The organism is Geodermatophilus sp. SYSU D01176 (genome assembly GCF_054050015.1).
This window is the reverse complement of sequence record NZ_JBJGYN010000003.1, coordinates 109,081-221,972: the sequence shown is the minus strand read 5'-3', so window position 1 is coordinate 221,972 and position 112,892 is coordinate 109,081. Positions and strand designations below refer to the sequence as shown.

Below are 112,892 nucleotides of genomic sequence, written 5' to 3'. Positions count from 1 at the left end.
GGCGCGGGCAGCGCGCGGACCAGCACCTGCAGCTGCACGGTGGGGGCCCAGCCGGGGCGGCCGACGGCGAAGGCGGTGGGCGGCAGGGCGTCGGCGAACAGCAGCAGCGCCAAGGGGTCCGGGGCGCGGTCGTCGGCCAGCCGGATCCAGGCCCGCAGCACCCGTTGGTCCGACGGGCGCCCGACCGTCCAGCCCGCCGTCGCGGGGTCCAGCCGCGTGTCGATCTGCCGGGCGAGGCCGACGACGGGCCCGCCCGTGGTGTCCCGGGTGGCGACGCAGTCGTCGGGGCCGGGCAGCTGCGGCGCGGCGTTGACGGTGTACTCGGCCGGGTCGGTGCCGAGCGTCGCCGTCGTCACCTGGACGGCGAGCGACGGGCCGGCCGCACCGGTGAGCAGCACCGCGGAGTGCGCCAGCGTGCGCCCGCCCGCGCCCGGGCTGACGGTCAGGTGCGCCGGACCGCCGGGGGTGGCGCGCAGGTAGCTCGCCGACAGCGCGACCGGGTGCGGGTGCGGGCTGTCCAGGACGGCGGCCCGGGCCGCCACGGCCAGCAGGTAGCCGCCGTTGAGGACGCCGCCCCCGACGTCCCAGCCCGGGTCGAGGTCGGCGACCAGCCCGCCGCCCTCGGCACGGCGCACCGCCGTGGCGGCGTCGAAGGCGGACGGGGTCCCAGCGGTCTGCGGCACGCCCGGCAGCCTGCCAGGCTGGTCGTCCATGGAGTACACGCACCTGGGGCGCAGCGGCCTGTCGGTGTCCCGGCTGTGCCTGGGCACGATGAACTTCGGGTGGCGGACCGACGAGTTCGACGCCCACGCGATCCTGGACCGGGCGCTGGCCGAGGGCATCAACTTCGTCGACACCGCGAACGTCTACGGCTTCGACGCGGGCAAGGGGCGGACCGAGGAGGTCCTGGGCTCCTGGTTCGCCCGTGGCGGTGAGCGCCGGGAGAAGACGGTGCTGGCCACCAAGGTGTACGGCTCGATGAGCGACTGGCCGAACGACACCTTCCTCTCCGCCCGCAACCTGGTGCGCTCCTGCGAGGCCTCGCTGCGCCGGATGCAGACCGACTGGATCGACCTCTACCAGTTCCACCACGTCGACCTGTCCACGCCCTGGGACGAGATCTGGCAGGCCTGCGAGACGCTCGTCGCCCAGGGCAAGGTGCTCTACGTCGGCTCCTCCAACCACGCCGCCTGGCAGCTCGCCGCGGCGAACGAGGCGGCCGCCCGGCGGCAGTTCCCGGGCCTGGTCAGCGAGCAGTCGCACTACAACCTGCTCACCCGGCACGTGGAGCTGGAGGTGGTTCCGGCCGCCGAGTACTACGGGATCGGGGTCATCCCGTGGAGCCCGCTGGCGCAGGGCCTGCTCGCCGGCGTGCTCGGCGGCCAGGCCGGTGACCGCCGCCACCTGGAGCGCAACCGCGAGCGCATCGAGCGGCACCGGCCCGCGCTGCAGGCCTACGAGGACGCCTGCCGGGAGTGGGGGCACGCGCCGGCGGACGTCGGACTGGCCTGGCTGCTGCACCGGCCGGCGGTGACCGCCCCCATCGTCGGGCCGCGCACTATGGAGCAGTTCGAGGGCTCGCTGCGGGCGCTGGACGTGCGCCTCGACGAGGCCCAGCTGACCCGGCTCGACGAGATCTTCCCCGGTTACCGTGCGGCGCCCATGGAGTACGCGTGGTGATCCCAGCGGCCCGCTAACGACCCGAGTGTCACCGGGCCCTCACTCAACGCGACACGCCGCCCGCGGGCCCCCCAGGACTGGGGGACGGGGTCCCCCTCTGCCGCGTGTGCCCGGCCCCCCAGCCTCTCCCGGAGCCTCGGAACCCACGAGAGCGGCCGTGGGGGCGGGCTCTCCGACGCCGGGGGGCGGGTGCACGTGCACGGGTTCGGAGACGACGCGGCGGGGGTCTGCCCGTTCAGCGGGGCGGGCGCCGGGACGACGCGCAGCGGGGTGTCGCGACGCGCGGTGCTGGCCGGCCTGGCCGGGATCGCCGCGCTGCCGGTGATGAGCGGGACCGCGCACGCCGCACCGGCCCGCCGCCCGCCGACGGCTCCCCCGCCGACCGCGCCCCAGCCGCCGACCCGTCGTCCGCGGGCCGCCCGCGGCGCACACGCCGTCGGCAACCCCCGCGGCAGCGACATCGCGGTGCGCGCCGGCCGGGACACCGAGGCCCGCTTCGGGCTCATGTTCAAGAAGCTGCCGGCCTTCGCCCCGCCGGACGCGCTGCTCACCGCCCTGGCGGTCGCCATGAACGACGGCAAGGCGCCGCTGTCGGACGTCAAGGACTCCGACGTCGCCTTCGACAACCCGGGCATGCCGGCCGGCTACATCTACCTCGGCCAGTTCGTCGACCACGACATGACGCTGGACAAGACGCCGCTCAGCCTGCAGCAGCAGGACCCGCGGGCGATGACCAACTACGACACGCCCCGCTTCGACCTGGCCAGCGTGTACGGCAAGGGCCCGGCCGGCAGCCCGGAACTCTATGACCCCGCGCGGCCGGGCTACCTGCTCTGCAACGACCACGACGGCGTGCGCGACCTGCCCCGGGACGACGTCGGCGCGGCCTACCTCGGCGACCCCCGCAACGACGAGAACCTGATCGTGGCGCAGTTCCACGCGGTCTTCCTGCGCCTGCACAACAAGCTGCGCGACGAGGGGAAGACCTTCGTGCAGGCCCAGCAGCTGGTCCGCTGGCACTACCAGTGGCTGATCGTCAACGACTACCTGCCGCGGATCGTCGGCCGCGACGTCGTCGACCGGCTCGTCCGCCGCCGTCGCGGCGGGCCGATCGAGTTCCTCGGGAGGTTCTACAAGCCGCGCAACCCGCGCCGGCCGTACATGCCCGTCGAGTACTCCGGCGCGGCCTACCGCTTCGGGCACAGCATGATCCGGGCCGAGTACGAGGTGCACGACCAGAAGACCGTGCCGATCTTCGGCAACGAGGGGTACCAGGACCTGCGCGGCAACCGGCCGGTCCCGGAGGACCTGTGGATCGACTGGAACTACTTCTTCGAGATCCCCGGCATGAGCACGCCCGACGACCGCAACATGGCGCGCCTGATCGACACGCAGCTGTCGCTGCCGCTGTCGACGCTGCCGCCGACCGTCGTCGCCCCCACCGCCGGTGCGATCACGTCCCTCGCCGAGCGCAACCTGCTGCGCGGCAAGCGGCTGGGCCTGCCCGCCGGCCAGGACGTCGCCGTCGCGATGGGCCTTCCGCCGCTCACCAACCAGCAACTGGGGCTCACCGACCCGGGCTGGAAGGGCAAGGCGCCGCTCTGGTTCTACGTGCTCAAGGAGGCCGAGCTGCTCGGCGGGCACCGGCTGGGCCCGGTCGGCGGCACGATCGTCGCCGAGGTGATCCTCGGTCTGATGGCCTGCGACACCAGCTCCTACTTCACCGCCAACCCCGGCTTCGACCCCGGCGCCGGCTACTCCATGGGTCACTTCCTGCTCTGGGCCGACGCCATCGACCCGCGGGCCTTCGAGGTTCCCGAGGGCGAGGAGGACGAGGGTGAGGAGGACGAGGGTGAGGAGGACGAGGCCCCGGAGGGCGAGGAGGACGTCGAGGACGAGGCGCCGCACGAGGAGGAGCCCGAGCTCGAGGAGCCGGACGACGAGGAGCCCGAGCTGCTCGAGCCCGGCGAGGCGCCCGACCCGGCAGCGACCTCCCCGGTGCCCGGCCCGGTCGTCTGACAGCGGTTCTCGGGTTGGCTGACGGAGGTGGTCAACTGACGAGATCGCGTGATGTCGCACGCTTCCAGGCGTTCAGCCGTGCGCGATCACGTGATCTCGCTGCCGCGACAGCACCCGTCACCCCACCGGCACACCGCTGTGAGAGAACCGATCACCCTTCCCCCGCACGCGTCGCAGGCTCAGGCGGAGGGCCCGTGACGGGTGGCCGTCCTCAGCTGGCGGGCCAGGCCGCGACCCGGTCGTAGCGCGGCTCGGGACCGAGGTGGCTCTCCAGCAGCGCCACCTCGGTCACCGGCCACTCCGGCCCGCGGTAGCCGGCCAGCCGGTCAGGCAGGTCGCCGTCCCCGGGCCGGCCGGGCCGCCAGCGGCCGAGGGTGAGGTGTGCGCGGAAAGGCCGGTCCTCCACCGGCAACGCCAGCCCGCGGGCCACCGCGGCCAGCCGGCCGGCGAGGGCGCCCAGCGCGTCGCCGTCCCCCGCGACCCCGGCCCAGAACACCTGCGGACGACGGCGCGAGCCGAAGCGCCCGGCGCCGGCCAGCCGCAGGGTCAGCGGCGGGGTGGCCGCCACGGCGGGCCCGGCCGCGGGGACCAGCCGCTCGACCCGCTCGGCCGGCACCGCGCCGAGGAACAGCAGCGTCAGGTGCCAGCGCGTGGGCGGCGTCCACCGCGGTGCCCCCGGCGCTGCGCGCAGCGGCATCAGGGCGCGGTCGAGGTCGGCCAGCGCGTCGGCCGACGGCGTCACCGCGAAGAACAGCCGGCGCGGACGGGGCGCGGTCAGTCGGGCACCACCAGGCCGGCCTCGGTCAGCGCGGTCTGCAGCCGCAGCCGCTCGACGTCGCGGGGCCGCCCGGGCGGCACGGCGTCCAGCCGGTGCGGCACCTCCAGCAGCCGGGCCGCCTCGGTCAGGACGTCGTCGTAGGCCGCCTGCAGCCCCCGCCGGCGGGCCATCGGCGCCCCGGCGGGCACGGTGGATAGCTGGCGGCCCAGCCGGCGCAGGTCGGCAGCGACCTGCTCGAGCGGGCGGCCGACGGGCACCGGCTCCACCCGGTGCGGCAGGGGCAGGCGGGCCGAGCCGAACGCCAGCCGGGCCAGCCAGCCCATGAGGGCCACCGAGCCCACCACGCCGCCGACGATCGCCCCCAGGTGGATCAGCGAGCTGCCCATTGCCGCCTCCGCGGACGACTCGAGAGTGGTGGTCGTCACGGTACGACGGACCGGCGGCCTCAGGGCGGGCTCGGGGTACCCGGCGCCTCGGCCGACCCCGCCCCGGCGGCGACCCGCGGTCCCACGTGGAGCTGCAGCCGCGGCGGGACGACGCCCGCCTCCAGCCGCACCCGCCGCCCGCGCGCCAGCCACCCCGCCGCCCCGGCCCCCGCAGCCACCGCGAGCACCCCGCCGAGGACGAATCCCCAGGGCGCTCCCCACCGCTCGGCCACCCAGCCGATCAGCGGCGCCCCGACCGGCGTCCCGCCCATGAAGCAGGTGAAGTACAGCGCCATCACCCGGCCGCGCAGCTGCGGGTCCACGCCGAGCTGCACGAAGCTGTTGGTGGCCACGCTGAACACCAGGCCCGCGGCGCCGGTCGGCACGAGCAGCGCGGCGAACGACCAGTACGTGGGCATCAGCCCGCAGGCGATCGACGCCAGGCCGAAGACCACCGCCGCGCCCACGAGGAACCGCGGCCGCGGCCGGCGGGTCCGGCGCGTGGACAGGAGCGCGCCGGACAGCGACCCGACGGCGAAGCAGGTCGTGAGCAGGCCGAACGCCTCGGCACCCACGCCGAAGACCTCGCGGGCCATCAGCGCGATGGTCACCTGGGAGTTGAAGGTGAAGGTGCCCAGCACGAGGGCCAGGCCCATCGCCAGCCGGAGGTCCGGGCGCGACCACGCGTAGGCGAGCCCCTCACGGAGCTGGCCGCGGGCGCGGGCCACCGGGCGGCTGGGGTGCAGCTCGCCGGGCCGCATCGCCAGCAGGGCACCGATGGTGAACGCGAAGCTGGCCGTGTTGACGAGGAAGGTCGGCGCGGTGTCGCCGGAGGCCGCGCCGATGACGAGTCCGGCGGCGGCGGGACCGACCAGCCGGGCGCTGTTGAAGATCGTCGAGTTGAGGCTGACCGCGTTGGTCAGCAGGTCGGGGCCGACCATCTCCGGGACGAACGCCTGCCGGACCGGGGCGTCGATCGCGGAGACCGAGCCCAGCGCGGCGCCGAGCACGAACACGTGCCACAGGGCGATGCGTCGGAGGCCACGAGCACGCCGAGGAGGAGGGCGACGAGCCCCATGAGGGTCTGGGTGGCCAGGAGCACCCGGCGCTTGGGGTAGCGGTCGGCCAGGACGCCGCCGTACATGCCGAGCAGGAGCGTGGGGCCGAACTGCAGCGCCGTGACCAGGCCGAGGGCGACGCCGTCGTCACCGGAGAGCTGCAGGACCAGCCAGTCCTGGCCGATCCGCTGCATCCAGGTGCCGGTGAGGCTGACCAGGTTCGCCGAGGCGTAGACCCGGTAGTTGCGCACCCGCAGCGACCGGAACGTGCCGCCGTCCGTCGCCCGGCCGCTCACCCACTCGCCAGCTTCTCCATGATGACGGCCGCCTCGCGCAGCACCGCCCGCTCCTCGGCGCTCAGCTGCTGGAGCATGCCGGCGAGCCAGGCCTCACGGGCCTGGGCCTCCGCGCTGAGCAGCTGCTCCCCGGCCGGCGTGAGGTCGATGAGCACCTGCCGCCCGTCGGTCGGGTGCGGGCTGCGGGTGACCAGCCCCATCCCCTCGAGCGCGACGACGACCCGGGTCATCGACGGCGGCTGGACCCGCTCGTGGCCGGCCAGCTCACCCGGGCTCATCGCGCCGTGCCGCTTGAGCGTGGACAGCGCGGCCAGGTGGGTGAGCGTCACCGACTGGTCGACCCGCTGGTTGCGCAGCCGGCGGGAGAACCGCATGACGGCCAGCCGCAGGTCGTGGGCCAGCGCCGCGGTGTCCAGCGTCGTCCGGCTCACGGTTGCCCAGCCTAACGACCTCGGGCGGGACCGTCGTTCAGAACAGCTGCTGCAGCGGCTCGAGGGCGAAGTAGACGACGAACACCACGGCGATCACCCACATCAGCGGGTGCACCTCGCGGTGCCGGCCGACCGCCGAGCGCAGGAGCACGTAGCTGACCACGCCGGCGCCGATGCCGTTGGTGATCGAGTAGGTGAACGGCATGAGCGCGATCGCCAGGAACGCCGGGATGACCAGCGACATGTCGTCCCACTCGAGGTTCCGGATCTGGCTGATCATCAGCGCGCCGACGATGACGAGCGCGGGGGCCGCCGCCTCCGAGGGCACCACCAGCACCAGCGGGCTGAGGAACATGGTCACCAGGAACAGCACGCCGGTGACGACGCTGGCCAGCCCGGTGCGCGCGCCGTCGGCGACGCCGGAGGCGCTCTCGATGTAGGTCGTGTTCGACGAGACGCTGCCCGCGCCGCCCGCCGCGGCGGCGAGCGAGTCCACCAGCAGGACCGGCTGCGAGTTGGGCAGGTTGCGCTTCTCGTCGAGCAGCCCGCCCTCGGCGCCGACGGCGGTCACGGTGCCGACCGTGTCGAAGAAGTCGGCGATCATGATGGAGAAGACGATGAGCAGCGCGGCGATGACGCCGATCCGCTCGAACCCGCCGAACAGCGAGAAGTCGCCGATGATGGAGAGGTCCGGGGCGCTGACGACGTCCTCGGGCAGCGCCGGGACCTGCAGCGCCCAGCCGCGCGGGTTGACCTCCTCGCCGTTCTCGATCCGCGGGCCGATCCCGGCGAGGGCCTCGACGACGATGGCGAGCACCGTGGTGGCCACGATGCCGATGAGCAGACCACCCCGGACCCGCCGCACGACCAGGACGCTCATCAGCAGCAGGCCGAAGACGAACACCAGCATCGGCCAGCCGGCGAGCTGACCGCCGATGCCGAAGCTGATCAGGGGGTTGCCCGGCCGGATGATGGCGGCGTCGGCCAGCCCGATGATGGTCAGGAAGAAGCCGATGCCGACGGCGATCGCCGTCTTCAGCTGCGGCGGGATGGCCTCGAAGACCGCCCTCCGGAAGCCGGTCAGCACCAGCACCGTGATGAGCAGGCCCTCGAGGACCACCAGGCCCATGATCTCGGGCCAGGAGAGCTGGGTGGCCGCGAACACCGCGACGATCGCGTTGATGCCCAGGCCGGTGGCCAGCGCGAACGGGTAGCGGCCGACGACGCCCATGAGGATCGTCATGACCCCCGCGATCAGCGCGGTGACCGCTGCGATCGCCGGGAAGGGCAGCACCGTGCCGGTGACGTCCGCGCCCGGAGTGCCGTCCTGGCCCGGGATGCTGGTCAGGATGATCGGGTTCAGCAGCACGATGTAGGCCATCGTGAAGAAGGTCGTCAGACCGCCGCGCACCTCGCGGCCCGTCGTCGACCGGCGGGCGCTGATGCCGAAGTAGCGGTCGAGCCCGTTGCTGGGCCTGACCCGCGGGCCCTCGCTGCGCCGCGGGGGCTGGGCCCCGGCCGCGACGTCGGCCGGCGTGCCACCGTCCGTGGAGCTGCCCGAGGACGGGCGGGACTTCTCTGCCATGACGACTCTCCGGGCGCGCGGCCGGGACAGCGGCGGGGGGAGCGCGCCGGCTGTCCGGTGGGGACTGCGATGAGCGGCGACAGCGTGCCACACCTGCGTTCCGGCGACATGACACGCGTCGGGGCCAGCGCGTTCTAGGGTCGGGGCGTGTCGCGACCGGCCAAGCAGGCGCCTCCCCCGCTGCGTGTGGACACCGTGCGGGTGGTGCTGATCGGGGCCGTGCTGTGGGTGGTGGCGCTCGTCGTGCTGCTGCTGCTCGGCGACCGGGTCGACCGGGTGTGGACCTGGACGTGTGTCGCCGGCATCGCCCTGGCCGGCGTCGGGCTCGGCGTCATGCGCCTGCAGGGCCAGATCGGCCGCCACCGGGACTGAAGGCCCACCCGACACGCTCCTCCGCTGCTGCGGCGTTCCACACGCTCCTGCGGTCCTGCAGCACCGCACGGAGGACCGCACGACCCGAGGCTCAGCTCAGGCCGGGGACGGCGGTCAGCCGCGGATGTCGGTTCGAGGAGCGGGGGCCGGAGGCCTCCCCGACGAGGACCGGGACGCGCTCAGCTCACCAGGGGAACGGCACCTGGCTGCGGTTGTCGGCCGCTGGGCCGACAGTGTCAGAGCACGTCGAACGAGCCGGTGTCGTAGCGCGCCGAGCGCACCACCTCGGCCGCGTCGTCCGTCGCCAGCGTCGCCTGGCTGTGCGCGCCGCAGCCGTAGTCGACGGCGACCACGCGCCCGTCGGCCGGGGCGTAGACGTTCCCGCACGCACCGAAGCCGTGCCGCAGCGAGCCGGCCAGCGGCAGGAAGAAGCCGCAGGTGCCGCACGGGCCGGGGGCCTGCCGGGCCATCGCCGAGCGGGGGCCGAACTCCCCGGCGCTCCAGCGGGCGGCGGCCTCCTCCCGTCCCTCCCGGGACATGACCCGCTCCCGGCCGAGGCCGACCTCGGATGCGACGACGGACCCCTCGGGGTCGTCGGCGGAGTCGTCGTCGGAGGTGTAGCCGGGCACCAGCCGGGGGTCGTCCTCGGTGGAGGGCAGCACGTCGCCGACCGACAGGTCGCCGGGGCGCAGCCGCTCGTGCCACGGCACCCAGGCGGGGGCGAGCAGCGCCTGCTCGCCGGGCAGCAGCACGACCTCGTCGACGGTCACCTGCTCCTCGCCCGGCACGCGGGCGAGGGTGACCGCCCAGTACCAGCCGACGTAGCCGGGCAGCCGGCTGGCGAAGGAGTGGGTGACGACCTCGCCGAGGTCCCCACCCACCGGCACGGCGGACGGCGTCTCGGGGGTGGCGCCGAGGTGCTCGCCGACCAGGTCGGGGGACCCGGCGGTCTCGACCGCGGCGTCCCGCGCCAGCTCGACCGCGGTGCTGGGCACGTCGCTCCCCGCGGCCGCGGGGTCGGAGAACTCGGCCACGGCGCCATTCTCCCTGACGAGGGTGGGCGCCGGGTGGTGCGGGGGCGCCGGCCGTGTCCTCCCAGGTCGGTGCGGCACCATGGGCTGCGTGTCGTCGTCCCGTCCGCCCGGCGCCCGGCGCCGAGCCCTGCGCCGGCGCCCATCGCCGCCGGGGACTCCCGGGACGCAGACCACGCCCCTGGAGGTGCAGCGGCCGGCCACCCGCCCGCTGCCGGCGGCGGGGGACGGCGCGGACACCCTCCCGCCGACCGCCGCGCTGCCGCCGCCACCCCCGCCGCCGCGGAAGCTGACGGTCACCCGGGTGGCCGCCGCGCGGACCCGTGAGCTGACCGGTGCCGCCGTCCGCCGGGTGCAGACGGCGAGCCGGGCGGACGGCGCCGGCTCCAGCGGCCTGGCCCAGCTGCTGTGGGTGAACGCCCTGCACATGGCCGGCGACGCGATGGTCGCCGTCTCGCTGGCCGGCACGCTGTTCTTCGCCGCGACCGCCGACGCGCAGCGCAGCAACGTCGCGCTGTACCTGCTGATGACGATGGCCCCGTTCGCGGTCGTCGCCCCGGTGATCGGGCCGCTGCTCGACCGGCTGCAGCGTGGCCGCCGCTGGGCCATGGCCACGAGCCAGCTGGGGCGGGCCGCGCTGGCGCTGGTCATGGCCGCGCACTTCGACGACCTCTGGCTCTACCCGGCGGCGCTCGGCGTGCTGGTGCTGTCCAAGGCGCACAACGTGCTGCGCGCCGCGGTGGTCCCCCGGGTGCTGCCCGGCGCGATGTCGCTGACCTCGGCCAACGCCCGGACGTCGGTGTTCGGCCTGCTCACCGCGGCCGTCTTCGGCGGGATCGGGGCCGGGCTGGCGTGGGCGCTCGGCTTCCCGTGGCTGCTGTGGGCGACCGCCGCGGTCTTCGCCTGCGGCGCGGTGCTCGCGGTGCGGCTGCCCCGCCACGTCGACGTCCCCACCGGAGAGCTGCCCGCCGACGTCCTCTCCACCGCACCGCAGCCCGTGACTGCCGGGCGGCGCCGACGCCCGGTCAGCCCCCGGGTGGTCGTCGCGCTGCGGGCCAACGCCGCGCTCCGCGGCCTGGGCGGCTTCCTCACGATCTTCTCCGCGTTCCTCGTGCAGGCCACGGTGGCGGGCGGCTGGCAGGGCACCGTGGCGCTCGGCGCGGTCGCCGCGGCGGCCGGCGTGGGCAGCGTGCTGGGCACCGCGGTCGGCTCCCGGCTGCACCGGGCCGACCCCGACCGGCTGGTGCTCTGGTCGGCGGGGTGCGCGGCCGCGATCAGCGTCGTCGCGGCGGTCCTCTACAGCTTCCCGATGGCCGCCCTCGTCGCCGGCGTGGCCGCCGTCGCCAACGCCCTGGGCAAGGTCGCCCTCGACGCGATCATCCAGCGTGAGGTGCCCGAGCGCCTGCGGGCCTCGGCGTTCGCCCGGTCGGAGACCGTGTTGCAGCTGTCCTGGGTCGTCGGCGGCGCGCTCGGCATCGCCCTGCCGCCGACCGGCTGGCTGGGCTTCACCGTCGCCGCCGCCCTGCTCGTGCTCGCCGTCGGGCTGGTGCTCTGGCGTCCGCGCCGCCGGGGCGCCGCGCCCACCGAGCCGCTGCCGGCCGCGGACGCGCTGACCGACCCGCTGGGCCGGCTCTCGTGAGGCGGGTCGCGATCCCGGCCGTCGTCCTGCTGCTGGCCGGCTGCGGCTCCGGGCCGTCCGGGCCGCAGGACGTCGTCGTGGAGGCCGGGCCGCAGGAGGTGCAGGTCCCGCCCAGCCAGTCCTGCGTGGACGGCGAGCGGCAGCAGTTCCCTCCTGCCTCGCCGATCGTCGAGGTCTCCCCCGGCACCACCATCCGGCTCACCGTGCCCGACTCGGTGGCCGAGAACGGCTGGGACGTGCAGGTCTACGACGAGCAGATCCAGGAACGGCTCGGCATCGTGGACGTCGAGACCGGCGCGGCCGTGTTCGAGGTCAACAGCTCCGACGTCGTCCCGCCGGCGTTCTACCTCGTCGTCGTCGAGGACGCCGTCGAGGAGTGCGAGGGCTTCAGCGGGGCGTGGCCGGTCGGGTTCGTCCGCGCCGGTGGCGACCTGGGCGGGACGCCGACCAGCAGCGCCCCGCCCCAGGGCTGACCCGGCCACCCTCCACGGTCCCTCCGCCTGAGCCTGCGAGGCGTGGGGGGGTGGTCCTCTGTCAGTGCTCCAGGTCGGTGGCGACCGCGCGCAGCACCGAGGCGACCTTGCGGGCCACCGGCCGGTCGGGGTGCCGGCCGCGGCGCAGCCCGTTGGAGACGTCATCGAGCAGCTTGATCAGGTCCTCGATGATCGGGACCAGCTCGTCGGGCTTCTTGCGGGTCCGCTCGGCGTGTGCCGCCGTCACCGAGGGCAGCGGGTCGAGCACCCGCACCTGCAGCGCCTGGTCGCCGCGGCGGCCGGCGACGATGCCGAACTCCACCCGCTGACCGGGCTTGAGCTCGCTGGTGCCGGCCGGGAGGGCGTCCTTGTGCACGAAGACGTCCGGGCCGTCCTCACGGGAAAGGAAGCCGAACCCCTTCTCCGGGTTGAACCACTTGACTCTGCCGGTGGGCACGTTGATCCCTCAGTCGTCGGTCGCGGGCGGCCCGGCACCAGGCCGGGAGGACGGATGCGGCACAGGTCGCCGCGGTGCTCAGGTTAGTCGCCACACCCCGCCGGCCCACCCGGATTGCCCCGGCGACCGGCCTAGCCTGTGCCGGTGCCACCGCCCGACCACCCCGACTACCGGTTCACGCTGGCCAACGAACGGACGTTGCTGGCCTGGCTGCGCACCGGGCTGGCGCTGGTCGCAGGCGGGGTCGCGGTGGCCGAGTACGCCCCCGACCTCGGGGTCGGGTGGGGCAGCGCCGCGGTCGCGGTGGCGCTGGTCCTGACCGGGCTCGGGGCAGCGGTCGGCGGGTACGTGCGCTGGCGGCGCAACGAGCGGGCGATCGACGCCGACCGGCCGCTGCCACCCGGCCGCGTGCTGCCGGCTCTGGTCGCGGCGGTGGCCGCCGTCCTCGTGGTCGTCGCCGTCCTCGTCGGGATCGAGGTGCTCCGGAGGTGAGCGCCCAGGAGACCCAGCCGGAGCGCACCGTGCTGTCCTGGCAGCGCACCGGCCTGGGGGTGCTCGCCGTCGCCGGCCTGCTGGCCCGCGCGGCCGTGACCGGCGGCGCGCCGGTGCGGCTGGCGGTGGCCGGCGTCGTCGCGCTGCTGGGCCTCGCCGTCCTCGGCGGGCTGGCGCCGCTGCGGGAGCGGGCGGTGGAGCGGGCGCTGGACCGCGGCACGGGCGTCGCGGTGCCGCGCCTGGCACTGCTGGCCACGGCCGTCGTCGTCACGGTGGCCGGCGCCGCCCTCGTGGCGGTGTTCAGTCCCCGCTGACCGGCTGCTCGACGATGCCGAGCCGGTCGAGCAGGACGAGGAAGACCGCCGCGAAGTCGTTGGCGGCCACCTCCCGGCGCACCCGGTCCCAGTCGACCTGCTCGCGCAGCGCGCGGGCCACCGGCAGCACCCGCCCGTAGTCGCAGTAGTGCTCGTCGAGGGCCATCAGCTTGGTGACGACGATGTCGGTGGCCTCGAGCACCGGCATGTGCACCGACAGCACCGGCAGGTCCTCGGCCCGGTCGATGAGGTCCTGCTCCACCGGGATGCCGCAGGTGCGCCACAGCACGTCGACGAACGAGTTGCCCTGCACCACCTTGGTCAGCCAGTCCTCCGCCGGATCGACGACCTGCAGCCCGGCCTCGGCCAGCACCTTCGCCGCGCGCTCGGCCTCGGCGGCGGGCACGAGGAAGTCGGCGTCGTGGTCCGGCTCGGGAGCGCCGCGCACCCAGGCCGCGTACCCGCCGCAGAGCGCGAAGGGGACGTCGCCCTGTTTGAGCGCGACGGCGACGCGCTTGAGGAGGTCCCGGATCTCTTCGCGGTCGGACGGCAGCACGCAGCACCTGCTACCCGGGGTGCGCCCGTCGGAACGTGACGGTGTGGACGGCGGCGCGCGGGGCACAGGAACGCTCGTGCGGATCGCGACCTTCAACATCCTCCACGGGCGCTCGCCGGTCGACGACCGGGTGGACGTCGAGCGCCTCGCCACCGCGGTGAAGACCCTGGACGCCGACGTGCTCGGACTGCAGGAGGTCGACCGCGACCAGCCACGGTCCCTCGGCGCGGACCTGACCGCGGTCGCCGCCGAGGCGATGGGCGCGGTGGACTCGCAGTTCGTGGCGGCGCTGCACGGCACTCCCGGCGGCACCTGGATGGCCGCCACCGGGGAGGAGCAGCCCGGATCGGCCACCTACGGGATCGCGCTGCTGTCGCGCTACCCGGTGGTGTCCTGGCGGGTGGTGCGGCTGCCCGCCCTGCGCAGCCGGGTGCCGGTGTGGTTCCGCGGCGCCCCGCGGCCGACGATGGTGGGCGACGAGCCGCGGGTCGCCGTCGCCGCCGTCCTCGATGGACCGTCGGGGCAGTTCACCGTCTGCAACACCCACCTGTCGTTCGTGCCGGGCTGGGGCGCGCTGCAGCTGTCGAAGCTGGTGCGGTCGCTCACCGGCACCTGCGAGCCCCTGGTCCTCATGGGTGACCTGAACATGCAGGCGGGCCAGGCCGTGCGGGTCAGCGGGCTGCAGCCGCTGGCACCGGCCACGGCGGCGACCTTCCCGGTCGACGAGCCCACCCGGCAGCTGGACCACGTGCTGGCGCGCGGCCCCATCACCGCACGCGGGCCGGCCGAGGCGGTGCGGCTGCCGCTGTCGGACCACCGGGCCCTCGTGGTGCCCTGCGCACCTGCCTGACCGGGGAGGGAGTCTGCACCCGGCGGTTTCCGCGGAAACCGCCGCCCGGGACCGGGCTCAGGCGTTGCGGACGGCGGCGGCGGACTGGAGCCCGAGCTCCTCGACCGAGACCTGGCGCATCTCGACCTTGCGGACCTTGCCGGTGACCGTCATCGGGAAGGCGTCGACGATCTTGACGTAGCGCGGGATCTTGTAGTGGGCCAGCTTGCCCGCGCAGAACTCGCGCAGCGCCTCGGGGGTGAGCGGCTCGGCGCCCTCCCGCAGCCGCACCCAGGCCATGAGCTCCTCACCGAAGCGCTCGTCGGGGACGCCGATGACCTGGGCGTCGACGATGTCCGGGTGGGTGTAGAGGAACTCCTCGACCTCCCGCGGGTACACGTTCTCCCCGCCGCGGATGACCATGTCCTTGATCCGGCCGACGATGTTCAGGTAGCCCTCGGCGTCCATCACGGCGAGGTCGCCGGTGTGCATCCAGCGGGCGGCGTCGATGACCTCGGCGGTCTTCTCCGGCTCGTCCCAGTAGCCGAGCATCACGGAGTAGCCGCGGGTGCAGAACTCCCCCGGCGTGCCGCGCGGCACGGTCAGCCCCGTCTCGGGGTCGATCACCTTGACCTCCAGGTGCGGGTGCACGCGACCCACGGTGGAGGTGCGCCGGTCCAGGTCGTCGTCGGCGCCGGTCTGGGTGGAGACCGGGGAGGTCTCGGTCATGCCGTAGCAGATGGTCACCTCGGTCATCCCCATCTCCGAGACCACCCGCTTCATCACCTCCACCGGGCAGGGCGAGCCGGCCATGATGCCGGTGCGCAGGCTGGAGAGGTCGTAGGACGCGAAGTCCGGCAGCGCCAGCTCGGCGATGAACATCGTGGGGACGCCGTACAGCGAGGTGCACCGCTCGTCCTGGACCGCCTGCAGCGTCGCGGCCGGGTCGAAGCCGGGCGCGGGGATGACCATGGTGGCGCCGTGGCTGGTGGCCGCGAGGTTGCCCATGCCCATGCCGAAGCAGTGGTAGTAGGGCACCGGGATGCAGATCCGGTCGGCCTCGGTGTAGCCGCAGCCCTCGCCCACGAAGAAGCCGTTGTTGAGCAGGTTGTGGTGGGTGAGCGTGGCGCCCTTGGGGAAGCCCGTCGTCCCGGACGTGTACTGGATGTTGATCGGGTCGTCGGCCGACAGCCGGGTCTCCCGCTCGGCCAGCAGCCCGCGGTCACCGGACCGGCCGGTGGCGACCAGCCGGTCCCACTCCGCCGAGCCGAGGTAGAGGACCTCGCGCAGGCCCGGGCAGTCGCCGCGGACCTCGGCGACCATCGCCCGGTAGTCGCTGGTCTTGAACTCCGGCGCGCTGACCAGGACCGAGATGCCGGCCTGCTGCAGGACGAAGGCCAGCTCGTGCGTGCGGTAGGCCGGGTTGATGTTGACCAGGATCGCGCCGAGCTTCGCCGTCGCGTACTGGACGAACGCCCACTCGGCGCAGTTGGGCGCCCAGATGCCCACCCGGTCGCCCTTGCCGACGCCGAGCGCGTCCAGCCCCAGGGCCACGGCGTCGACCTCGGCGACGAACTGCGTGTAGCTGAAGCGGCGACCCGTGGCGCACTCCACCAGCGCCTCACGGTCGCCCACCCGCGCCGCCGTCCGGTCCAGGTTGGCGCCGATGGTGTCCCCGAGGAGGGGCACGGTCGAGGTGCCACTGCTGTAGGACGGCAGCGCGGGTGTCGTCACGGCTACTCCCCCGCCTGGACGCCGGCCCGGTTGGGCTTGTCGGTCGGGTGGGCGTACCGCAGGCGGTTGGGCGGCAGCGGGAAGTCGTGGTCCTCACCGAAGGGCGACAGCGGGCCGGCCGACTCCGCGAGGAACTCGCTCACGGGAGCGCCGCCGTCGTCCGACACACCCCAGGTGGGCTCTCTCAGGTGGTCGTGCTTCGTGTTCCGCTTCGCCATGTCGCCGTGTCCTCCGATGTGCTCAGTTCTCGCGCGCACCGCGCGGTGCCCGCGCGTCCGTCGTGCATCTTGGCGGAAGCAGTACCCCGGATGCACGCAAGTCAGCCCCTGCGTGGGGTCAGTGGTGGCGCACCGCGCGGGCGCCGTAGACCGTGGGGACGCCGTCCGCGGTGAGCACCCACTCGCGTGGCCCGACCGGCGCGGCACGCACCACCGCGTCGTGCAGCTGCTGGACCGCGCGGGTCCGCCACACCGCGGTGCTGGTCAGCCGCAGCCGCACCGGCTCGGCCAGGGGGTCGAGCTCGTCGTAGCCCTCGGGCTCGAAGGACAGCACCGCGGGGCCCGCGACGCGCAGCACGCCGGTCTGCCAGGGCACCGTCTGCAGCGCCCGCCGCCAGCGGTGGTGGCGGGCCAGCGCACCGGCGCCGGCGACGGCCGCGACGGCACCGACGAACACCAGCGAGACCACCAGCAGGCCGGCCAGGGGCAGCTGCCGCCCGGAGTCGCGGGCGATGGTCACCGCCGCGGCGGCGAGCAGCACCCCGAGGACGACGGCGATGACCCCGCCGGCCAGCCAGCGCAGCGCGCCGGCCTGGTAGCCGGTCAGCGCGGCGCGGGTCTGCGGGTCCTCCGCGGCCGGGATCACGCTCCCATGCTGGCAGGGGCGTCGGTGGGGACGGCGACGTAACGTGGACCGGATGTCCCCGCCCGCCCCCGCGACGCTCGCCTCCTGGCTGCGCACCCGCAGCGACGAGCAGCTCGCCGCGCTGCTGGCCGCGCGGCCCGACGTGGCCCGTCCCGCGCCGTCCGACGTCGTCGCGCTGGCCAGCCGGCTGGCCGTGCCCGTGTCGGTCGACCGCGCCCTCGACGAGCTGGACGCCGCCACGCTGCAGGTGCTCGACGTGGTGCTGCTCGCGGACACCGACGGGGTCGACGCCGCCGACCTGCCCGCGGCGCTGCCGGCGGTACCCGACGACGTCCTCGAGGCGGCCGTCGACCGGCTGACTACGCGGGCGCTGCTGTGGGGGGACGACGTGCTGCACGCCCCCGAGCCGGTGCGGCGCGCCGTCCGGTACCCGGCGGGCCTGGGCCGCCGGGCGGGAGAGCTGCGCCTGGCGCTGCCCGCGGACCTGCCGAAGGCCCTGGCCGAGCTGCCGGCCGAGGAGCGCGACGTGCTGGAGCGGCTGTCCGGGGAGCGACCGGTCGGCCACCTCCCCGACACCGACGGCGGCGCCGCCTCGCCCGCCCGCCGGCTGCTGCAGCGCGGCCTGCTGGCGCGCATCGACGCGCTCAACGTGGAGCTGCCCCGCGAGATCGGGCTGCAGCTCCGCGGCGGCCTGCCCTACGGACCACCGCGGCTGCGCCCGGAGCCGGCCGTCGTCGAGCGCGACCCCGCCGTCGTCGACCGGCAGGCCGCCGGCGCCGCGATGGAGGCGATCGGACGGGTCGGCGAGCTGCTGGCCCTGCTCGAGGAGGAGCCGGCCGGGCTGCTGCGCAGCGGCGGGATCGGGGTCCGCGACCAGAAGCGGCTGGCCCGCGCCCTGCACGTCCCCGAGCCGGAGGCCGGCTGGCTGCTGGAGCTGGCCCACGCGGCCGGCCTGCTCGACGTCGGCGGCCCGCACCGCGACGAGTGGCTGCCCACGCGGGCGTTCGACGTGTGGCGGGAGCAGGACCTGCCCGACCGCTGGGCGACGCTGGCCGCCGGCTGGCTGGCCGCCGTCCGGCTGCCCTCCCTCGCCGGGCAGCGCGACGTCGCCGGCAAGGCGGTCAACGCCCTCTCCCCCGACCTGGTGCGACACACCGCGCCGGCGATCCGCCGGTCGGTCCTGACCGCGCTCGCCGAGTACCCGCCCGGCCGCGGCGTGGCCGCCGGTGACCTGGTCGCCGTGCTGCGCTGGCGCACCCCGCGGCGGGCCGACCGGCTGGCCCCGGTCCCCGACCTGCTCGCCGAGGCCGCGCGGCTGGGCGTCGTCGTGAACGGGGTGCTGTCCAGCGGCGGGCGCGGACTGCTGGCCACCGGCGAGGACGGCGCGGCCGACGCGGTGCGCGGGCTGCTGCCCGCCCCGGTCGACCACGTGCTGGCCCAGCCGGACCTGTCGCTGGTCGCGCCCGGCCCGCTGGTCGCCGAGCTGGCCGACACCCTGGCCGTCGTCGCCGACGTCGAGTCCTCGGGCGGGGCGACGGTCTTCCGGGTGTCGGAGGCCAGCGTGCGCCGCGCCCTGGACTCCGGGTGGTCGGCGACCGACCTGCACGACTTCTTCGCCCGCGCCTCGCGGACCCCCGTGCCCCAGGCGCTGGACTACCTGGTGGACGACGCGGCCCGCCAGCACGGCCGGCTGCGGGTGGGTGCGATCGAGAGCTACGTGCGCTCCGACGACCACGGGCTGCTCTCCCAGGTGCTCAACGACCGGCGGACGGCGACCGCCGAGCTGCGCCGCCTCGCCCCCGGGGTGCTGGTCAGCGGGCTGGGCGCCGACGAGGTGCTCACCGTGCTGCGCGAGGCGGGCTACGCCCCGGCCGGCGAGTCCCCCGGCGGCGCCGTCCTCACCCGCCCGCCGGCCCGGCCCCGTGCCGCCGGCCGCCGTCCCGGGGGGTCCGCCTCGCAGGCGCCGCGGCCGCTCACCGGCGACGAGCTGGCCGCCACGGTGCGGGAGATCCGGGCGGGCGACGCCGCGTTGGCCGCCCGCCGCGGCGAGGCGGTGCGGCAGGTGCCGGGCGGGACGACGGCCGGCACGCTGGAGCTGCTGTCCCGCGCGGTCCGCGAGGGCGTGCCGGTGTGGCTGGGCTACGTCGACGCCCAGGGCAGCGGCAGCCAGCGCGTCGTCCAGCCGGTGTCGCTGGCCGGCGGCTTCCTGCAGGGCTACGACGAGCGCCGCGGGGAGAGCCGCACCTTCGCCGTCCACCGGATCACGTCGGTGGCGCTGGTCGAGGACGGCGCCGGCTGACCGCTCGACGGGAAGGACCTGTCGTCCCCGGTGGTTACCGTGTCCGAGGCCCGGCGATTTCCGCGGAAACCGCCGCTGTACGGCCGCCGCCCCCTCCCCCTCACGAGAGGTCCCGCGTGTCTGACGGCCCCCTGATCGTCCAGTCGGACAAGACCCTGCTGCTCGAGGTCGACCACCCCGCCGCCCGCGACTGCCGGGCGGCCATCGCGCCGTTCGCGGAGCTCGAGCGCTCCCCCGAGCACGTGCACACCTACCGGGTCACCCCGCTGGCGCTGTGGAACGCCCGCGCCGCGGGGCACGACGCCGAGCAGGTCGTCGACGCGCTGGTCCGCTACTCCCGCTACCCGGTGCCGCACGCGCTGCTGGTCGACGTCGCCGACACGATGGACCGCTTCGGCCGGCTGACCCTGCAGAACGACCCGGTGCACGGGCTGGTGCTCACCAGCTCCGACCGGGCGGTGCTGGAGGAGGTCGTCCGCAGCAAGAAGGTCGCCCCGATGCTCGGCGCGCGGATCGACGACGACACCGTCGTCGTCCACCCCTCGGAGCGCGGCCGGCTCAAGCAGGCGCTGCTCAAGATCGGCTGGCCGGCCGAGGACCTCGCCGGCTACGTCGACGGGCAGGCGCACCCCATCGAGCTGGCGCAGGACGGCTGGCACCTGCGCGACTACCAGCAGGAGGCCGTCGACGGTTTCTGGGCCGGCGGCTCGGGCGTCGTCGTCCTCCCGTGCGGGGCGGGCAAGACGCTGGTCGGCGCCGCGGCGATGGCCGAGGCCAAGGCGACCACGCTGATCCTGGTCACCAACACCGTGTCCGGGCGGCAGTGGAAGCGCGAGCTGCTGGCCCGTACCTCGCTGACCGAGGACGAGATCGGCGAGTACTCCGGCGAGCGCAAGGAGATCCGCCCGGTCACCATCGCGACCTACCAGGTGATCACCACCCGCCGGAAGGGCGAGTACCGGCACCTGGACCTGTTCGACGCGCAGGACTGGGGCCTGATCGTCTACGACGAGGTGCACCTGCTGCCCGCGCCGATCTTCCGGCTCACCGCCGACCTGCAGTCCCGTCGGCGGCTGGGCCTGACCGCCACGCTGGTGCGCGAGGACGGCCGGGAGGACGACGTCTTCTCCCTCATCGGCCCGAAGCGCTACGACGCCCCGTGGAAGGACATCGAGTCCCAGGGCTACATCGCGCCGGCCGAGTGCATCGAGGTGCGGGTCGCCCTCGACGACGAGGAGCGGATGACCTACGCGGTCGCCGAGCCCGAGGAGCGCTACCGGATCGCGGCGACCGCGACGAGCAAGCTGCCGGTGATCCGCCGGGTGCTCGACCGGCACCCCGACGAGCAGAAGCTGGTCATCGGCGCCTACCTCGACCAGCTCGACGAGCTCGGCCGCGCCCTCGATGCCCCGGTGATCCAGGGCTCGACGACCAACCGGGAGCGGGAGAAGCTCTTCGACGCCTTCCGCGCCGGGGAGATCAGGACCCTGGTGGTCTCCAAGGTCGCCAACTTCTCCATCGACCTGCCCGAGGCCGCGGTCGCCGTCCAGGTGTCGGGGACGTTCGGCTCGCGGCAGGAGGAGGCCCAGCGGCTGGGCCGGGTGCTGCGCCCCAAGGCCGACGGCCGGCAGGCGCACTTCTACACCGTGGTCAGCCGCGACACCCTCGACGCCGAGTACGCCGCCCACCGGCAGCGCTTCCTCGCCGAGCAGGGCTACGCGTACACGATCGTCGATGCCGCGGACCTGGCCGGCCCGGGCGAGGTCAACGGCCCCGACTGGGTGGACGAGCCCGCGGACTGACGAAGGACCCCCTGCCCCACCGCCCACGAGCTCGCGGCGGGGCCGGCGCCGTACGCGAGGAGCCCAGGACCATGCCGGTCCTGGGCTCCTCGCGCACGACGGTCAGGCGTGGCCGCCGTCAGGACGGTGCGCCACCCTCCGTGATCTCGCGCAGCGCCTGCAGGTGCCGGGTGTACACCTCCCGGCCCCTGGGGCTGAGGCGCAGCCAGGTCCGCGGGCGCTTGCCGACGTAGCCCTTGCGCACCTGCACGTAGCCCGCCTGCTCCAGCGTGCTGACCTGCTTGCTCAAGGCCGAGTCGGTCACGCCGACGACGTCGCGCACCCAGCCGAACTCCGCCTCGGTCGTGCCGGCCAGAGCCGCCACCACGGAGAACCGCACCGGCGCGTGGATGACGTCGTCCAGCCGGTGCCGTGGGTGGACGACGCCGGCCGGGACGCCGGAGGGCGCGCTGGTCACGCACGCGCCTCCGCGCGGGCGCCGAGGACGAGCGGGACGGCGCTGGCCAGCGCCGCCGGGAACCAGAACAGCGGCTGACCACGGAAGAACAGCAGGCCGAGGACGAGGACCACGGCGAAGACGGCTCCCCAGGACAGCAGTGCGCGCACCCAGCGGCGGGAGAAGCCGGACGGGGTGAGCGGGAGGCCGGACAGGAAGCCCACGCAGAGCCCGGCGGTACCCAGCAGGTGGGCGGCGGTCAGCCAGAGCACGGAGCCGTCGTCGGTCAGCAGGCCCAGCCCCGTCAGGTACACGACGTTCAGCGCGGCGAAGGCGAGCAGCCAGCCGACGTAACGGAACGCTGCCGCACGGACCGCGGCCTGCATCCGTGCGTGTGTGGCGAGGTGGTCGGCGGCGAGCAGCGCGCCGGGCTCCGTCTGGGACATGGCGACCTCCTGGGCTCGAGGACGTCACCGTGGCATGTACTTTCCACCGTTGCAAGTAGTTTCTCGCCCTGGCGCCGCGGGCCGTGGGTCAGTCCTGCGCGGCGGTCCACGCGGCGATCTGCGCCCGGGAGCGGAAGCCCAGCCGGGTGAGGATCTGCTCGACGTGCGACTCCGCCGTCCGCGGTGAGATGACCAGCCGGGCGGCGATCTCCCGGTCGGTCAGCCCCTGGGCCACGAGGTCGGCCACCTCGCGCTGGCGGCGGGTGAGCGGGCCGGACGGCGGCGGCTCCGGCGTCCCGGCCGCCGGCCCCTCCCCCAGGGCCAGCGCGACCGCCGCGGCCCGCTCCAGGGCGCTGCCCTCGGCGTACCGGGCGCGCCACCGCTGCTCGCCGAGCGCGCGCCGGGCTCCGCCCGCCCAGTGCGCGTCCATGGCGGCCAGCGGCGCCGGTTGCCGCGCCGGCACCGACCGCCAGACCGCCTCCGCCGCGCCGGCCAGCCGGGCGGCCGTCTCGGCATCCCCGCGGGCGGCCGCGGTCCAGCCGAGCGCGGTCACGCAGAGGGCGACGCCGCTGCGGTCGTCGACCTCGCGCATGAGCCGCAGCGCCTCCTCCTCGAGGCAGCCGGCGGCTCCGGGGTCGCCGCGGGCCAGCCGCACCAGCCCCTGGCCCCACAGGGCGTGCGACCGCGTCCACGGGTCGGCCGCGGTCGCGAGGCTCGTGCCGAAGGCCGCGTCGGCCGACCCGGGGTCGCCGGCGAGCAGGGCCACCACCCCGACGTCGGCCCAGCAGAAGGCGGCCGGCGTCCCGGCCGCCTGGTGCCGGGCCGCCGCCGCGCGCAGCAGCCGGTCCGCGGTCGGCAGGTCCCCCCGGAACAGCGCCGCCTGGCCGAGGTACTGGGTGGCCAGCGCCCCAACCGCCGGCAGGTCGAGGGCGTCGGCGTCCCGCGCCGCCTCCTCCAGCGACGGGACGGCCGTCTCCGGATCGGTCGCGACGAGCGCGAGGTAGCCGGCGACGAGGAGCCCCCGAGCCCGCTCGGCGCAGGGCTCCGGCACGGCGCGCAGCAGCAGGTCCAGCGCGCGCCGTCCCTCGCCGAGGTGGCCGCGGGCCGCCCAGTACAGCCACGCGTCGGCGACGACGGCGAGGCCGGCCGCCTCCTCCCCCGGCGTGCGCAGGCAGTACTCCACCGCTCCGGCGAGCTCGGCGTGCACCGCGGCGAGCCGGTCGAAGGCGGCGACCTGCCCGGGTCCGAGGAAGTCCGCCGCCGCGCCGGCCACGAGCCGGGCGCACCAGTCCCGGTGCCGCCGGCGCACCGCGTCCGCCTGCCCGGATGCGTCGAGCAGGCCGCGGCCGAACGCCCGGACGGTCTCCAGCATCCCGAACCGGCTCCCGGCGCCGTCCCGGACCACGGTGAGCAGCGACGCGTCGACCAGGGCACCGACGACGTCGAGCAGGTCCTCCCCCGGGAGTGCGCCGTCGGCGCACACCGCCTCGGCGGCCGGCAGGTCGAAGCCCCCCGCGAAGACCGAGCCGCGCGCCCACAGCAGCCGCTCGCGCTCGCCGAGCAGGCCGGCGCTCCACTCCATGGTCGCCCGCAGGGTGCGGTGCCGGTCCGGCCCCGACGGCCCCGACCGGCGGAGCAGCCCGAAGCGGTCGTCCAGCCGGTCCAGCAGCTCGGCCGGGGTCAGCGTGCGCAGCCGGACGGCGGCCAGCTCGATGGCCAGCGGGATGCCGTCCAGCCGGCGGCAGAGCTCGGTGAGCGTGTCGTCGTCCCGCGGGGTCAGCACGAGGCCGGGGGCCGCCGCCCGGGCCCGCTGCGCCAGCAGGGTCACCGCCTCCGACCCCGCGCCGACCGGCAGCGGCGGCACCGCGCACAGCGCCTCCCCCGGCAGGTCCAGCGGCGTCCGGCTGGTCGCCAGGACCGAGAGGCCGGGGCAGGCCGGCAGGAGCGCGTCGAGCAGCACGGCGCAGGCGTCGCGCAGGTGCTCGCAGTTGTCCAGCACGAGCAGCACCCGCCGCCGGCCGAGGACGTCGGCCAGCGACGCGGGGAGCCAGCGGCCCGTGCTGTCCCGGACGTCGAAGGCGGCGGCGACCTGCGCGGAGGCGAGCGCGGGGTCGGGCACGGCGGTCAGGTCGGCCAGGGCGACCCCGTCGGGGAAGGACCGGCGGAGCTCGTCGGCCGCCCGCAGCGCCAGCCGCGTCTTGCCCACCCCGCCCGGCCCGACCAGCGTCACCAGCCGGGACTCCGCCAGCAGCTCGCGCAGCCGCGCCAGTTCGGCCCGCCGGCCGACGAAGGAGCTGCGCTCGGCCGGCAGCCGGGGCCCCGCCGCGGGGGCTGCCCGCCGCACCATGGCCGGGGACCGTAGCGCCGGGTACGGGTCCGTGGGAGGAACCCGTACCGCCGTCGGTAGACCTCCCGACGCGGGCCCCGCCGGCCGGCGGGAGCGTGGCCGCATGGGCGAGCGGCGGCACCGGGAGGCGGGGCTCTTCCTCGTGCAGTTCCGGAGCTGCCCGCCGTCGGTGGAGGACGCGGTGGAGATGCACCGCGCCCTCCACCGGGCGGTGACCCGGCTCGGCGCGGCCGGGACGGCGATCCGTTGGTGCGCCGCCTGGCTCCTCCCCGACGAGGGCCGGTGCCTGTGCCTCGTGCAGGCCGAACGGGAGGTCGACGTCGTCCTCGCCCGCGACCTGGCCGCCCTGCCCACCGCGTCCGTCACCCCGGCGCGCGCGCTGGACGGGCCTCCCCACCACCGAACAGGAAGCAGGTACTGACATGTCCGCTCTCGACGACGGCCGGCGCACCCCCGTAGCGGCGGCCCCCCGTACCGGCGACACCACCGCGGACGGCTGGCGCGGCTGGGTGGCCCGCCGTCCCGTGACCGCCTTCCTGCTGATAGCGCTCCCCCTGGGGTGGGCGGTGCTCGCCGTGCCCGCACTCGCCCACCACGGGGTGCTGCCGGGCGGGCAGCTCCGCTTCGAGTTCTTCGCCCTGGCGCTCACCGTCCTGGTGGTGCTCCCCACCGCGGCCTGGGTCGTCTCCGTCGCGGAGGGCCGCGCCGGCGTGCGTCGGCTGTTCGCGCGCACGTTCCGCTGGCGGTTCGGTCTCGGCTGGTGGGCCGCGGTGCTGCTCGCCGTGCCGGTGGGGACCGTCGTCCTCGGCCTGGTGCTCGGCCGGGACCTGGACACCGCGGACCTGCCGTCGGTCCTGATCAGCGGGACGCTGGCCGCCCTCCTCCCCCTGTTCCTGGTCAACCTGTGGGAGGAGACCGTGTGGGCCGGGTTCGTGCAGGTCCACCTGGAGCGCCGGCACGGTCTGGTGGCGGCGGCCGCCCTGACCGGCGTGGCCTTCGCCGCCATCCACGTCCCCATGTCGTTCGCCGAGGACTTCACCGCGTCCTCGGTGCTGACCGAGCTGGGGTTCCTCCTGGGCGTCGCGCTGCTGTTCCGGCTCCTGGCCGGGATCGTCCTGCGCGGGACCGCCGGCAGTGTGCTCGCCGTCGCGGTGCTGCACGCCATGTGGAACGCCAGCAACAGCGAGGACTCGATCGTCGACGACCTGCTGTCCGGAGGTCAGCCGGTGCTGTTCGCCGTGCTGGCCGTCGCCCTGCTCACGGCGGTCACCGCACCCCTCGTCCGGGGTCGCGGCACCGCCGAGGAGCAGGAGACGGGCACGCCGTCCGGCCTGCACCGGACCGGAAGCGGGTCGTGACGATGTCCACGACCGACGCCCGCCGTCCCGTCCCCGCCCCGCCGCGCGGCCTGCGCGACCGGGTCGCGCGGCGCCCGCTGACCACCTTCCTCGTGCTGCTGTTCGCCGTCGGGTGGCCGCTCATGTCGGTCCCGGCGCTGACCGCGCACGGGGTCCTCCCCGGCGGCCCGCTGCCCCAGGAGCCGTTCGCCCTCGGGACGACGCTGCTGGTGATGCTGCCCGCCGCGCTGTGGGTCACCGCGGTCGCCGACGGGCGCGGAGCCGTCCGGGCCCTGCTCCGCCGAGCGGTCCGGTGGCGCTTCGGTGCCGGCTGGTGGGCCGCGGTGCTGCTGGCCCTGCCGGTGCTCACCCTCACCGTCGGGCTGCTCGCCGGAGCCGGCCTGGAGACCGGCGACCTGCTCGCCACGCTGGGCCGGGGCGCCTTCTCCGTGCTGACCGCGGTGCTGCTCGTGCACCTGTGGGAGGAGACGGTCTGGGCCGGCTTCTTCCAGGGCCGGCTGGAGCAGCGGCTCGGCTTCCTCCCGGCCGCGGCGCTCACCGCCGTCCCGTTCGCCGCGGTCCACGTGCCGCTGTCCTTCACCGGCGACCTGGCACCCGGCCGGCTCGCGCTCTCGATCGGCGGGCTGCTCCTGCTGGGCGTGCTGATGCGGCTCCTGGTCGGCGCGACCGTCCGCGGCGCCGCGGGCAGCCTGCTGGCGGCCGGGCTCGTGCACGCGACGCTCAACGTCGCCAACAACGAGGGCAACCTGGTGGACGACCTGCTCGGCGGAGCTCAGCCCTCGCTGTACGCCGTCGTCGCCGCGGTGCTGTTCACCGCCGGCGCCCTGCTGGCGCTGCGGACCCGGCGCTGAGTCGGGAACGTGTAGCACCTCCGGTGCTACCGTGGTGGGCATGACCCGCATCGGCGTGCGCGAGCTGCGGCAGAACGCCAGCCGGTACCTGGCCCTCGTCAAGGCGGGCGAGACGGTCGAGGTGACCGAGCGCGGCGAGCTCGTCGCGATCCTCGCTCCACCGTCCCCGGCAGCCAGCGCGCGCGAGCGGCTCATCGCCGAGGGCCGGTTGATCCCGGCCACCGGGCCACGCTTCATCCCGGAACCTGTGGCGGCCTCCCCTGGAGCGCCGAGCGTCTCGGAGGCCCTGGCCGAACAGCGTGCCGAGCGACTGTGATCGCCTTCGACAGTTCCGCTCTCACGAAGCTCGTCGTCCGCGAACCGGAGACCGCGCCCCTGCACGCGTGGCTGGAAGCACGTGCCGAGGCCATGTGGTCGGCCAGTTCCCTGACCCGTGTCGAGGTCGTGCGTGCCGTAGCCCGCTCCCGGGCCACGGCGGTACCGAGCGCTCGCAGACTCCTCGCGGGGATGGACCTGGTCCCGATCACCCCCGACCTGCTGGACGCGGCCGCTGACCTCGGACCGCCGTCCCTGCGCAGCCTGGACGCCCTCCACCTGGCGACGGCCCTGAGCCTCGGGTCGGCCCTGGACGCCTTCGTGGTCTACGACGAGCGACTGGCGCGGGCGGCCACCGACGCGGGGCTGCCGGTCGTCGCGCCGTCCTGACCCGAGGGGCCGGTGGGGTCGGCGGGACGGAACGGCCCGTCCGCCGCGCGAGACGAGCGCCACACCGACGGCCACCCGATCACGTCCGACCAGGTCAGGGGGCTGCGGACGGGCGCCATACGTCGTCGCGGGCGGGACGCGCGGGAGGTGGCCGGTTGGGCGTGTTGCTCGGCGCGCAGGCAGGATGGCCCTCGACATGGCGAGTGCAGCACGCGCGGAGGCGGTCGCCCCGCAGAGGACCAGCCGACCGCTCCGGGCGTGGCAGCAGGCCGCTCTGGAGAAGTACGAGCAGGAGTCCCCGAAGGACTTCCTCGTCACCGCGACCCCGGGCGCCGGCAAGACGACCTTCGCCCTCACCCTGGCCGCACGGCTGCTGCAGCGACGCGAGGTCGCCCGCGTGGTCGTCGTCTGCCCGACCGACCACCTGCGCCTGCAGTGGGCCGACGCGGCCGACCGGATGGGCATCGTCCTCGACCCGGGGCTGACCAACGCCGTCGGCCCGGTGCGCGCCGGCACCCAGGGCTACGTGACCACCTACGCGCAGGTGGCCGGCAAGCCCATGCTGCACGCGGCCCGGTCCACCGCGGTCAAGACGCTGGTCATCCTCGACGAGGTGCACCACGCCGGCGACGGCCTCTCCTGGGGCGAGGCGGTCGAGGAGGCCCACGGCCGCGCTGCCCGCCGGCTCTGCCTGACCGGGACGCCGTTCCGCACCAAGCCCGACGAGCGCATCCCCTTCGTCCGCTACGAGGAGGACGGCTTCGAGGGCGACAACGGGGAAGCCGGCATGGGCCTGGTCAGCCGCGCCGACTACACCTACGGCTACAAGGAGGCGCTGGCCGACAACGTCGTCCGCCCGGTCGTCTTCGCCGCCTACACCGGCACCTCGCGCTGGCGGAACTCCGCCGGCGAGGTGGTCGCCGCCTCGCTGTCCGAGGCGGGCACGCGCTCGGTGGAGATGCAGGCCTGGCGCACGGCGCTGGACCCCAAGGGCCAGTGGGTGCCGCACGTCATCGCGGCCATGGACGACCGGATCACCCACCTCCGCGAGGACGGCGGCATGCCCGACGCCGCCGGGCTGATCCTCGCCAGCGACCAGGACGACGCCCGCGCCTACGCCAAGATCGTCCGCCGCGTCACCGGGAAGGCGCCCGAGCTGATCCTCTCCGACGACCCCAAGGCGTCGAAGAAGATCGAGCGCTTCGCCACCGGCTCGGCCCGGATCGCGGTCTGCGTGCGGATGATCTCCGAGGGCGTCGACGTCCCGCGGGCCGCCGTCCTGGCGTGGATGACCTCCTACCGGACGCCGCTGTTCTTCGCCCAGGCGGTCGGCCGCGTCGTCCGCGCCCGGGCGTCGCACGAGTCGGCGACGGTGTTCCTCCCCGCCGTCCGGCCGCTGCTCTCGCTGGCGGCGTCCATGGAGGAGCAACGCAACCACGTCATGCCGCCGCCGAAGGCGAAGGACCCCGAGGACCTCGACCTCGAGCCGCTCCCGCCCAAGGAGCGCGAGCCGGTCACGATGAAGCAGTTCGAGGCGCTGGAGGCCGACGCCCGTTTCGCCCACGTGCTGGCCAGCGGCACCGCGCACACCGGGGAGGGCCGGCCGGCCGCGCCGCTCGCCGCCGAGGAGGAGGACTTCCTCGGCATCCCGGGCCTGCTCACCGCCGAGCAGACGGCGTCGCTGCTGGCCAAGCGGGATGACGAACTGCGGCTGCGCATCGCCCAGCGGGCCCACCACGACGACGACACCGGCGAGCTGCCGCTCGTCGAGGACCACCCGGACGAGGACGACGCCGGCCGATCCTGGCGCGACGCCGCCGAGCTGCGCCGGGAGATCAACCGCCTGGTGGCGCGGGTCGCGGCCAAGACGTCCAGGCCGCACGGGGTGGTGCACACCGAGCTGCGCAAGTCCGTGCCCGGGCCGCCGTCGGCCTCGGCGTCGGTCGACGTGCTGCGCGCCCGCCGCGAGCGCCTGCGCACCATGTTGTGAGTGGCACTGCGGGCGTTCTCCGTGCTCTGCGGGTGACGTAGCACCAGCAGAGCAGGGAAAGAGCCGGCAATGGCCCCTACCGTGCGACGGCGGCTGGGGCGAGCATGACCGCGCCGGGTGGCACGTCCCGGACGACGGTGGCGTTGGCGCCGATGCGGGCGTCGTCCCCGACCGTGACCGGCCCGACGACGACGGCGCCGGCCCCGATGCTCACCCGGTCCCCGATCACCGGCTGACCGCGCCCGGTGTGCCCGACGGTGACCTGCTGGTTGACCCGGCAGTCCCGGCCGACGGTGCACGCGGTCAGCGTGGTCGCGAAGCCGTGCTCGATGAACAGCCCCGGGCCGATCACCGCGCAGTTGAGGTGCAGCGTGGGCAGCGGCCGGTAGACCGCGCGCAGCAGCAGCCGCACCACCCACGGCAGCGGGGTGAGCCGGTAGTGCACCAGCGAGCGGAACTCCGGGTGCCGGGCGACCAGCCAGCCGAACCGCGCGCATTCTGGCAGCCGGTCCAGCCGCGGCCGGTCGAGGCACTGCGCCCACCGCTCCGCGTCCCGGCGGGTGTACGGCCCCGCGGCGCTGCCCTGCACCGCCCGCCACAGCGGCCAGGCCCATGCCATCACCAGCCAGGTCGCCGGGTGGCGCGCGGACTCGACGGCGGGCACGCCGCCACCCTGCCCGAGCACGACGCCCGCTGACAGCTCCCCGACCGGGCAGGGTCGGGCGGTCAGCCCGGAGCCGGGGTGAGCAGCCCGCGGGCGGCGGCGAGGGCGACCGCCTCGGTCCGCCCGCCGGCACCGAGCTTGGCCAGGATCCGGCTGACGTGCACGCTCGCGGTCTTCTCGCTCATGTAGAGCTCCGCGCCGATCTGCCGGTTGGTGCGGCCCTGGGCCAGCAGCCGGAGCACCTCGGCCTCGCGCGGCGTGAACACCGCGGCCGCGTCGGGGACCCGGCCGACCCCGGGCAGGTCCAGCCGCCCGCGTCGGGCCAGCGCCGTGACCGCCGACCGCAGCGGTGCGGCACCGAGCCGGGTGGCGACCTCCGCGGCCGCCCGCAGCTCCTCGGTGGCAGCCGCCCGGTCGTCGACGGCCAGCAGCGCCTCGGCCAGCCGCCAGCGCGACCGGGCCTGCTCGTAGACGTGCCCGTAGCCGAACGCGTCGACCGCGGCCCGCCAGAGCCGGGGGTCGGCCCGGCCGGCCAGGCGGGCGGCCTCGGCCTCGACCCGGGCCTGCCACGCGGCCGCCTCCACGCCGAACGGCCCGATGTCGCGCAGGTGGTCCGCGACCGCCGAGCGGGCCAGACCGACCAGGTCCTCCCCCGCCGCGACCCAGCGCCGCACGCCGACGTCGTCGCCCTGCAGCCGGGCGGCCGCGGCGGCGTCCCCCACCGGTGCCAGCGCGGTCGCGACCAGCCGGAGCACGGCCAGCCGGTCGGCGTCCCAGTACGCGTGCACCTGCTGCGCCGCCTCGCGGGCCCGCTCCACGGCCGTCGCGGCGTCCCCGGCCCAGGCGGCGAGGTCGATCTCCGCCCCGGCCGTCGCCACCAACAGCAGGACGTGCGCGTCCAGCCGGGTGGTCAGCCCGCGGGCCCAGACGACGCGCTCGGCGGCCGTCGGGTCCCCGCGGCCGACCTGCACCAGCAACCCGGCGGCGCGCACGTGCGCTGCCATCTCCGGGACGCGGGCCAGCCGGTCGGCCAGCTCCAGGCTGGCGTCCCAGTCGCCCGAGACGTAGCGGGCCGTCACGCCCAGGTGCCGCAGCTCGGCCCCGTAGAAGGACCACTCGACGCCGAGCTCGGCGGCCCGGGCGAGTGCCGCCTCGACCCACCGCAGCGTCGCGGCGACGTCCCCGGCCTCGTAGGGGCCGACGGCGAGGTTGAACAGCACCCGCAGCTCGACGTCGGTGTCCCCCGACCGCCGCGCCCGCACGAGGGCCTCCTCGAGCCGGCCGGTCAGGTCGCTGCCGCCGCGCATCCCGGCCAGCGAGACCGCGGTGTCGGCCCAGGCGCCGTCCAGGCCGAGCGCGTCCGCGGCGGCCAGGGCCTCGTCGGCCGCGGCGTCGGCCTCCGCCCGCCGGCCCAGCGACCAGCTGGTGCGCGCGTGGGTGGCCGCCGCCCAGGTCCGCACCGGGGACGGCGGGTCGGCCGGCACCAGCGCCATGGCCCGGCTGCTCTCCCGGTAGGCCGCCGCCTGGTCCTCGATCAGCCTCAGCGCCTGTGCCAGCCGGTAGTGCACCCGCGCCCGCTCGACCGGGTCGCCGTCCGGGCCGAGCAGGTCCAGCGCCGAGCGGATCAGCGCCACCGCCCGCTGCGGCTCCCCGGCGGTGCGCGCGGCCGCCGCGCTGTCGAGCAGCAGCGCCGGCTGGTCACGCCCCGCGCGGGCGGCGGCGTCGGGCACCGCCGACCACAGCGCCAGCGCCGCCTCCAGGTGCTGCAGCTGCTCGGCGGGCGCGCCGGCCCGGCACGCCTCGGCCGCCGCCTCCAGCGAGGCCGAGAACGCCCCGGCGAGGTCGTTGCTGGCGCGGGCGTGGTGGGCCAGCTCGGCGGCGGTGCCGGCTCCGGGGTTCTCCGCCAGGTACCGGGCGGTCGTCGCGTGCAGCCGCACCCGCTCGCCGGGCAGCAGGTCGGCCAGCACCGCCTCGCGCAGCAGGGCGTGCCGGAACCGGTAGCGGCCGTCGGAGACCACGAGCAGGTGGTGGTGCACGGCCTCGGCCAGCGCGGCCTCCAGCTCGGCCGGTGGCAGCCGGCTGACCGCGGCCACCAGGTCGTGCCGCACCCGCCGGCCGGCGACGGCGGCCACCCGCAGCACCCGCTGGGCCGCCTCGCCGAGCTGCTCCACCCGCGCCAGCAGCACGTCGGTCAGCCCCAGGGGCAGCGTCTCGCCGGCCAGACCCGCCGCGAGCAGCTCCTCGGCGTAGAAGGCGTTGCCCTCCGCGCGCGCGACGACGTCCTCGACGGTGCGGTCGGACACGCCGGCGGCCAGGCCGCGCACCAGCTCGCCGACGGCGGCGTCCGGGAGCGGCCCCAGCTCCAGCCGCTCGACCACCGGCAGCCGCACCAGCTCGGCCAGCAACGGGCGCAGCGGGTGGCGGCGGTGCAGGTCGTCGGAGCGGTAGGACGCGACGAGCGCGACCGGGTCCTCGGTCAGCCGGGCGAGCAGGTAGCGCAGCAGGTCACGGCTGGAGCGGTCGGCCCAGTGCACGTCCTCGAGGACGACGAGCAGCGGGGTCTCCGCGGCCAGCTCGCCCAGCACCGCGGCGACGGACTCGAACAACTGCAGCCGCCCGCCGTCGGCGACGGGACGGCGGACCAGCGGGCGGCCGAGGTCGGCGACGTCCCCCGGCGGCAGCTCGGGCACCGCGGGCACACCGCGGCCGGAGAGCAGTCCCGGCAGTCGTGACCCCGCGGCCACCGGGCGCAGCAGGTCCACGAACGGCAGGTAGGGCAGCCCGACGTCGCCGAGGTCGACGCAGTGCCCGGTCAGGACGCGCAGGCCGCGCTCGGCCGCCCGGGTGGCCAGCTCGTCGAGCAGCCGGGTCTTGCCGACGCCGGCGTCACCGGCCAGGAGCACCGCGGAGGGGCGGCCCTCGACGGCGCGGTCGACCGCCGCGAGCAGGCGGGCGAGCTCCGCGTCCCGCCCCACCAGCGGCCGGTCGTCGTCCCACTGCGGCACGGCACCGATCGTGGCACGGTCCACCGACGGGACCGGGACGACGCCGGCGCCCGGGGCCTTCAGCTCCCGCGCCGGGTCCAGCGGGACGGCCAGCGGCGCCGGCGGGTGCGGCTGCCGTGGCCGAGCTGCCGCAGGACCTCACGCCGGTAGGCCAGCTCGGCCTCGAGTCCCGGGTCGAGGTAGGTGTGCACGACCGTCTCCTGTCGTCGGTATCGATGACGACGACGGTCGTGCTGAGGGGTGGTCGCGGGCATCGGGCGGTCGCGCAGTCCGGCGCCCGGCCCGGCCGGCTGAGGCCCCTCAGCCGGCCGGGCCCGTGCGGTGCGGGTCAGCTGAACGGCCCGCGCCACGACCTGCACCGTCGCTGCTCGTGGCGCATGGCGCGGTGCCGGTGCCCCCATGCAGTCGGGCAGCTCGGGAACCGACCGGCCGGGCGGGACGAAGGGCTCTGGGGGCGGCCGGCGTCCGGCTGCCAGGGTCCTCCGGGAGGCTGCGGGGTCGCGTCGCGCAGGAGGAGCCATGACCACTCCCGCCGAACGGGTCGAACGGGCACGGCAGCGGTGGAACGCCGGGGACCTGCCCGGCTACCTCGAGCTCTACGCCGAGGACCTGCGGTTCCACGGCCTGGAGCCCGATCCGATGGACCGACCGTCCGTGGCCGGCTTCTACCAGCAGTTCTGGTCGGCGATGGGAGCACCGGGGCGGCCGAACCCGCAGCTGGACCTCCACGAGCAGCTCGTCGACGGCGACCTGTACAGCTGCCGGTTCACCGTGTCCGGCGAGCACCGCGGCGACTTCATGGGCGTGCCCGCCACGGGCCGGCCCTACGTGTTGGAGGGCATCACGATCATGCGGTTCCGCGGCGACCAGCTGGTCGAGCGCTGGACGAGCGCCGACTTCCTGGGCCTCATGGTGCAGCTGGGCGCCGTCCCGGCCCCGGCCTGAGACGCGACCCCGCTCCCCGGAACGGCGACACGGGGACCGACCTCCCCGCGGGTCGGCCCACCCGTACCGTACGGGGATGGCGGTCAGCGCAGCTCGGTGCCCTTGGTCTCCCGCAGGGTGAGGATGACCGCGAACGCCACCGCGGCGGCCACCGCCACGTACCAGAAGAACCACAGCGGGCGCCCGGCCTCGGACAGCCAGGTGATCACCAGCGGGGCCGTGCCCCCGAACGTGGCGACCGTCAGGTTGTACCAGGAGCCGATGCCGATGGCCCGCAGCTCGGTGGGGAACAGCTCGCTCATGATCGCCGGGGCGATCGACGCCATGAGCGCGTAGAGGCCGAGGCCCGTGCAGAAGACGACGATCAGCGAGAACAGGTTGTCGCGGACCAGGAAGGACAGCGGCACGATGAGCACCGCGATGGCCCCGGACCAGATGAGCAGCTGCGGCTTGCGCCCGATGCGGTCGGACAGCGCCCCGAACGGGTAGCACAGCGCCACGAAGAGGGCGGTGCCGATCGACAGCGCGATGAAGACGTCGGTCTTGTCGGCGTCGCGGAAGGTGATCGCGAACGGCGTGAGCGCGCTGAAGAACGTGTAGTACGACAGCGTCGACAGCAGCGTGAAGGCGCACAGCTGCACCACGGCCTTCGGGTGGTGCGTGATCGTCTGCAGCAGCGGGTGCTTCGTCGCGCGGGCCTTCTCGGCGTTCTCCTCGAACTGCTCGGTCTCGACCAGCGAACGGCGCAGCCACATGCCGACCAGGCCGAGGACGCCGCCGATGAAGAAGGCGATCCGCCAGCCCCAGGACTCCAGCTGGTCCTGGCTCAGGGTGCTGGTCAGCAGCACACCGAGCAGGGAGGCGGCGAGCAGCGCCGACCCGGTGGAGATGTAGAAGAACGACGAGTACCGGCCGCGGTGGGCCGGCGGCGCGATCTCTCCCAGGTAGGCCGAGGCGTTGGAGACCTCCCCGCCGAGGGACATGCCCTGCGCGATGCGCGCCAACAGCAGCAGGATCGGCGCCAGCCAGCCCACCTGCTCGTACGTCGGCAGGATCGCGATCACCATCGAGCCGCCGGCCATCAGCAGGATGGTGAGCAGCATCCCGGCCTTGCGGCCGCGCAGGTCGGCGAACCGGCCGAGCAGGATGCCCCCCAGCGGCCGGAAGAAGAAGGCCAGCGCGTACGTCGACGTGGCCCCGATCAGGGCCAGGGCCTGGTTCTCGGCCGGGAAGAACTGGCCGGCGAAGAAGACGACGAACGTCGCGTAGACCGTCCAGTCGAACCACTCGACGGCGTTGCCGATGCTCGCCGAGACCAGGGTCCGCACCGGCAACCGGTGCCGGTCCTCGACCGCCGTCGTGCCCTTTCCCTGCTGGACCGCGCCCGCCATGGGAACTCCCACCTTCGCCCGGTTGCTGGACAGCAACGACCGTAAAGCGGTACCGGGCACGCGGCACGTCGAGCGGTGAAGAGGTCCGGACCGGGCGACGGCCGCCTCGCGGCGAGATGCACGACACGGCTCCAGGCCCCCGACCGGAGTCGGGGCGGTGGCCCGTGAAGGCGTAACCAAATTGGCACCCGGGGGCACGATGCACCCGGCCCGGACGCTCTCCACGCTACCCGCGCCGCGGCCTCCTCACACGGGCCGGGCGGGGTGGACCCGGTCCCCCAGGAGGCCTGCGAGACTCCACGGCGTGGCCGACCTGACCGCCGTCGAGGCGCGCGTCCTCTCCGCCGTCGACGAGGCCTGGGCGGTCTCCCGGCTGCGCGACCTCGTCGCCGTCCCCTCGATCGGCGGCACCGCGGCGGAGTCCGACGTCCAGCACCTGGTCGGCGACTGGCTGGAGGAACTCGGCTGCGCCGTCGACCGCTGGGAGATCGACCTCGACGCCGCGGCCACCGCTCCGGACGCCCCCGGCCAGGAGGTCGAACGGACCGAGGCGTGGGGCGTCGTCGGCACCGCGCCGACCGCCGAGGAGGGTCTGCCGGCGCTCGTCTTCTCCGGCCACACCGACGTCGTGCCGCCCGGGGACCGCGCCCTCTGGCCGGGCGACCCGTTCGACCCGTGGGTGGCCGACGGCGCGGTGCACGGCCGCGGGGCCTGCGACATGAAGGCCGGCGTCGCGGCCGCGCTCGCCGCGCTGTCCGCCGTCCGGACGGCGGGGGTGCGGCTGGCCCGGCCGGTCGCGCTGCACGCCGTCGTCGGGGAGGAGGACGGCGGGCTCGGCGCCTGGGCCACCCTGCGGCGCGGGCACCGCGGCGAGGTGTGCGTCATCCCCGAGCCGACCGCGGGCGCGGTCGTCACCGCCAACGCCGGCGCGCTCACGTTCCGCCTGGAGGTGACCGGGCTCGCCGCGCACGCCGCGCACCGCGACCGGGGCGTGAGCGCGGTCGAGCTGTTCGCCACGGTGCACGCCGGCCTGCGCGCGTTCGAGGCGGAGCGGCAGGAGGGCGCCGACCCGCGCTTCGGCGACGCTCCCTACCCGTACGGCATCAGCATCGGGCGGGTGCGGGCCGGCGACTGGGCCAGCTCCGTACCCGACCGGCTGGTCGCCGACGGCCGCTACGGCGTCCGGCTCGGCGAGGACGTCGCCGCGGCGCGAGCCGCCCTGGAGGCCCGCCTGGCCGACATCTGCGCCGCCGACCCGTGGCTGGCCGAGCACCCGGTGCGGCTGACCTGGACCGGTGGCGCCTTCGCCAGCGGCTCGCTGCCCGACGGGCACCCGCTGCTGCCCGCCGTCCGGCGCGCGGTCGCCGACACCGGCGCGGCGGTGCCGCCCGAGCGGGCCATCCCCGCCGGCAGCGACCTGCGGCTCTACGCCGCAGCGGGGGTGCCGACCCTGCACTACGGCCCGGGCGACCTGCACCTGGCGCACGGGCCGCTGGAGCGGGCGCCGGTCAGCGAGCTGGTCACCGCCGCCCGCGCCTTCGCGCTGCTGACCCTGCGCACCTGCGGGGTGGCGTGAACCTCGTCGGGTTCGAGGCGTGGGCCGAGCTCGCCGGGGACTCCGCCACCTCTCGCACCGAGTGGGCCGCCGTCGTCGCCGCGTGGAGCGAGCCGCACCGCCGCTACCACGACCTCGCGCACCTGGCCGCGGTCCTGGGGCTGGCCGGGGAGCTGGCCGGCGCCGCCGCCGACCCCGCCGCGGTGCGGCTGGCCGCCTGGTACCACGACGTCGTCTACGACCCCCGCCGCAGCGACAACGAGCAGGTCAGCGCCGAGCGGGCGCGCGCCGGCCTGCGCGGTCTGGTACCGGCCGAGCGGGTCGAGGAGGTGGCCCGGCTGGTGCTCCTCACGGCCGGGCACGACCCGGCGCCGGACGACGCGAACGGCGCCGTGCTCTGCGACGCCGACCTCGCGGTGCTGGCCGGCCCGCCCGAGGCCTACGCCGCCTACGCCTCGGCGGTGCGCGAGGAGTACGGGCACCTCTCCGACGCCGAGTTCACCGCGGGCCGCACCGCCGTCCTCGAGCACCTGCTGGCCCTGCCGGCGCTGTACCGGCTGCCGGCCGTCGCGGCCGGGTGGACGCCGCGGGCGCGGGCCAACCTCGCCGCCGAGCTCAGCCTGCTACAGCGCCGCGCCTCTTCTTGAGCCGGAGCCCGGCGCCCATCAGCCGGGCGAGCAGCTCCCGCCCACCGACCGGCTCGGCACCGGCGGCCACCGCCACCTCGTAGAGGTCGTCGGGGACGTCGTAGTGGTCGCCCTGGAACGCCCGCCGCGGGATGCCGAGCTCGGCGGCGGCGAAGGCGTGCAGCTCGTCGTAGGAGACGTCGCTGACCAGGTGCGACCAGCGCCGTCCACGCCACGGCCACACCGGGGGGTCGATCAGCACCGCCACGGCGTCAGTCTGCCCGCCGCACTAGCGTCGTGCCGGTGAGCGACGAGATCCGCTGGGGTGTGGTCGGACCGGGCCGCATCGCCGAGAACGTGATGGCCGACTTCGCGCACGTGCCCGGCGCCCGGCCGGTGGCGGTCGCCTCCCGCTCGGCCGACCGTGCGGCGGCCTTCGCCCAGCGGCACGGCCTCGAGCGGGCCCACGGCTCCTACGCCGAGATCCTGGCCGACCCGGAGGTCGACGTCCTCTACGTGGCCACGCCGCACCCCCAGCACCACGCGGTGGCCCTCGCCGCGATCGACGCCGGCAAGGCGCTGCTGGTCGAGAAGACCTTCACCGCCACGCTCGCGGGGGCGCGCGAGGTGGTCGGGCGGGCGCGGGAGAGCGGCGTCTTCGTCATGGAGGCGATGTGGACCCGCTTCCAGCCGGTCGTCGTCCGGCTGCGGGAGCTGGTGGCCGACGGTGCGATCGGCGAGGTCCGGTCGGTGCAGGCCGACCTGGGGGTCTCCCGCGAGTACGACCCGGCCGACCGGTTGTTCGCCCACGAGCTCGGCGGCGGCGCGCTGCTGGACGTCGGCGTGTACGTCGTCTCGTTCGCCCAGATGGTGCTGGGCGACCCGGACACCGTGGCGGCGACCGGCTCGCTGTTCCCCACCGGCGTCGACGCCGAGGCCGCGCTGCTGCTCGGGTACGCCGACGGCCGGTCGGCCACGCTCACGACCTCGCTGCGGTACCCCACACCAGGGCAGGCGCGGGTCTTCGGCACCACCGGCTGGATCGACGTCCCGCCCCGCTTCCACCACCCGGACACCATCGTGCTGCACCGCGCCGGCGCCGAGCCCGAGGAGATCACCCTGCCGCCGACGGGCACCGGCTACGCGCACGAGCTGGCCGAGGTGACCGAGTGCCTGCAGGCGGGGCGCACCGAGAGCGCGGTCATGCCGCTGGCCGACACCCTCGCCGTCCAGTCGGTGCTCGACCGGGCCACCGACCAGCTCGGTGTCCGGTTCCGCGAGGACCCGCACGTGCTGGGGTGACTCCTCCTCCTGGGTGACGCCGCGTGGATCCGCTGCAGCGCCCGGCTCCGCCTGCCGACGTCAGGTCGACGGCTCCGCCGCGTCCGGGCCCCCGACCTGACAGGAGAGCACCGCATGGCACTTATCGAGGGCCTGGCTGCGATCGCGGCCAAGATCGCCGGCGCCGGCACTGTCGCCCAGGCCACGGCCGGACTCGGCATCGCCGTCGCCGGGGTCACCGGCGCGGGAGCTGCCGGTGCCCTGCCGACGCCGGTGCAGGACGTCGTCGCGGCGCCGTCGAGGTGGTCTCGCCGTTCGACCTGCCCGACTCGGCCGACGACGCCGGGGAGACCGACGACTCCGGCACCGACTCCCCCGGCGACGTCCCCGGGAGCGACGACTCCGACGAGGCGACCGCCACCGATTCCCCGGACGACGACGTCACGGAGACCGACGACTCGGGCACGGACTCGCCGGAGGACCTGACCGGGACCGACGACTCGGGCACCGACTCGTCCAGTGACGTCGAGGGGACCGACGACTCCGACGGCCCGGCGCGGGAGGCCCGCGAGGCCGAGCGCGACGCCGAGGAACAGGTGCGCCACGCCGAGGAGCAGGCCCGCGAAGCCGAGGACCAGGCCCGCGAGACCGAGGCCCAGCGCGAGGCCGAGGAGGAGGCCCGGGAGGCCGCAGAACGCGCCGCCGAGGAGGCCCGGGAGGCCGCCGAGCGGTCCGACGACGACTGATCCCCCATCCGTCCGGCAGGCCGGGACCCGCTCACCCGAGTGGCGCCCCGGCCTGCGGCGTCTCCGGGAGCGCCCAGGCGCGGCCGGACGCCTGGTCGGGGGACGGCACGCGGGTCGGCGTCCGGCCGGTGCGGCGGACCGCCTCGGCGAAGACCACCGCGTCGGTGACCGCCGCGCCGCCGGGGTCGTTGTTGAAGTACACGAGGACGTCGGCGTCCCCGTAGGTCTCCGACAGCCGCTCGGCCCACGCCTGGAGGGTGTCCGGGCGGTACGCCCACCCCTCGGCCCCGGTGTGCAGCCGCAGGTAGCCCCACCCGGAGGTGTGCCACAGCGGCGCCACGGGCTGTTCGGAGCGGTCGGCCCAGCACAGTGCCGCCCCGTAGCGCTCGAGCAGCGCCCGGACCTCGTCGGTCCACCAGGAGTCGTGCCGCGGCTCGACCGCGACGCGGGTGCCCGCCGGGAACTGGGCCAGGCAGTCGCGGAGCAGGCCGGGGTCGGCCTTGAGCGTGGGCGGCAGCTGCAGCAGGACGGCGTCCAGCCGGTCACCGAGACCGGCCACCCGTTCCACCAGCCGGGCGACCGGCTCCTCCGGGTCGCGCAGCCGCTTGACGTGGGTGAGGAAGCGGCTGGCCTTGACCGCCCAGCGGAAGTCCGGCGGGGTCCGGGCCCGCCAGGCCTCGAACGTCGCCCGTTCCGGGAGCCGGTAGAACGCGTTGTTGCTCTCCACCGTTGCGAAGTGCTCCGCGTGGTGCTCCAGCCACAGCCGTTGCGGCAGCCGCTGCGGGTAGAAGCGGCCGCGCCAGTCGCGGTACTGCCAGCCCGACGTCCCGATGACCACCGCCACGGCAGCCGCCTACCCGCACCGGCCGGCCCTGACGCGGCCGGCCCCGCCCCCGGATTGGGGGGGTCCACTCCCCCTCCCCACGGCTGCCTGCTGCGTCGCCGTCCGACGACTGTGGCTGACACGAGACCGGCCCACGCACGGAGTGGGCACGGCGCGACCGCGGAGTAGGCGATGACCAGGACACGACCGACCCAGCACGGCGGTCGCGGGGGTGGACACGGAGCTCTCGTCCCCCCTGCGTCGCGAACGTCCCGGACCTCCAGGCAGCGGCTGATCGCCGGCGGCCTGGCGGCCGTCACGGCCACCGGTGCGCTGGTGACCTTCGGGAGCATGGCCCAGGCCGGCACCCCGCCGACGGGGCCCGGCAACATCGAGATCTTCAACAAGCGGAGCATGGTGGCCCTGGAGGGCTACGTCGCCCAGGCCGGGCAGGAGGCCACCGTCGAGGTGCTCCGCGGGGGCCAGACGATCGGCATCGGCGTCGGGACGGTGGACGAGACGGGCTTCCTGGAGTTCAACCACCCCGGCGGCGAGTGCTGGATCGGGGTGACCCCCACCATCAGGCCGGGTGACGAGGTCAAGGTCTCGTTCAGCGGGGAGGCCTTCACCGACTCCGCCGTCACGATGTCCCCGACCGTCACCGAGGTCGTCGGCAGCGGCTTCACGCCGGACGGTGCGGTGCAGCCCGACGGCTCGATCCGGGTCAGCGGCAAGGGCACCGTCACGATCAAGGGCACCTACGACCCCGAGGACCCGTGGTTCGACCCGACCCGCTTCGTCATCGAGACGGTCAACCCGGACAACAAGGACGACAAGACGCCGCCCGGCCAGGACCCGGGCCTGGTGGACGCCCGCGCGATGGGGATCAGCCTGGTGCCGGACGCGGAGCACCCCAACGGCGAGCCCGGTCTGTGGGACGCCGAGGCCACGATCGACCCGGTCGCGGGCACGTGGTCGGGCACCTACACGCTCTACACCGAGGCGGACTACAGGCGCACGCTCGACGGCGACCACGTCGCCGCGGCGTGGATGGCGGGCGAGGAGCCGGCCCTCGGCCTGACCCAGAACGAGTTCGAGGAGATCCCCGGCCCGGGGATGGGCGGCTGCCCGCCGAGCCCGGACGGGCAGGTGCCGACGGCGCCGAAGACGGCCCAGCTGTCCTCGGCCACGGGCTCCACCTCGGTGGGCGTCACCTGGGAGACGCCGGCCCAGCCTGCCGACGCCACCCCGGTGAGCGGGTACCGGGTGGCCGCGATCGGTGGCACCCACGCCGAGCAGGAGGTCGCCGAGCGGACCGGCGGCACCAGCGTCTCCCTCGACGGCCTCGAGTCGGGGAAGACCTACGAGATCACGATCGAGGCCTACAACGGCCGCTGGTCGGCGGCGCAGTCGCTCGGCACGGTGGTCGTCGGCTCCGGCACCGGGGGCACCACCACACCGCCCGACGGCGGGACCGACCCCGGCACCGACCCGACCGCACTCCCGGCGGCCCCGACCGGCCTGACCGCGACGAGCGCGTCCCTCGACAGCGCCGACGTGAGCTGGACGGCCACCGCCGGCGCGACCGGCTACACGGTCACCGCGACCTCGGAGGATGAGGCCGCCGCGGCGCCGGCTCCGGTGACCGTCACGGCCCCGGCGAGCACCGCCACGCTCACCGGCCTGACCTCGGGCGCGACCTACACCGTCTCGGTGAAGGCCGCGAACGCCAACGGCGAGGGCCCGGCCGCCACGGCCACGGTCTCGACGCTGACGGCGGTGGCCCCCGCGGCGTTCGACCTGACCCGGGTCATCCCCGGTCACGAGAGCATCACCGCGGAGTGGACGGCGGCGGCGGCCGGCAACGCGGCCAGCCCGGTGTCCGGCTACGACCTGGTCGCCACCCCGGCGGACGGCCAGGCTCCGGTCACCTCCGCGGCGACCGGTACCACCGGCACGGTGGGCGGGCTCCGGAACGGCGTGGAGTACGCGCTCACCGTGGTCGCCAAGAGCGGTTCGGCGACCACCCCGGCCAGGGTGCCCGCGACCGTCGACAACACGGTCACCCCGACCGACGTCGTCACGGTCACCCGGGCGCAGTACCGGGCCGACCGGCGGGAGTACAAGATCCAGGGCACGGCCCAGGACACGACGGCGAACCGGGTGCACATCCGGCTCGGTGACGTCGCGGGGTCGGGTGCGACCATCCAGCTCAACGTCCCGGTCGCGGCCGACGGCACCTGGACGGTCGACCTCCGCAACGGTCCGGTCCTGCCGACCAACAACCGGTTCAACGTGACCTCCGACTCCGGCGCCAAGACGGTCGCCGTGATGACGCGGTCCCGCTGACCCGCCGTCGGGGAGCACCCGACACCCGCACGACCCGAGGGCCCGTCCCCGCTCACGCGGGGGCGGGCCCTCGGCCTGTGCACGCGTGAGCCCGCCGGCGCGCGGGCACAGGACGCGCGTGACCGACCTCCCGCCGACCGCCTTCGTGCTCTTCGGCGCCACGGGCGACCTGTCCCGCCGGATGGTGCTGCCGGCCTTCTTCGAGCTCGCCCGGCGGGGCCTGCTGCCGGAGGACTGGCGGCTGGTGGGCAACGGCCGAGGCGACGTCTCGCACGTCGAGTTCGCCGACCTCGCGCACGACGCCCTGACCGAGTTCGGACCGCTGGGCGAGGCGGACGACGAGGCGCAGCAGGCGTGGGAGGCGTTCGCCGCGCGGCTCCGCTTCGCCGGGGGCGGCTTCGAGGAGACCGACCCGGGCAGCCTGCTCGACGTCCTCACCGAGGCCCGCGACGAGCTGGGCGGGCAGCCGCAGCTGGTGCACTACCTCGCCGTCCCGCCCGCGGCCTTCGAGAAGCTGACCCAGGCGCTCCAGCAGCACGGGCTGACGGAGGGCGCGCGGGTGGTCTACGAGAAGCCCTACGGCACCTCGCCGGAGACCTTCCGCGAGCTCGACGATTTGGTGCTGTCGGTGCTCGACGAGGAGCAGGTCTTCCGCATCGACCACTTCCTGGGCAAGGAGGGCACCCAGGACCTGCACGTGCTCCGGTTCGCCAACGGCCTGTTCGAGCACGTGTGGCACCGCGACCACGTGGCGCAGGTGCAGATCGACGTCCCCGAGGACCTCGACGTCGCCCAGCGCGCGCAGTTCTACGACTCGACGGGCGCCGCCCTCGACATGCTGGTCACCCACCTGTTCCAGCTGGCCGCCGAAGTCGCGATGGAGCCGCCGGTCAGCTTCGCCGCCCCCGACCTGCTGGCCGCGCGCGAGGGCGTGCTCGCCGCCTTCCGGCCCCTGGACCCGGACGAGGTGGTGCTCGGCCAGTTCGACGGCTACACCGGGATCGACGGCGTGGCCGACGACTCGCAGACCGACACCTACGTGGCCGCCCGGCTGTGGGTCGACACCGACCGCTGGCACGGCGTCCCGTTCGTGCTGCGGACCGGGAAGCGCATGGCCGCGAGCGAGCAGCGGGTGAGCCTGCTGCTGCGCCGTCCGGAGGGACCGGTGACCGACACCCCCGGGCACGGCAACGTGCTGTCCCTGTCGCTGTCCGGGTCCGGCGCGGTGGACCTGCAGGTCGTGGCGAAGGAGCCCGGCCCCGACCTGAGCCTCGCGACGGCGACCGCCACGCTGCAGCTGGCCGACGTCCCCGGGGGGACGCCACTGCCGCCCTACGTCTCCCTGCTGCACGACGTGCTCGTCGGCGACCGATCGCTGTTCACCAGCAGCGAGGGGCTGGCCAACGCGTGGCGGGCGTTCGCCCCGCTGCAGCAACGGCCGCCGCGGGTGCACCGCTACGAGCCCGGCTCGTGGGGCCCCGCGGAGGCCGACGCACTGGCCGAACCCGCCGGCTGGCTGCTGGGCAGCGATAGCCGGGACTGACGTGCGCTGACTGTGTGCTGGGGTGACGGCATGCCCACCGCACCCGCCCGCTTCAAGGACCTCTGCCTCGACGCCCGCGACCACCAGGCGATGGCCGACTGGTGGTGCGCCGCCCTGGGCTACGTGCGCCGTCCCTCGGCCGAGCCGCGGGAGCCGGGGTGGCCGGTGCCCATCGAGGACCCCGCCGGTGCCGGTCCGCTGATCTGGCTCAACCCGGTGACCGAGCCGAAGACGGTCAAGAACCGGGTGCACCTCGACGTCGTCGGCGACTCGGCGGCGCTGCAGGCGGCCGGGGCGACGCTGCTGCGCGCCCGGGACGCCGAGATCGGCTGGGACGTGCTCGCCGATCCCGAGGGCAACGAGTTCTGCTGCTGCGCGCCCGAGGCCTGAGCCCTCCTCCGTCGAGATCGCGCGATCTCGGACGCTCCAGGGGGCGCATCCGTGCGAGATCGCGTGATCTCGCCGTCGGGACAGACCGCCGCAGAACGCCGACAGGGGCGGCCCCGCGAGTGCGGGACCGCCCCTGCCGGGCAGTGCAGGTACTACCGAGCGACCGGCCGAGCCGTGGTCGGCGGAGCTGCTCGGCGGGTGGCTGGACTCAGAAGTCCATACCGCCCATGCCGCCGTCGCCGCCCGGCATGGCCGGGGCGGCCTTCTCCGGCTTGTCGGCGATGACGGCCTCGGTGGTGAGGAAGAGCGCCGCGATGGAGGCGGCGTTCTGCAGCGCCGAGCGGGTCACCTTGGCGGGGTCGATGATCCCGCTGGCGACCAGGTCCACGTACTCGCCGGTCGCGGCGTTGAGGCCCTGACCGGTCTCCGAGTTGCGGACCTTCTCCGCGACGACGCCGCCCTCGAGGCCGGCGTTGACGGCGATCTGCTTCAGCGGCGCCTCGAGCGCGACGCGCACGATGTTGGCACCGGTCGCCTCGTCACCCTCGAGCTCGAGCTTCTCGAACGCGACGGTGGTGGCCTGCGCCAGGGCGACGCCACCACCGGCGACGATGCCCTCCTCGACGGCGGCCTTGGCGTTGCGCACCGCGTCCTCGATGCGGTGCTTGCGCTCCTTGAGCTCCACCTCGGTCGCGGCGCCGGCCTTGATGACGGCGACGCCACCGGCCAGCTTGGCCAGGCGCTCCTGCAGCTTCTCGCGGTCGTAGTCGGAGTCCGACTTCTCGATCTCGGCGCGGATCTGGTTCACCCGGCCGGCGATCTGGTCGCTGTCACCGGCACCCTCGACGATCGTCGTCTCGTCCTTGGTGACGACGACCTTGCGGGCGCGGCCCAGCAGGGAGACGTCGGCGGTGTCGAGCTTGAGGCCGACCTCCTCGCTGATGACCTGGCCACCGGTGAGGATGGCGATGTCGGTCAGCATGGCCTTGCGGCGGTCACCGAAACCGGGGGCCTTCACCGCGAGGGACTTGAAGGTCCCGCGGATCTTGTTGACCACCAGGGTCGCCAGGGCCTCGCCCTCGACGTCCTCGGCGATGATGGCCAGCGGCTTGCCCGACTGCATGACCTTCTCCAGCAGCGGGAGCAGGTCCTTGACCGAGCTGATCTTGCTGTTGACGACGAGCACGTACGGGTCGTCGAGGACGGCCTCCATGCGCTCGGCGTCGGTGACGAAGTAGGGCGAGATGTAGCCCTTGTCGAAGCGCATGCCCTCGGTGAGCTCGAGCTCGAGGCCGAAGGTGTTGCTCTCCTCGACGGTGATGACGCCTTCCTTGCCGACCTTGTCCATCGCCTCGGCGATGAGCTCGCCGATGGCCGGGTCAGCGGCGGAGATCGACGCGGTGGCGGCGATCTGCTCCTTGGTCTCGACGTCCTTGGCGGTCGAGAGGAGGTACTCGGTGACCGACTCGACGGCCTTCTCGATGCCCTTCTTCAGAGCCATCGGGTTGGCGCCGGCGGCGACGTTGCGCAGACCCTCGCGGACGAGCGCCTGGGCGAGCACGGTGGCGGTGGTGGTGCCGTCACCCGCGACGTCGTCGGTCTTCTTCGCGACCTCCTTGACGAGCTCGGCGCCGATCTTCTCCCACGGGTCCTCGAGCTCGATCTCCTTGGCGATGCTCACACCATCGTTGGTGATGGTGGGGGCGCCCCACTTCTTCTCGAGGACGACGTTGCGGCCCTTGGGGCCGAGGGTCACCTTGACGGCGTCGGCGAGGGTGTTCATGCCCCGCTCGAGGCCGCGGCGAGCCTCTTCCTCGAAGGCGATCATCTTGGCCATGTGGTGATGTCCTCCATGCATGGATCGCTGCACGGCCGGGATCGGCGCCCGCGACGGACGACACCGGCGCCGCGGGCACTCCGTCGGCCCGCACACCAGTGCCTCACCGTTCCGACCTGATTGGCACTCGGCACTGTCGAGTGCCAATCGCGAGTCTGGCACTCGACCCTGCCGAGTGCAAGCACACGGTCGTCCTCCGGACGACACGGCGGCCACGTGCAGTCCCCGACCTGCACGGAGGCCGTCCACGTCCCTCCTCGGGGACCCTCCGGGCCCCGCTCGTCGGTCGTCCGCGCAGGGCACCGCACGTCGTCCCGGTTGAGGTGGAACAGCACGGAGGCCCGGCCCCCGCGAGGGGGACCGGGCCTCCGGTGGGCTCAGGTCAGGCGGTCCGCACAGCGTCGGCCTGGGGGCCCTTCTCGCCCTGGACGACCTCGAAGGTGACCCGCTGGCCCTCGTCGAGGCTCTTGTAGCCGTCCATCTGGATGGCCGAGTAGTGGACGAAGACGTCCTGACCGCCGTCAACGGCGATGAAGCCGAAGCCCTTCTCGGCGTTGAACCACTTCACGGTGCCCTGTGCCACGTGTGCTCCCACGTTCGTGCGTGCGGACGGCCCCCCACCGACCAGGGAGGCCGGGTCGAGCTCTTCCGCCCGTCGAACACGAACGTGGAACCGAACCGCGGGAGAAGGTACAGCACAAAACGCGTGGTGAGACCAGACTCACGCACACGCCACACCGGATCGGGGGACGCCACCCCTGGGACGCGGGAGCGCGCCACCCTACCGGTCAGCCGATGAGTCCGGCCTCCCGGAGCGATGCCAGGGACGGCGACACCCGGTGGGTCGGCCCGACCACCGGCTCCAGCGGGTCGAGGGTCTTCAGCCCCTCGCCGGTGTTCAGGATGACGGTCTCCTTCGCCGGGTCCAGCCGGCCGTCCTCGACCAGCTGGCGCAGGACCGCGGTGGTCACCCCGCCCGCGGTCTCGGCGAAGACGCCGGTGGTGCGGGCCAGGTCGCGGATGCCCTGCACGATCTGGGGGTCGTCCACCCGGCCGACGGCGCCGCCGGTGCGCCGGATGGCGTCGAGCGCGTACGGGCCGTCGGCGGGGTTGCCGATGTTCAGCGACTTGGCGATGCCGGTGGGCTTGACCGGCTTGACGACGTCCCAGCCGTTGTCGAAGGCGGTGGCGATCGGGTCGCAGCCGGCGGACTGGGCGCCGAAGATCGTCCACTCCGTGGCCTCGACGATGCCGGCCGCGGTCAGCTCGCGGAACGCCTTGTCCACCTTGGTGAGCAGCGAGCCCGACGCCATCGGGATGACGACCTGGGCCGGGATGCGCCAGCCGAGCTGCTCGGCGAGCTCGTAGCCCATCGTCTTGGAACCCTCGGCGTAGTAGGGCCGCACGTTCTGGTTGACGAACGCGGTGTCCTCGAACTCGTCGGTCTCGGCGAGCTCGCTGGTCAGCCGGTTGACGTCGTCGTAGGAGCCGTCGACGGCGACCAGCGTCTGCCCGTAGACCGCAGACTGGACGACCTTCCCGGGCTCGAGGTCCGACGGGATGAAGACGAAGGAGGGCAGGCCGACGCGGGCGGCGTGCGCGGCCACCGAGTTGGCCAGGTTGCCGGTCGAGGCGGCGGCGATCTTGCTGTAGCCGAGCCTCTTGGCCGCGGTGGCGGCCAGGCTCACCACGCGGTCCTTGAACGAGTGCGTGGGGTTGGCCGAGTCGTCCTTGACCCACAGCCCGCCGGTGAGGCCCAGCTCGGCGGCCAGCCGATCGGCGCGCACCAGCGGGGTCATGCCGGGGTCCAGGGTGACGCGGTCGGCCGGGTCCTGGCCCACCGGCAGCAGCGCGGCGTAGCGCCAGATGTTCTGCGGACCGGCCTCGATCTGCGCGCGGGTAACCGCCCGCATCAGCTCGGGGTCGTAGTCGACCTCCAGCGGGCCGAAGCACTCGGCGCAGGCGTGCTCGGCGATCAACCCGAAGGTGGCGCCGCAGTTGCGGCACACGAGTCCGCGGGCCGGGGACGGCGGAACGGGGCCGCCCGCGCTGGAGTCGGCCTGCTGGGAACCAGGAGCGGTCAGGGTCATGCGACGACTACCTCCTCATCTTCCCCGCGTCGGGCCGTCGAGCCGCGCGGGACGGAATTGGCACCCTTCCGCTGCGCTGGACGCGCGAGGCGGCGGTTGCCGGGGCTTCGTCGGGCCGTGTCCCTCTGCCCCTCTGGATGAGTGGAACGCCCGCGACTCTACCCACGTGGCGGGCGGCGCAGCGGCCGGGTCCAGGATGGTCCGGTGAGCACGCGCGTCGTCTACACCGACCTGGACGGCACGATGGTCGGGCCGCGGGGCTCGTTCTGGCACACCGCGGCGCGGGGCCTCACCGCCGACCCGGCCACCGCGCTGCACGACCTGCACGACGCCGGTGTCGCCCTGGTGCTGGTCAGCGGGCGCACCTTCGAGCAGGTGGTGGAGGCCGCGCGCATCTTCGCCGCGGACGGCGCCATCGCCGAGCTGGGCTCCGTGGTGAGCTGGGACGGCGGCCGCGGCGTGCACCAGCTGACCGGGGCGCTGCCCGACGAGTACGCCGATCGGACACCGATGGAGGTCATGGCCGAGCTGGGGATCGTCGAGGACCTGCTGGCCCGCCACCCCGGCCGGCTGGAGTGGCACGCGCCCTGGCACGCCACCCACCTCACCGACGCGCTGCTGCGCGGCCGGGTCGACCCGCTGGCCGTGGACGCCGAGCTGGCCGAGCGGGAGCTGGGCTGGCTGACGCTCAAGGACAACGGTGCGATCCCGGCGACGTCGCGGATGACGCTGGCCCCCGAGGCGCTGCCGCCGCGGGTCTACCACCTGATGCCGCGCGGCATCTCCAAGGGCGCGGCGATCGCCTGGGACCTCGAGCGCCGCGGGCTGACCCCGGCCGACGCGGTGGCGGTCGGCGACAGCGTCAGCGACCTGGAGATGGCGCCGGCGGTCGACCGGCTGTGGATCACCGCGAACGGGGCCACGGTCGACGGGATGGCCGACCTGCTGGCCGCCGTCCCCAACGTGACGGTGACCGACGCCCCCATGGGCGAGGGCTGGGCGCAGGCCGTCCGCGCCAGTCTGTAGGCCCCGTCCAGGGCACCGCCCCGAGCCTGCGAGGGGTGGGGAGGACGGGGTCCTTCGTCAGCTGGTGACGTCGCGGCGGGAGAAGTGCCGGAACCCCAGCGCCGTGAAGACAGCCGCGTAGACCAGCGACTGGACCACGCCGCGGAACAGGTCGCCGGAGTCGACGGGGGTCTGCAGCAGGTCGGTCCAGGCGAACTCCTCCGCGGTCGGGAAGAAGTCGCGGATGGAGCCGAGCTGCTCGACCTGGTCGAGGATCGCGAAGACGAACACCGTGAACACCGCGCCGCCCACCGCCGCCAGCGGCGCGTCGGTCACGGTGGACAGCCAGAACGCCAGCGTGCCGACGACGAGCAGGTGGACGGCGAGGTAACCGACCATCCCGGCCAGCCGCAGCAGCCCCTCCCCCTGGCCCAGGGTGACGCCGACCGGTGTCTGGACGGCGCCGAAGCCGAACGCGGTGCCGCCGGCGACCAGCGCGGTGACCACCAGGGTGAGCAGCGCACCCGCCGAGAGCACGAACGCGGCCAGCCACTTCTGCCGGAGCAGCCGCATCCGCGGCACCGGGGTGGCCAGCGTGTAGCGCAGCGACCCCCACTGGGCTTCGGCGGCCACCGTGTCGCCGAAGAACAGCGCGTAGACGACGACCAGGAAGAAGCTCGTCGTCGCGAACAGCACGAACAGCGTGAAGTTCAGCGCGCTGGAGGTCGCGACGTCGACGAGGTTGATGCGGGTGTTCTCCTCGGCCTCCTCGGAGCCGCCCAGCTGCAGGGCGGCGATGAGGATGAGCGGCAGCGCCACCATGAGCACCAGCACGCCGAGGGTGCGCCGGCGCTTGAACTGCCGGCGCAGCTCGACCGACAGCCGCAGCGTGCGCTCGGGCCGGTAGCCCGCCACCGCCCCGGTCGGCTGCACGTGCGCCAGGTCCACGGCTCGACTCCAACCTCGATCCGCTCCTCGGTCGCCGGCGCTCCCTGCGGTGCTCCCCCGGCCGTCGTCCTCGCCGACGCTCACGACTCCCCCACCAGTGCCAGGAACGCGTCCTCCAGCCGACGGCGCGGCGTGAACGCGTCCACCGCGATGCCGGCGGCCACCAGCGCCTGCAGCGCCCGCGCCCGGCCGGTGCCGTCGAGGTCGGCCACCAGCCCCTCGTCGGTGTGCTCCACCGTCACCCCGGGCAGCCCGGTCAGGACGGCGGCCGCCCGGTCGGCGTCGCCGCCGTCGGCCAGCCCGACCAGCACCGACCCGCCGGTGCCGACGATCTCCTCCACCGTGCCCTGGGCGATCTTCTGCCCCTTGGCCATGACGACGACGTGGCTGCAGGTCTGCTCGATCTCGCTGAGCAGGTGGCTGGAGACGATGACCGTGCGGCCGGTGGCGGCGTAGGAGCGCAGCACCTCGCGCATGGCGTGGATCTGGGGCGGGTCGAGCCCGTTGGTCGGCTCGTCGAGGACCAGCAGGTCGGGCAGGCCGAGCATCGCCTGGGCGATCGCGACCCGCTGGCGCATGCCCTGGCTGTAGCGGCGCACCGGCCGGTCGATGGCGGCACCGAGGCCGGCGACCTCGATCGCCTCCGCCATGTGCGCGTCCTCGGCCGGCCGACCGGTGGCGGCCCAGTACAGCCGCAGGTTGTCCCGGCCGGACAGGTGCGGCTGCAGGCCGGTGCCCTCGACGAAGGACCCGAGCCGGGACAGCACCGGCGCGCCGGGCCGGATCTCGTGACCGAAGACGGTGATCCGCCCGTCGGTCGGCCGGATCAGGCCCATGAGCATGCGCAGCGACGTCGTCTTGCCGGCGCCGTTGGGGCCGAGCAGGCCGAGCACCTGACCGCGGCGCACCTCGAAGGAGAGGTCGCGGACGGCGACGAAGCCGTCCTTGTAGGCCTTGGTGACGCCGGTGAAGCGCAGCGGCACCTCCTCGCCGTCGGGTTCGACGTGCGAGACCTGCCGCCGCCGGTGCCTGCCCCACAGCGCGGCCGCGAGCCGGCCGAGCAGGCCCAGCGCCAGGACGACGCCGAGCAGCACCCACCAGCGAGAGGTGCCGCCGGCGGCCTCGGTGCGCCCGCCGACCTCCGGGACGGCGAGCGCGGCGGCGTCCCCACCGGAGGCCAGCGCGACCGAGTAGACGGCCGCCTCGGTCGGCAGGGCGAAGGCCTGGTCGGTCGAGGAGACCACCACGCGCATCGTGTGCCCGGCCTCGAAGCGGTGCACGATCCCCGGCAGCGTCACGCGCACCCGCGTCGGCGCGCTGGGGTCGGCGGACAGGCCGGTGAGCGCCAGCGGGGCGACCAGGCCCGCCGGCAGCGTCGCCTGCCCGTCGGGGCCGACGTCGTAGAGCTTGGCGAAGAGAGTGGCCGAGCCGCCGGGCGCGGCGACGGCGAGGTCGATCGTGGAGGCGCCGACGACCTCCACCGCGTCCTCCAGCGGCTCGCTCTCGAAGGCGGCGAACTGGCCGGGGACCTCGAAGGCCGTGCCGGACAGCGCCGAGGCCAGCGCGCCGAGCCCCGGGACGACGGTGATCGCGGCCGGCGTGCCCCCGGCGGGCGTGACCACCGGCTGCAGCGGGCCGTCGACGGCGATCGCCGAGCGCTGCGCGGGCTCGGCGCCGGCCAGGCCGGGATAGGCCGGCGCGGTGACGGTGCGGTTGCCGCCCTGGACGGTGCCGACGGTCGCGGTCACACCGGTCGGGGCCGGGAACTCGAAGCCGGTGCCCGGGTCCGCGCCCTGGCCCCGCAGGTGCCGGTCGAACCAGCCGGCGACCTGCTCGCGCAGGTCCTCGGTCGTGCGCTCGGAGGCCTGGGTGTCGTGGCCGCCCTGGTACCAGACGACCTTGACGGAGGTGCCGTCGGCGGCGATGCCGCGGGCGTTGGCGTCGGCCTGGCCGAGGCCGAACAGCGAGTCCTGCGTGCCCTGCACCAGCAGGGTCGGCGCGTCGATCCGGTCCAGGACCGTGGCCGGGCTGCTGCGGTCCAGCACGGCGGCGATCTCGGGGGTGAGCGTGCCGGTGGAGGCCGCCGACTGGTAGGCCGCGCAGACCTCCGCGCTGAAGCGGCCGCAGGTGAGCAGCTGCTCGACCGCCTGCGGGTCCACCGCCGCCGGGTCGATCGACGGCAGCGCGGCCGCCACGTCCTCCGGCACGTCGCCGTTCTCCAGGTCACCGCCGCCGGGCCCGCCGAGCAGCCCGCCGAGCGGCGTCGACCCGATCCCGAAGAACAGGCCCGACCACAGCCGCTTGTAGACCCCGCCGTCCTGCGCCTGCGGGGTGGCCGCGACGGTGCCGGCGGCCGGGTCGCCCACCTGCGACGGGAACAGCGCGGCGGTCAGGGAGTGCCAGGTGATCTGCGCGGCGATGGCGTCGATCCGGTCGTCGTAGCCGGCACCGAGCAGGGCCAGCGCCCCGCCGTAGGAGGCCCCGGCGACGCCGACGCGCGGGTCGCCGTCGCCGTCGAGCAGGACGTCGTCCCGCTCGGCGAGCCGGTCGAGCAGCGCGGACAGGTCGGCCACCTCGAAGCGCGGGTCGTTGAGGCCGATCCGGCCGGTGCTCGCCCCGAAGCCGCGGGCGGAGTAGGTGAGGACGACGTGGCCGCGCCCGGCGAGGTCGCGGGCGTCGTCGGCCACCGAGTCCTTGCTGCCGCCGAAGCCGTGGGCGAGCACCACCGCCGGCGCCGGGTCGCCGGCGGTCGCCGAGGCGGGCAGGAACAGCGTGGTGTCCAGCTCCGCGGCGTCGGCACCCTGGCCGACCGGGACCCGCGCCTCCTCGGTGGCGACGTCCTCGGCGGCACCGGCCGGGGCTGGAGGCAGCAGCCCGGCCACGGCCAGGGTGAGCAGCAGGAGCAGGGCGGCCGACGTCGCGCGAGCGCCGGGGCGCGGGCGGGGACGCAGGAGCCCGCGGACGGGTCGCACGGAGCCGCCAACGGACGGCCGCGCCCAGGGGTTCCTGGGGCGGCCGGGCGCGGTTAGGGCACCCACTCGCCGGTGGCGACCACCACGAGGCCGGGCGCCGCGGCGTCCGGGACCTCGAAGAAGCGCTCCGCCGGGCCGCTGACCTGCGGGAACTGCTGCACCAGCTGGATCGCGGCGGCGTACTGGGCCTGGTCACCCGGGGTGTAGTAGACGGTGGTCGTCGCGACGTCCGCGCCCGGGTACTCGCCGACGCCCGCGGACTCCCAGCCGCCGCCGGTCAGCTCGGCGGCGATGTCGCCGGCCAGCCCGGAGACGCCCGTGGCGTTGAGCACGGTCACCGGCGCGCGGACCGGCGTGGCGGGAGCGGCGTCGACCGGCGGCAGCGGCGCGACGTCCAGCGGCGGCAGGGCCGACGTCGGGACCGCCGTCGGAGCCGCCGTCGTCGGCGCGGCCGTGGTCGGCGCGCTGCGCGCGGCCTCCTGCGCCTCCGGCGAGGTGAAGGAGTAGACGCCGAGCACCACGAGGGCGACCACGGCCACGGCCAGCAGGGCCACCGCGGCGCGGCGCACGCCGGAGCCGCGCACCTCCTCCTGCCGGGCCGCACGGACGGCGCGCAGCCGCTCGGCCTCGGCCGCCTGGCGCTCGGCCCGGAACGCGGCGCGGCCGCCGACGACGCCGGTGCCGCTCCCGGTGTCCGGTCCGGGGCGGTCCTCGTCGCCGTGCCGGTCGCCGTCCGTGTACCCGTCCTCGTCGAGGTCGTCGCGGTCGTCGTCGAGGTCGTACCCGTCGTCGTCCCGGGCGGGCGTCCGGTCCGGGATCGCCTCGGTGGCCGGCGCAGCCGCCCGGGACGATCCGGCGGGGGTCCGGTCCGGGATCGCCTCCGTCGCCGGCGGCAGCAGCGGGGCCTCGTCGCGGGTGCGGGAGGGGCTGGTCCAGTCGCGGTACCCCGGGGCGGCGCCCGGGGCGGGCGCCGCGGCCGCAGACGGACCGGCGGACCGGGTCGGCTCGGCCTGGAGGCCGGTCGGGGCCCCGCTGCGGTGCGGCGTGGCGTCGTCGGCCCAGGCGCGGACGCGGTCCGCGGCGCGGCGGCGGGGTGTCGCGGCGGGCCTGCTGGTGGCCGGCTCCTCGCCGGCGTCGGGCGTGGGGACCGCCTGGAACGGGGCGACGGTGGTGCGCGGGGCGGCCGGAGCCGCGGGCGCGGCGGGTGCAGCGGCGGGTGGCACCGGCAACCGCACGCGGGTCTGCGGCGCGGGCTCCGCGGGACGGGGGCGCTCGGCGGGGGGCGCGGGGCGCGCCCGGCCGGCGACCGGGACCGGCCGGGCGGGGGCGGCGGTGCGTCCGGCACCGGCGAGGAGAGCTCCGGCGACCGGAGCCCCGGCGGCGGGGGCGGCGACGCGGCCGGGCGTCGGCGACGGAGCGGCGGCGCGGGTGGCGCCCGCGGCAGGGCGGGGCGGAGCCGCTGCCGGGCTGCCCGGACGTGCGGCGACGCCGCCGCGCGACGAGGCCGGGACGGCAGGCCGGGCAGGTGCGCCGGCGCGGGGCGGGGCGGCGGGTGGCACCGTCCGGCCCTGCGGGGGACGCCGGCGGCCCGGGTCCTCCTCCGCGTCGAGCAGGCCGTCACGCCTGCGATCGGCGCGACTGCGGCTGGGCGCCGTCGGGTGGTCGCTCAACTCGTACTCGGCGGGGGGCGCGTCGCGCGGCCCGTCGGTGCGGCGACGACCGTGCGGGACCGGGGCACTCCCCCGGTCCGGTCCGTCACCGCCTGATGCCGCGTGCCTGCCCACGGTGACCAAATCTAGATGCCGCGGCTCCCGTTGCCCAGGAACTGAGACGATCGCCGCTGTCCCCGCGCGGCGCGCAGCCGCCGCAGCCGCCGCACCAGCAGGGGGTCGGCCTCCAGCGCCGCAGGCCGGTCGACCAGGGCGTTCAGCACCTGGTAGTAGCGGGTGGGGGCCAGGCCGAAGCGGTCACGGATGGCCGTCTCCTTGGCGCCGGGACGGCGCCACCACTGCCGCTCGAAGGCGAGCATCTCGTGCTCGCGGCGGGTGAGGCCACCGGGCGGGGCGGCGGGGGTGGTCGGGGCAGTCGGGTCGGCCGGCGGGGGAAGAGGCACCTCGCCCCCCGGCGGGGAGACCGCGGGAGCTGGGTCGGCAGACACGGGACTTCCTCTCTCGGGATACCCCCGACGGTAGTCCCGCCCACCGACATCCCGGGCCGCCGGCGGCCGCGCCGTCCGACCGCGGGTCAGACCGGAGCGGGAGCCGCCTCCGCCGTCCGCCGCCGGGCCCCGGCACGGGCGGAGCGCAGGCTGTCCACGGTGAAGACGGCCAGCGCCACCCAGACGATCACGAAGCCGGCCAGCCGGGCCGGCGGCATCGGCTCCTCGTACACGAAGACGCCGATCGCCAGCTGCATCAGCGGCGTCACGTACTGCAGCAGCCCGACCGTGGACAGCGGGATGCGCCGGGTCGCGCCGGCGAACAGCAGCAGCGGGACGGCGGTCGCCACGCCGGAGCTGAGGAGCAGCAGCAGGTGTCCGGTCCCGGTGTTGCCCGCCGCCCCCTCCCCCTGCGCGTGCAGGACGCCGAGCACCGCCACCGCCGGGACGACGACCAGCGCGGTCTCCACGAACAGCCCGGGCGCCGCGCCGACGCGGACGAGCTTCTTCATCAGCCCGTAGAGGCCGAAGGTGACCGCGAGCGTCAGCGCGATCCACGGCGGGCGGCCGTAGTCGACGGTCAGCACGCCCACGGCGACGGCGGCGATGCCGACCGCCACCCACTGCAACCGGCGCAGCCGCTCGGCAAAGACCACGACGCCGAGCAGCACGCTGACCAGGGGGTTGATGAAGTAGCCGAGCGAGGTCTCCACCACGTGCCCGGAGTTGACCGCGTAGACGAAGACCAGCCAGTTGACCGCGATGAGCACCGCGGCGCCGAGGAGCACCAGCAGCGACCGGCGGTCGGTGACCGTCGCCCGGACCTGCGGCCAGGCCCGCACCACGGTCAGCAGGACGGCCACGAAGACCAGCGACCAGATCACCCGGTGGGCGACGATCTCCAGCCCGCCGGCCGGCTCGAGCAGGGGGAAGTAGAGCGGGAACAGCCCCCAGAGGCCGTAGGCGGCCAGACCGGAGGCGACCCCGGCGCGCCGCTCGTCCACGCGCCTCACGCTACGCCCGGCGTCGTTGCGCCGGCCAACGGGTTGACCGAGCGACCCTCAGGTCGTCTGGATGTAGTCGACGAGCTGGGCGCGCTCCTCCTCCAGCTCGTCGAGCCGGGCCTTGACGACGTCCCCGATGGAGACGATCCCGACCAGCACGCCGCCGTCGACGACCGGCACGTGCCGCACCCGGTGCTCGGTCATCGTGCGGGCCAGCTCCTCGACGCCGGCGTCGGGCACGCAGGTGTGCACCTGTGCGGTCATCACGCTGGAGACCGGGTCGGCCAGCAGGGCCGCACCGCGCTGGTGCAGCGCCCGGACGACGTCCCGCTCCGAGACGATCCCGTCGACGCGACGGCCGTCGGCGGAGACCACCAGGGCGCCGATCCCGTGCTCGGCGAGCAGCGCCAGGGCATCGCGGACGCTGGCGCTCGCCTCGATGGTGGCCACGTCGCCGCCCTTGCGGCGGAGCAGCTGACGGATGTGCATGCCGGACCTCCTCGCCGTCGGGTCGCGGGCGAGTGTGCTCCCGCTCACAGGCCCCCGGCAACGCCCTCCCCGGCCTACCGTCGTCGGTGTGCGAACCCGTACGACCGCGCCCCGCCCCACGCCGGTGCAGTGGGTGCGCTACGCGCTGGGCGGCCGGCTGCCGCGGGAGCTCTCCCCGTGGGTGCTGGCCGACACGACGGAGCCCGGCTGGGTGCGCCGCCACCTGACCCGGGCGGTGGTGCAGCTGCTGCCGGTGCTGGTCCTGTGCATCGCCGTCGTCCCCGTGCCGCTGGTCTATCGGCTCTCGGCCGCGGCGGGCGGGCTGCTCATGGGGCTCATCTTCTCTCTGGCGTTCATGGTCGAGACCACCGAGCACCGCGTCGCCAAGGCCGGGTACCCGGCGGGGACGGCGGCGCGGGTGCGGGCCGAGCGCAGCGAGCGCGAGCAGGCCGAACGCCGCGCCCGCTACCGGCGGGACGGCGCCGGCAGTTTCGACTAGAGAGGACCCCCTCCCCGCCACTCGCAGGCTCGCGGCGGGACCCTTCAGGTGCCTGCTACTCGACGCGGAAGCCGACCGACAGCCGCACCTGGAAGTAGGCCACGTCGCCGTCGACGACCTGACCGCGGATCTCCTTGGTCTCGAACCAGTCGATGTGCCGCACCGTCTCCGCGGCCTTGCGGATCGCGGTACGGATGGCGTCGTCGACGCTGGTCTGGCTGCTGCCGACGATCTCGCTCAACCGGTACACGTGGTCGGACACGGCCGCCTCCTGGGTCGGGCTCCCCGGCGCCGTCGTCTCGCCGCCGGCCGGGCGTCACGCTAGCGAGGCCGCCGCCCGCCCACCACGCGACGGGACGTCGCCAGGTCCACGGCGGCCGCATCCAGGTCCTCCAGCGGCCGACGCGCTGAGCTGCACGTCGTAGAGCCGACGGGGGGACTCGAACCCCCAACCGCCCGATTACAAGTCGGGTGCGCTACCAGTTGCGCCACGCCGGCGGGACATGGGAACAAGTCCCGGGACAAGGATAGGGACTGCGCGGGGACAACTTGCCCAACACCGGGCCGGACGACGGTCGGGCAGGTCGCTGCGTCCACCCGCTGACCGCTGGAGGAGCCGGCGGCCAGGTTCCTACCCCCGGTCACGAGCCGCGACGAGAATGCCCACGCGGCTCGGCCGCGCCTGCCGGGTCGACTCACCGTGCGCTCGCAGTGGAGCAGCCATGAGCACCGACATGATCCGTCCCGACATCCTGAACGACCTGTTCCCCGAGGCCCAGGCGGCCATCGCCACCCGCATCGACGAGATCCTCGACGCCTGTGCGGTGAAGGACTTCGACCGCCTGACGACCTACCACCTGGCCGGGCCGAAGTTCTCCAAATTCGACGACCTCGAACCCCTCGACCGCCAAGACGACGAGACGGCGATGCGGTCCGAGGTCGAGCAATTCAGCGCCGTAGATGACCTCGATCCCCACGCCGACGACCTCAAGATCGACGTGTTCGGCCCTGTGGCAGTCGCCACCTGCGCCTTCCGGGCATCATTCCGATTCCAGGGGGAACAGCAGTCCAGCCGCATCCGCACCACCCTCGTGTTCGTCGACACGGGCAGCGGCAACTGGCTCATCTGCCACGAGCACCACTCGCCGTTCGCATCCAGCTCTTAGGCCACCCCGGCGCACCGAGGACGCGACGGTCGACGCCACCACCACGAGACCTGGGCCAGTCGCCGTCCCCGCCGCCCAGGAGTTCCAGGTGGCACCGGAGCATTCCAGGATCGAGTGCAACGCATCCTGGGACGGGGCCTGGCGCAAGACAGGCAGGACAGCGAAAGAGCACGTCAGCCGGGTTGTTCCGATAGTCCACGCCGGCGGGACACGGGAACGAGTCCCGGGACAGGTTGGCCGCGGGCTTGACGACCATGCCCTCGCCGCCGGCCGCGGTCAGCGCCTCCCACCACGACGTCGCCGCGGCCTCGCTGGTCGGGTCGGTGACGTCGACAGGGAGCGAACGGGTGCCGCGGACCAGCTCGGGGTCGGCCTCGGCCAGCCGGTCGGCGATGGCCAGGTGCCAGGCGTGTGGCCGGTCGGCGTAGGGGCCCTGGCCTGCAGCTGGGCGCGGTGCTCCTGCTGCCCGGGCAGATGCTGCTGGCCGCCTACGCCGCCTTCACCCTCCTGCTGCTGCTCCGGTGCGGCCTCGACCGGCGGGGCCGGCGCCCCGACGACGCCCGGGGCCGTCCCCTGGCGAACGGCGCGCCGACGGCGCGGTCAGGCGGCGGCGTCGCCGTGCTCGAGGTCCCCGCTCGGGTCGCTGCCGGCCAGCGGGAGGCCGGCGATCCAGCGGGCGAAGCCGGCGGGGTCGCGTCGCTCGAGCTCGTCGAGGGTCTGCTGCCGGCGGACGACGATCGCCTCGCGGGTGCGGGCGTCCAGCGGGCCACCGAGGGCCGTCGTGGTGCGGACCCACTCGCGGCCCAGGTCGCCGGTCGACAGCGACGCGACCGGCGGCAGCGGGGAGGAGGGCTGCGGCGACGGGGCGGCGACGGCCGGGCGCACGGCCCCGGTCCCCCCGGAACTGCGGACCAGCCAGACCACGGTCGCCGTCCCGGCGGCGACCCCGGCAACGAGCAGGGTGAGGACCGCCCCGCCGAGGACGGCGGTGCCCGAGAGGACCAGCAGCACCGCGACGGTCGCCACCCCGGCCTTCCAGGCCGCGTCGACGACGGCGGTCCTCCGGGACCGGGACTCGCGGGCCAGCCCCGCGGCCAGGCACGCCGAGACCACCGCGGCGAGCCCCACCGCCACCAGGCCCGGCGGTCGCAGGGCGAGGCCACCCACGACGGCCAGCCCGGCGCCGCCGACGGCACCGGACCACAGCAGGAGACGGGGAAGCGGACCGCGGGTGGACACGGGGCACCCTCCAGGGCCGGACGCGCGGAACCGGGCGGTCACCGGCGGAGCGGCGGCCCGGGCCCCGCCCCTACCCAGCCGCACCCGTCTTGCACCCTCCGTGTCGACACGGGTTCCCTCGGGCGCTCCCTGCGACGAACCTCGTCGCCAGCCACGGGGGGACGACCGTCATACGGAGGTGCCCGTGTCCACGACGACCACCATCCCTGCCGGGACGCTGCCCACGCCCGGCCCCGCGGACGACCGCCCGCAGGCGCCGCCCCTGGTGGTCGGCGCCGACGGCAGCGAGTGCGGGCTGCGGGCGGTCCGGTGGGCCGCCGAGGAGGCCGCCCGCCGGGGTGCGTCGCTGCGGATCGTGCACGCCACCCGGCACCTCGGACGGCACAGCGCGGCCGGCTCCCCCGCCACCGAGCGGGCGCGTGGCGCCACGGCGCAGGCGTACACGGTCGCGGTGCACACCGCGCCGTCGGTCGCCGTCTCCACCGAGGTGGTGCCCGGCGAGCCGGTGACGGTGCTGCTGCGCGCGGCCGAGGACGCCCAGCTCGTCGTCCTCGGCATCACCACGACCGGCGCGGCCGACGAGCTCGTGCTCGCCTCGGTCGCCCAGCGGGTCGCCGCCCGGTCACCGAAGCCGGTCGTGGTGGTCCCGCGGTCCCGGCCGGGCGGCACCGGCTCCCGCCCGCACGTGGCGGTGCTCGGCCTCGGTGAGCGGGAGGACGACGAACCGGTGGCCGTCTTCGCCGCGGAGGAGGCGCTGCGCAGCGACCGCCCGCTGCTGGTGCTGCACACCCGCGCGGACGACGGCGGCGAGTGGGGCACGGACTCCCCGCGGTGGGCCGAGCGCTGGCCGGACCTGCGGCTGACGCACACCTCGGTCCCCGGGCCGACGGGAGGCCGGGTCCTGGCCGCGGCCTGCCCGACCCCGCTGCTGGCGATGTGCGCGGGCCACGGCGGTCTGCTGCACCGGCCGATGGACGCGCTGCACCGCTGGCTGCTGCGGCACTGCACCTCGCCGATGGCCTTCGTCTCCCCTGTGCACCGGCTGACCGGCAAGGAGCCGCGGGAGGAGATCATCGCCGTCGGCTGAAGGAGGCTCCCACGCCGCACAGGCTCAGGCGGAGGGCCCTGCGGGGTGGCCGTCGTCCTCGACACGTCCGCGAGCGCGGGACGTGGAACCGAGCGGGGCATGATCGTCGCCCGTGGGTTCCTCCGCCGTCGACCTCGGCCCCCGGCTCGCGCTGGCGCTGGTCCTGCTGACCGTGCTCGCCGCGGTGGCCGGCCGGCTGTCCGGTCTCGACCTGGAGCGCCCGGTCGTCGTCGCCGCGGTGCGCGCGACGGTCCAGCTGGCCACCGTGTCGGCGATCCTGCTCGTCGTCGTGCGCTCACTGGCGCTGTCGGCGCTGTTCGTCCTGGTCATGGTCAGCGTCGCGGCCGTCACCGCGGCCGGGCGCGCCACCGGGCTGGCGGTCCGCGACGCCGGCACGGCCCGCCGGGTCGGCACCGCCGCCGTCCCCGTGCTGGTCGGCGCGATCCCGGTGGTGACCCTGGTGCTGGCCAGCGGCACCGTGCCGCTGCGCGGCGAGGCGGTGATCCCGATCGCCGGGATCCTCGTGGGCGGGGCGATGACCGCGACCTCCCTGGCCGGCCGCCGGCTGCGCGAGGAGCTGGCGGCCCGCCGCGGCGAGGTCGAGGCCGCGCTCGCGCTCGGGCTGCTGCAGCGCGACGCCGTCCGCGAGGTGGTGCGGCCGGCCGCGTCCACGGCGCTGGTGCCCCCGCTCGACCAGACCCGCACCGTCGGACTCGTCACGCTGCCCGGCGCCTTCGTCGGGGTACTGCTCGGGGACGGCAGCCCCGTGGAGGCCGGCGCGGCCCAGCTCCTGGTGCTGGTCGGCCTGCTCGCGGCGCAGGTCACGGCCGCCTGGACCGTGGTGGAGCTGGTGGCCCGGGGCCGGCTGCTCACGGGCGTCCCGCGCTGACACGTCCAGGCACATCACAGGCGACCACCAGCGTCGGGGCAGCCGCACCGGCCACAGTGGTAGTCGGACGGCGGTGGACGGCCGCCCACGAGGAGGACGAGGACACGTGAACCCCTACGGCACCCCCGACCCGGCCCCGGGCCCCTGGGCGCCGCAGGCCTGGCCCCAGCAGCCCGCCCCCGGGCAGCCGCCGACGGGGTCCGCAGCACCCGGGCACGGCACCCTTCCCGGGCAGCAGCTGCCGTTCGAGCAGCACGGGCAGCCGGGCCCCTTCCCGCCCACGCCCACCCCGCCCCGCCGGTCCGGCCGGTGGCGGATCGGCGTCGCCGGCCTGCTCGCCGGGGCGCTGATCGGCGGCGGCGCCGGCGCCGGCGTGGCCCTGCTCGCCGACGGCCCGGACGGCACCGGCAGCGGCGGCACGGCCGCCGCGCAGAACGTCACCATCACCAACCCCGAGACGGCGACCGCGGTCACCGCGGCCGCGGCCAAGGCGGCGCCCAGCGGGGTCACCGTCTACGTCACCGGCGCCTCCGGCTCGGGCAGCGGGTCCGGCGTCGTCCTCAGCGAGGACGGCTACGTGCTGACCAACAACCACGTCGTCGACCCGGACGGCACGGGCTCGACCGTCGTGTCGGTGCGCACCGCCGACGGCACCCTCTACGACGCGACCGTCGTCGGCACCCAGCCGGTGTACGACCTGGCCGTGCTGAGGCTGGAGGGCGCCTCCGGCCTGACCCCGGCCGAGTTCGCCGACTCCGACGAGGTGCAGGTCGGCGACCTCGCCGTCGCCATCGGCGCCCCGCTGGGCCTGTCGGACACCGTGACCGACGGCATCGTCAGCGCCACGGGCCGGGCCGTGGCCACCGGGTCGACCGAGGGCGACGCCACCGTGATCGACGCCCTGCAGACTGACGCGGCGATCAACCCGGGCAACTCCGGCGGCGCGCTGGTCAACGGCGCCGGCGAGGTGATCGGCATCAACACCGCCATCGCCACGGTGGCCTCGGGCGCGCCGGGCCAGTCGGCGGAGAGCGGCAGCATCGGCGTCGGCTTCGCCATCCCGGGCAACACCGCCCAGAGGATCGCCCAGGAGCTGGTCGCCGACGGCTCGGCCGACATCACCTACCTGGGTGTGAGTGCCCAGACCGCCGGGGACGAGGACCAGCCCGAGGTCGGGACCGGCGCCCAGCTGGTGCAGGTGCAGCCCGGCACCCCGGCGTCCGACGCGGGACTGCAGGCCGGCGACGTCGTCACGGCGGTCGACGACCGGGTCGTGACCACCTCGACCGAGCTGACCGCCGCCGTCCGCAGCGCCGCCCCCGGCGACGGGGTGACCCTCACGGTGCGCCGGGGGCAGCAGACCGACCAGGTCGACGTGACCCTGGGCGCCACCGAGGGCTGAGGGAGGACCTCGTCCTCCTCGTGGAGGACCCCCGTGCCCCCGCCCACTCGCAGGCTCGCGCCAGGCCTCGTCCAGAGGCTCGCCGCGAGCGTGCGAGGGGTGAGGAGGACGGAGCCCGCCACCTGCGAGGAGGCCGTCAGGGCTCGGGGCGAGCCTCTGGACGAGGCCGCCCTCCTAGGCTGGGACGGGTGTCGTCGAGTTCCGCGCAGGGTCCCCTGGCCGCCTCCCTCGACGACCCCGAGCGGGCCCGCGACCTGGCCCGGATGAAGCGGCTGGCGACCGGGCTGTTCCTGTTCACCGCCGCGGTCTTCCTCAGCTGCGTGCTGCTCGGCGAGGACGCCGGCGCCTGGGTCGGCTACGTGCGGGCCACCGCCGAGGCCTCGATGGTCGGGGCGCTGGCCGACTGGTTCGCCGTCACCGCGTTGTTCCGGCACCCGCTGGGGCTGCCGATCCCCCACACGGCGATCATCCCGCGCAAGAAGGACCAGATCGGCGCCAGCCTGGGCACGTTCGTCCAGGAAAACTTCCTGACCCGCGCCGTGGTCGAGGACAAGCTGACCACCATCGACGTGCCCGGCCGGCTCGGCGCCTTCCTCGCCGCGCCGGGGCGGGCCGAGCGCCTGGCCGGGGACGCCGGCGCGGTGCTGCACTCGGTCGCCGGGCTGCTCAAGGACGACGACCTACGGCCCGCCGTCGCCGGTCTGGTCGACCGCAAGCTGCACGCGACGCCGGCCGCCCCGGCGGTGGCCCGCGCGCTCGAGCTCGTGGTGGACGGCGACCGGCACCAGGAGGTGCTCTCCGCGGGCCTGCGCGGGCTGGCCCGGTTCCTGCAGGACAACCGCGTCGTCTTCCGCGCGCAGCTCGGCGACGCCTCCCCCGCCTGGGTGCCCGACTGGGTGGACGACCGGGTGTTCGACCGCGCGTTCGCCGGCATCCAGGACTTCCTCGAGGAGGTCGGCGACGACCCGCGGCACGAGCTGCGGCGGGCCTACGACGCCCGGCTGCGCGCCTACGTGCACGCGCTGCGCACCGACCCGGCGACGGCGGCCCGGGTGGAGGACCTGAAGAAGGAGCTGCTCGAGCACCCCGCCGTCCGGACCTGGTCGGGGTCGCTGTGGACCAACCTCAAGGACGCCGCCCTCGCCGCCGCCGCCGACCCCGACTCGCTGCTGCGGACCCGCGTGACCGGCCTCATCCGGGAGGCCGCCGGGCTGCTGCAGACCGACCCGCGGGTGCGCGAGCTGGTGCAGCGGCACGCTCACGGCATCGCGGGCTCCCTGGTGGAGCGCTTCGCCGGCGACATCGCCGACCTGGTCGGCGGCACCGTCGCCCGCTGGGACACCGAGGAGACCAGCCGCCGCATCGAGCTGCAGGTCGGCCGCGACCTGCAGTTCATCCGCATCAACGGCACCGTCGTCGGCGGCCTGGCCGGCCTGGTCATCTACACGGTCGCCCAGCTCGTCGGCTGAACCGGCTCCCGCCGCCGGAGGGGCGGGCGCTCAGCGGCCGGCGCGCCGGTCCAGCACCGCGGCCGCGACCGCGAGGGCTCCCCAGGCGGCGGCCGAGACGCGCACCGCGGTCGCCCTGCGCCGGTCCGGCACGGCCGAGGGGAGGACGGCGGCGTCGGCGCAGTCGCACAGGACCCGCCCTGCAGCGGCCAGGTCGCGGGCCGGGCCCGCCGGTGCGGACACCATGGTCAGACCGACCACGGTGTCCCGGGCGCCGAGGGCGCGGACCAGGGCCCGGGTCTGCACGGTGTCGGGCATCCCGCTGGGTCTGATCAGGACCCCGGGCGCCACGACGAGGGCGGCCGAGAAGGCGGCCGTGGCTGCTCCGACGACCGACGTGAACGAGGGCATGTCCCCAACCAACCAGGCCGAGCGGCCGTCTGCCCGCGCCTACCGCCGTGCGCTGGCCGCCGCGTAGAGGGCGATGCCGGCGGCGACGCTGACGTTGAGCGACTCGGTGTCCCGCGCGATCGGGATCCGCATGACGACGTCGCAGCGCTCGCGCACCAGCCGGGACAGCCCGGCACCCTCGGCGCCGACCACCAGTGCCAGCGGGTCGGCGAAGCCGTCGAAGTCGTGCACGTCGACGTCGCCGTCCCCGGCCAGGCCCACGGTCATCAGCCCGGCGTCCTGGTAGGTGCCCAGGGCCCGGGCGAGGTTGACCGCGCGCGCCACCGGCAGCCGCGCCGCGGCACCGGCGCTGGTCCGCCAGGCGGAGGCGGTCATCCCGACCGAGCGCCGCTGGGGCACGACCACGCCGTGCGCGTCGAACGCGGCGGCCGAGCGGACGACGGCGCCCAGGTTGCGCGGATCGGTGACCCCGTCCATCGCGACGATCAACGGCGGCCGGCCGGAGTCGCGGGCGAGGTCGAGCAGGTCCTCGGGGTGCGCGTACTGGTAGGGCGGCACCTGCAGGCCGATGCCCTGGTGCAGCGCACCGCCGGACATCCGGTCGAACTCGGCCTTGCCGACCTCCAGCAGCGGCAGCCCCCGGTCGTTGGCCAGGTGCAGCGCCTCGGTGATCCGCTCGTCGGTGGTCGCCCGCGTGTCGCCGGTGACCACGTACAGCGCGGTCGCCGGGATCTGCGCGCGCAGCGCCTCGACCACCGGGTTGCGGCCGAGCAGCAGCTCGGGCGCCTCCTCGGCCCGCTGGCGGCTGCGGTCGCGCTCGGTCCGGCGCCGGGCGTCGGCGGCGGCGCGCCGCTGGGCGGGGTGCCCCGGGCGCATCTCCGCCGGCGGGGTGGCGCCGCGGCCGGCCAGCGCCCGACGGCCCTTGCCGCCGGTGCCCCCGGAGGCGCCCTTCTTGTGCGAGCCCGTGGTGCGTCCACGGCGTTGGCTGTTGCCGGCCATCAGCGGCTCAGCTCCCATCGGGGTCCCTGCGGGGTGTCCTCGACCTGGACACCGAGTGCGGCGAGCCGCTCGCGGATCGCGTCCGCTGCTGCGTAGTCCTTGCGGGCACGGGCGTCCTGCCGCTGCTCGAGCGCGAGCGCGACGAGCCCGTCGGCCACCTCGGCCAGCCGGTTGCCCCCACCGGCGGCGGCCCAGTGCGGGTCCAGGGGGTCCAGGCCCAGGACGCCGAGCATCGCCCGCACCGAGCCCAGCGCGTTGGCGACCGCCTTCTCGTCGCCCTCGGCCAGCGCGGTGTTGCCCTCGCGCACCCTCTCGTGGACCACGGCCACGGCAGCGGGCGTGCCGAGGTCGTCGTCCATGGCCGCGGTGAAGTCCGCGCACAGCACGGGGCTACCGGCGTCGCCCCCCACCCGTTCGGCGGCGCGCTTCACGAACGACTCCAGCCGCCGGTAGGCCGCGCCGGCCTCGGCGAGGGCGGCGTCGGTGAACTCGATCGTCGAGCGGTAGTGCGGGGCGACCAGGTAGTACCGCAGCTCGACCGGCCGCACCCGCTGCACGACCTCGTCGACCAGCGCGGTGTTGCCCAGCGACTTGCTCATCTTCTCGCCCCCGAGGGTCACCCAGCCGTTGTGCAGCCAGTACCGGGCGAACCCGTCGCCGGCGGCCCGCGACTGGGCCTGCTCGTTCTCGTGGTGCGGGAAGCGCAGGTCCAGCCCGCCGCCGTGGATGTCGAACTCCGCCCCCAGGTACCGCTCGGCCATCGCCGAGCACTCCAGGTGCCAGCCCGGCCGGCCCCGCCCCCACGGCGTGGCCCACGATGCGGTCTCCGGCTCCCCGGGCTTGGGCGCCTTCCACAGCGCGAAGTCGCGGGGGTCGCGCTTGCGCTCGTCGGTCTCGGTGTCGGCGGCCGGCTCGAGGTCCGTCAGCCGCTGCCGGGTCAGCGCGCCGTACTCCGGGAAGGAGCGGACGTCGAAGTAGACGTCGCCGTCCACCGCGTAGGCGTGCCCGCGGTCGATCAGCCGCTGCATCAACTCGACCATGTCCGGGACGTGCCCGGTGGCGCGCGGCTCGTAGGTGGGCGGCAGCACGCCGAGGACGTCGTAGGCGCGGGTGACGGCCCGCTCGTTCTCGTACGCCCAGGCCCACCAGGGGAGGCCGCGGTCGGCGGCCTTGGCCAGGATCTTGTCGTCGATGTCGGTGACGTTGCGGACGTAGGTGACGTCGAGACCGCCGGCCATCAACCAGCGGCGCAGCACGTCGAACGCCAGCGCCGAGCGCACGTGCCCCACGTGCGGCGGCCCTTGCACGGTGAGCCCGCAGACGTAGACGGAGGCCTGCCCGGCACGCAGGGGCGTGAAGTCGCGGACCGCGCGGGCGGCCGTGTCGTACAGGCGGAGGCTCACTGCGCGGAGTCTACGGAGCGGAGCATCGGCTCGGCGCGGAGTCCACGGAGCGCGGCATCAGCTCGGCGGGGAGTCCGCGGACGCCGTCCGGACCACCAGTGCCGTCGCCATCGCCGCCCGGCCCTCGCCCCGCCCGGTGAGCCCCAGCCCGTCGGTGGTCGTGGCCGTGACGCTCACCGGGGCGCCCAGCGCCGCACCGAGCACCCGCTCGGCCTCCGCGCGGCGCGGGCCGACCTTCGGGGTGTTGCCGACCAGTTGGACGGCCGCGTTGCCCACCCGCCAGCCGGCCGCGGCCAGCGTCTCCCGGACGTGCTCGAGTACGGCGGCCCCGCGCGCCCCGGCCCAGCGGGGGTCGTCGGTGCCGAGCAGGCCGCCGATGTCGCCCAGGCCGGCGGCGGAGAGGACGGCGTCGGTGAGCGCGTGGGCCACGACGTCGCCGTCGGAGTGCCCGGCGCAGCCGTCGACGCCCGGCCACTCGAGCCCCGCCAGCCAGCACGTGCGCCCGGCCTCGACCGGGTGGACGTCGACCCCGACGCCCACCCGCGGCAGCTCGTCGGCGGTCACCTGCGCATCTGCATCTCCGCCAGCGCGAGGTCGTGGGACACGGTGACCTTCGCCGCCCGCTCGTCGCCGGCGACCGTCACGACCGGGACACCGGCCGCGCGGACCACCGCGGCGTCGTCGGTGAGCTCGGCGCCGTCGGGCAGCCGGCCGTAGGCGTCCACCAGGACGGCGCGGGCGAAGCCCTGCGGGGTCTGCACCCGGCGCAGCGCCTCCCGCGGCAGGGCGCCGGTGACGAGACCGTCGCCGTCCACGCTCACCGTGGTGTCGACGACGGGCACCACGGGCACCACCGCGGGTGCGCCGCCCGCCAGCGCGGCGAGCACCCGGGTGACGACGTCCGGCGGGGTGAGCGGGCGGGCGGCGTCGTGCACCAGGACCGCGTCGGCGCGCTCGCCAGCCACGGCGAGGGCCGCGCGGACCGACGCCGTCCGGGTGGCGCCGCCGACGACGATCCGGACCTCCGGCGGCAGGACGGCGGCGAAGGCGGCGAGCTCGTCACCGGGCACGGCCACCACCACCTCGGCCACCCCGCTGCCGAGCAGGGTCTCCACCGACCAGGTGACCAGCGGCCGGCCGGCGAGCGGGACGAGCGCCTTCGGCCGATCCGCCCCCAGACGCAGACCACTCCCGGCCGCTGCGACGATGCCGACAGCGTGCACGGGAGTGGTCCGGGGGTGCGGGGTGAGCTCGAGGTCCGAGCTCAGCTGGCGAGGACCTCGTCGAGGAGGATCTCGGCCTTGTCCTCGTTGGTGCCCTCGGCGAGCGCGAGCTCGCTCACCAGGATCTGGCGCGCCTTGGAGAGCATGCGCTTCTCGCCGGCCGAGAGGCCCCGGTCCTTGTCGCGGCGCCACAGGTCGCGCACGACCTCGGCGACCTTGTTGACGTCACCGGAGGCGAGCTTCTCGAGGTTGGCCTTGTAGCGACGCGACCAGTTGGTCGGCTCCTCGGTGTGCGGGGCACGCAGCACCTCGAAGACCCGGTTCAGTCCGTCCTGACCGACGACGTCACGGACGCCGACGATCTCTGCGTTGTCGGCCGGCACCCGCACGGTCAGGTCGCCCTGGGCGACCTTCAGCACGAGGTAGGCCTTCTCTTCGCCCTTGATGACCCGCGTCTCGATCGCCTCGATCAGCGCTGCCCCGTGGTGCGGGTAGACAACGGTCTCGCCGACAGTGAAGCCCATGTGTGTGTGACCCCTTTCGCTGTCCACAGGTTACCACGGCAGGATGACGAAGGGGACCGCCTGATTTCGTAAATCCGCAGGTCAGCGGCCAGACTGAGTGCCGGGGAGGGGTTGACAGGAGCATGGTCGGTGTGCCTGCAGAACCGGTCCGGACGCCGGTCTCGCTGCGCGCCCTGGCCCTCGCGACCCATCCTGGACCGGCGCTCGCGGTGACGGTCGTGGCCACCCTGCTGGCCCTCGCCGCGGGGGTGTCCGGGGGGCGGGCGGCGCTCGTGTGTGCCGCCGTCCTCGCAGGTCAGGCCTCCATCGGGTGGAGCAACGACTGGCTCGACGCCGGCCGCGACCGGGCCGTCGCGCGGGCCGACAAGCCGGTCGTGCAGGGCGCGGTCTCGCCCGCGCTGCTGCGCACGCTGGCCCTCGGGTCGGCGGCCGCGGCCGTGGTCCTGTCGCTGCTGCTCGGCGCCGTCCCCGGACTGCTGCTGCTCGTGCTCGTCGCCAGCGGCTGGGCCTACAACGGCGGGCTGAAGCGCACCGCCGTCTCCGTGCTGCCCTACGTCACCGGTTTCGGGGCGCTGCCGGCCGGGGTCGTCGCCGCCGCGCCCGGAGCGGGTGGGTCGGGCTGGCTCGCCGCGCCGTGGTGGCTGGTCACCGCGGGAGCCGCGCTGGGCGCCGCCGCCCACCTGGCCAACGTCGCCCCGGACCTGGAGGACGACCTGGCCACCGGCGTCCGCGGGCTGCCGCACCGGCTGGGGGCGCGGGCGTCGGCCGTCATCGGTGCCGCGGTGCTCGGTGCGGCCTCGCTGGTCCTCGTGCTGGGGCCGGACGGGCCGCCCACGGCCACCGGCTGGGCGGTGCTGGCGCTGGCCGTGCCGGCCGTCGTCGTCGCGGCCCTGGCCGGCACCCCGCGCTTCCGCCGGCTGGCCTTCCCCGCGGTGATGCTGCTGACCGTGCTGGACGTGGTGCTGCTGCTGGCGGGCGGGGCCGCGGTCACCTGACGGCGGCCCCCCGTCGGTCACTTCCCGTTCTTGCCGTTGCCCTTGCCGTTGCTCCCGCCGTCGCCGTGACCGCCGGTCTGGGCCGGCGCGGGGGCCGGGGCGACCTCGACCGACTCCTCCGGCTCGGGCTGCTCGGCCGGCGTGTCCGCCACCGGCTCGTCGGCGTCGTCGCGGGCGGCCTGCCGGTCGGCGTTGCGCTGGTGGGCGGCGTCGCTGACCCGCTCACCGGTGACCCAGCCGTTGCGGGCGCCCTCGCTGACCCAGCTGCCGTGGGACGGCGCCTCGGCCGAGCTCCCCGCCCACTCCTCCGGGGTCAGCGTCGGCTCGGTGGCGACGGGGATGTCGGTGGCGGGGTCGTCGGAGAGCTCACCCTCGGAGCCGCCCTCGCCGGTGTCGGTGCCGGAGGTGCCGGTGCCGGAGGTGTCGGTCCCGGAGGTGTCGGTCCCGGAGGTGTCGCCGGTCGTGTCGGTCGTCGTGTCGCCGCCGAGCGCGTCGTCGGGTGCCTCGGGAACGACGGTGTCACCGTTCTGCACGACGGCGGGCGACTCCTCCGTGCTCAGGGCGACGGTGGTCGCGGTGCCGGTCAGCGCCACGACGACGACGCCGGTGCCGGCGGCCGCCTTGGCGACTGCGCCGGCCGCCGCGAACTTGGCGACGAGGGTGGAGATCAGCATTCGGGGCCTCTTCCGTGAGGTCCGGGCGGGTCGCCCGGCCGTCCCGCGGGACGGTTCCTGGGTGGGGACGAGGAGACCGGTCACCAGCAGCTCGGCCAGCGCCGCGTTCGGCCGCCCGGGCTCGGTGGCGCCGGCCCGGACCGCGTGGGTGAACGCGGCCAGGCCGGCGGCGCCGTCCGGCACGGGACGGCCGGCGAGGCAGGCCGCGAAGGCCCGCTCGTCGGCGGTGGCGTCGGCTGGAGTGGTCATCTCGTACCCGTCATCGCCGCAGGGCCGGAAAAGGGTGCGCGCCGGCTCCCACCCGTTCGGGTGAGGCCGCGTCGAGGGTGGCGCGGAGGCTGCGCAGCCCGCGTCGCTGGAGCGCCTTGACCGAGCCGACCGACCGGTCCATCACCTGCGCCACCTGCTCCACGGTCAGGTCGGCGAGGATGCGCAGCAGCAGCACCGCCCGCTGGTCGGCCGGCAGGGTCGCGCAGAGCCGGTGCACGTCCGCGGCACCCACCCGCACGAGGACGTCGTCCTCGACGTCGCCACCGTGGCGCTCCTCGAGCAGCGCGTCGTCGCCGGTGACCTGCGGACGCCGACCGCGGCGGCGCCAGTCGTCGACCAGCCGCCGGTGGGCGATGGTGAAGACCCAGGCGCGCAGGGCCTCCTCGTCGCCGCGGAAACCGGACAGGCCGGTCAGCACGCTGATGAAGGTCTCGCTGGCGAGGTCGTCCGGTTCGGCCGCGCCGTGCAGGCGCAGGTACCCGGTCACCGCCGGCGACAGCTCCCGGTAGAGCACCTCGAAGGCCCAGGCGGCGCCGGCCTGCGCCGCGGCCAGGACGTCGTCGAAGGCCGGTCCCGTCCGCACCCGCACCTCCCGCCGCCGATCCCGTCCCCTCAGGGATCGGCAGGCGCCGGGCCGGACTGGACCCAGGTCCCCCGGTCGGTGGAAGGACCCCGTCCGCTCACCGTGGAAGGCCCCTGTCCTCCTCTCCCCTCGCAGGCTCGGGGTGAGCCTCCGTACGGGGCCGGCGGCGGTGCCCTGGACGGGGCCGCCAGACCCCTCGCAGGCTCGGGACGAGGCCGGGCTCAGGGAGCCGTCGTGCCGCGCAGGCGCTCCTGCTCGACGACCTCCTCGAGGCCCTTCAGGCGGTCCAGCCCCTGCAGCGCGCGGCGCATCCGCTGGTTGGGCGCCAGCCGCTCGCGGTTGCGCTCGAGGAACGACCAGTAGCCGGCGGTGAACGGGCAGGCGTCCTCGCCCAGCCGCCGCTTCGGGTCGTACCGGCAGCCGCGGCAGTAGTCGCTCATCCGGTCGATGTAGGCGCCCCCGGCCGCGTAGGGCTTGGTGGCGAGCCGGCCGCCGTCGGCGTGCTGGCTCATGCCGACCACGTTGGCGACCATCACCCAGTCGTAGCCGTCGACGAAGCTGCGGTGGAACCAGTCGGTCATGGCCAGCGGGTCGATGCCGCGCTGCAACGCGTAGTTGCCCAGCACCATCAGCCGCGGGATGTGGTGCACCCAGCCGTCGCGACGCAGGTCGCCGAGGACGTCGGACAAGCACGCGGCGTCCACGGCGGCGTCGTCCAGGTCGGCCAGCCAGTCCGGCACCGGCTCGTGCGCGGCCAGCGCGTTGGCGTACCGGAAGTCCCGGCCGAAGTACCAGTAGGTGTGCCAGATGTAGTCGCGCCACCCCATGACCTGGCGGACGAAGCCCTCGACGCTGTTGAGCGGCAGCGGGTCCCCCTGGGCCACCGAGTCGCGGTAGCGCTGCTCGGCGCGCTGCACCACCTCGACCGGGTCGAGCAGGCCCAGGTTGAGCGCCGGGGAGAGCAGCGAGTGCGCCATCCACCGCTCGCCGGCGAGCATGGCGTCCTCGTGCGGGCCGAACGCGCCCAGGCGGGTGTCGAGGAAGTCGGCCAGCCGGTGCAGCGCCTCACGGCGGGTCACCGGGAACAGCCGCGGGCCGTCGTCCCCCACGAAGGCGACGTCGCCGTCGGCCGCCCACCGGTCGAGGTCGGCGCGCACCTGCTCGTCGATCTCGTCCTCCTCCGGCCACCACGGCTCGGGGACGCCGAGCTCCCCGTCGGGCGGCGGGGGTTCCCGGTTGTCGTGGTCGAGGTTCCAGCGCCCGCCGACCGGCTCGGCGCCGTCCATGAGGACGTCGTGGCGGCGACGGTTGTCCCGGTAGAAGTCCTCCATGAGCAGCCGCGGCCGGCCCCGCCCCTGGGCCCACGCGGCGAACTCCTCCTGCGTGGCGACGAACCCGCGGGCGGCGAGGACGGTGAGGTTCGCCCGGCCCAGGACGTGGTCGCGGCTGCTCCAGGTGGTGGGGGCGCAGACGCTGAGCGGCTCGCGCACCCGGTCCAGCGCCTCGGCGTAGGTGCGCACCCGGTGCAGCTCCGCCTGGTCGCCCAGCTCGGCGGCCCGGTGGCGCAGCGCCGACAGCACCAGGTGCGCCTTCTGGCGGTGGAAGCGGCGGCGCGCGAAGACCGCCTTCGACTCGATCAGCAGGACCGGCTGGTCCGGCCGGTCGAGGAAGTGCGGGCCCAGCTGGTCGGCGAAGCACCACCGCCGGGTGCCCGGTGCGCTGGTGGGGAACGCGGCCAGCGCCGGGTCCTGCGGCACGTGCTCCACCGCCGGGTCCTGCGGCACGGCCTCACCTCCCGGCGGCCATCCTGCGGTGGGCGTTAGGCTCGGCGCGACTCGGGCCATCGACCTGCGGTGGCCGGCACGTCCCTGGAGGTCGACGGCTGTGAACCGCGCACTGCGCGCCGCCACGATGGGTGCCCTGCTGCTCAGCCCGATCGCGCTCACCGCGTGCAGCGCCGGCCAGGTGCCCCAGACGGCCACACAGAACCGGGACAAGGTCGGCACCGAGGCCGCGGTCGGCGACATCGTGCTGCGGCAGATCACCCTCGCCTACCCCCAGGACGGGCTGTACGCAGAGGGTGACGACGCCGAGCTGCAGATGGCGATCGTCAACAGCGACACCGAGGCCGACACGCTCGTCGGCATCGAGGGCGAGGCCTTCGACGGCGTCGTCGTCTCCGGGCAGGCCACCGCCTCCCCCGCGGTGCCGGGTTCGACGTCGGCCGCTCCCACCACGACCCCGGCCGCGCCGCCGACGACGACCCCCGAGGCGACGACCTCGCCCGGCGCGACGCCGACCGCCACGGTCCCGGCCACGCCGACCACGCCGAGCGCCAGCACCGAGGTCCAGATCCCCGTCCCCGCGGGCGCCACGGTCTTCCTCGGCGGCGCGAGCGGCGCGACGGTCGAGCTGATCGGCCTGTCCGAGGAGCTGACCGCGGGCGAGACCATCGAGGTCACGCTGACCTTCCAGCGCGCCGGCGAGGTCACCGTCGACGCGCTGGTCGCCACGCCCGAGCGCGTGCTGCCCCGCGAGGAGCCCTTCGACTTCCACCACGAGGAGGGTGGCGGCTCGGAGGGCGAGGAGAGCCGCGAGTCCGAGCAGGACACCGAGACCGAATGAGCCGACCGCGGCGCACACGCCGCCGTCCTCACCCGGTCCTGTCGTACCCGGCGGTTAGCGTCGAGGGGTGCCACCTGCCGGAGTGAAGTCCCGCCCCGCCCACCGCTGCACCGAGTGCGGCTACGCCTCCGCCAAGTGGGTCGGCCGGTGCCCCGAGTGCCAGGCCTGGGGCACCATCCAGGAGGTCGGCACCCCCGCCTCCCCGCTGCGGGCCGTGGCCGCCGGCCCGGTGACCGCACCGGCGGTACCCATCGCCCAGGTCGAACTCGCCGCCGCTCGGGCCGTGCCCACCGGCATCGAGGAGTTCGACCGCGTCCTCGGCGGCGGCCTGGTGCCCGGCGCGGTGCTGCTCGTGGCCGGCGAGCCGGGCGTGGGCAAGTCGACGCTGCTGCTCGAGGTGGCGCACCGGGTGGCCGCGACGAACGGTCCGGCGCTCGTCGTCTCCGGGGAGGAGTCCGCGGCCCAGGTGCGGCTGCGCGCCGAGCGCATCGGGGCCCTGCACGACCAGCTCTACCTGGCCGCGGAGACCGAACTGTCGGCCGTCCTCGCGCACGTGGAGGACGTCGCGCCGTCCCTGCTGGTGCTCGACAGCGTCCAGACCGTGCGCTCCCCCGCCGTCGAGGGCACCGACGGCGGCTCCACCCAGGTGCGGGCGGTGGCCAGCGCGCTCACCGCCGTCGCCAAGAGCCGCGGGATGACCACGATCCTGGTCGGCCACGTCACCAAGGACGGCGCCATCGCCGGGCCCCGCACGCTCGAGCACCTCGTCGACGTCGTCGTCTCCTTCGACGGCGAGCGGCACTCGACGCTGCGCCTGATCCGGGCGATGAAGAACCGCTTCGGCCCGGCCGACGAGATCGGCTGCTTCGAGATCGGCGACTCCGGCGTGGTCGGCGTCCCCGACCCCTCCCACCTGTTCGTCTCGCGCCGTGCTGCGCCGGTGCCGGGCAGTTGCGTCACGGTGACGATGGAGGGCAGCCGGCCGCTGCTGGCCGAGGTCCAGGCCCTGGTGGCGGGCACCGGCGGGGGTGGCTCACCGCGGCGGGCCGTGAGCGGGCTGGACTCCCAGCGCGTGGCGATGGTCAACGCGGTCGTCGAGCGGCGTGGGCGGGTCAAGCTCGCCGACGCCGACGTCTTCGCCGCCTCCGTCGGCGGGGTGCGGATCGCCGAGCCCGCTGCCGACCTCGCCCTGGCGCTGGCGATCGCGTCGGCGGCCAAGGACGTCCCGCTGCCCCGCGGCCTGGTCGCGGTCGGCGAGGTGGGGCTCTCCGGGGAGATCCGGCGGGTCGGCGGCACCGGGCGGCGGCTGGCCGAGGCGGCCCGCCAGGGGTACAAGGTGGCCTTCGTGCCCGAGGACGCCGGCAGTGCGCCCAAGGGCATGCGGCTGGTCGAGGTCCCCGACCTCGGCGCCGCCTTCGCCCGCCTGTTCTGAGACCTGCGGGCCCGTCGTCCCCGGCGTCGGTGAGGTGACTCACCGGCGACCGCCAGTACCGTAGGGGCCACGTAGACTCAGCCGCCACCACGTCGAACGTCAGGAGCGCTCGTGCCCCCCGCTGTGGACTCCGAGGTCGCGCTCCGCGAACTGCTCGGCCGCATCGCACCGGGCACGGCGCTGCGGGACGGCCTGGAGCGCATCCTGGCAGGTCGGACGGGTGCGCTGATCGTGCTCGGCTACGACCGCGTGGTCGAGTCCATCTGCACCGGCGGCTTCGCCCTGGACGTCGCCCTCTCGGCCACCCGGCTGCGTGAGCTGGCCAAGATGGACGGCGCGGTGATCGTCTCCTACGACGGCACCCGGATCGTGCGGGCCGGCGTCCACCTGATGCCCGACCCCACCGTCCCCACGGAGGAGTCGGGCACCCGGCACCGCACCGCCGAGCGGGTCGCGATCCAGACCGGCTTCCCGGTGATCTCGGTCAGCCAGTCGATGCACATCATCAGCGTCTACGTCGCCGGACGGCGGTACACGCTGGAGCACCCGACGACGATCCTGGCCCGGGCCAACCAGGCGCTGGCCGCGCTCGAGCGGTACAAGCTGCGGCTCGACGAGGTGGCCAGCACGCTGTCGGCGCTGGAGATCGAGGACCTCGTCACCGTCCGCGACGCGATGAGCGTCAGCCAGCGGCTGGAGATGGTCCGCCGCATCGCCGACGAGATCGAGGGTTTCGTCGTCGAGCTGGGCACCGACGGGCGGCTGCTGGCGCTGCAGCTCGACGAGATGCTCGCCGGGGTGGAGGAGGACCGCGCCCTGCTGGTGCGCGACTACCTGCCCTCCGGCCTGCGCCGCCCCCGGAGCATCGAGGAGGTGCTGGGCGACCTCCGCGCGCTCTCGGCCACCGAGCTGCTCGACCTCTCCGCGGTGGCCCGCTGCTACGGGCTGCCGACCTCCGCCGACGCGCTGGACTCCCCCGTCAGCCCCCGCGGCTACCGCCTGCTCGCCCGCGTCCCGCGGCTGCCGGCCGGCATCATCGACCGCCTGGTCGACCACTTCGGCGGCCTGCAGAAGCTGCTCGCCGCCACCATCGAGGACCTCCTGGCCGTCGAGGGCGTGGGCGAGGCCCGGGCCCGCGGCATCCGCGAGGGGCTCTCCCGGCTGGCCGAGACCTCGATCCTCGACCGCTACAGCTGAAAGGACCCTGCCCCACCACTCGGTGAAGGGCCCCGTCCTCCCCACCCCTCGCGAGCTCGGGGCGGTGCCCTGGACGGGGCCGGGCCCACGGGGGAGGCCATCAGCCGATGGTGAAGGGCACCTCGGGGCTGGTCTTCGTGTCCAGGCGGCCGCGCACCGCGTACTGCCCCGGCGCCGGCGTCGTCCGGTCGGCAGTGCAGGACGGCTCACTGGTCAGGCCGCCCCAGACGAGCGGGAAGGCCACGGACTCCCCCGGCGCCAGGGTCCGGCTGTCGCTGCTGTTCTCCGGGAAGCAGTCGTTGCTGCCCCACACCCGGTTGCCGGCCGCATCGATCAGCGTGACCTCCTGCAGACCCGCGTCGAGCACCCGGACGCACGGCACCGACGAGACGTTGGTGACCACCAGCTCGAGGGTGGGCTTGCCGCCGACCGGCGTGCTGCCGGGTGTGCGGACCTCCAGCGCGATCATGTCGTCGCTGCACGGGCCGCCGGGCGTCGGGCCGGCCGGGGTCGCCGGGGGTGCCGGCTCCGCGGGCGGCTCGGGCGCCGGGGTCGGCGTCTGCACGCTGGCCAGGGAGGGGACGACGCGGGCCAGCGCCGGGGGCTCGTCCGCCGCCGCGCTCCCCTCGGTCGTGACCGCAGCGGTCGTCGTCGCGCCGCCACTCGCCTCCCCGCTCAGCGCGGCGGACGCCAGCCAACCCCCGCCGCCCAGGACCGACAGCAGCAGGAGCAGGACGAGCAGCCGCCGCCGCCAGTAGACCGCCGCGGGCAGGGGGCCGACCGGGTGCAGCACGCGGAGAACCGTAGTGCGCGCCGTCGTGCCGGCCTGCGGCGGCACGCCGACCCCGGCGGGCGGCACACTGGATCCTCGTGGACAGCCCCGCCCGCACCTCCCCGTCGTCGCCCGGCGGCGTCGGCGACGTCCTGGTCGACTGGTTCGCCGGGGCCGCCCGCGACCTGCCGTGGCGCCGTCCGGACACCGACCCGTGGGCGGTGCTGGTCAGCGAGGTGATGCTCCAGCAGACGCCGGTCGCCCGCGTCGAGCCGGTGTGGCGCGAGTGGATGACCCGCTGGTCGACGCCGGCGGCGCTGGCCGCGGCGTCCCCGGCCGAGGTCATCCGCGCCTGGGGCAAGCTCGGCTACCCGCGGCGGGCGCTGCGGCTGCGCGAGACCGCGGTCGCGCTCACCGAACGGCACGGCGGCGTCGTGCCCGCGGACGTGGCCGCCCTGGAGGCGCTGCCGGGCGTCGGGACATACACCGCCCGCGCCGTCGCCTGCTTCGGCCACGGGCAGCCGCAGCCGGTGGTGGACACGAACGTGCGGCGGGTGGTGGCCCGGCTGGTGCACGGCCGGGCGGAGGCCGCGCCGGCACGGGCGGCCGACCTGACCGACGTCGCCGCGCTGGCTCCGGTCGACCCCGAACGGGCGGTGCGCTTCTCGGTGGCGGTGATGGAGCTCGGCGCGCTGGTGTGCGTGGCACGGACACCGCGGTGCGGGGCCTGCCCGGTACGGGCCGCGTGCGCGTGGCGGCTGGCCGGCTCCCCGGCGTCCGACGGCCCGCCCCGCCGGGTGCAGCGGTTCGCCGGCACGGACCGGCAGGTGCGCGGCCGGCTGCTGGACGTCCTGCGGGGCGCTGAGGGGCCCGTGACCGCCTCCGCACTGGACGGCGCCTGGGACGACGCCGTCCAGCGCTCGCGCTGCCTGGACTCGTTGCTCGCCGACGGCCTGGTCGAGCAGACCGCCGACGGCCGCTTCACCCTCCCCGCCTGACGCACGGGGGGCACCGGCGGGTGGTTGCCCGACACGCCGGCAGCGGCAGCCACCCGCCGATGATCACCGCGGACGGTCAGCAGAGCACGCCGAAGGGGCCGCCTCCCGGGTGGGAGACGGCCCCATCGTGCGGACTACCGGATCACTCGGCGGCGGCCGAGGGACCCCCCTCCTCACCACCGGACAGCGCGACCGGCGGGGTGTCGGGGAGGTCGATCGGCTTGGCCTCGCCGCGGAACGTGAACCGCTGGTCCGCGCCCTCGCCCTCGACGTCCACCACGATGATCTGACCGGCGGTCAGCTCGCCGTAGAGGATCTTCTCCGACAGCGCGTCCTCGATCTCGCGCTGGATGGTCCGGCGCAGCGGCCGGGCACCCAGCACCGGGTCGAAGCCGCGGTGCGCCAGCAGCTTCTTGGCCGCCGGGGTGATCTCCAGCGCCATGTCCTTGTTCGCCAGCTGGCCCTCCACGCGGGAGACCATGAGGTCGACGATCTCGATGATCTCGTCCTCGGTCAGCTGGTGGAACACGACGATGTCGTCGATCCGGTTGAGGAACTCCGGCCGGAAGTGCTGCTTGAGCTCCTCGTTGACCTTGTTCTTCATCCGCTCGTAGTTCGACTGGGTGTCGTTGCCGACCTGGAAGCCCAGCCCCACGGCCTTGGAGATGTCCCGCGTCCCGAGGTTGGTCGTGAGGATCAGGATCGTGTTCTTGAAGTCCACGATCCGGCCCTGACCGTCGGTGAGCCGGCCGTCCTCCAGCACCTGCAGGAGCGTGTTGAACACGTCCGCGTGCGCCTTCTCGATCTCGTCGAAGAGGACCACCGAGAACGGCTTGCGCCGCACCTTCTCGGTCAGCTGGCCACCCTCGTCGTAGCCGACGTAGCCGGGAGGGGCACCGACCAGCCGCGACACGGTGAACCGGTCGTGGAACTCACCCATGTCGATCTGGATGAGCGCGTCGTCCTCACCGAAGAGGAACTGGGCCAGCGCCTTGGCCAGCTCGGTCTTACCGACACCCGAGGGGCCGGCGAAGATGAACGAGCCACCGGGACGGCGCGGGTCCTTGAGGCCCGCCCGCGTGCGCCGGATCGCCTGGCTGACGCTCTTGATGGCCTCTTCCTGGCCGATGATCCGCTTGTGGAGCTCATCCTCCATGCGCAGGAGACGGGTGGTCTCCTCCTCGGTGAGCTTGAAGACGGGGATGCCGGTCCAGTTGGCCAGCACCTCGGCGATCTGCTCGTCGTCGACCTCGGCGACGACGTCCATGTCGCCGGCCTTCCACTGCTTCTCCCGCTCGGCCTTCTCGCCCAGCAGGGTCTTCTCCTTGTCGCGCAGCGACGCGGCCTTCTCGAAGTCCTGCGCGTCGATCGCCGACTCCTTCTCGCGGCGGATGGCCGCGATCCGCTCGTCGAACTCGCGCAGGTCCGGCGGGGCGGTCATCCGCTTGATCCGCATCCGGGCGCCGGCCTCGTCGATCAGGTCGATCGCCTTGTCCGGGAGGAAGCGGTCGGAGATGTACCGGTCGGCCAGCGTCGCGGCGGCGACCAGCGCGCCGTCGGTGATGCTGATCCGGTGGTGCGCCTCGTAGCGGTCACGCAGGCCCTTGAGGATCTCGATCGTGTGGGTGAGCGTCGGCTCGCCCACCTGGATCGGCTGGAAGCGGCGCTCGAGCGCGGCGTCCTTCTCCAGGTGCTTGCGGTACTCGTCGAGCGTGGTGGCACCGATGGTCTGCAGCTCACCGCGGGCCAGCATCGGCTTGAGGATGCTCGCGGCGTCGATCGCGCCCTCCGCGGCACCCGCCCCGACGAGGGTGTGGATCTCGTCGATGAACAGGATGATGTCGCCGCGGGTGCGGATCTCCTTGAGGACCTTCTTCAGCCGCTCCTCGAAGTCACCGCGGTAGCGGGAACCGGCGACGAGCGCGCCGAGGTCCAGCGTGTAGAGCTGCTTGTCCTTCAGCGTCTCGGGGACCTCGCCCTTGACGATGGCCTGGGCCAGGCCCTCGACGACGGCGGTCTTGCCGACGCCGGGCTCGCCGATCAGGACGGGGTTGTTCTTGGTCCGCCGCGACAGGACCTGCATGACCCGCTCGATCTCCTTGGCCCGCCCGATGACCGGGTCGAGCTTGGAGTCGCGGGCGGCCTGGGTCAGGTTGCGGCCGAACTGGTCGAGGACCAGCGAGGTCGACGGCGTGCCCTCTGCCGGGCCGCCGGCCGCGGCCGGCTCCTTGCCCTGGTAGCCGGAGAGCAGCTGGATGACCTGCTGGCGGACGCGGTTGAGGTCGGCGCCCAGCTTCACCAGGACCTGCGCCGCGACGCCCTCGCCCTCGCGGATCAGGCCGAGCAGGATGTGCTCGGTGCCGATGTAGTTGTGGCCGAGCTGCAGCGCCTCGCGCAGGGACAGCTCGAGCACCTTCTTGGCCCGCGGGGTGAAGGGGATGTGCCCGGACGGGGCCTGCTGGCCCTGGCCGATGATCTCCTCCACCTGCTGGCGGACGCCCTCCAGCGAGATGCCGAGGGACTCGAGCGCCTTGGCAGCGACGCCCTCACCCTCGTGGATCAGGCCCAGGAGGATGTGCTCGGTGCCGATGTAGTTGTGGTTGAGCATCCGGGCCTCTTCCTGGGCCAGGACGACCACGCGGCGGGCTCGGTCGGTGAACCGTTCGAACATCTGCTGCTTCTCCTCTGACCGGCTGGTCCGGCACTGTCCTCCCCTGGTGGGGAGGGGCACCCGACGTCCGTCGGCGCGCGGTGCACCGGTCTTCCACTGTAGTCGCGGACTCCGACCCTCCGTCGGTACACAGGCCCGTACGGAGGAGAGGGAGCTGCACGGTCCAACCGATGCTCCCGGACCCGTGTTCCGCTCCTGTTACGCCCACAGCGGACGGTGCGCCGGCGGGAGCCGCGTCCCGCCCAGGCGGGTGGTCCGGTCGGCCCCGCCCACAGCGGACGGTGCGCCGGCGGGAGCCGCGTCCCGCCCAGGCGGGTGGTCCGGTCGGCCCCCGCCCACAGCGGACGGTGGGCCGGCGGGAGCCGCGTCCCGCCCAGGCGGGTGGTCCGGTCGGCGCCCGCCCACAGCGGACGGTGCTCCGCGGGACCTCGCCGGGAGGTCGGTCTCAGCAGGTCAGCGCGAGGCAGACCCAGCAGAGCGGCCACTCCTCGTCGCCGTCGTCCGGCCACACCCACAGGGCCGGGTCGAGCAGGGTGACCGGCGCCAGGCACAGGGCCCGGCCGGCGACCAGTCCGGCGTCCCCGACCGCGTGCAGCCGGCTGGGCGCCGTCCCACCCCAGGGCGAGCGCGGCGCCTCCACGTCGACACCGACGGTCCACCGGTCCTGGGCGGGGTGGGCGACGGGACCCCGGCCCGCGGCGGACCAGGGCCCCTCGACGGTGCTCACTCGACCACCAGCCGCACGCCGTCGACGGCCATGCGGTCGCCCAGGCACGCGAGCAGCTCGCGCGCGGCGTCGTCGGCCGTGGCCAGCGGCCGCAACAGGACGGTGACCTGCCGGTGCCCCTGCCGCTGCAGCGCGACGATGCTGCCGCACAGCAGGTCCGCGGCGTGGACGTCGAGGTGACCCCGGGCGCGGACGATGCCGCGACGCTGGTCGAGGGTGGCGGTGAACGTCGGGGCCTGGGGCGTGTCGACGGCGCCCCCGCCCACAGCCGGCTCTGAGTCCCTCGGTGCGATGGTGTGGGCCGCGTCCTGGCTCATGACTCAACCGTCACCAATCCGTCCGGTACCCCGTAGGGCCGAAAGTCCCTGTTGCGGGCCGCCGGTGACGCACCGTCACCCGACGACGGCGGCCCGGCACCCCCTCAGGAGGTGCCGGGCCGCCGCGTGCGCCGGGACGCTGTCTAGTGCGCGGCCTCGTAGGCCTCGACGACGCTGGCCGGGATGCGCCCGCGGTCGCTCACGGCGTGGCCGTTCTTGCGGGCCCACTCACGGATCGCGCCGGCCTGCTCGCGGTCCATGCGGCCGCCGCCACCGGTGGCCCGCGACCGGCCGCCGCCGGAGGCCCGGCCGGTGCCGCGGCCGACCTTGCGCGCGGCCTGCACATAACGGGAGAACGCGTCTCGCAACTCCTGCGCGTTCTTCTCCGACAGGTCGATCTCGTAGTTCGTGCCGTCGAGCGAGAAACTCACCGTCTCGTCCGCGGGCACGTTCTCGTCGAGGTCGTCACTGAGGATGACCTGCACCTTGCGAGCCATTCGCCTTCTCCACTCCCACGTCGCTGCGCGGCCGGGGTCTTTTGACGCCCGACCGGAGCCGTTCCGGTCTGTCGAGGAGGACCATAGATCATTTGCGCCACCGCGAAACAGGCACCGCACAATGGGGTGAGAAAAGGCACCCCCCGGTTCAGGAGGACAGCGGCCGCACCAACGGGAAGAGGATGGTCTCCCGGATGCCCAATCCGGTGAGCGTCATCATCAACCGGTCCATGCCCATCCCCATGCCACCGGTGGGCGGCATGCCGTACTCGAGCGCCTCGAGGAAGTCCTCGTCGAATGCCATGGCCTCGGGGTCACCCTTCGCGGCGAGCACCGCCTGGGCGACCAGGCGCTCCCGCTGCGCCACCGGATCGACCAGCTCGGAGTAGGCCGTCGCCCGCTCCACCCCCGCGATGTACAGGTCCCACTTCTCGGCCAGGCCCGGCTGCGATCGGTGCGCCCGGGTCAGCGGCGAGGTGTCCAGCGGGTAGTCCACGACGAAGGTCGGCTCCTGCAGCGTGTCCTGGACCAGCGACTCGAACAGCTCCTCGACGACCTTGCCAGGGACCCACGCCGGGTCCACCCCCACGTCGTGGCGCTCGGCGAGGGCGCGCAGCGTCTCCGGCGGGGTCTCCGGCGTGACCTCCTCGCCGACGGCGTCGGACACCAGGGTGTAGAGCGGCACCGACCGCCACTCCCCCGACAGGTCGACCTCGGTGCCGTCGTTGTGTCGCGCGACGTGGTCGCCGAACAACGCCGCGCAGCACTCCTGCGTCAATTCGCGGGTGAGCGTGGCCATCACCCGGTAGTCGGCATAGGCCTGGTACGCCTCGAGCATCGCGAACTCCGGCGAGTGCGTGCTGTCGGCGCCCTCGTTCCGGAAGTTGCGGTTGATCTCGAAGACCCGATCCAGTCCACCGACGATGCAGCGCTTCAGGAACAGCTCCGGTGCGATGCGCAGGTACAGGTCGAGGTCGAATGCGTTCATGTGGGTGCGGAACGGGCGCGCGGCAGCACCGCCGTGGACCGTCTGCAGCATCGGGGTCTCGACCTCGAGATAACCGCGCGCGCCCAGTTCCTGGCGCAACGTCGACATCACCGTGGCCCGTTGCCGGACGGTGCGGCGCGCCTCGTCGCGGACGATGAGGTCGACGTACCGACGGCGGACCCGCAGTTCCTCGCTCATCGGCTTGTGCGCCACCGGGAGCGGCCGCAGCGCCTTGGCCGTCAGCTGCCAGGAGTCGGCGAACACCGACAGCTCCCCGCGCCGCGACGTCCCGACCTCGCCCTCGACGAACACGTGGTCGCCGAGGTCGACGTCGGCCTTCCACGTGGCCAGCGACTCCTCGCCGACGCGGTCCAGGGAGAGCATCACCTGCAGCTCGGCGTCGCCCTCGCGCAGCGTCGCGAAGCACAGCTTGCCGGTGTTGCGGACGAAGATCACCCGCCCGGTGACGCCGACCCGCTCGCCGGTCATCGTGTCCGGTTCGAGGTCGGGGTGCTTCTCCCGGACCTCCGCCAGGACCGCGGTGCGGGCGACGGCGACCGGATAGGGGTCGACGCCGGCCTCGCGCATCCGGTCGAGCTTCGCCCGGCGCACCCGGAGCTGTTCGGGTAGTTCGTCGTCCGTCGGGCCAGGCGGTACCTCGGTCACGGGAGGCCAGCCTACGGGGCGGCTGGCCGGCGTCCGGCCGCCTCCTGCCGCTGGAAGGCCAGCCGCAGCCCGTGGACGGTGAGGTCGGGCTCCCGCTCGCCGATCGACCGGCAGCTGTCGGCCACCAGCGGCGCCAGCCCGCCGGTGGCGACGACGACCGGCGGGGCGCCGAACTGCGCGACCAGCTCCGCGGCGATCCGGGCCACCAGCCCGTCGACGAGGCCGGCGAAGCCGAGCACCAGGCCCGACTGCAGCGCCGCGACGGTGTTCTTGCCGATCGCGTGCGCCGGCACGGTCAGCTCCACCGAGCGCAACTGCGCCGCCCGGGTGGCCAGGGCCTCGAGGCTGACCTCCACGCCGGGGGCGAGCGCACCGCCGAGGAACTGCCCGGCCGGACCGACGGCGTCGACGTTGGTGGACGTGCCGAAGTCGACGACGACGACCGGGCGGCCGCCGCCGTCGGGACGGCGTCCGTACAGCTCGTGCGCGGCCAGCGCGGTGACCACCCGGTCGGCGCCCACCTCGCGCGGGTTGTCCACGTGCAGCGGGACGCCGGTCCGCACGCCCGGCCCGATCAGGACGACGGGCACGTCGAGGGAGTCCAGCAGCGTGCGCAGCGCCGGGAGGAGCGCGGGCACCGTCGAGCAGGCCGACACCCCGGTGACCTCGGTGTCGCGCAGCAGCCCGCGCCAGAGCATCCGCAGCTCGTCGGCGGTGGCGCGCGGCGCCGTCGTGACCCGCCACCCGCCGACCCGGCGGGCGCCGTCGAAGGTGGCCAGGACCGTCTGACTGTTGCCGACGTCGACGGTGAGCAGCACCGCTCAGCCCGCCCGCAGGTCGAGAGCGAGGTCGAGGATCGGCGCGGAGTGGGTGAGGCCGCCGACCGACAGGTAGTCGACGCCGGTCTCGGCGACCGCGCGCGCCACCTCGAGGGTCAGCCCGCCGGTGGCCTCGAGCTCCGCCCGGCCGCCGACGAGGGCCACGACCTCGCGCAGCGTCTCGGGCGGCATGTTGTCGCAGAGCAGGAAGTCCGCGCCGGCCTCGACCGCCTCGACCGCCTGGGCGGGCACGTCGACCTCGACCTGCACCGCGACCCGCGGTGCCCGCTCGCGGACCGCGGCCACGGCGGCGGCCACCGAGCCGGCGGCGGCGACGTGGTTGTCCTTGACCATGGCGACGTCGTAGAGCCCCATGCGCTTGTTCGAGCCGCCGCCGCAGCGGACGGCGTACTTCTCCAGCGGGCGCAGCCCCGGCGTGGTCTTGCGGGTGTCCAGGACGACCGCGCCGGTCCCCTCGACCGCGTCGACCCAGCGGCGGGTGAGCGTGGCGATGCCGCTGGCGCGGCTGGCGATGTTCAGCGCGCTGCGCTCGGCGGCCAGCAGCGCGCGCACCGGACCGCGGACGGTGAGCAGCACGTCGCCCCGGGCCACGCGGTCGCCGTCCGTGGCGCCGGCGGTGAGCGTCGCACCGGGGGCCAGCCGGGTGAAGACCCGTGCGGCGACCGGCAGCCCGGCGACGACGCCGTCCGCGCGGGCGACGAGGTCCGCGGTGCCCAGCTGGGCGGCCGGCACGGTGGCGGCGCTGGTGACGTCGTGGGCGACGGCCAGGTCCGGGGCGCTGGGCAGGGGCGCGCCGCCGGTGAGGTCCTCGGCCAGGGTGCGCTCGACCAGCTCGGCCACCCAGGCCTCGTCCAGCCCGGTCCCGGTCAGGTCGCGTGGGTCGGCCGCGGCCCTCACCGTCTCGCCCCACCCGCCCAGCGGTGAGCTCACCACCCCTCCACCACCGGCGTCCCCACCGGGCGGCGGGTCACCTGCAGGGAGCCGTCCTCGTCGAGCCGCACGTCCAGGTGCACCCGCCAGTCCTCCTCGGTGTCGGGGTGGTCCTCGCGCCAGTGGCAGCCGCGGGTCTCCTCGCGGGCCGCGGCCGCGGTGGCCAGCGCGCCGGCCACGGTGAGCAGGTCGGTGGCCTCCCAGCCGGCCACGCCCGGGGCCGTGTGCCCACCCGCACCGCCCACCCGGTCCGTGCCCAGCCGGGCGGCCAGGGCGGCCAGCCGGCCGGTCGCCTCGGTCAGCCCTGTCCCACTGCGGAGCGCCCCGACGCGGGCCGACATCGTCTCGGTGACCACGCGCCGGCCCTCGGGGTCGAGCAGTGCGGACCGCGTGGCGTCGGGCGCGACCGCCGGCGCGGGCGGCGGCAGCGTGGAGGCCAGTTCCGCGCCGATGCGGGCGGCGAACACCAGCCCCTCGAGCAGCGAGTTCGACGCCAGCCGGTTCGCCCCGTGCACGCCGGTGCAGGCCACCTCGCCGCAGGCGTACAGCCCGGGGACCGTCGTCCGCCCGGCGAGGTCGGTGACCAGCCCACCCGAGGCGTAGTGCGCGGCGGGGGTGACCGGGACCAGGTCGGTGACCGGGTCGATGCCGGCGGCGCGGCAGCTCGCGACGATCGTCGGGAAGCGCCGGTCGAGGTCGGGTACCTGCCGGGCGTCCAGCTCCACGTGGTCGACGCCGTCGCGCAGTTGCACCCGGGTGATGGCCTTGGCGACGACGTCGCGGGGGGCCAGCTCGGCCAGCGGGTGGACGCCGACCATGAACCGCTCCCCCGCCCCGTCGCGCAGCACCGCCCCCTCGCCGCGGAGCGCCTCGCTGACCAGCGGTTGCTGGCCGCGGGCGCCGGGCCCGAGGTAGAGCGAGGTGGGGTGGAACTGGACGAACTCGAGGTCGGTGGCGACCGCCCCGGCGCGCAGGCCGAGCGCGACGCCGTCCCCCGTGGAGACCGGCGGGTTCGTGGTGGCGGCGTAGACCTGGCCCATGCCGCCGGTGGCGAGCACGACCGCGCGGGCGCGCACCGCGCCGACGCCGTCGGCACTGCCCTCGCCGAGCACGTGCAGGGTGACCCCGGCGGCGCGGCCGTCGGCGTCGGTGAGCAGGTCGAGCACCATCGCGTGCTCGACGAGGGTGACGCCGGGGTCGGCCCGGACGGCGTCCTGCAGCGCGCGCTGCACCTCCGAGCCGGTGGCGTCGCCGCCGGCGTGCACGATCCGGTCGGCGGAGTGCCCGCCCTCGCGGGTGAGCAGCAGCCGCCCGGCGGGGTCGCGGTCGAAGGCGGCCCCCCAGTCGATCAGCTGGCGCAGCCGGCCGGGCCCCTCGTGCACGAGCACGGACACCGCACCCGGCTCGCACAGCCCCACCCCCGCGACCTCGGTGTCACGCGCGTGGGCCTCCGGGCTGTCGGCGGGGTCGAGCACGGCGGCGATGCCGCCCTGGGCCCAGCGGGTCGACCCGGCGTCCACCCGCACCTTGGTGACGACGGCGACCGACAGCCCGGCCGCCCGGGCGTGCAGCGCGACGCACAACCCGGCCACGCCGGAGCCGACGACGCAGACGTCGGCGGACAGCTCCCAGCCGGGCGCCGGCGCGGTCAACCGCAGGGGCAGCCCGATGGCAGGACCGGCCGCGACGAGGCTCACCGGGCGATCGTGTCGCCCCGGACCTGCCCCTGCACGCCGGGGGACGGCGCGGCGGGGTCGCCGCCGAGCCCGACGACGCGGTTGGCGCCGTCGACGTGCACGACCTTGGGGATCGAGACCTTCGCCTCGGTCTCGTCCATCAGCCCGTAGCTGATGAGGATGACCAGGTCGCCGGGGTGCACCAGGTGCGCGGCGGCGCCGTTGATGCCGATGACGCCGCTGCCCCGCTCGCCGGGGATGACGTAGGTCTCCAGGCGCGCGCCGTTGGTGACGTCGACGATCGCGACCTGCTCGCCGGGGATTAGGTCGGCCGCGTCGAGCAGGTCCTCGTCGATCGTCACCGAGCCCACGTAGTGCAGGTCGGCCTGGGTGACCGTCGCGCGGTGGATCTTGGACTTGAGCATCGTGCGCATCATCGCGGTCCTCCGAGGTGGATGCCGGTGTTGTCGATGAGCCGGGTGCTGCCGGCGCGGGCGGCGACCAGCAGCCGGGCCGCGCCGGCGGCCGGCGCGGCCCCGAGGTCCGGATCGGTCAGCGCCAGGTAGTCCTGGAGCAGGCCGGGCGCCTCGGCCAGGACGGCGGTGGCGGCCGCGAGGACGGCGCCGGCGCCCCGCGGACCGGCGTCCGCCCCCGCGCTGAGCGCACGCGACAGGGTGGCGGCGGTGGCCCGCTGCTCCGGGGAGAGGTAGCGGTTGCGGGAGGACAGCGCCATGCCGTCGTCCTCGCGCACGGTCGGCACGCCGACGACCTCGACGCCCAGGGCCAGCTCGCGGGCCATGGCGCGGATGAGGACGAGCTGCTGGTAGTCCTTCTCGCCGAAGACCGCGAGGTCGGGGCGGACCAGGCCGAAGAGCTTGGCGACGACGGTCAGCACGCCGGCGAAGTGCCCGGGGCGGACGGCACCCTCCAGCACGTCCCCGAGCGGGCCGGGGTGGACGGTCACGCCCACCGCACCGGGCGGGTAGACCTCCTCGACCGGCGGGTGGAAGACGACGTCGGCCCGCTCCTCGGCGAGCGCCGCGAGGTCGGTGTCCCAGGTGCGCGGATAGCGGTCGAAGTCCTCGCCGGGACCGAACTGGGTGGGGTTGACGAAGACGGAGACGACGACGCTGCCGGCCCGCTCGCGGGCGGCGCGGACGAGGGTGCGGTGCCCCTCGTGCAGCGCCCCCATCGTGGGCACCAGCGCCACCGGGCCGGGCAGGCCGGAGACCAGCTCCCGCAGCTCGGCGACGGTCTCGGCCACCGCCGGGCGGGAGCTGCTCACCGGGAGCCGGCGGGTAGCAGGACCACGGTCACCGCTCCGCTCGCTCGCTCGCGAGGGAACCCGGAACGCGGCCGCCCAGCAGCTCCACCAGCGGGGCGCCCTCGTGCCGCTTGAGCCGGCCGGTCGCCAGCGCCCGCTCGGTGGTGCGCCGGGCCAGCGCGACGTAGGCCGCGACCGCGTCCGGAGCGCGCTCGGTGAGGGTGTCCAGGTGCTGCTGGACGGTGCCGACGTCCCCGCGGCTGACCGGGCCGGTGAGCCCGCGGTCGCCGCGGCGCAGGCCGTTCTCGAGGGCGGCGGTGAGCAGCGGCGCGAGCACGCGGCCCGGCTCGGCGACGCCCGCGGTGCGCAGCAGGTCCGCGGCCTCGGCGACCAGCGTGACCAGGTGGTTGGCCCCGGTGACCAGGGCGGCGTGGTAGAGCCCGCGGTCGGCCTCGGCGACGAAGAAGGGCTCGCCGCCCATCTCCAGGACCAGGGTCTCGGCGACCGGCCGGTGCTCCGGGGCACTGGTGACGCCGAACGGGGCGCCGGCGAGGCGGTCGGCGTCCTCGGGCGCCCCGGTGAAGGTCATGGCGGGGTGCAGGGCCAGCGGCAGGACGCCGGCCCGCGCGGCGGGGGCGAGGACGGCCAGGCCGTGCGCCCCGGACGTGTGGAAGGTCAGCTGACCGGCCCGCCAGACCCCGGTCTCGGCGAGTCCTGAGACGAGGCCGGCCAGGCTGTCGTCGGGGACGGCGAGCACCACGAGGTCGGCGGCGGCCACGACCTCGTCGGTGGGCAGCAGGGGCACGCCGGGCAGCAGCCGGGCGGCGCGTTCGGCGGAGGCGGTGGAGAGGCCGGCGGCGGCGACGACGTCGTGGCCGGCGGCGGTGAGGGCGGCGCCGAGGACGGCGCCGACGCGCCCGGCGCCGACGATGCCGACGCGGAGGCGGGCGGGAGCGGTGTCGGCCGGGATGAGACCGGCAGCGCGGAGCGTCCTGCGGGCAGCAGGCATCGGTGCACCTCTCGTTCCAGTCCCTCGCGGGTACCGGACTCGGTGGTCGCGGACTCCCCCGGTGGAGCCCGTCGGGTGTGGCGGTCCTGCGGTGGTGCCGGCACGGGCCCCGCTGCGGCCAGGTGTGTCACGCGGGGAATGCGCCGAAGGCGAGTGTGTGGCCGGTTCGCGGCCGCTGCAACGGCTCCTTGCTGTGGGGTGGGTCACTCCACGCCTCGCTGGCACTCGGCGGCTCCGCGACCCGGGTGCTGTGCCACCGGTGGGCTCGCGAGCTCGCCCACGCCCGCACCACCTACGGTGTCCGGCGGCGATCCGGACGCGCGACGGGAGGACACGGGTGGGCACGCTCGAGGGACGGACCGCGCTGGTCACCGGCGCGAGCCGGGGCATCGGCCTGGCGATCGCGCAGAGCCTCGTGGCGCGGGGCGCGCGGGTCGTGCTGACCGGCCGCAAGCCCGACGCGCTGGCCGAGGCGGTGGCCGCGCTGGGCGGCCCGGAGGTGGCCGTCGGCGTCGCCGGCAACGCGGGGGACGCCGAGCACCGGGCCGAGGCCGTGCGCACCGCCGTCGACACCTTCGGCGGCCTGGAGATGCTGGTCGGCAACGTCGGCATCAACCCCGTGTACGGCCCGCTGGTCGACCTGCCGCTGGACGGCTTCCGCAAGATCCTGGAGACCAACGTCGTCGGCACGCTGGGCCTGGTGCAGGAGGCGTGGCGCGCGTGGATGGCCGAGCACGGCGGCTCGGTGCTGGTCGTGGCCTCGGTGGCCGGGCTGAAGGCCTCGCCGATGATCGGCGGCTACGGGGTGAGCAAGGCGGCCCTGGTCAACCTGGTCACCCAGCTCGCGGTGGAGCTCGGGCCGACGGTGCGGGTCAACGCCGTCGCACCGGCCGTGGTCAGGACCCGCTTCGCCGGGGCGCTCTACGAGGGGCGGGAGGCCGAGGCCGCGGCGCAGTACCCGGTGGGCCGGCTCGGCGAGCCGGAGGACGTCGGCGAGGCCGCGGCCTACCTGCTCGGCGACGGCGCCGGTTGGGTCACCGGGCAGACGCTGGTGCTCGACGGCGGCGCGCTGTCCCGCGGCCCGGCCTGAACCCTCACAGCGGTGCGCTGATCGGTCGACGGTCCGCGCCGTCGCAGCGGCGAGATCGGCGGTCTCGCACGGTTGCCTGCCGCGAAGCGTGCGAGATCGCCGATCTCGCCGGTCGGCCTCCCCCCGACCAACGCGAGAACCGCTGTCAGGGGCGGCCGAGCACCCGGGCGAGGACGTCGTCGGTCTCGCCCTCCTCGCGGTAGCGGCGCCGGCGGCGGCCGCCGGACGGCGGGGTGAGCCCGCTCTCGGCGACCAGCTGCGCCAGCGGCGTCCCGGGGTCCCGCTCCGCCGGGACGGGCACCTCGGTCGTCGGCGCGGCCGCGGTGGGCCCGGGGACCGGCGGGCGCTCCCGCTGCGCGACCGGGCGCTCGACGGTCAGCTGCTCGGCGGGCGCGGCGACGGGGAGCGGGTCGTCGGTGCGGCGCCGGCGCGGCTCGGGGTCCGCGGCGGGCGGGGCCGGGGGCAGCAGCGAGCGGTCGGCCAACCGGTCCCGCGGCGGCGGGGGCGGCTCGGCGGCGGCCGCGTGCCGGGTGCGGCGCGCCTCGGCGGCCGCGTCCGGCTCGACCAGTGCCCGTCCGGCGAGCCAGTCCAGCGGGAGCGGGGGCGGCGCGACCGTCCGGCGCGGCTCGACGCGGACCTCGTGGACCTGGCGGGTGCCGGCGGCCGGCTCCTCGGCCCGGACCGCGGGCCACGCGGCGGTCAGCTCCGACGCCGGCCGGTCCGAGCCGACGGCCTCCACGGTGTGAGGCACGGCCGGTTCGGACGCCGCCGGGGCCGTCCGGGTGGACTGGGTGCGCAGCATGACCCGCTCCACCAGCATCTCGCCGGCCGACTGCTCGGTCAGCTCGCTGCGCAGCCGGCCGACGTCGGTGCGCAGCTCGGCCAGGACGGCGAGGTCGAGGCCGACCAGGGTGGTGCGCAGCTCGGCGAGGCCGGCGAGGTCGCTCCGCAGCCCGGCGACCTCCGCCACCTCGCGGCGCAGCTCGGCGATCTGCTCCATCTCGCGCCGCAACGCGCTCACCGAGGCCAGCTCGGTCCGCAGCGCCTCCAGCTCGGCGCGCATCGACTGCTCGGCGGCGCGCCGCAGGTCGTTCTCCACCCGCAGCTCGTGCTCGCGGCGGGCCGCGGCCTCGCGCTCCAGTTCCCCTTCGTGGGCCAGCCGCAGCTCGGCCTCGCGCTCGGCCGCCGCCCGCTCGAGGTCGGCACGGTCGGCGGCGGCCAGGGCCCCGACGGCCACGGGTGCACCCGGAGCGTGCCGGGACCGGACGAGCGCGGCGAGCACGAACGCCCAGGCCCCGGCGACGACGGCCAGCCGCAGCAGTTGGGGGTCCTCGGTCAGGAAGACGACGACGGTGGCGCCGACGGCCAGGCAGAACCCCGCGGCCAGGCCCGCCGTCCGCAGCCCCGGGGACGCCGGACCGCCGGCTCCGGACCGGCGCGCCGACGCGTCGTCCCGGTCCGCCCGCATGGCGATCAGCGTAACGGTGCGGAGGCTCCCGACCACGGATCGAACCGACGAGACGCCGCCGCCCCGCCCCGGGTCACTGGGCCAGCGCCCCGTCGGAGCTGAAGACCAGGCCGATCGAGATCTCGCCCTGCTGCAACGCCGCCTTGGTGAGCGGGCCACCGGCGTCCAGCTCGCGGAAGCTGTCGAACTGCAGCCCGTAGGTCTCCTCCAGGCCCGGCTGGCACTGCGGCCGCTCCGGGCACTCCGTGGGCCCGCCGAGCACCAGCGAGCCGTCGCCGCAGGCCTCGGCGAGTTCCGACAGGGTGCTGACGCCGACCTCGTCGGCGAAGGCCTGGGTGACGGCGAAGGCGTTCTGGTCGGCGGCCTCGGAGGGCTCGCCGAAGACCAGACCGGCCTGCTCGGCGAGCGGCTGCAGCGCGGTCAGCGTCTCCTGCACGTCACCGGTGGCCGGACCGTCCTCGGTGGGGCCGTTGGCCAGCTCGTTGAGCTCGTCGGTCACCGTGGCCAGGTACTCCGGGAAGACCTGGATCTCCGAGCCGGAGATCAGCGCGGGCAGGTAGAGCTCGCGGTTGCCGACCTCGCGCACCGAGGCGTCGAAGCCCGCGGCGCCGAGGACGTCGGCGTAGACGTTCGCCAGGATCGTCGACTCGGTGAAGTTCGCACCGCCGACGACGACCGGGCCGCTGCCCTGCTCGAGCGCGGCGGCGTCGATGTTGTCCTCGACCCACGCGGCCGCGACGTCCTCGGGGCTCCGCCGCTCCAGGTCGACGGCGGCGTTGAGCTCGACGAGCTCCTCGGTGGTCATGGCCGCCGACACGGCGTCGAGGGCGGGCAGGAGCGCGGGGTTCGCCATCGCGGTCGCCATGTTGACCGCCGGGACGACGTTGTCGGCGTTCTGCAGCTGCTTGTCGTCCTCGAGCACGACCAGCTGGTCGCCGGGCACGGGAGCGCAGGCGTCGCCGGACGCGCTGCCGCCACTGGCCTGCGCCCCGCCGGTGCCCGAGGAGCCGGACTCCCCGCAGGCGGTGAGCAGCAGCCCACCGAGGGCCAGGGGGACGAGGATCCGTGCACGGCTGCGCATGTGGCCCGCCTTCTGTGTCCCGCGCGGCCGGGGCCGCGGCGCGTGTCTGGCGGGGTGAGCCCCGCGCCCGTCATGCAACCCCGGACCACCCCATCGGGCCACGTGCCCGGCCCAGCTGTTGCCCGGTTGTTACGCGACGGCCCCTCTGCAGCAGCAGGACCCCGTCCTCCGCACCGTGGGAGGACCTCGTCCTCCCCCACCCTTCGCAGGCTCAGGGTGAGACCCGGGACGAGGCCTGCGGCGAGCCTCTGGACCGGGCGGTGCGAGGCCGCGAAGGTCGGGCAGAGGGTCCTGCCTCACAGCGGCACGCCGGACGACGTCGGCTCGGGCCGGCCGGCACGCACCGCCCGGCCGGGGCGCAGCGGCCACCGGCGCGGACCGGGCGTCACCGCCGCCGAGACGAGCACCAGGAGCAGCTCGGTGAGCAGTGCCAGGGCGGCCACCAGGACGGCGCCCGCCAGCATCGTGCCGTGGTCCTGCTGGCCGAAGCCGAGGTTGATGATCCGGCCGAGCGTCCCCCCGCCGACCAGGGAGGCCAGGGTCGCCGTCGCGACGACCTGGACCGCCGCCGTCCGGACGCCGGTCGTCACCAGGGGCAGCGCCAGGGGGAACTCCACCCGGGCGAGCAACTGGCGGGAACTCATCCCCATCGCACGGGCCGCCTCCCGCACGTCGCGGTCGACCTCCCGGAAGCCGACGAAGGTGTTGGTGAGCATCGGGGGGACGGCGAAGGCGGCCAGCGCCAGGACCGTGCCGGTCTCGCTGAAGCCCAGCGGGGTCACCGCCAGGACGGTGAGCAGGGCGAGGGTGGGCACTGCCCGGCTGACGTTGGACAGCACGACGACCGCGCCGGCACCCCCGCCGCTGCGGCCCAGCAGCACCCCGGCCGGGATCGCGAGGACGGCGGCGAGGAGCACGGCCAGGACGGAGACCCGCAGGTGCTGGACCAGCAGGTCGAGGATGCCGCCGGACCGGGTCCAGTTGAACGGGTCGTTGAGGTAGACGAACGCGTCGCCGAAGGCGGTCACCGGGCCGCCCGCGTCCACGGGGTGAGCACCCGCTCCAGCCCGGCCAGCAGCACGTCGGCGGCGAGCGCGAGCAGGACGCAGCCGACCGCGCCAGTGACGATCTCGGCCCGGTAGAAGTTCGAGTTGAACCCCCCGATGATCAACTGCCCCAGCCCCCCGTTGCCGGTGATGACCCCCACGGTCACCAGCGCGACGGTCGAGACGGTGGCGATCCGCAGACCGGCCATGAACGCCGGCAGCGCCAGCGGCAGGTCGACCCGGAGGAACAGCCGGGCCGGGCCGTAGCCCATGCCGCGGGCCGCCTCGCGCACGTCGGCCGGCACGCCCTGCAGCCCGGCCAGGAAGTTCCGCACCAGGATCACCAGCGTGTACAGCGTCAGCCCGATCAGCACCGTGACCGGCGAGAGCGCCCCGGTGAACGGCGCGAGGAAGCCGAACATCGCCAGGGACGGGATCGTGTAGACGACCGAGCTCAGGCCGAGGACCGGGCCGGCCAGCAGCCGGGTGCGGCGGGCGACCAGCGCCAGCGGCAGGGCTATCAGGGCCCCCAGCAGCACGGCTCCGACGGTGAGCCTGACGTGCTGACCCAGGTACCCCACAATGGTGTCCCAGTTGTCGGTCACGTACGACGGGTCGAACCAGGGGTTCGGCGCCTCGTCCGCGGCGAGGACCGGGGCTCCCGGGTCCCTCGCCGCGCTCAGCGCTCCCAGGGAGGCCACGCGTGGACGCTACTGCCGCTCCCCCGTCGGTGCGCGCGGCGGACCCCGTGGCCGGCGACGCCCCCGAGATCCGCCTGGAGGGGATCAGCAAGGTCTTCCCCGACGGCACCGTGGGCGTGGCCGGGCTCGACCTGACCTTCGCCGCCGGGGAGCTGTCGGTGCTGGTCGGGCCGTCGGGCTGCGGCAAGACGACGACGATGAAGATGGTCAACCGGATCATCGAGCCGACCACCGGCCGCATCCTGCTCGGCGGTGAGGACGTCACCCGGGTCGACGCCGACCGGCTGCGCCGGCGCATCGGCTACGTCATCCAGAGCGTCGGGCTCTTCCCCCACCAGACGGTGCGGGCCAACGTCGCCACCGTGCCCCGGCTGCTGGGCTGGGACCGCCGCGAGATCCGCGACCGGGTCGAGGAGCTGCTGACGCTGGTGGGGCTGGACCCTTCCGTCCACGGGGACCGCTACCCCGCCCAGCTGTCCGGCGGGCAGCGCCAGCGGGCCGGCGTGGCCCGGGCGTTGGCCGCCGACCCCGGCGTCCTGCTGATGGACGAGCCGTTCTCCGCCGTCGACCCGGTGGTGCGCGAGCGGCTGCAGTCGGAGTTCCTGCGGCTGCAGGAGACGGTGCGCAAGACGATCGTCTTCGTCACCCACGACATCGAGGAGGCGGTGCGGCTCGGCGACCGCATCGCGGTGATGAGCACCGGCGGCCACGTCGAGCAGTTCGCCCCGCCCGCCGAGCTGCTCGGCCGGCCGGCCAACGAGACGGTGGCCGACTTCGTCGGCGCCGACCGCGGGCTCAAGCGGCTGGCCGTCACCTCGATCGACCCTGCCGCCCTCGAGCACCCCCCGGTGCTGCGCCCGGTCGACGGGCTGGCGGACGCCGGGGCCGCGCTCGACCGCGCCGGCGCCGACGGGGCGGTCGTGCTGGACGACGCCGGCCGCCCAGCCGGGTGGCTGCCCGCCGACCGGGCCACCGGTGCCGGGACGGTCGCCTCCGCCGTCGTCGGCAGCGACGCCGCCGTGCCGGTTCAGGCGTCGCTGCGGACGGCGCTGGCCGCGATCCTGCAGTCCGACGCCGGGTGGGTGCCGGTGCTCGACGGCGACCACTACCTCGGTGTCCTCACCCCCGCCGCCGTGCACGCTGCGCTGCGGAGATCGATCACATCGTCGGCCCACCGGCCGACACCGCGGCCAGGTGCCGTCCCCGGTCCTCGCTGAGGCGCCGCCCGCGACCGGTCCACCCTGGTGGGACTACGCCACCGGGCCGGCCTGCGGTGTCTGGTCGTCCGGGGACGGCGGGATGCGGCAGATCGACTCCAGCCACAGCGCGGCCGCGACCAGGGCGCCCGAGCAGACCACCCCGACGATCCCGGTGACGGTGTCGGACCCGGCCGTCTGCAGCCGCCCGACCGCCGGCGCCACGTAGAGCAGCAGCCCCACCCAGATGCCCAGGAACGCCGCACCGACGTACGCGCTGGCCTGGGCCAGGACGGCGAGCCGGGCGACCAGCATCGGCTCGACCGGCCGCACCGGCGCGGTGCCGCGCTCGGCCGGGGGACGGCGGTCCCGCTGGGCGGCCAGCCGGGCGCGCAGCGTGCGGGCACCGAGGACCTCGGCCACGGCCAGCACACCGAGCGGCACGGGGAGCCACCAGCGCAGCGCGGGCAGCGTCCCGTAGCCGGCGCGCACGAGCAGCCACGCGGCGACGGCGAGTCCGGCGCCCAGGACCAGCAGGTCCCGCCGGTTCACCGGCGTCAATGGAGGTGCTCCCAGCGGACCACGGCGGCGACGTCCTCCGGCGGCAGCGCGGCCAGCAGGTCGCGCACCCGCCCCCGGCCCGGCAGCACCGCGGTGGGGTCGAGGCTGGCCCACGGCACGAGCACGAACGCCCGCTCGTGCGCGCGGGGGTGCGGGAGGGTGAGCGCGGGGTCGTCGGAGGTGACCGGCCGGCCGTCGTCCCCGGTGACCGTGACGACGTCGACGTCGAGGGTGCGCGGCCCCCAGCGCACGTCGCGGGTGCGGCCCGCGGCCTGCTCCAGCTCGTGCGCGCGGGCCAGCCAGCCGGCCGCGTCCCGGTCGCCGCGAACCACGACGACCGCATTGAGGTACGGCGGCTGCTCGACCGGCCCCCACGGCGGCGTCTCGTACAGCGTCGAGCGGGCCACGAGCACGCCGTCGTCCTTGAGCGCCTGCACGGCGGACCGCAGCGCGGCGGCGCGGTCCCCCAGGTTGGCACCCAGCGACAGGACCGCCCTGGTCATGCCCGTTCCCGCCGGATGGTGACCGTGACGTCGTCGAAGGGGACGCCGAGGTCGGCCTCGGGCTTGTGCACGGTGATCTCGACGGCGTCGACCAGCGGGGCGTCGAGGCAGACGTCGGCCAGGCGCTGCGCGAGGGTCTCCAGCAGGTCGACCGGTTCCCCCGTCAGGACGCTGTGCAGCGCGCGGGCCAGCTCGGCGTAGTTGACCGTGCGCTCGAGGTCGTCGCCGGCGGCGGCCGGCGCGGTGTCGAGTTCGAGGACGGCGTCGACGCGGAAGGTCTGGCCGAGTCTGCGCTCGGCCTCGTAGACGCCGTGGTGGGCGTGCGCGGTGAGTCCCCGGACGGCGATGCGGTCGGGCGGGGCGTCAGCCACGGCGCTCCCTCTCGCGGCGGGCCGCCCGGACGGCGGCGACGGTGCGGACGGCGTCGGCCGAGGCTGCGGCGTCGTGCACCCGCACGCCCCAGGCACCGGCCTCCGCGGCCAGCACGGTGGTGGCGAGGGTGGCGGCGTCGCGCTGCTCGGCCGGGCGCGGCGTGCCGTCGGGGTCGGCGAGCAGGCGGCCGAGGAAGGTCTTGCGGGAGGCGCCGACGAGCACCGGCAGGCCCAGGCCGACGATCCGGTCCAGACCCGCGAGCAGCCGCCAGTTGTGCTCGGCACGCTTGGCGAAGCCCAGGCCCGGGTCGAGGACCAGCTGCTCGGGGGCGACGCCCGCGGCGACGACGTCCTCCACCCGGGCGGTGAGCTCGGCGCAGACCTCGGTGACCACGTCGCCGTACTGGGCGGCGGCGTACATCTCGCGGCTGTGCCCGCGCCAGTGCATGAGCACCCACGGGACGCCGGCCTCGGCGACCAGCTCGGTCATGTTCTTGTCGGCCAGGCCGCCGCTCACGTCGTTGACCAGCACGGCGCCCGCCTCGAGCGCGGCCTCGGCCACCTCGGCGCGCGTGGTGTCGACGCTGGTGCGCACGCCCGCGGCGGAGAGCTCACGGACCACCGGGACGACCCGGCGGCACTCCTCGGCGGAGTCCACCCGGTCGGCGCCGGGCCGGGTGGACTCGCCGCCGACGTCGACGTAGTCGGCCCCGGCGGCGTGCATCGCCAGGCCGTGCGCGACGGCGGCGCCCGCGTCGGCGAAGCAGCCGCCGTCGGAGAACGAGTCCGGCGTGACGTTGAGGACGCCCATCACGACGCAGCGTCCCGGGTCCGGCAGCGGGTGCTTCACCGGCCCAGGACGAGGCTCATCGCCTCGCTGCGGGTCGCCGGGCTCTCCCGGAAGATGCCGCGCACGGCGGAGGTCACCGTGGACGAACCGGGCTTGCGGATGCCGCGCATGGCCATGCACAGGTGCTCGGCCTCGATGACGACGAGCACGCCGCGCGGCTTGAGGACGTCGGCCAGCGCGTCGGCGATCTGGCTGGTCATCCGCTCCTGCACCTGCGGCCGGCGCGCGTAGACCTCGACCAGTCGGGCGAGCTTCGACAGGCCGGTGACCCGCCCGTCCTCCCCCGGGATGTAGCCGATGTGCGCGACCCCGTGGAAGGGCACCAGGTGGTGCTCGCAGGTCGAGTACATGGGGATGTCCTTCACCAGGACCATCTCGTCGTGGTCCTCGTCGAAGGTCGTCGCCAGGACGGCGGCCGGGTCCTCCCACAACCCCGCGAACGTCTCCGCGTACGCGCGGGCGACCCGGCCGGGGGTCTCCTGCAGCCCCGGGCGGTCGGGGTCCTCGCCGACGGCGAGCAGCAGCTCCCGGACGGCGGCCGCGGCCCGCTCGAGGTCGACCCCCTGCCGCGGCCGGCTCAGCAGCAGGTCGTCCGCCCCGGCGGGGATCTCGCTCACCGCTGGGCGGGGGCGCCGACGTCCCCCACGGCGGTGCTGCCGTGGCCGATGTGGCCGTTGCCGTTCTGGGCGGCCCGCTCGGCGGGGGTCAGCACCGGCGGCTGGTCCGACGGCGTCCGCTTGCCGAAGCCGTTGTAGGGGGCCAGCGACGGGCGCTTGGTGACCGGCGCGCAGATGCGGGCCATGTCCTCCTTGGAGAGGGTCTCCTTCTCCATCAGCTCGAGGACGAGCTGGTCGAGGACGCCGCGGTACTCGACCAGGATCTCCCACGCCTCGTCGTGCGCGGCCTCGATCAGCGCGCGGATCTCCGCGTCGATGTCGGCGGCCACGGCCTCGGAGTAGTCCGGCCGGGTACCCATGTCGCGGCCGAGGAACGGCTCGGACTCGTTGCTGCCGTACTTCACCGCGCCCAGCTTGGCGCTCATCCCGTACTGGGTGACCATCGCCCGCGCCATGGCGGTCGCCTTCTCGATGTCGTTGCCGGCGCCGGTGGTGGGCTCGTGGAAGACGAGCTCCTCGGCCGCCCGGCCGCCGAGGGCGTAGGCGAGGGTGTCGATCATCTCCGACCGGGTCTGGGTGTACTTGTCCTCGGTCGGCAGCACCAGCGTGTGCCCGAGCGAGCGGCCGCGCGGCAGGATCGTCACCTTGTGCACCGGGTCCAGGTTGGGCAGGGCGTGCGCCACCAGGGCGTGGCCGCCCTCGTGGTAGGCGGTGACCTTCTTCTCCTTCTCGCTCATCGCCCGCGTCTTGCGCTCGGGGCCGGCGACGACCCGGTCGATCGCCTCCTCGAGGACCTCGTCGGTGATGACCGTGCCGTTGGTGCGGGCGGTGAGCAGCGCGCCCTCGTTCAGCACGTTGGCGAGGTCGGCGCCGGTGAAGCCCGGCGTCCGGCGGGCCACGGTCCCCAGGTCGACGTCCGGGGCGAGCGGCTTGCCCTTCGCGTGCACCTCGAGGATCCGCTTGCGGCCCTCGAGGTCGGGGCGGTCGACGGCGATCTGGCGGTCGAAGCGGCCGGGGCGCAGCAGCGCCGGGTCGAGGATGTCCGGCCGGTTGGTGGCGGCGATCATGATGACGCCGCCCTTGACGTCGAAGCCGTCCATCTCGACGAGCATCTGGTTGAGCGTCTGCTCGCGCTCGTCGTGCCCGCCGCCCATGCCGGCGCCGCGGTGCCGGCCGACCGCGTCGATCTCGTCGACGAAGATGATCGCCGGGGCGTTCTGCTTGGCCTGCTCGAACAGGTCACGGACGCGGCTGGCGCCGACGCCGACGAACATCTCGACGAAGTCCGAGCCCGAGATGGAGAAGAACGGCACCCCGGCCTCACCGGCGACGGCGCGGGCCAGCAGCGTCTTGCCGGTCCCGGGCGGGCCGAAGAGCAGCACGCCCTTGGGGATCTTCGCGCCGACGGCCTGGAACTTGACCGGGTTGGCGAGGAAGTCCTTGATCTCGTGGAGCTCCTCGATCGCCTCGTCGGCGCCGGCGACGTCGGCGAACGTCGTCTTCGGGGTGTCCTTGCTGACCACCTTGGCCTTGGACTTGCCGAAGGCCATGACCCCGCGGCCACCGCCCTGCATGGAGTTGAACAGCCAGAACAGCAGGAGCAGCAGGATCACGAACGGCAGGAAGCTGATCAGCAGGCTGACCAGGACGCTGTCCTGCGTGACGTTGGTGTCGAAGGCGATGCCCTCGCCCTCGCCGAGGCCGGAGACCAGGTCGAAGACGTCGTCGGAGGCCCCCAGCGGGAAGGAGGCGGTGATCTGGTCGCTGCCCTCGACGGGGTTGGCCAGCTCCAGGTCGAGCGTCTGCTCCTTGTCGTTGATCGTGACGCGTTCGGCGTTGCCGTTCTCGATCTGCTCGAGGGCGGTCGCGGTGCTGACCTCCTGGAGGTCGCCGGTGCCGCGGAACAGCGAGGAGAACGCCAGCGCCAGGAGGACGACGAGGACGACCCAGAACCACACGGAGCGGAAGATCTTCTTGCGTTCCATACACCGATGCCGGGCGGCCGGGTGTTCCGGCCTGAACCCGTCCACCCTCCTGATCGTCCGGGGGACGCTCCCTGCGGCCCGGGCGGGCACCCTGGCGCTACGGTGCAGCGTCGTTGGATCGACGGTACACCGGCGCGCCTGTGCGTCAGCCGTGCAGCAGCGGCGTCCCGGCTGGCAACCCCCTGGCGGGTGGGCTCCTACGTCGCGGTCCTGCCGGACCGCCTCCTGCCGCGGCGACGGGTCAGGACTGGTCGGGCACGGCGCGGAGCCGGGGTGGACCGGTCGCGGGGGTCCGGAGGACCTCCCGGCCGGGACACGGGCAGCGGCTCAGCTCGACTGGGGACGGCGCGTGGCCGCGGTGCGGTCCGGTAGGACCGCAGTGTCACTGGTACACCTCGGGCTTGAGCGTGGCGATGTAGGGCAGGTCGCGGTAGCGCTCGGCGTAGTCCAGGCCGTACCCGACGACGAACTCGTTCGGGATGTCGAAGCCGACGAAGCGCACCGGGACGTCGACCTTCACCGCGTCGGGCTTGCGCAGCAGGGCGCAGACCTCGAGGGACGCCGGGCGCCGTCCGCCGAGGTTCTTCAGCAGCCAGGACAGGGTCAGCCCCGAGTCGATGATGTCCTCGATGACGAGCACGTGCCTGTCGCTGATGTCCCGGTCGAGGTCCTTGAGGATGCGCACGACACCGGAGGAGCTGGTGGCCGAGCCGTAGGAGGAGACGGCCATGAACTCCATCTGGGTGGGCAGCCGCAGGGCCCGCGCGAAGTCGCTCATGAACAGCACCGCGCCCTTGAGGACGCCGACCAGCAGCACCTCGCGCCCGGCGTAGTCGCGGGCCACCTGGTCGGCCAGCTCCGCGATCTTGTCCTGGATCTGCTCCTCGGTGAGCAGCACGTGGTCGATGTCCGGGCCGTAGCCGTGGTCGTTGCCGAGCTCGACGGGAGCGCTGGCGGGCTCGCTCACGGGCGGGACTCCTCGCGGGTGTGGGGTGCGTCCTCGGGACGGCGGCCCCGCGCTTCGGGGGGCGACAGGACCAGCCTGCCAGACGTCCGGAGGGCCCCTGAACCGCCGGGTAGGTCGACCCGGCCCTGTCCCCGCCAGTGGGTGACGAGGGCCTCGACCGCCCGCAGGTGCACCGCCTGGAGGTCCGGGACGCCGGCGCCGCGCAGCCACCCGCGGAGCACCCGCCGGCGCAGCGCCGCGGGCAGCGCGCCGAGCTCGCGGGCCGGCAGGGAGTGGGTGGGGAGCTGCTCGGCACCGGCGAGCCGGGCGAGCTCGGCCGCGGCGAGCTCGTCGAGGGCGTCGAGGTCCTCCCGGAGCAGGTCGGCGGTGCGGGCCAGGGCCGGCGCGACGCCGCCGCCGAGCACCTCCTCCATCAGCGGCAGCACCTCGGTGCGCAGCCGGGCGCGGGTGTAGGCGGGGTCGGCGTTCCAGGGGTCGTCCCACACCGGCAGCCCCTGGTCGGCGCAGGCCTCCCGGGTGGTGACCCGGCGGACGCCGAGCAGCGGCCGCCACCACGGGACGCCGTCCGCCGTCCGCTCGGGGGCCATGCCGGCGACCGAGCGCGGCCCCGAGCCGCGGCCGAGGCCCAGGAGCACGGTCTCGGCCTGGTCGTCGAGGGTGTGCCCGAGCGCGACCCGGGCGCCGAGGTCGGTGGCCGCGGCGGCGAGCGCCGCGTACCGGGCCGCGCGGGCGGCCCCCTCGGGCCCGCCGGCGGCGCCGACCGCCACGCGGCGGACGAGGACCGGGTCCAGGCCGAGCCCACGCAGCAACTGCGCCGTCCGCTCGGCCCGCTCGGCGGACCCGGGCTGCAGCCCGTGGTCGACGGTCACCCCGCCGACGGGGACGCCGGCGGACCGCGCCTCGAAGGCCAGCGCGGCGGCCAGGGCCACGGAGTCCGCTCCCCCGCTGCACGCGGCCAGCACCGGGCGGTCGCTCGCCCGCAGACCGGGCCGCACGGCGGTCCGCAGGACCGCGACGGCCCGCGGCGGACCGGTCACCGGCGTCAGGCGGGGATGGCGGGGCGTCCGTGCACCCGCTCGACCCAGCGCGCGGGGTCGGTGAGCTCCTCGATCCGCGGCAGGTTCTCCGGCCCCTCCCACACCCGGTTGAAGCCCTCCATGCCGACGAGGTCGACGACCCCGCCGACGAACACCCTGCCCTCGGCGTACTGCTTCATCTTCTGCTCCAGCCCGAGCAGCCGGCGCAGCACCCGGTCGATCGGCCCGCGGCCCTTGCGACGCTGGGCGAACCGCTTGCGCAGCGTCCGCACCGACGGGACGACGTCCGGACCCACGCCGTCCATCACGTACTCGGCGTGCCCCTCCACCAGGCTCATCACGGCGGTGACCCGGTCGAGGACGGCACGCTGCGCGGGGTCCTGGATCAGCGCCATGAGCCCGGCGTCGTCCCCGCCGCTGTCCCCGCGGGCGGCGTCGAGGACGCTGCGCAGGACATCGCCCAGCCGGTCGCGCAGCACGTCCGGGTCGAGGTCGGTGGCTTCGACGAACTCCGCCATCTGGGCCTCGAGGTGGTCCTTGAGCCACGGCACCGCGGTGAACTGCAGCTGGTGGGTGACCTCGTGCAGGCACACCCAGAGGCGGAAGTCGCTGGGGTCCACGCCCAGCCGGCGCTCGGCGTCGACGATGTTCGGCGCGACCAGCAGCAGCCGGCCGCCGGTGCCGAACACCTCGTACTGGCCGAGGACGCGGGAGGACAGGAAGGCCAGCACGCCGCCGGCCTGTGCGCCGGTGACCCGGGAGCCGATGGCGGTGGCCAGCGGGCCGGGCCGGGACTCCTGCCGGGCGGCCAGGGCGTCGACCAGCGGGTCCAGCAGCGCCGACATCCCCTGCGTGTTGGCGTCCACCCAGCCGGGCCGGTCCACGACCGCGACCTCCGGCGCCGGGCCACCCGGCACGGGCGTCAGCCCGGTGAGGCCCTCGACGTGCGCGACGGCGGTGGCGGCGGCCTCGTGCAGCTCGCGGACGACGGCGGCCGCCTCCTCGCGCGTGGTCTGCGGGCCCGGGCCCACGAGACGTCGGGCGGTGCGTCCGGCGAGGTCCCAGTCGACCATCCGTGCGGAGCTGCTCACCGGCCTCACGGTACTCGAAGGACCGCCTGCCCCCCGCCACTCGCAGGCTCGGCGGGGGACCCTGGAGGGTGGCCGTTCCAGGGCGTCACCTGCAGCCGCAGGCGGCCAGCGCGGAGGCGACGTCGTCCAGCGCGTCCTCGGCGGCCGCCCCGTTGGCGGGCGCGCCGTCGGCGAGGACGGCGAAGACCAGCAGGCGGCCCTCGGCGGTGACCACGGTGCCGGCCAGGCCGTGGACGCCCAGCAGCGTGCCGGTCTTCGCGCGGACCGAGCCCGGCGCGGTGCCCGGGTCCTCGTCCCCGCGCTCGGCGAGGGTGCCGTCGTAGCCGGCGACGGGCAGGCCCGACAGGACGGCGGAGACCCCGTCCAGCGTGCCGTCGGCGGCGCCGGTGAGCAGGTCGGTGAGCAGCGCGACCGGCACGCGGTCGGTGGTGGACAGGCCGCTGCCGTCGGACAGCGACAGGCCGGTGACGTCGAGGCCCGCGTCGGTCAGCGTGCCCGTGACCGCGTCGGCGGCGCCCTCGAAGGTGGCCGGCAGGTCGCGGGCGAGGGCCACGTGGCGGGCCAGCGACTCGGTCAGCAGGTTGTCCGACTGCGCCAGGGCCTGCTCCACCAGCCGGGCCACCGGCGCGGACCGCACGGCGCCGAGGGTCCGGGCGCCCTCCGGCGCCTCGCCCAGCACGACCGTCGCGTCCGGGACGCCGAGGGCGACGGCCAGCGCGGTGCCGGCGTCGGTGCCGGGGGCGCCGCTGCGGGGCAGGTCGCCGGGGCGCACCCGGGCGCCGTCGACGGCGGTCGCGGTGACCGGTGCGGCGTAGGTGGACGGCGCGTCGCCGGGCCCCCAGCCCGCGGCGGTGAGCGGGCCGTCGAACAGCGAGTTGTCGACGACGACCCGACTGACCTCGGTGCCCGCCGGAAGGCTGCCGCGCACCTGGGTGGCGAGGTCGGCGACGGTGGGCGCACCGGGGTAGGTCAGTGACGGGACCGTCCGCGACAGGGTCGGGTCGCCCCCGCCGACGAGCACCACCTCGCCGGGTGTGGAGCCCGCGACGACGGTGGTCTCCAGGGTGGCGTCGGGTCCGAGGGTCGTGAGCGCCGCGACGGCGGTGAGCAGCTTGGCGGTCGAGGCCGGCGTGGAGGGGACCTGGGAGTCCTGGTCGAGCAGCACCTCCCCGGACGCGACGTCGACCACCCGCGCCTCGACCCCCGGCCCCAGGGCGGGGGCGGCGAGCAGCGGCGCCAGCTCGCGGGAGAGCACGGTGGCGTCCGGGGCCGGCGCCTCCGACGACAGCGCCGCGAGCACCGGCCCGGCCGGCTCCACGTCGGGCAGGCGGGCCTCGGCGGCGGCGACCTCCGTCGCGGCGTCGTCCCCCCGCGGGGCGACCACGAACCAGACGCCGGCACCCACGACGAGGAGCAGCACGAGGAGCCCGAGGAGGAGCCGGCGCCGGAACCGGGAGTACTTCGGCGTGACGGTCGCCGACCCGCTCGACGCGATGGTGCCCACCCCCTGGAACGACCTCCGGCGGTCCTCCGGGGTCCGATCCGCCACACTACGTCCCGTGCAGTTCGACGTGACGGTAGAAATCCCGAAGGGCCAGCGGAACAAGTACGAGCTGGACCACGCCACCGGACGCATCCGCTTGGACCGGATGCTGTTCACCTCCACCCGCTATCCGGCGGACTACGGGTACATCGAGAACACCCTGGGACAGGACGGCGACCCGCTGGACGCCCTGGTGATCCTCGACGAGCCGACGTTCCCCGGGTGCCTGATCACCTGCCGCGCCATTGGCATGTTCCGGATGACCGACGAGGCCGGAGGGGACGACAAGGTCCTCTGCGTGCCGGCGACGGACCCGCGGATGGCGCACCTGACCGACATCCACGACGTGTCGGAGTTCGACCGCCTGGAGATCCAGCACTTCTTCGAGACCTACAAGGACCTCGAGCCGGGCAAGTCGGTCGAGGGCGCCGAGTGGGTCGGCCACTCCGAGGCGGAGGCGGAGATCACCGCCTCGCTGCAGCGGGCCGAGGAGGCCGAACCCCACCACTGACCCATCCCTCTGGCCCGCCAGCGAGCGGCCGCCGAGCGCACGACGGACGCCGACGGCGGCGCACCCACCCCGGTGCGCCGCCGTCGGCGTGTGTGGGGACCGCGCAGACGGCAGCGGCCCCGTCCGGGTGGACGGGGCCGCTGGGGGTGGAGCCGCCTGTCGGAATCGAACCGACGACCTTCTCATTACGAGTGAGATGCTCTACCGACTGAGCTAAGGCGGCGGACGTGCCCGGTCAGCTTACGTGACCGCTCCACTCCTCCAGTGCGGGCCCCGCCGGGTCACGACGGCAGGCGCAGTGCCACGGTGAGCGCCTCGACCGCGACCTGCGGCTTCACGTTCTGCTCGAGCGCCGTCCGGCAGTCCAGGACGGCGTCGATGCGCCGCAGCGCCCCCTCGGGGCCGATCCGCCGCGCCAGCTCCTCCGCGTCCGAGCGCCGGTCGGGGTGGGCCAGCGTGACCCCCTCCGCGCCGCTCGTGGCGACCACCAGGGCGTCGCGGTACAGGGCGGCGAGGTCGACCAGCGCCCGGTCCAGCGAGTCGCGCCCCAGCCGGGTGGCCCTCGACTTCTGCCGCTTCTCGAGCTCCTTCAGCTGCCCGGCCCCGCGGGTGGCCGCGGCCACGCCGGGACCGCGGGCGCCGATCCCGAGGCTCTGCTTGACCGCCTCGGTCTCCGCGCCGTCCAGCTCGGCCGACGCCCGGTCGGACTCCTCCTTGGCGGCGCCGACCAGGTCGTCGGCGGCGTTCAGGCAGGAGGCCAGCGACACCAGCGACAGCGGGATGTCGAGCACCGCCTTGCGGGCCATCCGCGCGTCTTCGTCGCGGGCCAGGTGCCGGGCGCGCCCGATGTGGCCAGCCGCGGCCGCGGCCGACCAGGCGGCCAGCGCGGGGTCGACGCCGTCCCGGCGGACCAGCACGTCGGCGACCGCGTCGACCGGCGGGGTGCGCAGGCCGACGACGCGGCACCGGGAGCGGATGGTGACCGGCACGTCCTCGGGGTGCAGGCTCGGCGCGCAGAGCAGGAAGACCGTCCGCGACGGCGGCTCCTCGAGCATCTTGAGCACCGTGTTGGACGCCTGCTCGGTCATCCGGTCGGCGTCCTCCACCAGCACGACCTGCCAGCGCCCCTGGGACGGCGCCCGCCCGGCGATGCGCACCAGCTCCCGCACCTCGGCCACGCCGATCGACAGCCCCTCCGGGACGACGGTCTGCACGTCGGCGTGGGTGCCGGCGAGCACCGTGCGGCAGGCGTGGCAGGTGCCGTCGCCGCCGTCCGGGCACTGCAGCGCGGCGGCGAAGGCGCGGGCGGCGACCGAGCGCCCCGACCCCGGCGGGCCGGTGAACAGCCAGGCGTGGGTCATCGCGGTCGGGTCGGCGACGGCGGCCTGCAGCTCCGCGACGACCGCCGGCTGGCCGATCACCTGGTCCCAGACCCCGCTCATGCCCGCTCCCCCAGCAGCGCGCCGACCCGGGCGCGGACGTCGGCGGAGAGCTCGTCGACGGGGCGCGTGGCGTCGAGGACCAGGTAGCGCCCGGGCTCGGCCGCGGCCAGCGCCCGGAAGGTGTCCTGGACCCGCTGGTGGAACCCGAGCGACTCGGACTCCAGCCGGTCGGCGACCGCGCGACCCCGGGCGCGGGCCAGCCCGGTCTCCGGGGGCAGGTCGAGCAGCACGGTGAGGTCCGGGCGGAGCCCCTCGGTGGCCCAGCGCGAGATGGTCGCGACGTCGTCGAGACGCAGGGTGCGGCCGGCGCCCTGGTAGGCCAGCGAGCTGTCGATGTAGCGGTCGGTGACCACGACCTCGCCGGCCGCCAGCGCCGGGCGGAGGACGGCGTGCGCGTGCTGGGCGCGGTCGGCGGCGTAGAGCAGCGCCTCGGCCCGCGGGGACAGGCCGGTGTGCGCGCGGTCGAGCACGATCGCCCGGACGGCAGCACCTGCCGGGGTGCCGCCCGGCTCGAACGTGGCCCGGACGGGGTGCCCCCGCGCGGCCAGCCACTCGCACAGCAGCCGGACCTGGGTGGACTTCCCGGCGCCCTCACCACCCTCGAACGCGAGGAACAGCCCGCGGGACCGGCCGGCGTCCCCTCCGGACAGGTCGAGCGGGCCGTCGTCGGACACGGTGATCGCGGGCTCCCGGCGGGGTGGGGTGGTCGAGCGCCCGCCACGGTACCGGCCCCGACCGACGGTCCCGGGCGGGCTCGCGCCCTAGAGTCGGCGCGTGACGAGCACCGCCGCCTGGGACCCGGCCGGCTACCTCCGCTTCGGCGACGAGCGGGCGCGACCGTTCACCGACCTGCTGACCCGCGTCGGCGCGCGGGAGCCGCGGACCGTGGTGGACCTCGGCTGCGGCGAGGGTGCACTCACCGCGTCCCTGGCGCAGCGGTGGCCGGGCGCGCGGGTCACCGGGGTCGACTCCTCGCCGGAGATGCTGGCGGCCGCGGCCGCGCACGCCGTTCCCGGCCGGGTGGGGTTCGTCGCCAGTGACGTGCGGCAGTGGCAGCCCGACGGCCCGGTCGACGTGCTGGTGACCAACGCCGTCCTGCACTGGGTGCCCGGGCACGCCGACCTGCTCCGCCGGTGGGCCGGCCAGCTCGCGCCGGGCGGCTGGCTGGCGCTCCAGGTGCCCGGCAACTGGCGGGCGCCGACGCACGCGCTGCTGGCCGGGCTGTGCCGCTCGCCGCGCTGGGCCGGGCTCGTGGGGGACGCGGCCCCGGCCGGGGACGCCGTGCTCGACCCGGCCGGCTACCTGGAGGTCCTCACCGGCGCGGGGCTGGCCACGGAGGCCTGGGAGACGACGTACCTGCACGTGCTGCGCGGCGACGACCCGGTGCTCGGCTGGGTGCGCAGCACGGTGCTGCGCCCGGTGGTCGCCCGGCTCGAGGAGGACGACGCCGCCGAGCTGACCGCGGAGTACGCCGCGGCCCTGCGCTCGGCATACCCGCGCCGTCCGGACGGGACGACGGTGCTGCCCTTCCGGCGGGTGTTCGCCGTCGGCCACCTGGCCTGAGCACCGGCCGGGCCCGTCAGCCCCGGCCGGGCGGTCCTCAGGCGGGCGTCAGCCGGTAGGCGTCGGTGCGGTACGGCAGGTCGACGACGTCCCGGCCACGGGTGTCGGGATGGGCGTCGAGCACCGCACGCACCCCGCCCGGGAACGCCTCCCGCCGGGCGTCGTCCATCGTGGCGACGTAGCTGCGGGTGGCGATGCCGGCGACCACGTCCTCGGGGGTGAGCCGCTGCACGACGCCGGAGCGGTGGTGCTCGACCCGGGCGCCCAGCGCGCGGGCGACGGTGTCGACGACGCCCCGGTCCGCCTCGTGGCCGCGGGCCTCGCCGGCCAGCGCCCGGCCGAGGGCGGCCACCCAGGGGACGTCCTCGTCGCGGGTGTTCCACACCAGGCCGATCACGCCGCCGGGACGCAGCACCGCCGCATCTGCACCGCCGCCGGCTCCGGCTCGAACCAGTGCGCGGCCTGGCCCGCGACGACGGCGTCGACGCTGCCGTCGGGCAGCGGGAGGACCTCCGCCTCGCCGACGTGCGTGGTGACCCGCGGGTACCGGGCACGCAGCTCGGCGAGCATCGGCTCGGCCGGGTCGACCGCGACCACCTCGTGCCCGGCCGCCAGCAGGACGCCGGTGAGCAGGCCGGTGCCGGCGCCCAGGTCGAGCACGCGCCGCGGGCGCTGCCCCAGCAGGAAGGCCACGGCGTCGGCCGGGTAGTCCGGCCGGTGTGCCGCGTAACCGGCGGCGACGGAGCCGAACGACGTCCGGCGTCGCCGCCAGGTGTCCGGGTCCGGGCCGCCGGCCGATATTGACGTCAGCTCGCGGGGACGGCGTCGCTGCTCGACGCCGCCTTCTTCGCCGTCGTCTTCTTGGCAGCGGCCTTCTTGGCCGTCGTCTTCTTCACGGCGGCCTTCTTGGTCGTCGCCTTCTTCTTCCTCGTGCTCGGGTTGTTGCGCCGGTCGGCCAGCAGTTCGGCGGCGCGCTCGAGGGTGATGCTCTCGACGTCGTCGCCCTTGCGCAGGCTGGCGTTGGTCTCCCCGTCGGTCACGTACGGGCCGAACCGGCCCTCGCGGACGGTGACGGTGCCCTGGGTGACCGGGTCGGCGCCCAGCTCCTTGAGCGGCGCGGCGGCGGCCCGGCGGCCCCGCTGCTTCGGCTGGGCGAAGACCGCCAGCGCCTCGTCGAGGGTGACGGTGAACAGCCGGTCCTCCGACTCCAGCGAGCGGGAGTCGGTGCCCTTCTTCAGGTAGGGCCCGTAGCGGCCGTTGAGCGCCTGGATCTCCTCGCCGTCCGGCGCCGTGCCGACCGTGCGGGGCAGGGTCAGCAGCTTGAGCGCGTCGTCGAGGGTCACCGTCTCCGGCGACATCGACGAGAACAGGCTCGCCGTCCGCGGGCTGTCCTTGCTGCCCTCGGGCACCACGGTGGTGACGTAGGGGCCGTACCGGCCGGCCTTGACCACCACGGGGTGCCCGGACTCCGGGTCGGTGCCGAGCTCGCGGTCGCCGGACGGCGCGGCGAGCAGCTCCTCGACCTTCTCCTGGGTCAGCTCGTCGGGCGCGAGGTCCTCGGGGAGGCTGACGCGCGGCCCCTCCTCGCCGTCGACCTGCAGGTAGGGCCCGTAGCGCCCCACCCGGACGACGACCGGCTCCCCGTTCGGACCGGTGGCCCGCAGCGGGATCGAGTTGACCCCGCGGGCGTCGATCTCCTCCAGCTGCTGGCCGATCACCGTCTTGAGCCCGCCGGAGGCCGCGATCCCGCCGGCGTGCCGGCCCTCGCCGCCGAAGTAGAACTCGGTGAGCCAGTCCACCCGGCGCAGGTCACCGGCGGCGATCTCGTCGAGCTCGTTCTCGAGAGAGGCGGTGAAGTCGTAGTCGACGAGCTGGGCGAAGTGCTGCTCCAGCAGGTTCACCACGGCGAAGGCCACGAAGGTGGGCACCAGCGCGGAGCCCTTCTTCCACACGTACCCGCGGTCCTGGATCGTCTGCATGATCGAGGCGTAGGTGGACGGCCGGCCGATGCCGAGCTCCTCCAGCCGGGCGACCAGGCTCGGCTCGGTGTAGCGGGACGGCGGCGTGGTCGAGTGACCCTTGGCCTCCAGCTCCCGGGTGTCGAGCTGCTGCCCGCGCTCCACCCGCGGCAGCCGGCGCTCGGCGTCGTCGCTGCCCTGGTCGTCGTCGCCGGCGGTTCCCTCGTCGCGCGACTCGACGTAGGCGCGCAGGAACCCGGGGAAGGTGATGGTGCGGCCGCTGGCGGTGAACTCCACCGCCTCGTCGGTGCTGCTGCGTCCGGCCAGCCGGATGCTCACGCTCTGCCCGACGGCGTCGGCCATCTGCGAGGCGATGGTGCGCTGCCAGATCAGCTCGTAGAGGCGGAACTCCTCGCGCGCGAGCTGGCCGGCCAGCTGCCCGGGGGTGCGGAAGCTGTCACCGGCGGGGCGGATCGCCTCGTGCGCCTCCTGCGCACCCTTGGCCTTCTTTGCGTAGCGGCGCGCCTCGGCCGGGACGTAGGCGTCGCCGTAGAGCTGGCGGGCCTGGGTGCGGGCGGCGTTGATCGCCTCGTTCGACAGGTTCGTCGAGTCGGTCCGCATGTAGGTGATGTGGCCGTTCTCGTACAGCCGCTGCGCCACCCGCATGACCTGCGCCGACGGCCAGCCGAGCTTGCGGCCGGCCTCCATCTGCAGCGTGGAGGTGGTGAAGGGCGCGTACGGGCGCCGCCGGTAGGGCTTCTCGTCGACCCGGCTGACGGTGACCTGCCGGCCCTCGAGCCGGG

General features: G+C 75.3%; 113 protein-coding genes, 2 tRNA genes, 1 pseudogene and 1 riboswitch (2 of these 117 only partly in view). Of the genes and pseudogenes, 40 read left to right on the top strand and 76 right to left on the bottom strand.

All coding sequences use genetic code 11. The features are described from left to right. Positions 1–683, bottom strand: partial view of a thioesterase family protein gene (locus ACI78Z_RS03885; protein WP_457035201.1) — the 5' portion only. The gene continues 130 nt to the left of window position 1, outside the view; 683 of the gene's 813 nt are visible here — the first part of the coding sequence; it begins with the start codon at positions 681–683; its stop codon lies beyond the left edge, outside the window. Positions 684–711: 28 nt separating this feature from the next. Here ACI78Z_RS03885 and ACI78Z_RS03880 point away from each other — a divergent pair, with 28 nt between their 5' ends. Together ACI78Z_RS03880 and ACI78Z_RS03875 are read left to right on the top strand one after the other, a co-directional pair. Next, positions 712–1,680: an aldo/keto reductase gene (locus ACI78Z_RS03880; protein WP_457035200.1), complete on the top strand. Its 969-nt coding sequence runs from the start codon at positions 712–714 to the stop codon at positions 1,678–1,680. 195 nt (positions 1,681–1,875) lie between these two features. Then, positions 1,876–3,699, top strand: coding sequence for a peroxidase family protein (locus tag ACI78Z_RS03875; protein WP_457035199.1), 1,824 nt, complete (start codon positions 1,876–1,878; stop codon positions 3,697–3,699). Between the two features lie 211 nt (positions 3,700–3,910). Here the strand turns inward: ACI78Z_RS03875 and thpR are convergent, their stop codons facing one another. The 6 genes from thpR to ACI78Z_RS03845 are packed head-to-tail and all read right to left on the bottom strand — an operon-like array spanning position 3,911 to position 8,272. Beyond that, positions 3,911–4,453 carry an RNA 2',3'-cyclic phosphodiesterase gene (gene thpR, locus ACI78Z_RS03870; RefSeq protein WP_457035212.1) on the bottom strand — a complete coding sequence of 181 codons (543 nt, stop codon included), beginning with the start codon at positions 4,451–4,453 and terminating at the stop codon, positions 3,911–3,913. A 20-nt stretch (positions 4,454–4,473) separates the two neighbouring features. Then, entirely contained in the window at positions 4,474–4,902 is a 429-nt protein-coding gene (locus tag ACI78Z_RS03865; RefSeq protein WP_457035198.1) for a hypothetical protein, read from the bottom strand. Between the two features lie 20 nt (positions 4,903–4,922). After that, positions 4,923–5,918, bottom strand: a complete 996-nt coding sequence (locus ACI78Z_RS03860) for an MFS transporter (RefSeq protein ID WP_457035197.1) — start codon at positions 5,916–5,918, stop codon at positions 4,923–4,925. Further along, a complete protein-coding gene (locus tag ACI78Z_RS03855; RefSeq protein ID WP_457035196.1) occupies positions 5,822–6,256 on the bottom strand; it encodes an MFS transporter in 435 nt (144 codons plus the stop codon). Before ACI78Z_RS03855 ends, ACI78Z_RS03860 begins: the two co-directional genes overlap by 97 nt. Continuing rightward, positions 6,253–6,687 carry a MarR family winged helix-turn-helix transcriptional regulator gene (locus ACI78Z_RS03850; RefSeq protein WP_457035195.1) on the bottom strand — a complete coding sequence of 145 codons (435 nt, stop codon included), beginning with the start codon at positions 6,685–6,687 and terminating at the stop codon, positions 6,253–6,255. The genes ACI78Z_RS03855 and ACI78Z_RS03850 overlap by 4 nt, the downstream gene beginning before the upstream one ends. A 37-nt stretch (positions 6,688–6,724) precedes the next feature. Then, positions 6,725–8,272, bottom strand: a complete 1,548-nt coding sequence (locus ACI78Z_RS03845; RefSeq protein ID WP_457035194.1) for an NCS2 family permease — start codon at positions 8,270–8,272, stop codon at positions 6,725–6,727. A gap of 147 nt (positions 8,273–8,419) precedes the next feature. Between ACI78Z_RS03845 and ACI78Z_RS03840 the strand changes: the two genes are divergently transcribed. Beyond that, positions 8,420–8,644, top strand: a complete 225-nt coding sequence (locus ACI78Z_RS03840) for a DUF2530 domain-containing protein (RefSeq protein WP_457035193.1) — start codon at positions 8,420–8,422, stop codon at positions 8,642–8,644. A 236-nt stretch (positions 8,645–8,880) separates the two neighbouring features. Here ACI78Z_RS03840 and ACI78Z_RS03835 read toward each other — a convergent pair whose 3' ends face one another. Continuing rightward, on the bottom strand, positions 8,881–9,678 hold the full coding sequence (locus ACI78Z_RS03835) for a DUF3027 domain-containing protein (protein WP_457035192.1): 798 nt from the start codon (positions 9,676–9,678) through the stop codon (positions 8,881–8,883). Between the two features lie 88 nt (positions 9,679–9,766). On the opposite strand from ACI78Z_RS03835, the gene ACI78Z_RS03830 reads away from it, so the two are divergent. Further along, on the top strand, positions 9,767–11,314 hold the full coding sequence (locus tag ACI78Z_RS03830) for an MFS transporter (RefSeq protein WP_457035191.1): 1,548 nt from the start codon (positions 9,767–9,769) through the stop codon (positions 11,312–11,314). Further along, positions 11,311–11,787: a DUF2771 family protein gene (locus ACI78Z_RS03825; protein WP_457035190.1), complete on the top strand. Its 477-nt coding sequence runs from the start codon at positions 11,311–11,313 to the stop codon at positions 11,785–11,787. Before ACI78Z_RS03830 ends, ACI78Z_RS03825 begins: the two co-directional genes overlap by 4 nt. Before the next feature lie 61 nt (positions 11,788–11,848). Here ACI78Z_RS03825 and ACI78Z_RS03820 read toward each other — a convergent pair whose 3' ends face one another. Then, complete coding sequence (locus ACI78Z_RS03820; protein ID WP_457035189.1) at positions 11,849–12,244, bottom strand: cold-shock protein; 396 nt, start codon at positions 12,242–12,244, stop codon at positions 11,849–11,851. A 144-nt stretch (positions 12,245–12,388) separates the two neighbouring features. Between ACI78Z_RS03820 and ACI78Z_RS03815 the strand changes: the two genes are divergently transcribed. Together ACI78Z_RS03815 and ACI78Z_RS03810 are read left to right on the top strand one after the other, a co-directional pair. Continuing rightward, positions 12,389–12,736: a YidH family protein gene (locus tag ACI78Z_RS03815; protein ID WP_457035188.1), complete on the top strand. Its 348-nt coding sequence runs from the start codon at positions 12,389–12,391 to the stop codon at positions 12,734–12,736. Next, positions 12,733–13,050: a DUF202 domain-containing protein gene (locus tag ACI78Z_RS03810; protein WP_457035187.1), complete on the top strand. Its 318-nt coding sequence runs from the start codon at positions 12,733–12,735 to the stop codon at positions 13,048–13,050. The genes ACI78Z_RS03815 and ACI78Z_RS03810 overlap by 4 nt, the downstream gene beginning before the upstream one ends. Here ACI78Z_RS03810 and ACI78Z_RS03805 read toward each other — a convergent pair. Next, positions 13,037–13,606 (bottom strand): nucleotidyltransferase family protein, encoded by a 570-nt coding sequence (locus ACI78Z_RS03805; RefSeq protein WP_457035186.1) that lies wholly within the window; start codon positions 13,604–13,606, stop codon positions 13,037–13,039. The genes ACI78Z_RS03810 and ACI78Z_RS03805 overlap by 14 nt on opposite strands. A gap of 76 nt (positions 13,607–13,682) precedes the next feature. On the opposite strand from ACI78Z_RS03805, the gene ACI78Z_RS03800 reads away from it, so the two are divergent. After that, positions 13,683–14,456 (top strand): endonuclease/exonuclease/phosphatase family protein, encoded by a 774-nt coding sequence (locus tag ACI78Z_RS03800; RefSeq protein ID WP_457035185.1) that lies wholly within the window; start codon positions 13,683–13,685, stop codon positions 14,454–14,456. A 57-nt stretch (positions 14,457–14,513) separates the two neighbouring features. Here ACI78Z_RS03800 and ACI78Z_RS03795 read toward each other — a convergent pair whose 3' ends face one another. From ACI78Z_RS03795 to ACI78Z_RS03785, 3 genes are all read right to left on the bottom strand, one after another. Continuing rightward, the gene (locus ACI78Z_RS03795; RefSeq protein WP_457035184.1) at positions 14,514–16,169 is read right to left on the bottom strand and encodes an AMP-binding protein; all 1,656 of its coding nucleotides are present in this window, start codon (positions 16,167–16,169) and stop codon (positions 14,514–14,516) included. A 2-nt stretch (positions 16,170–16,171) separates the two neighbouring features. Then, positions 16,172–16,387, bottom strand: a complete 216-nt coding sequence (locus ACI78Z_RS03790) for a hypothetical protein (protein WP_457035183.1) — start codon at positions 16,385–16,387, stop codon at positions 16,172–16,174. Between the two features lie 118 nt (positions 16,388–16,505). After that, entirely contained in the window at positions 16,506–17,033 is a 528-nt protein-coding gene (locus ACI78Z_RS03785; protein ID WP_457035182.1) for a hypothetical protein, read from the bottom strand. A 52-nt stretch (positions 17,034–17,085) separates the two neighbouring features. Between ACI78Z_RS03785 and ACI78Z_RS03780 the strand changes: the two genes are divergently transcribed. Continuing rightward, a complete protein-coding gene (locus tag ACI78Z_RS03780) occupies positions 17,086–19,332 on the top strand; it encodes a helicase-associated domain-containing protein (RefSeq protein WP_457035181.1) in 2,247 nt (748 codons plus the stop codon). A gap of 116 nt (positions 19,333–19,448) precedes the next feature. After that, positions 19,449–21,134 (top strand): DNA repair helicase XPB, encoded by a 1,686-nt coding sequence (locus tag ACI78Z_RS03775; protein ID WP_457035180.1) that lies wholly within the window; start codon positions 19,449–19,451, stop codon positions 21,132–21,134. Positions 21,135–21,252: 118 nt separating this feature from the next. On the opposite strand, the gene ACI78Z_RS03770 is transcribed toward ACI78Z_RS03775, so the two are convergent. The 3 genes from ACI78Z_RS03770 to ACI78Z_RS03760 all read right to left on the bottom strand — a co-directional run bounded on the left by ACI78Z_RS03770 (position 21,253) and on the right by ACI78Z_RS03760 (position 24,363). Next, positions 21,253–21,591 carry a winged helix-turn-helix domain-containing protein gene (locus ACI78Z_RS03770; protein WP_457035179.1) on the bottom strand — a complete coding sequence of 113 codons (339 nt, stop codon included), beginning with the start codon at positions 21,589–21,591 and terminating at the stop codon, positions 21,253–21,255. Further along, positions 21,588–22,016 (bottom strand): hypothetical protein, encoded by a 429-nt coding sequence (locus ACI78Z_RS03765; RefSeq protein ID WP_457035178.1) that lies wholly within the window; start codon positions 22,014–22,016, stop codon positions 21,588–21,590. The genes ACI78Z_RS03770 and ACI78Z_RS03765 overlap by 4 nt, the downstream gene beginning before the upstream one ends. Positions 22,017–22,104: 88 nt before the next feature. Further along, positions 22,105–24,363, bottom strand: a complete 2,259-nt coding sequence (locus ACI78Z_RS03760) for an ATP-binding protein (protein ID WP_457035177.1) — start codon at positions 24,361–24,363, stop codon at positions 22,105–22,107. A gap of 103 nt (positions 24,364–24,466) precedes the next feature. On the opposite strand from ACI78Z_RS03760, the gene ACI78Z_RS03755 reads away from it, so the two are divergent. The 6 genes from ACI78Z_RS03755 (at position 24,467) to ACI78Z_RS03730 (ending at position 29,267) form a co-directional block, all read left to right on the top strand. Further along, positions 24,467–24,784 (top strand): hypothetical protein, encoded by a 318-nt coding sequence (locus ACI78Z_RS03755; protein WP_457035176.1) that lies wholly within the window; start codon positions 24,467–24,469, stop codon positions 24,782–24,784. 1 nt (position 24,785) lies between these two features. After that, positions 24,786–25,721 (top strand): CPBP family intramembrane glutamic endopeptidase, encoded by a 936-nt coding sequence (locus tag ACI78Z_RS03750; RefSeq protein ID WP_457035175.1) that lies wholly within the window; start codon positions 24,786–24,788, stop codon positions 25,719–25,721. Between the two features lie 2 nt (positions 25,722–25,723). After that, on the top strand, positions 25,724–26,572 hold the full coding sequence (locus ACI78Z_RS03745) for a CPBP family glutamic-type intramembrane protease (protein WP_457035174.1): 849 nt from the start codon (positions 25,724–25,726) through the stop codon (positions 26,570–26,572). 40 nt (positions 26,573–26,612) lie between these two features. Further along, complete coding sequence (locus ACI78Z_RS03740; RefSeq protein ID WP_457035173.1) at positions 26,613–26,888, top strand: type II toxin-antitoxin system Phd/YefM family antitoxin; 276 nt, start codon at positions 26,613–26,615, stop codon at positions 26,886–26,888. Continuing rightward, the gene (locus ACI78Z_RS03735) at positions 26,885–27,277 is read left to right on the top strand and encodes a type II toxin-antitoxin system VapC family toxin (RefSeq protein ID WP_457035172.1); all 393 of its coding nucleotides are present in this window, start codon (positions 26,885–26,887) and stop codon (positions 27,275–27,277) included. Before ACI78Z_RS03740 ends, ACI78Z_RS03735 begins: the two co-directional genes overlap by 4 nt. A gap of 196 nt (positions 27,278–27,473) precedes the next feature. Continuing rightward, positions 27,474–29,267 (top strand): DEAD/DEAH box helicase, encoded by a 1,794-nt coding sequence (locus ACI78Z_RS03730; protein ID WP_457035171.1) that lies wholly within the window; start codon positions 27,474–27,476, stop codon positions 29,265–29,267. 76 nt (positions 29,268–29,343) lie between these two features. Here the strand turns inward: ACI78Z_RS03730 and ACI78Z_RS03725 are convergent, their stop codons facing one another. From ACI78Z_RS03725 to ACI78Z_RS03715, 3 genes are all read right to left on the bottom strand, one after another. Next, the gene (locus tag ACI78Z_RS03725; RefSeq protein WP_457035170.1) at positions 29,344–29,931 is read right to left on the bottom strand and encodes a serine acetyltransferase; all 588 of its coding nucleotides are present in this window, start codon (positions 29,929–29,931) and stop codon (positions 29,344–29,346) included. Positions 29,932–29,993: 62 nt separating this feature from the next. After that, on the bottom strand, positions 29,994–32,936 hold the full coding sequence (locus ACI78Z_RS03720) for an ATP-binding protein (protein WP_457035169.1): 2,943 nt from the start codon (positions 32,934–32,936) through the stop codon (positions 29,994–29,996). 59 nt (positions 32,937–32,995) lie between these two features. Next, on the bottom strand, positions 32,996–33,127 hold the full coding sequence (locus ACI78Z_RS03715) for a hypothetical protein (protein WP_457035168.1): 132 nt from the start codon (positions 33,125–33,127) through the stop codon (positions 32,996–32,998). Positions 33,128–33,455: 328 nt separating this feature from the next. On the opposite strand from ACI78Z_RS03715, the gene ACI78Z_RS03710 reads away from it, so the two are divergent. Continuing rightward, positions 33,456–33,881 carry an ester cyclase gene (locus ACI78Z_RS03710; protein WP_457035167.1) on the top strand — a complete coding sequence of 142 codons (426 nt, stop codon included), beginning with the start codon at positions 33,456–33,458 and terminating at the stop codon, positions 33,879–33,881. A gap of 83 nt (positions 33,882–33,964) precedes the next feature. Here the strand turns inward: ACI78Z_RS03710 and ACI78Z_RS03705 are convergent, their stop codons facing one another. Then, positions 33,965–35,272: an MFS transporter gene (locus ACI78Z_RS03705; protein WP_457035166.1), complete on the bottom strand. Its 1,308-nt coding sequence runs from the start codon at positions 35,270–35,272 to the stop codon at positions 33,965–33,967. Positions 35,273–35,576: 304 nt separating this feature from the next. Here ACI78Z_RS03705 and ACI78Z_RS03700 point away from each other — a divergent pair, with 304 nt between their 5' ends. Both ACI78Z_RS03700 and ACI78Z_RS03695 read left to right on the top strand, forming a co-directional pair. Next, positions 35,577–36,848, top strand: a complete 1,272-nt coding sequence (locus tag ACI78Z_RS03700; protein ID WP_457035165.1) for an ArgE/DapE family deacylase — start codon at positions 35,577–35,579, stop codon at positions 36,846–36,848. Then, positions 36,845–37,474 (top strand): HD domain-containing protein, encoded by a 630-nt coding sequence (locus ACI78Z_RS03695; protein ID WP_457035164.1) that lies wholly within the window; start codon positions 36,845–36,847, stop codon positions 37,472–37,474. The genes ACI78Z_RS03700 and ACI78Z_RS03695 overlap by 4 nt, the downstream gene beginning before the upstream one ends. Here ACI78Z_RS03695 and ACI78Z_RS03690 read toward each other — a convergent pair. Beyond that, positions 37,443–37,721, bottom strand: coding sequence for a DUF4031 domain-containing protein (locus tag ACI78Z_RS03690; RefSeq protein WP_457035163.1), 279 nt, complete (start codon positions 37,719–37,721; stop codon positions 37,443–37,445). The genes ACI78Z_RS03695 and ACI78Z_RS03690 overlap by 32 nt on opposite strands. Positions 37,722–37,756: 35 nt before the next feature. On the opposite strand from ACI78Z_RS03690, the gene ACI78Z_RS03685 reads away from it, so the two are divergent. Further along, positions 37,757–38,755, top strand: coding sequence for a Gfo/Idh/MocA family protein (locus ACI78Z_RS03685; protein WP_457035162.1), 999 nt, complete (start codon positions 37,757–37,759; stop codon positions 38,753–38,755). A 281-nt stretch (positions 38,756–39,036) separates the two neighbouring features. Continuing rightward, complete coding sequence (locus ACI78Z_RS03680) at positions 39,037–39,480, top strand: hypothetical protein (protein ID WP_457035161.1); 444 nt, start codon at positions 39,037–39,039, stop codon at positions 39,478–39,480. A gap of 31 nt (positions 39,481–39,511) precedes the next feature. Here ACI78Z_RS03680 and ACI78Z_RS03675 read toward each other — a convergent pair whose 3' ends face one another. Next, a complete protein-coding gene (locus tag ACI78Z_RS03675; RefSeq protein WP_457035160.1) occupies positions 39,512–40,324 on the bottom strand; it encodes a DUF72 domain-containing protein in 813 nt (270 codons plus the stop codon). Between the two features lie 315 nt (positions 40,325–40,639). On the opposite strand from ACI78Z_RS03675, the gene ACI78Z_RS03670 reads away from it, so the two are divergent. From ACI78Z_RS03670 to ACI78Z_RS03660, 3 genes are all read left to right on the top strand, one after another. Further along, complete coding sequence (locus ACI78Z_RS03670; protein WP_457035159.1) at positions 40,640–42,652, top strand: fibronectin type III domain-containing protein; 2,013 nt, start codon at positions 40,640–40,642, stop codon at positions 42,650–42,652. A 118-nt stretch (positions 42,653–42,770) separates the two neighbouring features. Next, complete coding sequence (locus tag ACI78Z_RS03665) at positions 42,771–44,195, top strand: glucose-6-phosphate dehydrogenase (RefSeq protein ID WP_457035158.1); 1,425 nt, start codon at positions 42,771–42,773, stop codon at positions 44,193–44,195. 30 nt (positions 44,196–44,225) lie between these two features. Then, on the top strand, positions 44,226–44,585 hold the full coding sequence (locus ACI78Z_RS03660) for a VOC family protein (RefSeq protein ID WP_457035157.1): 360 nt from the start codon (positions 44,226–44,228) through the stop codon (positions 44,583–44,585). Positions 44,586–44,793: 208 nt separating this feature from the next. On the opposite strand, the gene groL is transcribed toward ACI78Z_RS03660, so the two are convergent. From groL to thrC, 3 genes are all read right to left on the bottom strand, one after another. Further along, positions 44,794–46,422 carry a chaperonin GroEL gene (gene groL / locus ACI78Z_RS03655; protein ID WP_457035156.1) on the bottom strand — a complete coding sequence of 543 codons (1,629 nt, stop codon included), beginning with the start codon at positions 46,420–46,422 and terminating at the stop codon, positions 44,794–44,796. Between the two features lie 382 nt (positions 46,423–46,804). Continuing rightward, positions 46,805–47,005 (bottom strand): cold-shock protein, encoded by a 201-nt coding sequence (locus tag ACI78Z_RS03650; RefSeq protein WP_091109274.1) that lies wholly within the window; start codon positions 47,003–47,005, stop codon positions 46,805–46,807. Positions 47,006–47,210: 205 nt separating this feature from the next. After that, on the bottom strand, positions 47,211–48,512 hold the full coding sequence (thrC, locus tag ACI78Z_RS03645; protein ID WP_457035155.1) for a threonine synthase: 1,302 nt from the start codon (positions 48,510–48,512) through the stop codon (positions 47,211–47,213). A 12-nt stretch (positions 48,513–48,524) separates the two neighbouring features. Then, a riboswitch (SAM riboswitch) is annotated at positions 48,525–48,656 on the bottom strand. Between the two features lie 60 nt (positions 48,657–48,716). On the opposite strand from thrC, the gene ACI78Z_RS03640 reads away from it, so the two are divergent. Beyond that, complete coding sequence (locus ACI78Z_RS03640) at positions 48,717–49,538, top strand: HAD family phosphatase (protein ID WP_457035154.1); 822 nt, start codon at positions 48,717–48,719, stop codon at positions 49,536–49,538. A gap of 57 nt (positions 49,539–49,595) precedes the next feature. Here the strand turns inward: ACI78Z_RS03640 and ACI78Z_RS03635 are convergent, their stop codons facing one another. The 6 genes from ACI78Z_RS03635 to ACI78Z_RS03610 all read right to left on the bottom strand — a co-directional run bounded on the left by ACI78Z_RS03635 (position 49,596) and on the right by ACI78Z_RS03610 (position 57,088). Next, on the bottom strand, positions 49,596–50,465 hold the full coding sequence (locus ACI78Z_RS03635; RefSeq protein ID WP_457035153.1) for an ABC transporter permease: 870 nt from the start codon (positions 50,463–50,465) through the stop codon (positions 49,596–49,598). An 80-nt stretch (positions 50,466–50,545) separates the two neighbouring features. Next, positions 50,546–53,437 carry an alpha/beta fold hydrolase gene (locus ACI78Z_RS03630; protein WP_457035152.1) on the bottom strand — a complete coding sequence of 964 codons (2,892 nt, stop codon included), beginning with the start codon at positions 53,435–53,437 and terminating at the stop codon, positions 50,546–50,548. Positions 53,438–53,490: 53 nt separating this feature from the next. Next, on the bottom strand, positions 53,491–54,660 hold the full coding sequence (locus tag ACI78Z_RS03625; RefSeq protein WP_457035151.1) for a LytR C-terminal domain-containing protein: 1,170 nt from the start codon (positions 54,658–54,660) through the stop codon (positions 53,491–53,493). A gap of 572 nt (positions 54,661–55,232) precedes the next feature. Continuing rightward, positions 55,233–55,595 (bottom strand): DUF3263 domain-containing protein, encoded by a 363-nt coding sequence (locus tag ACI78Z_RS03620; protein WP_457035150.1) that lies wholly within the window; start codon positions 55,593–55,595, stop codon positions 55,233–55,235. 86 nt (positions 55,596–55,681) lie between these two features. Then, positions 55,682–56,599 carry an EamA family transporter RarD gene (rarD, locus tag ACI78Z_RS03615; protein WP_457035149.1) on the bottom strand — a complete coding sequence of 306 codons (918 nt, stop codon included), beginning with the start codon at positions 56,597–56,599 and terminating at the stop codon, positions 55,682–55,684. Between the two features lie 57 nt (positions 56,600–56,656). After that, complete coding sequence (locus ACI78Z_RS03610; protein ID WP_457035148.1) at positions 56,657–57,088, bottom strand: CBS domain-containing protein; 432 nt, start codon at positions 57,086–57,088, stop codon at positions 56,657–56,659. 88 nt (positions 57,089–57,176) lie between these two features. Between ACI78Z_RS03610 and ACI78Z_RS03605 the strand changes: the two genes are divergently transcribed. Further along, positions 57,177–57,587, top strand: a complete 411-nt coding sequence (locus ACI78Z_RS03605) for a DUF5313 family protein (RefSeq protein WP_457035147.1) — start codon at positions 57,177–57,179, stop codon at positions 57,585–57,587. A 55-nt stretch (positions 57,588–57,642) separates the two neighbouring features. Here ACI78Z_RS03605 and ACI78Z_RS03600 read toward each other — a convergent pair whose 3' ends face one another. Then, entirely contained in the window at positions 57,643–57,849 is a 207-nt protein-coding gene (locus ACI78Z_RS03600; protein ID WP_457035146.1) for a dodecin, read from the bottom strand. Between the two features lie 163 nt (positions 57,850–58,012). Next, positions 58,013–58,085, bottom strand: a tRNA-Thr gene (locus tag ACI78Z_RS03595). A gap of 224 nt (positions 58,086–58,309) precedes the next feature. Between ACI78Z_RS03595 and ACI78Z_RS03590 the strand changes: the two genes are divergently transcribed. Next, complete coding sequence (locus tag ACI78Z_RS03590) at positions 58,310–58,753, top strand: nuclear transport factor 2 family protein (protein WP_457035145.1); 444 nt, start codon at positions 58,310–58,312, stop codon at positions 58,751–58,753. On the opposite strand, the pseudogene ACI78Z_RS03585 reads toward ACI78Z_RS03590, so the two are convergent. Together ACI78Z_RS03585 and ACI78Z_RS03580 are read right to left on the bottom strand one after the other, a co-directional pair. Further along, a pseudogene (locus tag ACI78Z_RS03585) lies at positions 58,710–59,171 on the bottom strand (hypothetical protein); the annotation flags it as partial. The gene ACI78Z_RS03590 and the pseudogene ACI78Z_RS03585 sit on opposite strands and share 44 nt — an antisense overlap. A 182-nt stretch (positions 59,172–59,353) precedes the next feature. After that, a complete protein-coding gene (locus ACI78Z_RS03580; RefSeq protein ID WP_457035144.1) occupies positions 59,354–59,992 on the bottom strand; it encodes a hypothetical protein in 639 nt (212 codons plus the stop codon). 184 nt (positions 59,993–60,176) lie between these two features. On the opposite strand from ACI78Z_RS03580, the gene ACI78Z_RS03575 reads away from it, so the two are divergent. The 4 genes from ACI78Z_RS03575 (at position 60,177) to ACI78Z_RS03560 (ending at position 64,839) form a co-directional block, all read left to right on the top strand. Then, a complete protein-coding gene (locus ACI78Z_RS03575; RefSeq protein ID WP_457035143.1) occupies positions 60,177–61,079 on the top strand; it encodes a universal stress protein in 903 nt (300 codons plus the stop codon). A gap of 112 nt (positions 61,080–61,191) precedes the next feature. Next, a complete protein-coding gene (locus ACI78Z_RS03570) occupies positions 61,192–61,968 on the top strand; it encodes an ABC transporter permease (protein ID WP_457035142.1) in 777 nt (258 codons plus the stop codon). 106 nt (positions 61,969–62,074) lie between these two features. Beyond that, complete coding sequence (locus ACI78Z_RS03565) at positions 62,075–63,370, top strand: S1C family serine protease (protein WP_457035141.1); 1,296 nt, start codon at positions 62,075–62,077, stop codon at positions 63,368–63,370. A 188-nt stretch (positions 63,371–63,558) separates the two neighbouring features. After that, positions 63,559–64,839 carry a DUF445 domain-containing protein gene (locus ACI78Z_RS03560; RefSeq protein WP_457035140.1) on the top strand — a complete coding sequence of 427 codons (1,281 nt, stop codon included), beginning with the start codon at positions 63,559–63,561 and terminating at the stop codon, positions 64,837–64,839. A gap of 30 nt (positions 64,840–64,869) precedes the next feature. Here ACI78Z_RS03560 and ACI78Z_RS03555 read toward each other — a convergent pair whose 3' ends face one another. From ACI78Z_RS03555 to ACI78Z_RS03530, 6 genes are read right to left on the bottom strand one after another with little or no spacing between them, the layout of a single operon-like run. After that, entirely contained in the window at positions 64,870–65,229 is a 360-nt protein-coding gene (locus tag ACI78Z_RS03555; RefSeq protein WP_457035139.1) for a hypothetical protein, read from the bottom strand. 39 nt (positions 65,230–65,268) lie between these two features. Continuing rightward, on the bottom strand, positions 65,269–66,246 hold the full coding sequence (gene rlmB / locus ACI78Z_RS03550) for a 23S rRNA (guanosine(2251)-2'-O)-methyltransferase RlmB (RefSeq protein WP_457035138.1): 978 nt from the start codon (positions 66,244–66,246) through the stop codon (positions 65,269–65,271). Continuing rightward, the gene (cysS, locus tag ACI78Z_RS03545; protein WP_457035137.1) at positions 66,228–67,631 is read right to left on the bottom strand and encodes a cysteine--tRNA ligase; all 1,404 of its coding nucleotides are present in this window, start codon (positions 67,629–67,631) and stop codon (positions 66,228–66,230) included. The genes rlmB and cysS overlap by 19 nt, the downstream gene beginning before the upstream one ends. A 57-nt stretch (positions 67,632–67,688) precedes the next feature. After that, positions 67,689–68,195, bottom strand: a complete 507-nt coding sequence (gene ispF / locus ACI78Z_RS03540) for a 2-C-methyl-D-erythritol 2,4-cyclodiphosphate synthase (protein WP_457035136.1) — start codon at positions 68,193–68,195, stop codon at positions 67,689–67,691. Further along, the gene (gene ispD, locus ACI78Z_RS03535; RefSeq protein WP_457035135.1) at positions 68,192–68,854 is read right to left on the bottom strand and encodes a 2-C-methyl-D-erythritol 4-phosphate cytidylyltransferase; all 663 of its coding nucleotides are present in this window, start codon (positions 68,852–68,854) and stop codon (positions 68,192–68,194) included. The genes ispF and ispD overlap by 4 nt, the downstream gene beginning before the upstream one ends. 41 nt (positions 68,855–68,895) lie before the next feature. Beyond that, positions 68,896–69,378, bottom strand: coding sequence for a CarD family transcriptional regulator (locus ACI78Z_RS03530; RefSeq protein ID WP_089405202.1), 483 nt, complete (start codon positions 69,376–69,378; stop codon positions 68,896–68,898). Positions 69,379–69,509: 131 nt separating this feature from the next. On the opposite strand from ACI78Z_RS03530, the gene ACI78Z_RS03525 reads away from it, so the two are divergent. Then, positions 69,510–70,373: a UbiA family prenyltransferase gene (locus tag ACI78Z_RS03525; protein WP_457035134.1), complete on the top strand. Its 864-nt coding sequence runs from the start codon at positions 69,510–69,512 to the stop codon at positions 70,371–70,373. A 17-nt stretch (positions 70,374–70,390) separates the two neighbouring features. Here ACI78Z_RS03525 and ACI78Z_RS03520 read toward each other — a convergent pair whose 3' ends face one another. From ACI78Z_RS03520 to ACI78Z_RS03510, 3 genes are all read right to left on the bottom strand, one after another. Beyond that, complete coding sequence (locus tag ACI78Z_RS03520) at positions 70,391–71,296, bottom strand: hypothetical protein (protein ID WP_457035133.1); 906 nt, start codon at positions 71,294–71,296, stop codon at positions 70,391–70,393. Positions 71,297–71,306: 10 nt separating this feature from the next. Continuing rightward, positions 71,307–71,900 (bottom strand): RNA polymerase sigma factor, encoded by a 594-nt coding sequence (locus tag ACI78Z_RS03515; RefSeq protein ID WP_457035132.1) that lies wholly within the window; start codon positions 71,898–71,900, stop codon positions 71,307–71,309. 221 nt (positions 71,901–72,121) lie between these two features. Continuing rightward, complete coding sequence (locus tag ACI78Z_RS03510) at positions 72,122–73,684, bottom strand: cryptochrome/photolyase family protein (RefSeq protein ID WP_457035131.1); 1,563 nt, start codon at positions 73,682–73,684, stop codon at positions 72,122–72,124. A gap of 100 nt (positions 73,685–73,784) precedes the next feature. Here ACI78Z_RS03510 and ACI78Z_RS03505 point away from each other — a divergent pair, with 100 nt between their 5' ends. The 3 genes from ACI78Z_RS03505 (at position 73,785) to disA (ending at position 77,154) form a co-directional block, all read left to right on the top strand. Beyond that, the gene (locus ACI78Z_RS03505; protein WP_457035130.1) at positions 73,785–74,525 is read left to right on the top strand and encodes a copper chaperone PCu(A)C; all 741 of its coding nucleotides are present in this window, start codon (positions 73,785–73,787) and stop codon (positions 74,523–74,525) included. A gap of 67 nt (positions 74,526–74,592) precedes the next feature. Continuing rightward, the gene (gene radA / locus ACI78Z_RS03500) at positions 74,593–75,957 is read left to right on the top strand and encodes a DNA repair protein RadA (protein ID WP_457035129.1); all 1,365 of its coding nucleotides are present in this window, start codon (positions 74,593–74,595) and stop codon (positions 75,955–75,957) included. 111 nt (positions 75,958–76,068) lie between these two features. Then, entirely contained in the window at positions 76,069–77,154 is a 1,086-nt protein-coding gene (disA, locus tag ACI78Z_RS03495) for a DNA integrity scanning diadenylate cyclase DisA (protein WP_457035128.1), read from the top strand. A gap of 100 nt (positions 77,155–77,254) precedes the next feature. Here the strand turns inward: disA and ACI78Z_RS03490 are convergent, their stop codons facing one another. After that, positions 77,255–77,947: a MucR family transcriptional regulator gene (locus ACI78Z_RS03490; RefSeq protein WP_457035127.1), complete on the bottom strand. Its 693-nt coding sequence runs from the start codon at positions 77,945–77,947 to the stop codon at positions 77,255–77,257. Positions 77,948–78,024: 77 nt separating this feature from the next. Between ACI78Z_RS03490 and ACI78Z_RS03485 the strand changes: the two genes are divergently transcribed. Then, entirely contained in the window at positions 78,025–78,924 is a 900-nt protein-coding gene (locus ACI78Z_RS03485; protein ID WP_457035126.1) for an A/G-specific adenine glycosylase, read from the top strand. Positions 78,925–79,066: 142 nt separating this feature from the next. On the opposite strand, the gene ACI78Z_RS03480 is transcribed toward ACI78Z_RS03485, so the two are convergent. The 11 genes from ACI78Z_RS03480 to ACI78Z_RS03430 form a co-directional block, all read right to left on the bottom strand. Beyond that, positions 79,067–81,595, bottom strand: coding sequence for an ATP-dependent Clp protease ATP-binding subunit (locus ACI78Z_RS03480; RefSeq protein WP_457035125.1), 2,529 nt, complete (start codon positions 81,593–81,595; stop codon positions 79,067–79,069). A gap of 445 nt (positions 81,596–82,040) precedes the next feature. Further along, positions 82,041–82,322 carry a hypothetical protein gene (locus ACI78Z_RS03475; protein WP_457035124.1) on the bottom strand — a complete coding sequence of 94 codons (282 nt, stop codon included), beginning with the start codon at positions 82,320–82,322 and terminating at the stop codon, positions 82,041–82,043. After that, positions 82,319–82,639 (bottom strand): hypothetical protein, encoded by a 321-nt coding sequence (locus ACI78Z_RS03470; RefSeq protein ID WP_457035123.1) that lies wholly within the window; start codon positions 82,637–82,639, stop codon positions 82,319–82,321. Before ACI78Z_RS03470 ends, ACI78Z_RS03475 begins: the two co-directional genes overlap by 4 nt. Before the next feature lie 143 nt (positions 82,640–82,782). Then, positions 82,783–83,136: a histone-like nucleoid-structuring protein Lsr2 gene (locus tag ACI78Z_RS03465; RefSeq protein ID WP_457035122.1), complete on the bottom strand. Its 354-nt coding sequence runs from the start codon at positions 83,134–83,136 to the stop codon at positions 82,783–82,785. A gap of 148 nt (positions 83,137–83,284) precedes the next feature. Next, positions 83,285–84,790 carry a lysine--tRNA ligase gene (gene lysS, locus ACI78Z_RS03460; protein WP_457035121.1) on the bottom strand — a complete coding sequence of 502 codons (1,506 nt, stop codon included), beginning with the start codon at positions 84,788–84,790 and terminating at the stop codon, positions 83,285–83,287. Positions 84,791–84,801: 11 nt separating this feature from the next. Continuing rightward, positions 84,802–85,608, bottom strand: a complete 807-nt coding sequence (locus ACI78Z_RS03455) for a type III pantothenate kinase (protein WP_457035120.1) — start codon at positions 85,606–85,608, stop codon at positions 84,802–84,804. A 3-nt stretch (positions 85,609–85,611) separates the two neighbouring features. Then, positions 85,612–86,559, bottom strand: coding sequence for a carboxylating nicotinate-nucleotide diphosphorylase (gene nadC / locus ACI78Z_RS03450; protein WP_457035119.1), 948 nt, complete (start codon positions 86,557–86,559; stop codon positions 85,612–85,614). After that, positions 86,556–88,256 (bottom strand): L-aspartate oxidase, encoded by a 1,701-nt coding sequence (locus ACI78Z_RS03445; protein ID WP_457035118.1) that lies wholly within the window; start codon positions 88,254–88,256, stop codon positions 86,556–86,558. Before ACI78Z_RS03445 ends, nadC begins: the two co-directional genes overlap by 4 nt. Then, positions 88,253–88,672 carry an aspartate 1-decarboxylase gene (gene panD, locus ACI78Z_RS03440; RefSeq protein ID WP_457035117.1) on the bottom strand — a complete coding sequence of 140 codons (420 nt, stop codon included), beginning with the start codon at positions 88,670–88,672 and terminating at the stop codon, positions 88,253–88,255. The genes ACI78Z_RS03445 and panD overlap by 4 nt, the downstream gene beginning before the upstream one ends. Then, positions 88,669–89,520, bottom strand: a complete 852-nt coding sequence (panC, locus tag ACI78Z_RS03435; RefSeq protein ID WP_457035116.1) for a pantoate--beta-alanine ligase — start codon at positions 89,518–89,520, stop codon at positions 88,669–88,671. The genes panD and panC overlap by 4 nt, the downstream gene beginning before the upstream one ends. 28 nt (positions 89,521–89,548) lie before the next feature. After that, positions 89,549–90,508 (bottom strand): Rossmann-like and DUF2520 domain-containing protein, encoded by a 960-nt coding sequence (locus tag ACI78Z_RS03430; RefSeq protein WP_457035115.1) that lies wholly within the window; start codon positions 90,506–90,508, stop codon positions 89,549–89,551. 337 nt (positions 90,509–90,845) lie between these two features. Between ACI78Z_RS03430 and ACI78Z_RS03425 the strand changes: the two genes are divergently transcribed. Beyond that, positions 90,846–91,598, top strand: coding sequence for an SDR family oxidoreductase (locus tag ACI78Z_RS03425; RefSeq protein WP_457035114.1), 753 nt, complete (start codon positions 90,846–90,848; stop codon positions 91,596–91,598). Between the two features lie 145 nt (positions 91,599–91,743). On the opposite strand, the gene ACI78Z_RS03420 is transcribed toward ACI78Z_RS03425, so the two are convergent. The 4 genes from ACI78Z_RS03420 to ACI78Z_RS03405 all read right to left on the bottom strand — a co-directional run bounded on the left by ACI78Z_RS03420 (position 91,744) and on the right by ACI78Z_RS03405 (position 95,894). After that, a complete protein-coding gene (locus tag ACI78Z_RS03420; RefSeq protein WP_457035113.1) occupies positions 91,744–93,066 on the bottom strand; it encodes a hypothetical protein in 1,323 nt (440 codons plus the stop codon). Positions 93,067–93,139: 73 nt separating this feature from the next. Further along, positions 93,140–94,147 (bottom strand): glycine betaine ABC transporter substrate-binding protein, encoded by a 1,008-nt coding sequence (locus tag ACI78Z_RS03415; RefSeq protein ID WP_457035112.1) that lies wholly within the window; start codon positions 94,145–94,147, stop codon positions 93,140–93,142. Positions 94,148–94,443: 296 nt separating this feature from the next. Further along, positions 94,444–95,193, bottom strand: coding sequence for an ABC transporter permease (locus ACI78Z_RS03410; protein ID WP_457035111.1), 750 nt, complete (start codon positions 95,191–95,193; stop codon positions 94,444–94,446). After that, positions 95,172–95,894: an ABC transporter permease gene (locus ACI78Z_RS03405; protein ID WP_457035110.1), complete on the bottom strand. Its 723-nt coding sequence runs from the start codon at positions 95,892–95,894 to the stop codon at positions 95,172–95,174. The genes ACI78Z_RS03410 and ACI78Z_RS03405 overlap by 22 nt, the downstream gene beginning before the upstream one ends. 2 nt (positions 95,895–95,896) lie before the next feature. Here ACI78Z_RS03405 and ACI78Z_RS03400 point away from each other — a divergent pair, with 2 nt between their 5' ends. After that, entirely contained in the window at positions 95,897–97,111 is a 1,215-nt protein-coding gene (locus ACI78Z_RS03400; RefSeq protein ID WP_457035109.1) for an ABC transporter ATP-binding protein, read from the top strand. Between the two features lie 33 nt (positions 97,112–97,144). Here ACI78Z_RS03400 and ACI78Z_RS03395 read toward each other — a convergent pair whose 3' ends face one another. The 10 genes from ACI78Z_RS03395 to dacB all read right to left on the bottom strand — a co-directional run bounded on the left by ACI78Z_RS03395 (position 97,145) and on the right by dacB (position 106,576). After that, on the bottom strand, positions 97,145–97,642 hold the full coding sequence (locus ACI78Z_RS03395) for a DUF3180 domain-containing protein (RefSeq protein WP_457035108.1): 498 nt from the start codon (positions 97,640–97,642) through the stop codon (positions 97,145–97,147). A 5-nt stretch (positions 97,643–97,647) separates the two neighbouring features. Further along, a complete protein-coding gene (folK, locus tag ACI78Z_RS03390) occupies positions 97,648–98,154 on the bottom strand; it encodes a 2-amino-4-hydroxy-6-hydroxymethyldihydropteridine diphosphokinase (protein ID WP_457035107.1) in 507 nt (168 codons plus the stop codon). Next, complete coding sequence (folB, locus tag ACI78Z_RS03385; protein WP_457035106.1) at positions 98,151–98,525, bottom strand: dihydroneopterin aldolase; 375 nt, start codon at positions 98,523–98,525, stop codon at positions 98,151–98,153. The genes folK and folB overlap by 4 nt, the downstream gene beginning before the upstream one ends. Further along, entirely contained in the window at positions 98,518–99,375 is an 858-nt protein-coding gene (gene folP / locus ACI78Z_RS03380) for a dihydropteroate synthase (RefSeq protein WP_457035105.1), read from the bottom strand. The genes folB and folP overlap by 8 nt, the downstream gene beginning before the upstream one ends. Next, positions 99,372–99,992: a GTP cyclohydrolase I FolE gene (folE, locus tag ACI78Z_RS03375; RefSeq protein ID WP_457035104.1), complete on the bottom strand. Its 621-nt coding sequence runs from the start codon at positions 99,990–99,992 to the stop codon at positions 99,372–99,374. Before folE ends, folP begins: the two co-directional genes overlap by 4 nt. Continuing rightward, complete coding sequence (ftsH, locus tag ACI78Z_RS03370) at positions 99,989–101,977, bottom strand: ATP-dependent zinc metalloprotease FtsH (RefSeq protein ID WP_457035103.1); 1,989 nt, start codon at positions 101,975–101,977, stop codon at positions 99,989–99,991. The genes folE and ftsH overlap by 4 nt, the downstream gene beginning before the upstream one ends. Before the next feature lie 382 nt (positions 101,978–102,359). Further along, positions 102,360–102,944, bottom strand: coding sequence for a hypoxanthine phosphoribosyltransferase (hpt, locus tag ACI78Z_RS03365; protein WP_457035102.1), 585 nt, complete (start codon positions 102,942–102,944; stop codon positions 102,360–102,362). Then, complete coding sequence (gene tilS, locus ACI78Z_RS03360; RefSeq protein ID WP_457035101.1) at positions 102,941–103,981, bottom strand: tRNA lysidine(34) synthetase TilS; 1,041 nt, start codon at positions 103,979–103,981, stop codon at positions 102,941–102,943. The genes hpt and tilS overlap by 4 nt, the downstream gene beginning before the upstream one ends. 5 nt (positions 103,982–103,986) lie before the next feature. Next, positions 103,987–105,072 (bottom strand): zinc-dependent metalloprotease, encoded by a 1,086-nt coding sequence (locus ACI78Z_RS03355; protein ID WP_457035100.1) that lies wholly within the window; start codon positions 105,070–105,072, stop codon positions 103,987–103,989. Between the two features lie 85 nt (positions 105,073–105,157). Beyond that, the gene (dacB, locus tag ACI78Z_RS03350) at positions 105,158–106,576 is read right to left on the bottom strand and encodes a D-alanyl-D-alanine carboxypeptidase/D-alanyl-D-alanine endopeptidase (RefSeq protein ID WP_457035099.1); all 1,419 of its coding nucleotides are present in this window, start codon (positions 106,574–106,576) and stop codon (positions 105,158–105,160) included. 55 nt (positions 106,577–106,631) lie between these two features. Here dacB and ACI78Z_RS03345 point away from each other — a divergent pair, with 55 nt between their 5' ends. After that, positions 106,632–107,126: an inorganic diphosphatase gene (locus ACI78Z_RS03345; protein WP_457035098.1), complete on the top strand. Its 495-nt coding sequence runs from the start codon at positions 106,632–106,634 to the stop codon at positions 107,124–107,126. Positions 107,127–107,273: 147 nt separating this feature from the next. Here the strand turns inward: ACI78Z_RS03345 and ACI78Z_RS03340 are convergent. From ACI78Z_RS03340 to tmk, 3 genes are all read right to left on the bottom strand, one after another. Next, positions 107,274–107,349, bottom strand: a tRNA-Thr gene (locus tag ACI78Z_RS03340). Between the two features lie 58 nt (positions 107,350–107,407). Further along, positions 107,408–108,568, bottom strand: a complete 1,161-nt coding sequence (locus tag ACI78Z_RS03335) for a DNA polymerase III subunit delta' (protein ID WP_457035097.1) — start codon at positions 108,566–108,568, stop codon at positions 107,408–107,410. Then, positions 108,565–109,242, bottom strand: coding sequence for a dTMP kinase (gene tmk / locus ACI78Z_RS03330; protein WP_457035096.1), 678 nt, complete (start codon positions 109,240–109,242; stop codon positions 108,565–108,567). Before tmk ends, ACI78Z_RS03335 begins: the two co-directional genes overlap by 4 nt. 100 nt (positions 109,243–109,342) lie before the next feature. On the opposite strand from tmk, the gene ACI78Z_RS03325 reads away from it, so the two are divergent. Continuing rightward, the gene (locus tag ACI78Z_RS03325; RefSeq protein ID WP_457035095.1) at positions 109,343–110,131 is read left to right on the top strand and encodes a trans-aconitate 2-methyltransferase; all 789 of its coding nucleotides are present in this window, start codon (positions 109,343–109,345) and stop codon (positions 110,129–110,131) included. Positions 110,132–110,168: 37 nt separating this feature from the next. Here the strand turns inward: ACI78Z_RS03325 and ACI78Z_RS03320 are convergent, their stop codons facing one another. From ACI78Z_RS03320 to topA, 3 genes are all read right to left on the bottom strand, one after another. Beyond that, positions 110,169–110,546, bottom strand: a complete 378-nt coding sequence (locus tag ACI78Z_RS03320) for a hypothetical protein (protein WP_457035094.1) — start codon at positions 110,544–110,546, stop codon at positions 110,169–110,171. Further along, the gene (locus ACI78Z_RS03315) at positions 110,525–110,824 is read right to left on the bottom strand and encodes a class I SAM-dependent methyltransferase (protein ID WP_457035093.1); all 300 of its coding nucleotides are present in this window, start codon (positions 110,822–110,824) and stop codon (positions 110,525–110,527) included. The genes ACI78Z_RS03320 and ACI78Z_RS03315 overlap by 22 nt, the downstream gene beginning before the upstream one ends. Before the next feature lie 113 nt (positions 110,825–110,937). Next, positions 110,938–112,892, bottom strand: the 3' portion of a protein-coding gene (gene topA, locus ACI78Z_RS03310) for a type I DNA topoisomerase (protein ID WP_457035092.1). 904 nt of this gene lie beyond the right edge of the window; 1,955 of the gene's 2,859 nt are visible here — the last part of the coding sequence; the start codon falls outside the window, past its right edge; the stop codon is at positions 110,938–110,940.

What these genes read in the sequence shown, in the direction of transcription:
- ACI78Z_RS03880 (WP_457035200.1), top strand. Translation starts at nt 712, where the DNA reads ATGGAGTACACGCACCTGGGGCGCAGCGGCCTGTCGGTGTCCCGGCTG.
- ACI78Z_RS03750 (WP_457035175.1), top strand. Translation starts at nt 24,786, where the DNA reads ATGTCCGCTCTCGACGACGGCCGGCGCACCCCCGTAGCGGCGGCCCCC.
- ACI78Z_RS03780 (WP_457035181.1), top strand. Translation starts at nt 17,086, where the DNA reads ATGTCCCCGCCCGCCCCCGCGACGCTCGCCTCCTGGCTGCGCACCCGC.
- ACI78Z_RS03745 (WP_457035174.1), top strand. Translation starts at nt 25,724, where the DNA reads ATGTCCACGACCGACGCCCGCCGTCCCGTCCCCGCCCCGCCGCGCGGC.
- ACI78Z_RS03465 (WP_457035122.1), bottom strand. Translation starts at nt 83,136, where the DNA reads ATGGCTCGCAAGGTGCAGGTCATCCTCAGTGACGACCTCGACGAGAAC.
- ACI78Z_RS03430 (WP_457035115.1), bottom strand. Translation starts at nt 90,508, where the DNA reads ATGCCTGCTGCCCGCAGGACGCTCCGCGCTGCCGGTCTCATCCCGGCC.
- rlmB (WP_457035138.1), bottom strand. Translation starts at nt 66,246, where the DNA reads ATGGGAGCTGAGCCGCTGATGGCCGGCAACAGCCAACGCCGTGGACGC.
- ACI78Z_RS03530 (WP_089405202.1), bottom strand. Translation starts at nt 69,378, where the DNA reads ATGGGCTTCACTGTCGGCGAGACCGTTGTCTACCCGCACCACGGGGCA.
- ACI78Z_RS03335 (WP_457035097.1), bottom strand. Translation starts at nt 108,568, where the DNA reads ATGAGCGGGGTCTGGGACCAGGTGATCGGCCAGCCGGCGGTCGTCGCG.
- thrC (WP_457035155.1), bottom strand. Translation starts at nt 48,512, where the DNA reads ATGACCCTGACCGCTCCTGGTTCCCAGCAGGCCGACTCCAGCGCGGGC.
- ACI78Z_RS03420 (WP_457035113.1), bottom strand. Translation starts at nt 93,066, where the DNA reads ATGCGGGCGGACCGGGACGACGCGTCGGCGCGCCGGTCCGGAGCCGGC.
- ACI78Z_RS03520 (WP_457035133.1), bottom strand. Translation starts at nt 71,296, where the DNA reads ATGACCACTCCAGCCGACGCCACCGCCGACGAGCGGGCCTTCGCGGCC.
- ACI78Z_RS03555 (WP_457035139.1), bottom strand. Translation starts at nt 65,229, where the DNA reads ATGCCCTCGTTCACGTCGGTCGTCGGAGCAGCCACGGCCGCCTTCTCG.
- ACI78Z_RS03755 (WP_457035176.1), top strand. Translation starts at nt 24,467, where the DNA reads ATGGGCGAGCGGCGGCACCGGGAGGCGGGGCTCTTCCTCGTGCAGTTC.
- ACI78Z_RS03790 (WP_457035183.1), bottom strand. Translation starts at nt 16,387, where the DNA reads ATGGCGAAGCGGAACACGAAGCACGACCACCTGAGAGAGCCCACCTGG.
- ACI78Z_RS03610 (WP_457035148.1), bottom strand. Translation starts at nt 57,088, where the DNA reads ATGCACATCCGTCAGCTGCTCCGCCGCAAGGGCGGCGACGTGGCCACC.
- ACI78Z_RS03590 (WP_457035145.1), top strand. Translation starts at nt 58,310, where the DNA reads ATGAGCACCGACATGATCCGTCCCGACATCCTGAACGACCTGTTCCCC.
- groL (WP_457035156.1), bottom strand. Translation starts at nt 46,422, where the DNA reads ATGGCCAAGATGATCGCCTTCGAGGAAGAGGCTCGCCGCGGCCTCGAG.
- ACI78Z_RS03705 (WP_457035166.1), bottom strand. Translation starts at nt 35,272, where the DNA reads ATGGCGGGCGCGGTCCAGCAGGGAAAGGGCACGACGGCGGTCGAGGAC.
- ACI78Z_RS03660 (WP_457035157.1), top strand. Translation starts at nt 44,226, where the DNA reads ATGCCCACCGCACCCGCCCGCTTCAAGGACCTCTGCCTCGACGCCCGC.
- ACI78Z_RS03765 (WP_457035178.1), bottom strand. Translation starts at nt 22,016, where the DNA reads ATGTCCCAGACGGAGCCCGGCGCGCTGCTCGCCGCCGACCACCTCGCC.
- ACI78Z_RS03730 (WP_457035171.1), top strand. Translation starts at nt 27,474, where the DNA reads ATGGCGAGTGCAGCACGCGCGGAGGCGGTCGCCCCGCAGAGGACCAGC.
- ftsH (WP_457035103.1), bottom strand. Translation starts at nt 101,977, where the DNA reads ATGGAACGCAAGAAGATCTTCCGCTCCGTGTGGTTCTGGGTCGTCCTC.
- ACI78Z_RS03415 (WP_457035112.1), bottom strand. Translation starts at nt 94,147, where the DNA reads ATGCGCAGCCGTGCACGGATCCTCGTCCCCCTGGCCCTCGGTGGGCTG.
- ACI78Z_RS03480 (WP_457035125.1), bottom strand. Translation starts at nt 81,595, where the DNA reads ATGTTCGAACGGTTCACCGACCGAGCCCGCCGCGTGGTCGTCCTGGCC.
- panD (WP_457035117.1), bottom strand. Translation starts at nt 88,672, where the DNA reads ATGATGCGCACGATGCTCAAGTCCAAGATCCACCGCGCGACGGTCACC.
- folK (WP_457035107.1), bottom strand. Translation starts at nt 98,154, where the DNA reads ATGACCAGGGCGGTCCTGTCGCTGGGTGCCAACCTGGGGGACCGCGCC.
- ACI78Z_RS03740 (WP_457035173.1), top strand. Translation starts at nt 26,613, where the DNA reads ATGACCCGCATCGGCGTGCGCGAGCTGCGGCAGAACGCCAGCCGGTAC.
- ACI78Z_RS03760 (WP_457035177.1), bottom strand. Translation starts at nt 24,363, where the DNA reads ATGGTGCGGCGGGCAGCCCCCGCGGCGGGGCCCCGGCTGCCGGCCGAG.
- ACI78Z_RS03470 (WP_457035123.1), bottom strand. Translation starts at nt 82,639, where the DNA reads ATGAGCCAGGACGCGGCCCACACCATCGCACCGAGGGACTCAGAGCCG.
- ACI78Z_RS03845 (WP_457035194.1), bottom strand. Translation starts at nt 8,272, where the DNA reads ATGGCAGAGAAGTCCCGCCCGTCCTCGGGCAGCTCCACGGACGGTGGC.
- ACI78Z_RS03710 (WP_457035167.1), top strand. Translation starts at nt 33,456, where the DNA reads ATGACCACTCCCGCCGAACGGGTCGAACGGGCACGGCAGCGGTGGAAC.